General features: G+C 70.9%; 76 protein-coding genes, 4 tRNA genes and 2 pseudogenes. 42 read left to right on the top strand and 40 right to left on the bottom strand.

The features are described 5' to 3' along the window. Positions 1-196: 196 nt before the first annotated feature. Positions 197-706, top strand: coding sequence for a hypothetical protein (locus tag J7F03_RS36125; protein WP_214957100.1), 510 nt, complete (start codon positions 197-199; stop codon positions 704-706). A 290-nt stretch (positions 707-996) separates the two neighbouring features. Here J7F03_RS36125 and J7F03_RS36130 read toward each other — a convergent pair whose 3' ends face one another. After that, complete coding sequence (locus J7F03_RS36130; RefSeq protein ID WP_214957102.1) at positions 997-1,221, bottom strand: DUF2277 domain-containing protein; 225 nt, start codon at positions 1,219-1,221, stop codon at positions 997-999. A gap of 873 nt (positions 1,222-2,094) precedes the next feature. Here J7F03_RS36130 and J7F03_RS36135 point away from each other — a divergent pair. From J7F03_RS36135 to J7F03_RS41640, 3 genes and pseudogenes are all read left to right on the top strand, one after another. Further along, a complete protein-coding gene (locus J7F03_RS36135; protein ID WP_214957104.1) occupies positions 2,095-2,427 on the top strand; it encodes a trypco2 family protein in 333 nt (110 codons plus the stop codon). An 88-nt stretch (positions 2,428-2,515) separates the two neighbouring features. Beyond that, positions 2,516-6,178 (top strand): tetratricopeptide repeat-containing serine protease family protein, encoded by a 3,663-nt coding sequence (locus J7F03_RS36140; RefSeq protein ID WP_214957106.1) that lies wholly within the window; start codon positions 2,516-2,518, stop codon positions 6,176-6,178. Positions 6,179-6,217: 39 nt separating this feature from the next. Next, positions 6,218-6,530: pseudogene (locus J7F03_RS41640) on the top strand (DNA primase); the annotation flags it as partial. Positions 6,531-6,838: 308 nt separating this feature from the next. Here the strand turns inward: J7F03_RS41640 and J7F03_RS36145 are convergent. Then, a tRNA-Val gene (locus J7F03_RS36145) sits at positions 6,839-6,913 on the bottom strand. Positions 6,914-7,149: 236 nt separating this feature from the next. Between J7F03_RS36145 and J7F03_RS36150 the strand changes: the two genes are divergently transcribed. The 3 genes from J7F03_RS36150 to J7F03_RS36160 all read left to right on the top strand — a co-directional run bounded on the left by J7F03_RS36150 (position 7,150) and on the right by J7F03_RS36160 (position 9,521). Further along, a complete protein-coding gene (locus J7F03_RS36150) occupies positions 7,150-8,397 on the top strand; it encodes a hypothetical protein (protein WP_214957108.1) in 1,248 nt (415 codons plus the stop codon). A 272-nt stretch (positions 8,398-8,669) separates the two neighbouring features. Beyond that, the gene (locus J7F03_RS36155; protein ID WP_214957110.1) at positions 8,670-9,203 is read left to right on the top strand and encodes a DUF4383 domain-containing protein; all 534 of its coding nucleotides are present in this window, start codon (positions 8,670-8,672) and stop codon (positions 9,201-9,203) included. Positions 9,204-9,311: 108 nt separating this feature from the next. Further along, positions 9,312-9,521 carry a zinc ribbon domain-containing protein gene (locus J7F03_RS36160; protein WP_214957112.1) on the top strand — a complete coding sequence of 70 codons (210 nt, stop codon included), beginning with the start codon at positions 9,312-9,314 and terminating at the stop codon, positions 9,519-9,521. Positions 9,522-9,566: 45 nt separating this feature from the next. On the opposite strand, the gene J7F03_RS36165 is transcribed toward J7F03_RS36160, so the two are convergent. Genes J7F03_RS36165 through J7F03_RS36180 form a run of 4 tightly spaced genes read right to left on the bottom strand, consistent with a single transcriptional unit; the run spans position 9,567 to position 14,732 of the window. Beyond that, positions 9,567-10,226, bottom strand: a complete 660-nt coding sequence (locus J7F03_RS36165) for an O-methyltransferase (RefSeq protein WP_214957114.1) — start codon at positions 10,224-10,226, stop codon at positions 9,567-9,569. Then, positions 10,223-11,053, bottom strand: a complete 831-nt coding sequence (locus J7F03_RS36170; protein ID WP_214957116.1) for an HAD family hydrolase — start codon at positions 11,051-11,053, stop codon at positions 10,223-10,225. Before J7F03_RS36170 ends, J7F03_RS36165 begins: the two co-directional genes overlap by 4 nt. Next, complete coding sequence (locus tag J7F03_RS36175) at positions 11,050-13,557, bottom strand: phosphoribosyltransferase (RefSeq protein ID WP_251073019.1); 2,508 nt, start codon at positions 13,555-13,557, stop codon at positions 11,050-11,052. Before J7F03_RS36175 ends, J7F03_RS36170 begins: the two co-directional genes overlap by 4 nt. 8 nt (positions 13,558-13,565) lie before the next feature. Then, positions 13,566-14,732 carry an HpcH/HpaI aldolase/citrate lyase family protein gene (locus tag J7F03_RS36180; protein WP_214957118.1) on the bottom strand — a complete coding sequence of 389 codons (1,167 nt, stop codon included), beginning with the start codon at positions 14,730-14,732 and terminating at the stop codon, positions 13,566-13,568. Positions 14,733-14,925: 193 nt separating this feature from the next. Between J7F03_RS36180 and J7F03_RS36185 the strand changes: the two genes are divergently transcribed. Further along, on the top strand, positions 14,926-15,654 hold the full coding sequence (locus J7F03_RS36185; protein ID WP_214957238.1) for a TerD family protein: 729 nt from the start codon (positions 14,926-14,928) through the stop codon (positions 15,652-15,654). A gap of 49 nt (positions 15,655-15,703) precedes the next feature. Here the strand turns inward: J7F03_RS36185 and J7F03_RS36190 are convergent, their stop codons facing one another. From J7F03_RS36190 to J7F03_RS36215, 6 genes are all read right to left on the bottom strand, one after another. Continuing rightward, entirely contained in the window at positions 15,704-16,444 is a 741-nt protein-coding gene (locus tag J7F03_RS36190; protein ID WP_214957120.1) for a Tellurium resistance, read from the bottom strand. Positions 16,445-16,559: 115 nt separating this feature from the next. Further along, positions 16,560-17,675, bottom strand: coding sequence for a DUF475 domain-containing protein (locus J7F03_RS36195; RefSeq protein WP_214957122.1), 1,116 nt, complete (start codon positions 17,673-17,675; stop codon positions 16,560-16,562). A 25-nt stretch (positions 17,676-17,700) separates the two neighbouring features. Continuing rightward, positions 17,701-18,276 carry a TerD family protein gene (locus J7F03_RS36200; RefSeq protein WP_214957124.1) on the bottom strand — a complete coding sequence of 192 codons (576 nt, stop codon included), beginning with the start codon at positions 18,274-18,276 and terminating at the stop codon, positions 17,701-17,703. 141 nt (positions 18,277-18,417) lie between these two features. After that, the gene (locus J7F03_RS36205; RefSeq protein ID WP_008739115.1) at positions 18,418-18,993 is read right to left on the bottom strand and encodes a TerD family protein; all 576 of its coding nucleotides are present in this window, start codon (positions 18,991-18,993) and stop codon (positions 18,418-18,420) included. Positions 18,994-19,141: 148 nt separating this feature from the next. Then, complete coding sequence (locus J7F03_RS36210) at positions 19,142-19,600, bottom strand: peroxiredoxin (protein ID WP_214957126.1); 459 nt, start codon at positions 19,598-19,600, stop codon at positions 19,142-19,144. Positions 19,601-19,828: 228 nt separating this feature from the next. Continuing rightward, entirely contained in the window at positions 19,829-20,254 is a 426-nt protein-coding gene (locus J7F03_RS36215; RefSeq protein WP_214957128.1) for a DUF3052 domain-containing protein, read from the bottom strand. A 436-nt stretch (positions 20,255-20,690) separates the two neighbouring features. On the opposite strand from J7F03_RS36215, the gene aceE reads away from it, so the two are divergent. After that, complete coding sequence (gene aceE / locus J7F03_RS36220) at positions 20,691-23,423, top strand: pyruvate dehydrogenase (acetyl-transferring), homodimeric type (RefSeq protein ID WP_214957130.1); 2,733 nt, start codon at positions 20,691-20,693, stop codon at positions 23,421-23,423. Between the two features lie 130 nt (positions 23,424-23,553). Next, on the top strand, positions 23,554-24,417 hold the full coding sequence (locus J7F03_RS36225; protein ID WP_214957132.1) for a potassium channel family protein: 864 nt from the start codon (positions 23,554-23,556) through the stop codon (positions 24,415-24,417). On the opposite strand, the gene J7F03_RS36230 is transcribed toward J7F03_RS36225, so the two are convergent. Continuing rightward, positions 24,398-24,880: a peptidase inhibitor family I36 protein gene (locus J7F03_RS36230; protein WP_214957134.1), complete on the bottom strand. Its 483-nt coding sequence runs from the start codon at positions 24,878-24,880 to the stop codon at positions 24,398-24,400. The genes J7F03_RS36225 and J7F03_RS36230 overlap by 20 nt on opposite strands. Positions 24,881-25,258: 378 nt before the next feature. On the opposite strand from J7F03_RS36230, the gene J7F03_RS36235 reads away from it, so the two are divergent. The 3 genes from J7F03_RS36235 (at position 25,259) to J7F03_RS36245 (ending at position 28,235) form a co-directional block, all read left to right on the top strand. After that, a complete protein-coding gene (locus tag J7F03_RS36235) occupies positions 25,259-25,921 on the top strand; it encodes a TetR/AcrR family transcriptional regulator (protein WP_214957239.1) in 663 nt (220 codons plus the stop codon). 269 nt (positions 25,922-26,190) lie between these two features. Further along, a complete protein-coding gene (locus J7F03_RS36240) occupies positions 26,191-27,330 on the top strand; it encodes an alpha/beta hydrolase (protein ID WP_214957241.1) in 1,140 nt (379 codons plus the stop codon). Between the two features lie 74 nt (positions 27,331-27,404). Further along, positions 27,405-28,235: a DUF4429 domain-containing protein gene (locus J7F03_RS36245; RefSeq protein ID WP_214957136.1), complete on the top strand. Its 831-nt coding sequence runs from the start codon at positions 27,405-27,407 to the stop codon at positions 28,233-28,235. A gap of 40 nt (positions 28,236-28,275) precedes the next feature. Here the strand turns inward: J7F03_RS36245 and J7F03_RS36250 are convergent, their stop codons facing one another. Then, complete coding sequence (locus tag J7F03_RS36250; protein WP_214957138.1) at positions 28,276-29,301, bottom strand: aldo/keto reductase; 1,026 nt, start codon at positions 29,299-29,301, stop codon at positions 28,276-28,278. Beyond that, the gene (locus J7F03_RS36255) at positions 29,298-29,714 is read right to left on the bottom strand and encodes a MerR family transcriptional regulator (RefSeq protein ID WP_251073021.1); all 417 of its coding nucleotides are present in this window, start codon (positions 29,712-29,714) and stop codon (positions 29,298-29,300) included. Before J7F03_RS36255 ends, J7F03_RS36250 begins: the two co-directional genes overlap by 4 nt. A gap of 61 nt (positions 29,715-29,775) precedes the next feature. Here J7F03_RS36255 and J7F03_RS36260 point away from each other — a divergent pair, with 61 nt between their 5' ends. Continuing rightward, a complete protein-coding gene (locus tag J7F03_RS36260; RefSeq protein ID WP_214957243.1) occupies positions 29,776-30,606 on the top strand; it encodes a serine hydrolase in 831 nt (276 codons plus the stop codon). On the opposite strand, the gene J7F03_RS36265 is transcribed toward J7F03_RS36260, so the two are convergent. After that, positions 30,603-31,274 (bottom strand): pirin family protein, encoded by a 672-nt coding sequence (locus J7F03_RS36265; protein WP_214957142.1) that lies wholly within the window; start codon positions 31,272-31,274, stop codon positions 30,603-30,605. The two genes, J7F03_RS36260 and J7F03_RS36265, sit on opposite strands and share 4 nt — an antisense overlap. Positions 31,275-31,356: 82 nt before the next feature. Here J7F03_RS36265 and J7F03_RS36270 point away from each other — a divergent pair, with 82 nt between their 5' ends. The 5 genes from J7F03_RS36270 (at position 31,357) to fabF (ending at position 36,265) form a co-directional block, all read left to right on the top strand. Continuing rightward, entirely contained in the window at positions 31,357-32,574 is a 1,218-nt protein-coding gene (locus J7F03_RS36270) for a PucR family transcriptional regulator (protein ID WP_374104444.1), read from the top strand. Positions 32,575-32,663: 89 nt separating this feature from the next. Next, entirely contained in the window at positions 32,664-33,581 is a 918-nt protein-coding gene (locus J7F03_RS36275) for an ACP S-malonyltransferase (RefSeq protein WP_214957144.1), read from the top strand. Between the two features lie 19 nt (positions 33,582-33,600). Then, positions 33,601-34,605, top strand: a complete 1,005-nt coding sequence (locus J7F03_RS36280) for a ketoacyl-ACP synthase III (protein ID WP_214957146.1) — start codon at positions 33,601-33,603, stop codon at positions 34,603-34,605. A gap of 66 nt (positions 34,606-34,671) precedes the next feature. Continuing rightward, positions 34,672-34,920: an acyl carrier protein gene (locus J7F03_RS36285; RefSeq protein WP_214957148.1), complete on the top strand. Its 249-nt coding sequence runs from the start codon at positions 34,672-34,674 to the stop codon at positions 34,918-34,920. Positions 34,921-34,999: 79 nt separating this feature from the next. Beyond that, positions 35,000-36,265 (top strand): beta-ketoacyl-ACP synthase II, encoded by a 1,266-nt coding sequence (gene fabF / locus J7F03_RS36290; protein WP_214957150.1) that lies wholly within the window; start codon positions 35,000-35,002, stop codon positions 36,263-36,265. Between the two features lie 62 nt (positions 36,266-36,327). Here fabF and J7F03_RS36295 read toward each other — a convergent pair whose 3' ends face one another. Further along, positions 36,328-36,822 (bottom strand): DUF3145 domain-containing protein, encoded by a 495-nt coding sequence (locus J7F03_RS36295; protein ID WP_112446277.1) that lies wholly within the window; start codon positions 36,820-36,822, stop codon positions 36,328-36,330. Between the two features lie 250 nt (positions 36,823-37,072). On the opposite strand from J7F03_RS36295, the gene J7F03_RS36300 reads away from it, so the two are divergent. After that, positions 37,073-37,978, top strand: a complete 906-nt coding sequence (locus tag J7F03_RS36300) for an SGNH/GDSL hydrolase family protein (protein WP_214957153.1) — start codon at positions 37,073-37,075, stop codon at positions 37,976-37,978. A gap of 90 nt (positions 37,979-38,068) precedes the next feature. On the opposite strand, the gene J7F03_RS36305 is transcribed toward J7F03_RS36300, so the two are convergent. Continuing rightward, positions 38,069-40,537 carry a beta-glucosidase gene (locus J7F03_RS36305; RefSeq protein WP_214957155.1) on the bottom strand — a complete coding sequence of 823 codons (2,469 nt, stop codon included), beginning with the start codon at positions 40,535-40,537 and terminating at the stop codon, positions 38,069-38,071. Positions 40,538-40,722: 185 nt separating this feature from the next. Between J7F03_RS36305 and J7F03_RS36310 the strand changes: the two genes are divergently transcribed. Continuing rightward, positions 40,723-41,298, top strand: coding sequence for a TetR/AcrR family transcriptional regulator (locus J7F03_RS36310; RefSeq protein ID WP_214957157.1), 576 nt, complete (start codon positions 40,723-40,725; stop codon positions 41,296-41,298). A 70-nt stretch (positions 41,299-41,368) separates the two neighbouring features. Then, positions 41,369-42,118, top strand: a complete 750-nt coding sequence (locus J7F03_RS36315; RefSeq protein ID WP_251073022.1) for a carbon-nitrogen hydrolase family protein — start codon at positions 41,369-41,371, stop codon at positions 42,116-42,118. Positions 42,119-42,163: 45 nt separating this feature from the next. On the opposite strand, the gene J7F03_RS36320 is transcribed toward J7F03_RS36315, so the two are convergent. Together J7F03_RS36320 and J7F03_RS36325 are read right to left on the bottom strand one after the other, a co-directional pair. Then, on the bottom strand, positions 42,164-43,831 hold the full coding sequence (locus tag J7F03_RS36320; protein ID WP_214957159.1) for a DUF2142 domain-containing protein: 1,668 nt from the start codon (positions 43,829-43,831) through the stop codon (positions 42,164-42,166). 13 nt (positions 43,832-43,844) lie between these two features. Beyond that, entirely contained in the window at positions 43,845-45,497 is a 1,653-nt protein-coding gene (locus J7F03_RS36325) for a hypothetical protein (protein ID WP_214957161.1), read from the bottom strand. Between the two features lie 442 nt (positions 45,498-45,939). Here J7F03_RS36325 and J7F03_RS36330 point away from each other — a divergent pair, with 442 nt between their 5' ends. After that, positions 45,940-46,683 carry a class I SAM-dependent methyltransferase gene (locus J7F03_RS36330; RefSeq protein WP_214957163.1) on the top strand — a complete coding sequence of 248 codons (744 nt, stop codon included), beginning with the start codon at positions 45,940-45,942 and terminating at the stop codon, positions 46,681-46,683. A 25-nt stretch (positions 46,684-46,708) separates the two neighbouring features. Here the strand turns inward: J7F03_RS36330 and J7F03_RS36335 are convergent, their stop codons facing one another. After that, the gene (locus J7F03_RS36335) at positions 46,709-47,044 is read right to left on the bottom strand and encodes a helix-turn-helix domain-containing protein (protein WP_214957165.1); all 336 of its coding nucleotides are present in this window, start codon (positions 47,042-47,044) and stop codon (positions 46,709-46,711) included. Between the two features lie 97 nt (positions 47,045-47,141). On the opposite strand from J7F03_RS36335, the gene J7F03_RS36340 reads away from it, so the two are divergent. Continuing rightward, positions 47,142-48,029 carry an NAD(P)-dependent oxidoreductase gene (locus J7F03_RS36340; RefSeq protein ID WP_214957167.1) on the top strand — a complete coding sequence of 296 codons (888 nt, stop codon included), beginning with the start codon at positions 47,142-47,144 and terminating at the stop codon, positions 48,027-48,029. On the opposite strand, the gene J7F03_RS36345 is transcribed toward J7F03_RS36340, so the two are convergent. The 3 genes from J7F03_RS36345 to J7F03_RS36355 form a co-directional block, all read right to left on the bottom strand. Further along, entirely contained in the window at positions 48,015-48,848 is an 834-nt protein-coding gene (locus J7F03_RS36345; protein ID WP_214957170.1) for an EI24 domain-containing protein, read from the bottom strand. The two genes, J7F03_RS36340 and J7F03_RS36345, sit on opposite strands and share 15 nt — an antisense overlap. 142 nt (positions 48,849-48,990) lie before the next feature. Next, on the bottom strand, positions 48,991-49,413 hold the full coding sequence (locus J7F03_RS36350; protein WP_214957172.1) for an organic hydroperoxide resistance protein: 423 nt from the start codon (positions 49,411-49,413) through the stop codon (positions 48,991-48,993). Between the two features lie 65 nt (positions 49,414-49,478). Beyond that, a complete protein-coding gene (locus J7F03_RS36355) occupies positions 49,479-50,498 on the bottom strand; it encodes an NADP-dependent oxidoreductase (RefSeq protein ID WP_214957174.1) in 1,020 nt (339 codons plus the stop codon). 98 nt (positions 50,499-50,596) lie between these two features. Here J7F03_RS36355 and J7F03_RS36360 point away from each other — a divergent pair, with 98 nt between their 5' ends. Continuing rightward, complete coding sequence (locus tag J7F03_RS36360; protein WP_214957177.1) at positions 50,597-51,019, top strand: MarR family winged helix-turn-helix transcriptional regulator; 423 nt, start codon at positions 50,597-50,599, stop codon at positions 51,017-51,019. Positions 51,020-51,028: 9 nt separating this feature from the next. Here J7F03_RS36360 and J7F03_RS36365 read toward each other — a convergent pair whose 3' ends face one another. Next, positions 51,029-51,754 (bottom strand): hypothetical protein, encoded by a 726-nt coding sequence (locus J7F03_RS36365; protein WP_214957178.1) that lies wholly within the window; start codon positions 51,752-51,754, stop codon positions 51,029-51,031. 78 nt (positions 51,755-51,832) lie between these two features. Here J7F03_RS36365 and J7F03_RS36370 point away from each other — a divergent pair, with 78 nt between their 5' ends. Next, positions 51,833-52,429, top strand: a complete 597-nt coding sequence (locus J7F03_RS36370) for a hypothetical protein (protein WP_214957180.1) — start codon at positions 51,833-51,835, stop codon at positions 52,427-52,429. A 35-nt stretch (positions 52,430-52,464) separates the two neighbouring features. Here the strand turns inward: J7F03_RS36370 and J7F03_RS36375 are convergent, their stop codons facing one another. Further along, positions 52,465-53,193 (bottom strand): triacylglycerol lipase, encoded by a 729-nt coding sequence (locus J7F03_RS36375; protein WP_214957182.1) that lies wholly within the window; start codon positions 53,191-53,193, stop codon positions 52,465-52,467. A 242-nt stretch (positions 53,194-53,435) separates the two neighbouring features. Between J7F03_RS36375 and J7F03_RS36380 the strand changes: the two genes are divergently transcribed. From J7F03_RS36380 to J7F03_RS36390, 3 genes are all read left to right on the top strand, one after another. Next, complete coding sequence (locus tag J7F03_RS36380; protein WP_214957184.1) at positions 53,436-54,473, top strand: rod shape-determining protein; 1,038 nt, start codon at positions 53,436-53,438, stop codon at positions 54,471-54,473. Beyond that, the gene (locus J7F03_RS36385) at positions 54,470-56,047 is read left to right on the top strand and encodes a GAF domain-containing protein (RefSeq protein ID WP_214957186.1); all 1,578 of its coding nucleotides are present in this window, start codon (positions 54,470-54,472) and stop codon (positions 56,045-56,047) included. Before J7F03_RS36380 ends, J7F03_RS36385 begins: the two co-directional genes overlap by 4 nt. 90 nt (positions 56,048-56,137) lie before the next feature. Beyond that, positions 56,138-57,484 (top strand): carboxyl transferase domain-containing protein, encoded by a 1,347-nt coding sequence (locus J7F03_RS36390; RefSeq protein ID WP_214957188.1) that lies wholly within the window; start codon positions 56,138-56,140, stop codon positions 57,482-57,484. A 39-nt stretch (positions 57,485-57,523) separates the two neighbouring features. On the opposite strand, the gene J7F03_RS36395 is transcribed toward J7F03_RS36390, so the two are convergent. Further along, positions 57,524-58,795: an MFS transporter gene (locus tag J7F03_RS36395; RefSeq protein WP_214957190.1), complete on the bottom strand. Its 1,272-nt coding sequence runs from the start codon at positions 58,793-58,795 to the stop codon at positions 57,524-57,526. A gap of 253 nt (positions 58,796-59,048) precedes the next feature. Here J7F03_RS36395 and J7F03_RS36400 point away from each other — a divergent pair, with 253 nt between their 5' ends. Further along, positions 59,049-60,296 (top strand): IS110 family transposase, encoded by a 1,248-nt coding sequence (locus tag J7F03_RS36400; protein WP_214957192.1) that lies wholly within the window; start codon positions 59,049-59,051, stop codon positions 60,294-60,296. A 239-nt stretch (positions 60,297-60,535) separates the two neighbouring features. Continuing rightward, a complete protein-coding gene (locus tag J7F03_RS36405) occupies positions 60,536-61,690 on the top strand; it encodes a glutamate--cysteine ligase (protein ID WP_214957194.1) in 1,155 nt (384 codons plus the stop codon). Positions 61,691-61,979: 289 nt separating this feature from the next. On the opposite strand, the gene J7F03_RS36410 is transcribed toward J7F03_RS36405, so the two are convergent. After that, a complete protein-coding gene (locus J7F03_RS36410; protein ID WP_251073023.1) occupies positions 61,980-62,591 on the bottom strand; it encodes a transposase in 612 nt (203 codons plus the stop codon). Between the two features lie 107 nt (positions 62,592-62,698). On the opposite strand from J7F03_RS36410, the gene J7F03_RS36415 reads away from it, so the two are divergent. Beyond that, complete coding sequence (locus J7F03_RS36415; protein WP_251073024.1) at positions 62,699-63,109, top strand: endonuclease/exonuclease/phosphatase family protein; 411 nt, start codon at positions 62,699-62,701, stop codon at positions 63,107-63,109. Between the two features lie 50 nt (positions 63,110-63,159). Here the strand turns inward: J7F03_RS36415 and J7F03_RS36420 are convergent, their stop codons facing one another. The 5 genes from J7F03_RS36420 to J7F03_RS36440 form a co-directional block, all read right to left on the bottom strand. After that, positions 63,160-64,389: an MFS transporter gene (locus tag J7F03_RS36420; protein ID WP_214957196.1), complete on the bottom strand. Its 1,230-nt coding sequence runs from the start codon at positions 64,387-64,389 to the stop codon at positions 63,160-63,162. A 13-nt stretch (positions 64,390-64,402) separates the two neighbouring features. Continuing rightward, a complete protein-coding gene (locus tag J7F03_RS36425; protein WP_214957198.1) occupies positions 64,403-65,509 on the bottom strand; it encodes a histidinol-phosphate transaminase in 1,107 nt (368 codons plus the stop codon). A 54-nt stretch (positions 65,510-65,563) separates the two neighbouring features. Beyond that, positions 65,564-67,087 (bottom strand): pyridoxal-dependent decarboxylase, encoded by a 1,524-nt coding sequence (locus tag J7F03_RS36430; protein ID WP_214957200.1) that lies wholly within the window; start codon positions 67,085-67,087, stop codon positions 65,564-65,566. A gap of 359 nt (positions 67,088-67,446) precedes the next feature. Further along, positions 67,447-67,929 carry a hypothetical protein gene (locus tag J7F03_RS36435; protein ID WP_214957202.1) on the bottom strand — a complete coding sequence of 161 codons (483 nt, stop codon included), beginning with the start codon at positions 67,927-67,929 and terminating at the stop codon, positions 67,447-67,449. Positions 67,930-68,290: 361 nt separating this feature from the next. Beyond that, positions 68,291-70,885 (bottom strand): serine protease, encoded by a 2,595-nt coding sequence (locus tag J7F03_RS36440; RefSeq protein ID WP_214957204.1) that lies wholly within the window; start codon positions 70,883-70,885, stop codon positions 68,291-68,293. A gap of 933 nt (positions 70,886-71,818) precedes the next feature. Between J7F03_RS36440 and J7F03_RS41645 the strand changes: the two are divergent. Further along, positions 71,819-72,065 (top strand): annotated as a pseudogene (locus J7F03_RS41645) (glyoxalase); the annotation flags it as partial. Positions 72,066-73,900: 1,835 nt separating this feature from the next. Here J7F03_RS41645 and J7F03_RS36450 read toward each other — a convergent pair. Continuing rightward, positions 73,901-74,059, bottom strand: a complete 159-nt coding sequence (locus tag J7F03_RS36450; protein ID WP_214957209.1) for a hypothetical protein — start codon at positions 74,057-74,059, stop codon at positions 73,901-73,903. A 551-nt stretch (positions 74,060-74,610) separates the two neighbouring features. Here J7F03_RS36450 and J7F03_RS36455 point away from each other — a divergent pair. Continuing rightward, positions 74,611-76,047 (top strand): carboxylesterase family protein, encoded by a 1,437-nt coding sequence (locus J7F03_RS36455; RefSeq protein ID WP_214957211.1) that lies wholly within the window; start codon positions 74,611-74,613, stop codon positions 76,045-76,047. A gap of 57 nt (positions 76,048-76,104) precedes the next feature. After that, a complete protein-coding gene (locus tag J7F03_RS36460; RefSeq protein WP_214957213.1) occupies positions 76,105-77,130 on the top strand; it encodes an alcohol dehydrogenase catalytic domain-containing protein in 1,026 nt (341 codons plus the stop codon). A 33-nt stretch (positions 77,131-77,163) separates the two neighbouring features. Here J7F03_RS36460 and J7F03_RS36465 read toward each other — a convergent pair whose 3' ends face one another. Further along, on the bottom strand, positions 77,164-78,093 hold the full coding sequence (locus J7F03_RS36465) for an AraC family transcriptional regulator (protein ID WP_214957215.1): 930 nt from the start codon (positions 78,091-78,093) through the stop codon (positions 77,164-77,166). A gap of 130 nt (positions 78,094-78,223) precedes the next feature. Here J7F03_RS36465 and J7F03_RS36470 point away from each other — a divergent pair, with 130 nt between their 5' ends. The 3 genes from J7F03_RS36470 to J7F03_RS36480 all read left to right on the top strand — a co-directional run bounded on the left by J7F03_RS36470 (position 78,224) and on the right by J7F03_RS36480 (position 80,392). After that, a complete protein-coding gene (locus tag J7F03_RS36470; protein ID WP_214957217.1) occupies positions 78,224-78,619 on the top strand; it encodes an MmcQ/YjbR family DNA-binding protein in 396 nt (131 codons plus the stop codon). Further along, the gene (locus J7F03_RS36475) at positions 78,616-78,984 is read left to right on the top strand and encodes an MmcQ/YjbR family DNA-binding protein (protein WP_214957219.1); all 369 of its coding nucleotides are present in this window, start codon (positions 78,616-78,618) and stop codon (positions 78,982-78,984) included. The genes J7F03_RS36470 and J7F03_RS36475 overlap by 4 nt, the downstream gene beginning before the upstream one ends. A 94-nt stretch (positions 78,985-79,078) precedes the next feature. Then, positions 79,079-80,392, top strand: coding sequence for a replication-associated recombination protein A (locus J7F03_RS36480; RefSeq protein WP_214957221.1), 1,314 nt, complete (start codon positions 79,079-79,081; stop codon positions 80,390-80,392). A 449-nt stretch (positions 80,393-80,841) separates the two neighbouring features. Here the strand turns inward: J7F03_RS36480 and J7F03_RS36485 are convergent. The 3 genes from J7F03_RS36485 to J7F03_RS36495 all read right to left on the bottom strand — a co-directional run bounded on the left by J7F03_RS36485 (position 80,842) and on the right by J7F03_RS36495 (position 81,255). Next, a tRNA-Ile gene (locus J7F03_RS36485) sits at positions 80,842-80,915 on the bottom strand. Between the two features lie 189 nt (positions 80,916-81,104). Further along, positions 81,105-81,177 (bottom strand) — tRNA-Asn (locus tag J7F03_RS36490). Positions 81,178-81,182: 5 nt separating this feature from the next. Continuing rightward, positions 81,183-81,255: transfer RNA gene (locus J7F03_RS36495), tRNA-Asn, on the bottom strand. A 145-nt stretch (positions 81,256-81,400) separates the two neighbouring features. Here J7F03_RS36495 and J7F03_RS36500 point away from each other — a divergent pair. Together J7F03_RS36500 and J7F03_RS36505 are read left to right on the top strand one after the other, a co-directional pair. Further along, positions 81,401-81,709 (top strand): YtxH domain-containing protein, encoded by a 309-nt coding sequence (locus tag J7F03_RS36500; RefSeq protein WP_214957224.1) that lies wholly within the window; start codon positions 81,401-81,403, stop codon positions 81,707-81,709. Positions 81,710-81,814: 105 nt separating this feature from the next. After that, positions 81,815-83,254 carry an FGGY family carbohydrate kinase gene (locus J7F03_RS36505; protein WP_214957226.1) on the top strand — a complete coding sequence of 480 codons (1,440 nt, stop codon included), beginning with the start codon at positions 81,815-81,817 and terminating at the stop codon, positions 83,252-83,254. 73 nt (positions 83,255-83,327) lie between these two features. Here J7F03_RS36505 and J7F03_RS36510 read toward each other — a convergent pair whose 3' ends face one another. Then, a complete protein-coding gene (locus J7F03_RS36510; RefSeq protein WP_214957228.1) occupies positions 83,328-83,693 on the bottom strand; it encodes a hypothetical protein in 366 nt (121 codons plus the stop codon). Between the two features lie 231 nt (positions 83,694-83,924). On the opposite strand from J7F03_RS36510, the gene J7F03_RS36515 reads away from it, so the two are divergent. Both J7F03_RS36515 and J7F03_RS36520 read left to right on the top strand, forming a co-directional pair. After that, a complete protein-coding gene (locus J7F03_RS36515) occupies positions 83,925-85,658 on the top strand; it encodes an ABC transporter ATP-binding protein (protein WP_214957230.1) in 1,734 nt (577 codons plus the stop codon). Further along, on the top strand, positions 85,655-87,592 hold the full coding sequence (locus J7F03_RS36520; protein WP_214957232.1) for an ABC transporter ATP-binding protein: 1,938 nt from the start codon (positions 85,655-85,657) through the stop codon (positions 87,590-87,592). Before J7F03_RS36515 ends, J7F03_RS36520 begins: the two co-directional genes overlap by 4 nt. Before the next feature lie 49 nt (positions 87,593-87,641). Here J7F03_RS36520 and J7F03_RS36525 read toward each other — a convergent pair whose 3' ends face one another. After that, on the bottom strand, positions 87,642-88,829 hold the full coding sequence (locus J7F03_RS36525; protein WP_374104445.1) for an RNA polymerase sigma factor: 1,188 nt from the start codon (positions 88,827-88,829) through the stop codon (positions 87,642-87,644). Between the last annotated feature and the right edge of the window lie 142 nt (positions 88,830-88,971).

Consider the following 88,971-nt stretch of genomic DNA (forward strand, 5'->3'; position numbering starts at 1 on the left):
CGCCGGCCCCCACCCCGCCTCGCGTCGGCTCACCCCGCCCGGCGCCCTCCCCCTCCTCGCCTCCCCCGGGCGGAGCAGTGGCTCACCCGTTCACCCGGCAGCGATCGCCGCGTCAGCGCTGGGCTCCTAGCGTCCAGAGCACGGTGCGCACCCGAATCCGCGCCGCGCAGTTCCCGGAGCCCGAGGAGTCCTCTCCATGCCCGCCACCCTCCACCGCCCCCGCCCGCGTCTCCCCCGCCTGCTGGCCGTCGCCGCCGCGGCCGTGGCCATCGCCGCCGCCGCTCCACCGACCCTCGCCCAGGCCCAGCCCTCCGGCAGCGTCTCCCCGACCAACGTCGCCCCCGGCGGCCGGGTCAGCCTCAACGTGACCGGCTGCGGCACCCGCACCGGCAAAGCCTCCTCGCGCGCCTTCGGCGACGTATGGCTGACCCCGGGCAACGCGGAGGCCACCAACCTCTTCGGCGCGGCCACCGTCTCGCGCAACATCAGCGCCGGTTCGCATCCCGTCACCTTCGAGTGCGGCGGCCCCGGCGGCGAGCGCGTCACGGTCGCCCTGAACATCACCCCGGGCGCCGCCCGCGGCGGTCTCGGCGGCAGCGTCGACTCCATGAGCCCCGGCCAGATCGCCATCGGCGGCGTCCTCGTCGCGAGCGCCCTCGGCGCCGGCGCATGGTTCCTCCGCCGCCGTACGGGAAACGCCTCGTAAGGGCCCGCGCGCCCGGGGGCCACGGGAGTGGCCGATGGTCCCGACCCGCTCGGAGCCTTCCCCCACTCCCGCCCGGCGCCCGCCCCGCAAGGCCGCTCCCACGCACCGCTGCCGGGCCGAGTCCCTCTCGCCGAGGGCACCCATCCGCCGTCCCAGGCCGCGGACCTGATCGCCATCGGCCGCCACCACAAGCGCCCGCTCTCCCCGCGCCTGGGCTCCACACCGGCTGCCCGACGACGATGATCCTCCTGGAAGAAGGCGCCGCCCCCGCGGCGGCCTGCAGGAGACGGCTAGCCAGCCACTGCGGCGCCCCTGACCTGGAGCCCGTCCAGCAGGTCGCGCGTCGCCTCGGCAATCGCGTCGACGGCGGCGACGAACACCTCCTGGTTGTGCGCGGCGGGCGCCCTGAACCCGGACACCTTCCGCACGTACTGCAAGGCGGCGGCCCGGATCTCCTCCTCGGTCGCCTTCTCCGGAATGGCGGGCGGACGCAGCGTCTTAATCGATCGGCACATACCCCCACTATCCCGCTCGACCGGCCTCCAGGAGCCGTTGTCGGTGCCCCTTGGTACGTTCCTCCACGGGTAGAGGCCGGTCAGAGAACCTTCGAGGTCCGCGGCCAAGGGGGGTGGGCATAAAGGGTCCCCGGAAGCCATCTCGGGACTTCTGGAGACGGTCCACGACCCCACCCCCCTCTTCCCCCGCCCAGGCCAAGCCCTTGCCCGGCGCCACCGGCGCGCGGACAGACTCATCACCACCAGGCCCACTTCTTCTTCTGAAGCTTCCGCATCTTGGCTTCGGCTTCGTCCTTATGCCTCTGAGCCACCCCGCGTGGAGACCAGCGCCCCTGGTGCTTGGCACACTGGCCGCTCCCGATGACCGCCTTGTTCCGGCATCGGCCCCCGCCCTTCTTGACTGCGCCACACCTTGGTTGGGTCACCTCGCCCCCTCCCTCACTCACCCACGCGAGCCCCATTGCAAGGTGCCGGAAGTGCCGGCCCGGGGGGAGGGCGCACGGGGGTACCCACCTGAAGTGCGAGGGGCACACGGTCAGCCCCGGCTCGGAATGCGCTGAGCATGAGCTTGGGAATCACCGACCTCGGCCCCTCCTCGCTGTCAGAACCAGGGCATTCTCCAGCAGGTAGCCAAGTGATCTCAGTACGGTCGCGGTCCGACGCCCAGATCCTTTGGGACTTCCAGCAGATGTGGCACGAGCCGCACGAGCCGTCTCGTCCCCGAAGGTGACCCGTAGGCCAAGGGAAGGTGCCTGGTTTCTGCGGCAGAGCAGACCGCCTCCACAAGTTCGCGGATTGCCTCCAGAGCGTCGGGTGGTGGTCCTTAAGGTGTCTGTATTCATGTGACGGTGTGTCGAATGGGGGTGGGGTCGAATGGACATTCCTCTGGTGGAGGCGGTGGCCGCGGTGCGCGACGAGTTGATCGCGGCGGCGGCACTGGGCGGGAACCATCCGGATGTGGTATTCGCCGTGGGGCCGGTGGAGATGGAGTTCGAGGTCGAGCTGCGCGCGGACGCGAAGGCGAAGGCCGGGTTCAAGCTCTGGGCCGTGGGAGCGGAGACGGAGGCAGGGGTGTCCCGTGGTCGCACGCACCGGGTGTCGTTCACGCTGACGCCGAAGACCAAGAGCGGTGATGAACTGCTGGTCAGCGGTGCGCTTGAGCGCCCCTCGGGCCCAGGTGACGCCTCGGACCGCATCCCGGACTGACCCGGGCATCACCGGATAGGTCGCCTCCGACCGGAGGGCGGCGGGTGGCTTACACGTCTTGGGGCTGCGGGTGGAGCGAGCGCGTTTGATGGGGGTGACCCGGCCGGGGCACCCAGGTTCGGGGTACGCGGTCGGCGGCCGGCTGGTGCTGACGTCTGCGCACGTCGTCGCCCGGGCCGGTGAGCGGGTGGAGGTCTTCCGCCCCGCCGACGACGGTGTCTTCACCGGCATGGTCGTGTGGTGCGGCACACCTGGTGGAAGGGACGACGCCGCCCTGGTCCGCGTCGACGCCCCTCAGTGGCAGGCGCCGGCAGGAGCAGTGCGCTGGGGTCGACTGGTGACGGATCAGCCTGGCACTGACTGCGAGACCTGGGGCGTACCGGACGTTGCCCAGCGGTCCGTGGCCAGGGTGGAGACCGCCCAGCTCAAGGGCCGGGTGAATCCGGGCAGCGGGTTCGTCGGCAATCAGTATGTGATGGACCTGGTCCAGCACCCACCGCAGTGGTCACTCCCGGACACCTCGCCGTGGGGAGGCCTGTCGGGAGCGGCGATGTTCGGCGGCCGCCTGCTGACAGGCGTCGTCGCCTCGGACCGTGCGCACTCCGCCCATGGCCAGCTCAACGTGGTGCCCGCCTACGTCCTCCACCACGACCCTGCCTTCCGTGCCGTGCTTGCCGAGCACGGCGGCGGCGTCAGAGGGTTGGAGGCTGTGGAGTTACAGCGCCTTGCGGACCCCGCGAGCACCGCGCCCCGGGGTGAACCGCGGTCACCAGCGGCGCTGCTGGAGGCAGGGCGTCAGACCGTCCCGTTCCACGGCCGTGAGGACCTGCTCAAGCAGCTGCGGGCATGGTGTGCCCAGGGTGGGTTCGGAGCATGGCTGCTGCACGGGCCCGGCGGCCAGGGCAAGACTCGCCTCGCCCACCACCTTGCCGCCCTCCTGGCGGCCGACAACTGGGCCGTGCTGCTGCCGCGGCCGGACGCCTCCGCGGCGGAGCTGCGGGAGGTCCGGCACGCGGCCAAGCCGCTTCTGGTCGTCGTCGACTACGCCGAGACCCGCACCGGTCAACTCAGCACCCTGATCGAGGCCGCCGCCGAACACCCCGGGACCACCCCGCTCAAGATCCTGCTCCTGGCCCGAACAGACGGCGACTGGTGGGCCCGCGCGAAGACCGCCACCAGCCTCGCCCAGGACTACCTGGACATGGCCCCCTCCCAGCGCCTGCCCCCGCTGGAGGACGACCCGGCCGACCGGCCCCAGGCCTACCGAGCAGCCGCCAGCGCCCTCGCCACCGTCCTCCCCCACGTCACCGGCAGTGCCGCACACGACTGGCGCGCCGCAGTAGCCACCTTGCAGGCGCCCCGCCTCGACCAGGACGGCTACGGCAACGCGCTCACCCTTCACATGACCGCCCTCGCCGACCTCCTCGACACTGTTGCGCCCGCCGACCCTTCCGGGCCGGCCCGTGGCGGTGCGCGGTGGCAGGGGGCCGAGGGGGTGGAAGACAGGCTGCTCGGCCACGAGGGCCGCTACTGGCACCAGACGGCCACAACCCGCGGGCTGGCACCGGGGCTGAGCCTCGACACTCTGGAGAGGGCCTTGGCCGCCAGCCATCTGGCCGGTGCGTCAGACCGCGAACAAGCGGACCGGACCTGGCGCAGGCTCCCAGCACTGGCCGACCAGGCTCGTGACCGCCGCGATGCGGTCACGGGCTGGATCGGCGCCCTCTATCCGCCCACCGACCCCGGCCGGCCTTGGGGCAGCCTTCAACCCGATCGACTCGCCGAACGGCACATCGGACGCGTTCTGTCCGCTGACCCCACCCTCGCCGACCACCTCCTCCAGAACGCCGACGCCGCCCAAGCCGCCCAGCTGCTGACCGTCTACAGCCGCGCCGCCGCCCACCCCGTCTTCAACGGCAGCCTCGACACGCAACTGACCGGCTTGTGCGTGCGGCGCCACCAACAATTGGCCAGTCAGGTCATCACCACCGCCACGCAGACCGATCACCCCGCCCCCCTCATTACCGCTCTTGAAAGAATCACGACTGACCGCGCTACATCCCTGAGCGACCTCAGCAACCTCCAGAACCGGCTCCCGGAGTCCAGCCGACGACTTGCTGACGTGGCAACTCGCCTCGCCAAGAACCTCACCGACCGCTACCGCGTTCTCGCCGAGGCCCACCCCGACGTGTACCTGCCCAACCTCGCCGTGGCCCTGAACAACCTCTCCGGCCAGCTGGGTGAAGTGGGGCGTGGGGAGGAGGGCCTGGCCGCGATCGAGGAGGCCGTCGACCACCACCGTGCTCTCGCCGAGACCAACCCCGACGTGTACCTGCCCAACCTCGCCGTGGCCCTGAACAACCTCTCCGTCCAGCTGGGTGAGGTGGGGCGTGGGGAGGAGGGCCTGGCCGTGGTTCTGGAGGCCGTCGGTCACTTCCGCGTTCTCGCCGAGACCAACCCGGACGCGTACCTGCCCGACCTCGCGATGGCCCTGAACAACCTCGCCGTCCGGCTGCGGGAGGTGAGGCGTGGGGAGGAGTGCCTGGCCGCGGTCCTGGAGGCCGTCGGCTATTTCCGCGTTCTCGCCGAGGCCCACCCCGACGCGCACCTGCCCAACTTCGCGATGGCCCTGAACAACCTCGCCATCCGGCTGGGTGAGGTCGGGCGTGGGGAGGAGGGCCTGGCCGCGATCGAGGAGGCCGTCGGCCACTACCGCGCTCTCGCCGAGACCAACCCGGACGCGCACCTGCCCATCCTCGCTACTGCCCTGAACAACCTCTCCGGCCAGCTGGGTGAGGCGGGGCGTCGGGAGGAGGGCCTGGCCACAGTCCTGGAGGCCGTCGGCCACTACCGCGTTCTCGCCAAGGCCCACCCCGACGCGTACCTGCCCAACCTCGCCGTGGCCCTGAACAACCTCGCCAACCGGCTGGGTGAGGTGGGGCGTGGGAAGGAGGGCCTGGCCGCGGTCCTGGAAGCCGTCGGCTATTTCCGCGTTCTCGCCGAGGCCCACCCCGACGCGCACCTGCCCAACTTCGCGATGGCCCTGAACAACCTCGCCAACCGTCTGCGGGAGGCGGGGCGTAGGGAGGAGTGCCTGGCCGCGATCGAGGAGGCCGTCGGCCACTACCGCGCTCTCGCCGAGACCAACCCCGACGCGCACCTGCCCAACCTCGCTACTGCCCTGAACAACCTCGCCGTCCAGCTGAGTGAGGCGGGGCGTGGGAAGGAGTGCCTGGCCGCGATCGAGGAGGCCGTCGGCCACTACCGCGTTCTCGCCAAGGCCCACCCCGACACGCACCTGCCCGACCTCGCCGTGGCCCTGAACAACCTCGCCAACCGGCTGGGTGAAGTGGGGCGTGGGGAGGAGGGCTTCGCCGTGATCGAGGAGGCCGTCGGCCACTTCCGCGTTCTCGCCGAGACCAACCCCGACGCGCACCTGCCTGACCTCGCCGGGGCCCTGAACAATCTCGCCGTCCGGCTGGGAAGGCTGGGGCGTGGGGAGGAGGGCCTGGCCGCGATCGAGGAGGCCGTCGGCCACTACCGCGTTCTCGCCGAGACCAACCCCGACGCGTACCTACCCAACCTCGCCATGGTCTTGGACCACCTTGCCGTCCATCTGCGGGAGGTGGGGCGTGGGGAGGCGGGCTTGGCCGCGATCGAGGAGGCAGCGCACATCCGCCGAGCTCTCGGCGAGCACATCCCCCACAATGAAGACGGCGCCGTACTCCACGATCCGCCTGACAGGATCTAGAGACGGAGACGGGCCTCGACTCAGCTCATTCGATGAAAGCCGAGCCCCTGCCAGCGCCCCGCCCCATGCCACGGCTGGGCCGCCGCCACCACCAACCCCGACGTCCTCACCTCCTCTGCCTGGGCCACCGCCTGGCGCAAGGCGAGTCCGGTCGCCTACCACCCCGGTGGCGGGGGGCACCATCGTTGACCTCGACAACGCCGACGCCGCCACCTGGACCAGCCGGACTCTGCCCGCCACCAAGGTGGTGCCGACGTCGCGCGGGGAGCACTGGGTCTACTGGGGCGCCATGCAGTCCGCCGACGGTGTTCGGCCCGGCGTAGACATCAAGTCCCGTATGTCCTATGCCCGCTGATACGGCCCCGACACGGGGACCCTGACCGTCCGGAACCAGATCCAGCGCGTACAGAAGGAGCTGTACGCCGGCAGCACCAGGTACCGCCGGACAGGCGGATCCCGATCGCGCGCATGTGCGTGGCCCCGCTGCGCTGGCAGCGTCTCCGTCAGGCCGCGCAGCGCCAGGCTGCCCGGCGCCGACTGGCACGAGAGTGCCTACGTGTTCATGGATCGGATGCCGCGGCGGCGGGGCCCGAAGGGGTAACTGCCGTCGAGAACTACCGTCAAAGGCCCCCAACCGTGATCGGTTGGGGGCCTTTTCGCTGGTGGGCGCGGACGGTTTCGAACCGCCGACATCTGCTTTGTAAGAGCAGCGCTCTACCCCTGAGCTACGCACCCGTGGACTGTTGGCCCCGGCCCCACATCGAGTGGACAGCCTACGTGACTCCTCCCCGGCGGCTCACGCCGCGGGGCTTCGCCCTCGGTCTACGACCAGGCCCGGGCAAGCCCTGCCCGCTGCCCGAAAGGCAGGACGACAGCCTACATGGAGGGCGTACCCCCCACGCAAACCCGTTCCCGTGAGGGAGAATGGACCGGGGCAGGGGCATTGCGGACGGGGTACGGGAGAAGCGACTGTGACGACGGCACCCCGGCGGTGGTTCGGCGGCGGGCGGGACGAGAGTCGGCGGGCGGACGCGCAGGCGGCCAAGGATGCCGCCGCGGCCGCGTTCTACGAGCTGGACAGCGCGCAGCGGGATCTGCGGATCTCGATCGAGACGATCGCGGCCGCGGACGGCTCGCCGGAGGCGCGCCGGGCGGGCGAGGGGTTCGTCGCGCTCGGGCAGCGGATCGACCAGGTCAGCCATGTGTACATCGAGGCAGTCGACGCGCACGACCTCGACCGCGCGGAGCTGGAGGCGTCCGCCGCGACGCGAGCCCGGGAGGAGCTGACGCGGGCCAAGGACGAGCTGGTACGGGTCAAGGGCGAGCTCGACCGGTTCGCGCAGGGGCTGCAGCCGCTGCTGGACAAGGCCGAGACGCAGCTGGCCCGGGTGGCGCCGGCCCGGGAGCGGGCCAGGGCCGCGCTGCTCGCGGCGAGCACGGCGCTGGACGACGTACGCGGCAAGGGGATGCGGGCCGACGACCTGGCCGCCCGGCTCGCGGCGTTGGGGCCGGAGCTGACCAAGCTGAACCAGGGCGCCGCGCAGCACGGTGTGCAGGAGACAGTGCAGCGCGCCGACCGGATCCTGCGCGACGCCGAGGCCATAAGGGCCGAGGTGGCGAGGCTTCCGGAGCGGGCCGCGGAGATCGACCGGCGGCTGGTGAGCCTGCGGACCCGGGCGCAGGCGCTGCGCAACCGCGCGGACCGGGTGGATCCGGTCCTCAGTGAGCTGCGCCGGCGTTTCAGCGCGGCCTGCTGGCAGGACCTCCAGCAGGTGCCGGAGCAGGCGGTACGGGATGTCGCGCGGGCGCAGGACCGGCTCGCGGAGGCGGGCCGGGCGCGTGACGAGCAGCGTTGGGCCGACGTGGCGGCGCTGGTGGAGGCGGTCCGGATGGCGCTCGACTCGACCGACGAGGCGGTGTCCGCGGCCCAGGACCGGCTGACGCGGCTGGAGGCGGTGGCACGGGATCCGAAGGCGGAGGTGCAGCGGACGCGGTTCGCCATCCGGGACGCGCAGCGCCTGGCCATGGAGGGCCGTACGGTGCCCGAGGCGCGGCACGCGCGCCCGCTGGACGAGGCGGTGGCCCGGGTGGACCGGGCGCTGGCCGCCCTGGAGGACCGCCACCCCGACTACTGGGCCTTCCTCCAGGAGATGGAGGCCGTACGGTCGGCCGCGCAGCGGGTGGTGTCGGACATCCGGACCGAGCGCGGCCACGGCTGAGCCGTCCTTTGCGGACTCCCGAAGGGGTCGGAGTTGTCCGGAGGTGGGCATCGGCGGATGCTGGAAGTGCCCGGAACGGAGCAGAGGAGGGCGGTATGGCTGCCCACACTTCCCACAGGCCTCGTGCGTCTCGCGCACGCCAGGCACCCCCCGTACCGCAGGAGTCCTACGCGCCCCATGCGCTCTACGGGTGCCACGAGCCCCACGAGCACTATGCGCCGTACGTAGCCCATGAGCCCTATCCCTCCCACGAACCGCAGGACTCCACCGGGATGCTGCGACGCCTCCTGAGTCCCGTCAATGCCCGGCTCGACGAGCACCTGCCCGCCGATCACAAGCTCAGCAAGGTCTACCGGGTCGGCGCCGGCCTGACCGGGCTGCTGCTGGTCGTCTTCGGGATCCTGGGGCTCATCGACCAGATCGGGTTCTTCGACACCGGTGGGGACACGGTGCTCGCCCTGAACACCAACGGCGCGCTGAGCGTCCTGTCGATCTGCATCGGCGGGCTGCTGTTCGCCGGGATGGTGATCGGCGGCAGTTTCGCCTCGACGCTCAACATCGTGCTGGGCCTGCTGTTCATCGCGAGCGGGTTCGTGAACCTCGCGCTGCTCGACACGCAGATGAACTTCCTGGCCTTCCACATCCCCAACGTGCTGTTCAGCTTCGTGGTGGGCGTGATGCTGATGTGGTTCGGGATGTACGGGCGGGTGGGCAGCGCCCTGCCGCACGACAACCCGTACTGGCGTGCCCGCCACCCCGAGCAGGCGGCTCGGGAGCAGCGGACCCTGTCCAGAGGGCGCGGCTGACGGGCAGGCCCGGCCGACATCGCCCTGCGGGCAGTCCAGCCCGTCCCGGGGGCACGGGAGGGGCACGGGGATTCCGCATGGCCTCGGCCACTGCGTAGCCTGTACCTCATGCCTCGTTACGAATACCGCTGCCGGACCTGCGACGACACCTTCGAGGTCAGCCGGCCCATGGCCGAGTCCTCCGCGCCCGCCGACTGTCCCGCCGGGCACGCCGACACCGTCAAGCTGCTCTCGGCCGTCGCCGTCGGCGGGACCAGCGCCGCCCCCGCGGCCCCTATGGGCGGCGGGGGCTGCTGTGGCGGAGGCGGCTGCGGCTGACGCCCAGCGAATACCGCCTACCGCCTGCCGCCTAGCGCCTACCGCCTAGCGCTTGCGCGACAGGGTCAGGCCGTCCGAGATCGCCAGCATCACGGACTCCATGCGGGTGTCCGCCGCGACGTGTTCGTTGTAGGCGCGGACGCCCGCCGCCGCGCCCGTCGCCGACTCGTCCAGCACCGTGCCGTGGTACAGCGTGTTGTCCGTGACGATCAGGCCGCCCGGACGCAGCCTCGGCACGAGCTCCTCCCAGTAGGCGATCTGGCTCTCCTTGTCCGCGTCCACGTACGCCATGTCGATGTGCGGCTCGGCCGGCATCGCGCGCAGCGTCCCCAGCGCGGGCGCGATCCGCAGCTCGATGCGGTCCGCGACGCCGGCCTTCGCCCAGGCCTCGCGGGCGTACGCCGTCCACTCCTCGGAGACGTCGCACGCGATGAGCCGCCCGTCCGCCGGCATGGCCTGCGCCATCGACAGCGAGGAGAAGCCGGTGAAGGTGCCGATCTCCACGATGTGCCGGGCGCCGGTCAGGCGGACCAGGAAGGCCAGCAGCGGCCCCTGCTCCTCCGCCGACTGCATGCCGGCCGAGTTCGGGAACACCTCGTAGGTCGTCGCCACGAGCCCCCGCTGGACCTCGTCCAGCGGGGGGTTGTGCGCCAGCATGTACCGGTAGAGCTCGTCAGTGATCTTGGTGCTGTTGCCCTTGGTCATGCGTCCAGTGTGCCGAGTCCGGCCACCTCGCGGGCGAATGCGCGCACGATCTCCTCACCCGCCAGCACACCCGACTCCGCCAGCGCCGTGACGTGCGGCGCCGTCCAGCCGGCGTCGGCCAGCTCGCCGTGGCCCGGCTGCCAGCCCCGGTCCGCCGCGAGCAGCAGGTCAGCGTCCAGCAGCGAGTCCCCGGCGGCGAGCGTGGTCGTTGCTCCCGTACGCCGGGCCACCTCGCGCATCGCCGCGCTCTTGGTCAGCGGGCGCGGGACGGCGTAGATCTTCCGGCCCTGGAGGGAGACCGTCCAGCCGCGCGCCTCGGCCCACTCCGCCAGCGCCTTGATCCACTCCGAGGGGACCAGCGCCCGCTCCACGACCAGGTAGGCGAACAGGTCCTCCGCCACCCGCGCCTTGCGCAGCCACGCCGGGTCCGACGTCGCGAGCAGGTGCCCGCGCACCTCCTCCAGCGGAGCGCACTCCCGTTCCAGGCGCGCCGCGACCTGGCGCCGCCAGTCACGGTCCGGGACCCCGTCCACCAGCAGCTGGCCGCCGTTGGCGCAGATCGCGTACGCCGCCGGCCGGCCGGGGAAGCGGATGCGCTGGTACTGCTTGCGCGTACGGGTGGTGGTCGGGACGAACACGACCTCCGGGTCCGCGCACAGCGCCGCCAGCAGCCCCGCCGCCGTCTCCGTCATGTACGACAGCGGCTTGCTCTCGTGCACCTCGACGCACAGCAGCCGCGGGGCCACCGGGTCGGGCATGGTCAGGCCGAGCGCGGCCGCGGAGTAGATGAGCGTACGGTCGAGGTCACTGGCTACGAGGACGGTCACTTGGCGGACACAGCCTTTCCGTCGGCGCCCGTGGCGCCGCGCGTGAAGCGGGGGTGAATGAGGCCCACGCACGTGTACGGAAGCCCGTCGACCTCCTCCACCGGCACCCCGCGCTGCTGCGCGAGGAGTCGTACGTGGTCCAGGTCGGCCCCGGCGCCGCGCTGCGCGAGGATCTTCCACGGCACCCGGCGCAGCAGGACGCGCGTGGTCTCGCCGACGCCCGGCTTGACCAGGTTCACGTCGTGGATGCCGTACTCCTCGCTGATCCGCTCCACCGCCGCCCAGCCCTCCCAGGTCGGCGTGCGGTCGGCCGCGAGGAGCTCCTTGACCTCGGCGTCCACGGCCTCGGCCACCTCCTCGAAGTGCGCGGCGACGGTGTCGACGAAGGCGACGGAGACGTCGGCTCCGGCGAGCTCCCGGTAGAACTTCGCGCCGTGGAAGTCGGCGGGCCCGACCAGGTCGGACCTCAGAACCGTACGTGAGACGAGTCCGGAGACGGTGGAATTGAGACAGGCCGACGGGATCAGGAAGTCCTCGCGCGTTCCGTAGGTCTCCACGCACGAGCCGGGGTCGGCGAGGACGACGATCTCCGGGTTGAAGCCCTCGAACTCGCCCAGGGCCTCGCGCAGCTCGCGCGTGATCGCGCCCTTGCCGGTCCACCCGTCGACGAAGACTATGTCGGCCGGATCGTGGTGGGCGGCCAGCCAGCGCAGCGCGTTGGCGTCGATGCCGCGGCCGCGCACGATGGAGACGGCGTAGTGCGGCAGGTCCAGACCGTGCCGGGCCTGCGCCCAGCGCCGCATCAGGACGCCGACCGGGGTGCCGGCGCGGGCCAGGGAGACGAGTACGGGCGAGGGCGAGCGCTCGGCGAGGACCGTCTCGGTGACCACGGCGACCGCGCGGGCCATCCGGGCGGCGGAGGCGGCCAGCGCGCTCTGGTAGAGCTCCTGGTACTGCGGGGAGGGCTGGTACTCCACCGGCAGGGACTCGGCGTAGTGCGCGCCGCCCGCCTGGATGGCCTCCTCGCGCTCCTCGGTCGGGGCCTCCAGCTCGACGTCGGAGAAGTCCTGGAGCAGCCAGCCGACGTCCTCGGCGGGGTACGAGGAGAAGGCGGGCCCGCGCAGCGGCTCGCGCCGGGGCTCGGTCATGGAGGGCTCCTGCGGTTCGGGGACGTACGACGGTATGACGGCCAGCAGGACACGGCCGGTATGCGGGGCGAGGGCCGAGAGGAGGCCGGTGCGGAGCTCGGGGGTGTCGCCGGCCGAGTCGACGACGGCGACGACGGCGTCGAAGCCGGCTCCCACTGTGCTGTAGACGTTGTAGGCGTACCTGTCTCCGGGGCCGTCCGCGGGGGCGTCGTGGGCCGGGAAGACGAGGCGGGTGCGGATCGCGTAGCCGGGGTCGTCGACGGCGAGCACCGGCGAGCGGGTGGTCGTGGAGAAGCGGACCTCGGCCGCCGAGCCGGACTCCTCCAGGGCCTTCGCGAGGCACAGCGGGGCGTACATCAGCTCCTCGTTGCCGAGTACGAGGACCCGCGCGGGGGCCGCGCCGAGCGCGGCGGCGAGCCGGCGGGCCAGTGCCGGCAGCGCTGTCTCGAGCCGTTCGCGGTGCGCGGGGGTGAAGCCGTGCCGGGCCCCGTCCGGGACGCCGGCCGGCCAGTCGAGGGCTACGCGCACGGTCGGGTGCGGGTTGTCTGCCGGGGCTCCGCCCCGGACCCCGCCCCCGGAGGCCGGGACGGCCTCAGGAGCGCCCTGCGCCTCGTACTCCTCGACCAGCGCCTGGCCCTTGGCCAGGACCCCCTCCGGGAGGGAGACCGTGCCCGAGGCGAGGGAGATCAGGTCTATCCGGGCCCCCAGCTCGGCGGCGAAGGCGGTGAGCCGGTCGCGGTCGGCCGGCGAGCGCATGTCGACGAGGGCGACGACCACGTAGTGGCCGCGCGGGTGGCGGGCGTGCAGGTCGCCGATGGTGTTCAGGACGGTGTTGCCGGTGGAGAACTCGTCGTCGACCAGGACCAGCGGGCCGCAGCCCGCCAGCAGCTTCGGGTCCTCGGGGAGCAGCAGGTGCGAGGTGGCGTGCGAGTGGGCCTCCTCGAAGCCGCCCGCCGGCTCCACGCCGGGCACGGGGCGGCGGGTGGAGTGCAGGTACGGGGCGCGGCCCAGGCCGTCGGCGACGCAGTGGCCGAGCCCGGTCGCGGTCTCGGCGTAGCCGAGGACCACCGCCGAGGCGGCCTCCCGCTCGCCCAGCAGCTCCAGGACGCGCTCGCCGAGCCCGTACCCGGCGGCATACACGGCGGCCGGGGACTGCGGGACGTGCTTGCCCAGCACCTGCGAGACGAGCAGGTGCGCCCGCTTGGGGTTGCGCCGCAGCGCGAGCCCGAGCAGCTCTTCGAGCCTCGGTCCGCCGGTCCCGGTCCCCGCTCCCTCCTCCAGGCTGACGCCCAGCCGGTCCGCGACCCAGGTTCCCGACCACACCGCTTCGATCTTCTTGCCCTTCCTCGCAGTCAACGGCCCGCTCACACCTGGAGCCCGGCCGTGAGGAGATCGACGAAGCCGACCTCCTCCTTCGCCACACCGAAGACCTCCGCGCGCAGCATGGTGCGCTCGGCCCAGGCCCGGTGGGGCTTCACCTCGTTCATCTTGTTCGTGTAGGCGGAACGCATCACTCCGCCACCGCCGCGCTCGGGGCGCAGGATGTCTTGAGCATCGCTGAACTCTTCGTGCGAGACCACCGAGAGCGCGTGGACGGGGGTGACGTGGGCGGGGTGGATGCAGGTCTTGCCCAGCAGCCCGTTGGCCCGGTCGAGCTCGATCTCGCGCAGCAGTCCGTCCAGGTCGTGCTCGATCAGCGCGGTGCGCAGCTCCTCGACGCCCTCCTCCAAGAAGGGGCTGCGGCGCAGCTGCGGCTTGAAGAGGCGCTGCTGGCTGCGGAAGTACTCCCACACCGGGCCGGTGACCGTGAAGCCGGTGCCGTCGGCGCGGCTGAGCACGTTGACCACGTCGGCGATCACGCCGGCGACGATCTGGACGTCGTAGGCGGTCATGTCGGGGGTGCGGCGCAGTCCGTACGCGGAGCAGAAGTCGGTCACGCCGAGCCGCAGCGCGAGCACCCGCTCGCGGTACTTGTTGACCGTGCGGGAGATCCCGGCGAGGGCCTCGACGCGGGTCTCCAGGTGGAGCAGCTCGGGGGTCTCCAGGACGGGCATGGCGTAGAGCCGGGGCTGTCCGCTCGCCGCTTCCGCCTGCGCGACGGCCTCGAGGAAGGCGATACCGCGATTCTCGGTGAATTTCGGGAGTACGAATCCGGCCAGCCGCGACGCCGTGCCGCCGAGCCGGTGCACGAGATCGGGAATCTGTTCGGGCGTGCGGACGCGGATGAAGAGCAGCGGGAGCTCGGCGGGGTCCTCGTCGAGGGCGGCGAACTGCCGGACGAGGTTCTCCTCGCCCCCCACGACATCGGAGTCGCTGATGGAATCCTCCAGGCAGAGCACCATGGAGACGACCCCGCGGCCGGCCTGCTTGCGGATGTCGCGCGCGAGCTGGGTCCGGGTGGCCGGGCTGTAGAGCGTGGCCCCCAGGGCGGCCGCGAGCGTGCGTGCGGGGGAGGCGGCGGTGAATTCGGCCGGCTCCTGGTGGAAGAGGTCCTTGCGGACGGTGGGCGATATGTGCCCGAAGTGACGCATGTGCTTCCCCCGTACTGCCTCGGCGGCCCAACTGGCGTGGCCGGTAATAGTACGTACGAATGAGATTCAAGAGTTCCTCAAGCACATGAAATCGAGGTAACCCTCTTGCACCATGCCCAGGACTCGCTGCGGGGACAAGGTCTGCGGGGGGCCGCATTGTCCCGGTCGTGCCCGGGAGTGCAGGATGACCGTCATGACGCACGCGATGCAGAAGGGCTCGAACATCCCGGTGACCGCCGTGGCGGTCCGGGCGGTGCTGCGCTGGACCGGTGGGACCGATGTGCCGGACGTGGACGCCTCCGCGCTGCTCGTGGGCCCGGACGGGCGGGTGCGCTCGGACGAGGACTTCGTCTTCTACAACCAGCCCCGGCACCCCTCGGGGGCCGTCTGGCGGCTCGGCAAGAAGCAGCTCGGCGACGGCGTCACCGACGCCGTCCAGGCGGACCTGCGGGCCGTCACCCCGGCCGTGGACCGGATCCTCGTCGTCGCCTCCGCCGAGGACGTTCCCTTCCGACGGGTCCGTGACCTGCGGATCCTGCTCTACGACGCCACCGCGACCGGCGGCTCCGAACCGCTGGCCTTCTTCGACGTGCGGCCCGAGACGGGCGCCGAGACTGCGCTGATCTGTGGCGAGCTGTACCGGCGGGGCGAGGGGTGGAAGTTCCGCGCACTGGGCGAGGGCTACTCCGACGGGCTGGTCGGACTGGCCACCGATCACGGGATCTCCGTGGACGAGAGCGCCCCCGACGCCGCGGCCGCGGCTCCCGCCCCGGTGGCGCCCGCGCCGCCCACGCAGGCTCCGCCGGACGCGCAGCCCGCGTACGGGTACCCGCAGCCGGTGTCACCCGTTCCGGTGCCGGCTCCGGGCGGGGATCCGGCATTCCGGATGCCGGCGCAAGGGCCGCAGTTCATCCGCCGCTGAGTGCCTGCGCCGCGAGCGCTCGCGCGGTGAGCGCTCGCGCGCCGGGCGCTCACGCCTTCGTCTTGTAGCCCCGGCCCCACTGGAGGCCCCAGCCGTACAGGCGGTCGAGCTCGGCCTGGAACCCGTAGACGAATTTCACCTCGCGGCGCACGATCAGCTCACCCTTGACGTTCTCCAGGGAGACGACCGCGCAGGAGCGGGCCTGCGGGTGGCGCTCCTCCAGCGGGATCTCGATGCGCGGCCCGGTGATCGGGTAGAGGGTCACCAGGGCGTGCGTCCGGTCGAAGGCCGGGGTCTGGTCGTAGATGTAGACGAAGACCAGCAGCCGCTTGATGTCCTCGGCGTGGTCGAGGTTGACGAAGATCGTCTCGCCCGAGGGCGCCCCGAACCGGTCGTCGCCGCTCAGCTTCACGTAGGGCGGGCTGTTGATGTCGCCGTGCAGGTTGCCCAGCGGCTGGACGACACCCCGGGTACCGTCGGTCAGCTCGTAGAGGCAGCCGATGTCGAGGTCGACATTGACCATGCCCTGGGTGTGCGCCTGCACCATGTCGGGCTTGAACAGCTTGAACGGATGCCGGAAGAGCTGCCCGCTCTGGCCGGCGGCGCGGCCGCCTATGTCCGAGGTGCGCATCCGCCAGGAGAGGTTGACGCGCAGATTGCCGTGCACCGCCCCCTGTTTGGTGAGCGACACCGTCGGTTGGCGTTTGGTCAGCTCGATGGCGTTCGACGAGGCGCTGCCCGACTGGAACTGCACCCCGCGGCTGCCCCTGATGCCGTCGAAGAATCCCATCCCCTCAACCCCCCTGATCCCTGGTTCCCTGCCGGCGTACGGAAGCGGGGCGGCCCGGTGGGTCCGTGGACCCCCGGACCGCCCCGCACTTGAGCGTTCCGCATTACCGCCGTGATCATGCCTCGGCGGTGGAACCCTCCAGCTCCAGGCGCTTGTTGCGGCGCACCGAGGACCAGAAGGACCAGGCGATGAGCAGCACGCCGACGAGGCCGGTGATGACCTCGTGGATCTCGTACTGGATGGTGACGAGCAGGATGACGGCGAGGGCGCCGATGGCGTAGTGCGCGCCGTGCTCCAGGTAGACGTAGTCGTCGAGGGTGCCCTGGCGGACCAGGTAGACCGTGAGCGACCGGACGTACATGGCACCGATGCCGAGGCCGAGGGCCATGAGCACGATGTCGTTGGTGATGGCGAAGGCGCCGATGACCCCGTCGAAGGAGAAGGAGGCGTCGAGGACTTCGAGGTAGAGGAACATGAAGAACGCGGCCTTGCCGGCCATGGCCACGGCCGAGACCGGCTTGCCGGACTTCTTGGCCGCTTCCTCCGCCTCGTGCTCGGCCTCTTCCTCTTCCTCGAGCTTGTTCTCGAAGTAGCCGGAGAGACCGCCGACGATCATGTACGTGATCAGGCCGAGGACGCCGGAGACCAGGACGGTCTGGGCCTTGTCCACGTGGGTGCCGCCGTGCTGGTGGGCGTGGGCGGCGAAGGTCATCGAGGTGACGACCAGGACGATCAGCGCGATGCACGCGGACAGCATGTCGATCTTGCCGAGCTTGGCGAGCGGACGCTCGAGCCAGGCGAGCCACTTGATGTCGCGGTCCTCGAAAATGAAGTCGAGGAAGATCATCAGGAGGAACATGCCGCCGAAGGCGGCGATGGACGGGTGAGCGTCCGTGACGAGCTGCTTGTACATGTCCTTGTCGGTCATGGCCAGATCGACGGCCTCGATGGGCCCGATCTTGGCGCTGATCGCGACGATCACGACGGGGAAGACCAGTCGCATGCCGAAGACCGCGATGAGCACACCGACCGTGAGGAAGATCTTCTGCCAGAAGGCATTCATCTTCTTCAGGATTCCGGCATTGACCACCGCGTTGTCGAACGACAGCGAGATCTCAAGGATCGACAGGATCGCGACGATCCCGAAAGCCTGCCACCCCCCGTAGAACACCGCTGCGACCAGACCGAGCGCAGTGACTGCGAACGACCAGCCGAAGGTTTTGAGAACCACTGGCACCCCATCGTGTTGTACGGCTTTACGAAACATTGACCCCGAAGTCTAGAGCGATGCCCCGCAGCCCCGACGCGTACCCCTGCCCCACGGCCCGGAACTTCCATTCGCCCCCGTACCGGTAGACCTCGCCGAAGATCATCGCGGTCTCGCTGGAAGCGTCCTCGGAGAGGTCGTAGCGCGCCAGTTCCTGGCCGTCCGCCTGATTGACCACGCGGATGAACGCGTTGCTGACCTGGCCGAAGCTCTGCCGGCGGGCATCCGCCTCGTGGATGGAGACCGGGAAGACGATCTTGTCCACGGACTCCGGCACCTCGGTGAGGTCGATGATGATCGACTCGTCGTCGCCCTCACCCTCGCCGGTGAGATTGTCCCCCGTGTGTTCGACGGAGCCCTCGGGGCTCTTCAGGTTGTTGTAGAAGACGAAGTACTCGTCCCCGAGCACCCGGCCGCTGTTGCACAGCAGCGCGCTGGCGTCGAGGTCGAAGTCGGCCCCCGTCGTCGATCGCGCGTCCCATCCGAGGCCGATCAGGACCCGGGTGAGGTTCGGTGCGGCCTTGGAGAGGGAGACATTGCCCCCCTTGGCGAGTGTGACGCCCATGTTGTGGTCCTCCCCGGACAACGGTGTGACGACGTGGCGGTGCGGCGGTGCGGCGGTAAAGCCGGAACGGCGCCGTACACACAGTGCACGGCGCCGGACAGGTGAAGAGGCTGCTCTGACGGATCAGGCCGGCCCGGGGGCTCAGACGTTGACGCCGAAGTCCTGCGCGATGCCGCGCAGGCCCGAGGCGTAACCCTGGCCGATGGCACGGAACTTCCACTCCGCGCCGTTGCGGTACAGCTCGCCGAAGACCATGGCGGTCTCGGTCGAGGCGTCCTCCGACAGGTCGTAGCGGGCGAGCTCGGTGTTGTCGGCCTGGTTCACGACGCGGATGTAGGCGTTGCGGACCTGGCCGAAGCTCTGCTGGCGGCTCTCGGCCTCGTAGATCGAGACCGGGAAGACGATCTTGGCCACGTCGGCGGGGACACCGGCGAGGTTGACCTTGATCGCCTCGTCGTCGCCTTCGCCCTCACCGGTGGTGTTGTCACCGGTGTGCTCGACCGAACCGTCCGGGCTCTTCAGGTTGTTGAAGAACACGAAGTTCGCGTCGCTGGCGACCTTGCCCTGGTCGTTGGTCAGGATCGCGCTGGCGTCGAGGTCGAAGTCGACGCCGGTGGTGGTGCGAGCGTCCCAGCCCAGACCGACGATGACCGCCGTCAGGTTCGGCGCGGCCTTGGTCAGCGAGACGTTGCCGCCCTTGCTGAGGCTGACTCCCACGGGTCCTCCATAAGGTTTTGTGTGGGGCGGGGCCCCGTCGTGCGGTTTCTGCAGGATCAACGTTTCGATCCTAGTGACGGGTTCCCGCCTGTACGGGCTTATTCGAGGCGAACGGGCCCACGAGCATGCCGAACGGGCCCACAGGCCCTCAGAGGCTGTCGAGGGCCTTGATGTACTCGTTCAGGTCACGCGCGTCGGGCAGTCCGTTGACGACACTCCAGCGCACGATGCCGTCCTTGTCGATGACGAAGGTGCCGCGCACCGCGCAGCCCTTGTCCTCGTCGAAGACCCCGTAGGCGCGCGAGGTCTCGCCGTGCGGCCAGAAGTCCGACAGGAGCGGGTAGTCCAGGCCCTCCTGCTCGCCGAAGACGCGCAGGGTGGGCACGGAGTCGTTGGAGACCGCGAGGAGCTGCACGTCGGCGTTCTGGAAGCGCGGGAGCTGGTCGCGCAGCTCGCACAGCTCGCCGGTGCAGACACCGGTGAAGGCGAACGGGTAGAAGAGCAGCACCACGGCCTTCTCCCCGCGGAAGTCGGAGAGCCGCACGGTGGCGCCGTGGTTGTCCTTGAGCTCGAAGTCCGGGGCCTTGCTGCCGACCTCGATCGCCATCTGTCGCATCCCTTCGGTCCCGCAGCCCTGCGTTGGGCTGTCCGGGTGATCTCAGCTTATGGGTCCGCCGCTCGTACGACCCCTGCCGGGCGTCGGGTGTGCCGCGTCCGGCGGGGTCCGTGGCCGCGTCCGGCGGTGGCGGCGGCCGCCGCCGAACGCACGCACCCCGCCGGCCGGGATGATTCCGGCAGGCGGGGTGCGTGTGTCCGCTTGGCTGCGGGGCGCGGCTCAGCGCTTGGACTTGGCCGTCTTCGGGGTCGCCAGCTTGGTGGCGGTCCACTCCTTGCCGACGGGGAGGCCCTTGGCCAGGGAGAGGCCGGCGGTCTCGGCGGCCTCGCTGATGTCGCTGGCCTCGACGAAGCCGTCCTTGCCGGTCTTGGGAGTCACCAGCAGGATCAGTGCGCCGTCCTCGACCAGCTCGGTCGCGTCGACCAGGGCGTCCGTCAGGTCGCCGTCGTCCTCCCGGAACCAGAGCAGAACCGCGTCTGCGACATCGTCGTAGTCCTCATCGACGAGTTCGGTGACGTGACCCTCTACAGCATCACGGAATTCCTGATCGACGTCGTCGTCGTAGCCGATCTCCTGGACCACCTGTTCGGACTGGAAACCCAGCCGGGCGGCCAGGTTCTCCGCGTGGTCCGCGGTCGCGCTCACGGGGTGCCTCCTGCTCATGTTCGGTGAATGTTCTTCGGCGGCGCGCGTACGCGCAGCATTGGGCGTAGTCCACACGGGCGCGGCGGATCGCGCAAGTACCCGGCCGCCGAGACCGTCGAAACGGTGACGATTGCGGCCGTCTCGCCGCAACTTTCAGCCTCTCCGTATGTACCTCTGGTGATTCATCCCACACCATTCCACCGCATTCGGCATCGCCTCGGGACTTTCCTACCTGTTTGAGGGACGAACGGCCCAGCGGAGTCCTAGATCGACATGGGCGTAAGGTTGCGGTTTGGCCGGTGTCGTCGCCACAGCCACCACAATCCCGCCGACTCAAGGGATTACCGAGCGGTAAAGATGACGATTTCCGCCGAGCGTACGACCATGGGAGGCGGCGAACCCCAAGGCACGACTCCCCCGACAGCGAAGGAACAGCGTGGCTTCCGCATCCGATCGCAATCCGATCATCATTGGTGGCCTGCCGAGTCAGGTCCCGGACTTCGATCCGGAAGAGACGCAGGAGTGGCTCGACTCGCTGGACGCCGCCGTCGACGAGCGGGGCCGTGAGCGCGCCCGCTACCTGATGCTGCGGCTGATCGAGCGGGCCCGCGAGAAGCGCGTGGCCGTGCCCGAGATGCGCTCCACGGACTACGTCAACACCATCGCCACCAAGGACGAGCCCTTCTTCCCCGGCAACGAGGAGATCGAGCGCAAGGTCCTCAACGCCACCCGGTGGAACGCGGCCGTCATGGTCTCGCGCGCCCAGCGCCCCGGCATCGGCGTCGGCGGCCACATCGCCACCTTCGCCTCCTCCGCCTCCCTCTACGACGTGGGCTTCAACCACTTCTTCCGGGGCAAGGACGAGGGTGACGGCGGCGACCAGATCTTCTTCCAGGGCCACGCCTCCCCCGGCATCTACGCCCGCGCCTACCTCCTGGACCGGCTCTCCGAGCAGCAGCTCGACGCGTTCCGCCAGGAGAAGTCGAAGGCCCCGTACGGCCTGTCCAGCTACCCGCACCCGCGGCTGATGCCGGACTTCTGGGAGTTCCCGACCGTCTCGATGGGCCTCGGCCCGCTCGGTGCGATCTACCAGGCCCGGATGAACCGGTACATGCAGGCGCGCGGGATCGCGGACACCTCCAAGTCCCACGTATGGGCGTATCTCGGTGACGGCGAGATGGACGAGCCGGAGTCGCTCGGCCAACTGTCCATCGCCGCGCGCGAAGGCCTGGACAACCTGACCTTCGTCGTCAACTGCAACCTCCAGCGCCTCGACGGCCCGGTGCGCGGCAACGGCAAGATCATCCAGGAGTTGGAGTCGATCTTCCGGGGCGCCGGCTGGAACGTCATCAAGCTGATCTGGGACCGTTCCTGGGACCCGCTGCTGGCCCAGGACCGGGACGGCATCCTGGTCAACAAGATGAACTCCACCCCGGACGGGCAGTTCCAGACGTACGCCACCGAGTCGGGCGCGTACATCCGTGACCACTTCTTCGGCGGCGACCAGCGGCTGCGCGCGATGGTCGAGAACATGACCGACCAGCAGATCCAGCACCTGGGCCGCGGCGGCCACGACCACAAGAAGGTCTACGCGGCCTACGCGGCGGCCAAGGCCCACAAGGGCCAGCCGACGGTGATCCTGGCCCAGACGGTCAAGGGCTGGACGCTGGGCCCGAACTTCGAGGGCCGCAACGCGACGCACCAGATGAAGAAGCTGACGGTCGACGACCTCAAGCGCTTCCGCGACCGCCTGCACATCCCGATCACGGACGCCCAGCTGGAGAGCGGCGCCCCTCCGTACTACCACCCGGGCCGCAATTCCCCCGAGATCCAGTACATGCACGACCAGCGCAGCGCGCACGGCGGCTACGTGCCGACCCGTGTGGTGCGCGCCAAGCCGCTGCAGCTGCCGGACGACACGGCGTACGCGGCTGCCAAGAAGGGTTCGGGCCAGCAGTCGATCGCCACCACGATGGCCTTCGTCCGCATCCTGAAGGACCTCATGCGGGACAAGGAGATCGGCAGGCGCTTCGTGCTGATCGCGCCCGACGAGTACCGCACCTTCGGCATGGACGCGTTCTTCCCGAGCGCGAAGATCTACAACCCGCTGGGCCAGCAGTACGAGGCGGTCGACCGCGACCTGCTGCTCGCGTACAAGGAGTCCCCGACCGGCCAGATGCTGCACGACGGCATCTCGGAGGCGGGCTGCACGGCCTCGCTGATCGCCGCCGGTTCGGCGTACGCGACGCACGGCGAGCCGCTGATCCCCGTCTACGTCTTCTACTCGATGTTCGGTTTCCAGCGCACCGGTGACCAGTTCTGGCAGATGGCCGACCAGCTGGCCCGCGGTTTCGTCCTCGGCGCTACCGCCGGCCGGACCACCCTGACGGGTGAGGGCCTGCAGCACGCCGACGGCCACTCCCAGCTGCTGGCGTCGACCAACCCGGGCTGTGTGGCGTACGACCCGGCGTACGGGTACGAGATCGCGCACATCGTCAAGGACGGTCTGCGGCGGATGTACGGGCCCGACGCCGAGGACGTCTTCTACTACCTGACCGTCTACAACGAGCCGATCCAGCACCCGGCCGAGCCGGCGGACGTCGACGTGGACGGCATCCTCAAGGGCATCCACCGGGTCTCCACCGGGACCACGGGCAGCGTCGGGGCGCAGATCATGGCCTCGGGCGTGGCGGTGCCGTGGGCGCTGGAGGCCCAGCGGATCCTGGCCGCCGAGTGGAACGTCAAGGCGGACGTCTGGTCGGCGACCTCCTGGAACGAGCTGCGCCGCGAGGCCATCGCGGTGGAGGAGCACAACCTGCTCCACCCGGAGGAGGAGCAGCGCGTCCCGTACGTGACCCGCAAGCTGTCCGGCGCGGAGGGCCCCTTCGTGGCGGTCTCCGACTGGATGCGGGCGGTCCCGGACCAGATCTCGCGCTGGGTGCCCGGCACCTACACGTCGCTGGGCGCGGACGGCTTCGGCTTCGCGGACACGCGCGGTGCGGCCCGGCGGTTCTTCCACATCGACGCGCAGTCGGTGGTCCTCTCGGTGCTGACCGAGCTGTCCCGGGAGGGCAAGATCGACCGCTCGGCGCTGAAGCAGGCGATCGACCGGTACCAGCTGCTGGACGTCAGGGCGGCCGACCCGGGCGCGGCGGGCGGCGACGCCTGACGCTCCGCGGGATGAACGGGTGACGACGTGGGCCGGGCCGCCGAGGCGGACCCGGCCCACCGTCGTCGGGTGAACGGGCCCCGCCCAGCCGGGGCCCGTTTCGCTTTGCCCGTTCCCTACGATGCTCCGCATGAAGCAACCCTCCCGCCAGACGCGGTGGGAGCGCCGGACGCAGACGCCTCTGCTGGTGCTCGCCCTCGGATTCGCCGTCGCCTACGCCGTGCCCATCGCCCTGCCCGACGCGAGTCCGGCCGTACACAGCGCCTGCAAGCACGCCGAGTGGGTGGTGTGGGCGGCCTTCGCCGCTGACTACCTGGTGCGGCTCGGCCTGTCGACGACGAGGAAGGCGTTCGTACGGACCCACTGGATGGACCTGGCGGCGGTGCTGCTGCCGATGATCCAGCCGCTGCGGCTGCTGCGCGTGGTCTCCACGCTGCTGCTGGTGGGCCGGCGGGCCCGGATGGCCCCGCAGATCCGGTTGACCACCTACGTGGCGGGCGCGGTGGTCGGGCTGCTGATGTTCGGCTCGCTCGCCGTGCTGAGCGTGGAGCGGGAGGCTCCTGGCGGCAACATCAAGAACCTGGGTGACGCCCTGTGGTGGTCGGTGACGACCATGACGACGGTCGGGTACGGGGACCACTCCCCCACCACCGGGCTCGGCCGGCTGCTGGCGGTGGGGCTGATGCTGTCGGGGATCGCGCTGCTGGGTGTGGTGACCGCCAACATCGCGGCCTGGTTCATCTCCCGCTTCGAGCGGGACGACCTGGTGGAACGGGCGCAGACGGCGGCGATCGCCGAACTGACGGTGGAGGTACGGGCGCTGCGCGCGGAGGTCGCCCGGCTCGGCGCGGCCGGGGCCGGCTCGGGAACCGCGGGAGGCGCCGGGGCCGGGGCCCGGGCCGCCGGGCCCGCCCCGGGCGCGGAGGCGGACGTACCGGTCCAGGCGCCCGGGGCGGCTCCGGCGGCGGGCGCCGTCAGCGCTCCCACACCTTGAACGCCCTGACCTGGTAGGGGGACTGGGGCAGCCACACCCCGTCGCCCGGGTAGGTCTGGAACTCTCCCGTCTCGGCGCACTCGGCCGACTGGTAGGTGGTGACCGGGCGCCCGGTGCGGTTGACGAGGGACTGGGCGGTGGTGCCGGGCGGCAGCGCCGTGCAGCTGTTGATGTCGAGGGTGCTGAGCTCGTGGGTCTTGCGCGCCCCCTTGAACTCCGGCTTCGCCCACAAGCACAGCTGCCCGGTGGCGCAGGCCCCGAGCGTCGGCGGCCCGGAGGCATGGCCGGGGGTGTGGGCCGATGTGTGGCTCGAAGCGTGGCCCGATGTGTGGGCCGAGGCGTGGCCCCGGGCAGGGCCCGCCGCGTGGGCGGATCCCGCCGTGCCCGGGACCAGCAGGGTGGCGGCGAGGACGGCGGCCGTGGCGACGGCGCGCCCGGAAGAAGTGGTGCTCCACGTACGCATGACGGGTCAACTCCTGGTGGACTTACGGGCCCCGGACCGATTCCGGAGCTCCGTCGACACCACGCTGACCTGCGCATACGGGCCGGCGGAAGGGGCCGGGGGCGGGTCCACCCGGATAGGCGACAACCCCGCCGGGGCCCCCGGCGGGGCTGCGGCGGCCCCGGAGTTGACGCGTCCGCGGCCCGTCCGACCGGCCGCGGAGCGGGCCGGTCGGCACCGGGCACGGCCTGGACGTGGGCCGCGCCCGCGCCCGCGGGCGGTGGAGGCGGTGCCCGTCCCTGACACGAACGTGTCGTCGGCGGCGCCCGTGACGGCCGGGCGGGGAGGACGGATACCCTGACCGCCCACTCCGCGTCAGAAAGGACCCCGTCCGCCGTGATGACCGACCAGCGGCCCGCGCCGTCCGCGCCGGCGGCCGGACTGCGCGAGCGCAAGAAGCGGCGCACCCGCGACGCGCTGCTGCGCGCCGCGCTCCACCTCTTCACCGCCCAGGGGTACGAGGAGACCACCGTCGACGAGATCACCGACGCGGTGGACGTCTCCCAGCGCACCTTCTTCCGGTACTTCGCCAACAAGGAGGAGGTCGCCTTCGCCGTCCAGGACCTGGTCGAATCGCACTTCGTCGCGGCGCTGCGCGCCCGGCCGCCCGCCGAGGGCCCCCTGGAAGCGATGCGCGCGGCCGTGCTGGACGCCTGGGACACCATCGAGGAGGCCATCTCGGACCTGGTCCCGGTCGACCTGTACATGCGCAGCTACCGGCTCATCGAGTCCACACCGGCCCTGCTCGCCGTGCACCTGCGCCGCTCCACCGAACTGGAGGAGCGGATCGCCCGGCTGATCGCCGAGCGCGAGGACCTGGACGTGGACGCCGATCCCCGGCCCCGGGTGGCCGTCGCCGCCTTCTCGGGCGTGATGCGGGTCACCGGCCGCCTCTGGGGCCAGGGCGAGGACACCAGCGTCGACACGATCCGGCGGATGACCGTCCGCTACCTCGACCAGATCGGCCCGGCGCTGGCCGCGGCCTGGCGCCGTCCCGGCTGACCGGCGGCGGCCCGGGCCGCGGGTCCGCCCGTACGAAGGGTCCCTGGCCGCGCGTCCGCCCGTACGCGGCCCCGTACGCGATCTCCGCCGGTGGCGGCCCGCCGCGCACGGTCGGCGGTGACTCCGGTCACCCCGCGCGCCACTGCCCGGGGCGGTCTCCTACCCTGAGCTCAGTGAACCTGCCCGGCCCCGCCCATCCCCTCGCGTCCGACATCGTCGCGCGTCCGGCCGCCCTGCGCACCCTGCTCGCGCTGGCGGTGGTCTTCCTCATGCTCGCGACCACCGGCTGGACCTCGGTGTACCGGCCCGAGGGCGGCGTGTCCCCGCGCGAGGCGGCGCTCGCCTCCTGGGCCCAGGCGCGCTTCGGCGGCCGGGCGCTGCCCGCCGCCGACGCCCCCGCGCGGACGGTGGCGCGCTTCTTCGCGAGCCTGGACGGCGCCCAGCGCGCCCGGCTCGCCGAGGCCCACCCGCTCGTCGTCGGCAGCCTCGACGGCGCTCCGGTCACCGCCCGCTACCGGGCCAACCGGATCGGCCTGCAGCGGGCCGCGCGGCTCGAGGAGGCCCACCGGGGCGACGTCTCGCTGGCCCCCGCCGACCGCGCCACGGCCGCGCGGCGCGCCCACCGCTTCGAGTCCCTCGCCGAACCCCGCCGGCAGATCCTCACCTTCGACCCCACCGGCGGCGGCCTCGTCGCCGAGGTCTTCGGCGATCTCGACGCGGCCCGCCGGGTCTCGGTGATCGTCCCCGGCGTCGACACCGACGCGCTCACCTTCGAGCGCACCGAGCGGCGCCTGACCGCCCCCGTCGGCATGGCGGAGTCCCTGTACGGGGCCGAGCGCGCGACCGCGCCCACGAGCCGGACGGCGGTCATCGCCTGGGCCGGCTACACCGCCCCGACCGGGGTCGGCATGGACGCGGCGACGGGCCGGATGGCCGTGGACGGCGCGGCCAGGCTGCGCGCGCTGGCCGACGCGCTGCCCGGGCGCTCCAGTGTGGCGCTGTTCTGCCACAGCTACGGCTCCGTGGTGTGCGGGGTCGCCGCGGACGAACTGCCGGCCCGGGTCACGGACATCGCGGTGGCCGGCAGCCCGGGAATGCGGGCCGACACCGTCGGGGACCTGGGCACTTCGGCGCGGGTGTGGTCGATGCGGGACTCCGGCGACTGGATCGCCGACGTGCCGCACCTGGAGTTCGGCGGACTGGGCCACGGCGCGGATCCGGTCGCTCCGGGGTTCGGCGCGCGCGTGCTGTCCGCGGCCGGGGCCAAGAGCCACACCGGCTATTTCGAGCCAGGGACCGCCTCCCTGGACAACTTCGCCAAAATCGGAACCGGTGAGTTCGGTTCCACTGTGTGCGCCACCGGGGACGACACGTGCCGGCGCGGAGTATCCCGCGCGGACGGTTCCTGACCCGCCCGGACGACCCGAAATCGGACCTCACAGCGGGGGGACGCGTGGGGGTGCGTCCCTTTACGATGTGCCGCATGGGTGACGTACTGGCCGGAAACCATGCCGTCTGGGAGTTCGACCGCACCACGGACTCGATGATCATCCGCTTCGCACGGGGGATGCGAACGCCCAGGCTCTGGCACGCCCTGGGGGCGCGCCGGATCCCCCTCGAAGCGTTGTCCGGGGTGAGCCTGACCGCGGGACGGCGGGGCACCGTGGTGCTGCGCGCGTGCGCACGGGTGGGCGCGGACCCCCTGATGGAGGTCGCGGCGGGGCAGCTGAGGGAAGTGTGCGATCCGTACCGGCTGGTGCTGCCGGGCGACGCGCGGGGGCGGGCCGCGGCCTTCGCGCAGGCCCTGCGCGAGCGGCTGGGCCCGGCCGGGCCGGCCGACCGCTTCCTGGTCTCGGCGCCCGAGCCGCCGCTCGCCCTGAAGGCGTACGACGCGCGCCTCGCCTTCGACGGCGGCGCCGTCACCTTCCACTGGTCCCGTACGGGGGCCACGAGCACCAAGTGGAAGGCGGGCGACCAGCGTTATCCGCTGGCCGCGCTGACCGGCGTCGAATGGCACTCCGCGGACCGTCCCGGGGGCCACCTGCGGCTGTCGGTCCGTGACGCCCCGGGCGATCCGCGCCCGGACCACGACCTCGCCTCGGCCGTCTTCGGCGTGGGCTACGGGGCCGTGCACGAGTCCTTGCCGTTCGCGGCCTGCGTACTGGCCGCGCTGCGCGGCCGTACCCCGGTCGCCTCCGTACCGGCGCCCCGCCCGGGCGGCCGGCTGCGGCACCTGAGCGAGCTGCACGGCGCGGGCCTGCTCACGGACGCGGAGTACGCGGCCCTGTGCGACCGCTTCGCGGCGGAGGCCTAGCCCTCCGCCGCGAGGCCCGGCCGCGTGCGGAGCCGTCCGGTCAGCGGGCCTCGCGGGCCGCCGACGTGGAGGACATGTCCGGGTAGCGGTCACCCGCGACCCGGCCCGCGATCGGCTCCAGGAGCGCCAGCTCGGCTGCCGTCAGGACGATCCGGGTCGCCGCCGTGTTCTCCGCGAGCCGCTCCGGCCTGCGCGTGCCGGGGATCGGGACCACCGTCAGCCCGTGTACCGCCGACCGCTGCTGCACCCACGCCAGCGCGATCTGCCCCGGCGTGGCCTCCCGCGCCGCCGCGATCTCCCGTACGGGCGCCAGCAGCGCCGCGTTCGCCTTCGCGTTGTCGCCCGTGAAGCGGGGCTGGTACTGCCGGTAGTCGCCGGCCGTCAGCTCCGTCGTCGCGTCCGTGAACGCGCCGGTCAGGAAGCCGCGCCCGAGCGGGGAGTACGGCACGAGCGCCACTCCGAGCTCCGCCGCCGCGCCCACCGCGCTGCGCTCCACGTCCCGGCTGAAGAGCGACCACTCGGACTGGAGCGCCGCGATCGGGTGCACGGCGTGCGCCTCGCGCAGCTCGGCTCCGGTCACCTCGCTCAGCCCGAGGTGGCGCACCTTCCCCTCCCGGACCAACTCCGCCATCGCTCCCACCGATTCGGCGAACGGCACGACCGGATCGTGCCGGTGCATGTAGTACAGGTCGATCACCTCGGTCCCGAGCCTGCGCAGGCTGTCCTCCACCGCCTGCCGGACGTACGCCGCGTCGTTGCGGATGCCCCGGTACACCGGGTCGTCGGTGCGCTCGATGGCGAACTTCGTGGCGAGGGTGATCTCTTCGCGGTGCGCGGCCACGAACGGCGCGAGGAACTCCTCGTTCGCGCCCCGCCCGTAGACGTCGGCGGTGTCGAAGAGGGTGACCCCGGCGGCCAGCGCCGCGTCGAGGGTCCGGCGGGCGACCGCCTCGTCCGTGTCCCCGTAGAACTCGCTCATGCCCATGCAGCCGAGGCCCTGGACGCCCACCAGCGGGCCGCCCTTGCCCAGTTCGGCCTTCTCGATCTCCACCGTGTTCCCGGTCATGTCCTGCCTGCCTCTTCCGCGACGGTGCACATCGCAACGGTGCTCATCGAATACGTGTCGATCTTGTAGTCCAGTACGGCGAGCGCGTCGCCCAGTTCCGCGATCCGCGCCCGTACCTCGCGGCGCGTGCGTTCCAGCAGTTCGCGCCGCTGGTCGACGGTGTGCGCGCCCTCGCGGACCAGTTCCGCGTACCGGACCATGTCCGCCACCGACATCCCGGTGGCGCGCAGTTTGCCCACGAAGGCCAGCCAGTCGAGGTCCTTGTCGCTGAAGCGGCGCTGGCCCGAGTGCGAGCGGTCCACGTGCGGCATGAGGCCGATCCGCTCGTACCAGCGCAGCGTGTGCTGGGTCAGACCGGTCCGGGCCTCGACCTCGCTGATCGTGTAACGCGTCTGCGTCTGCGTCAGGCTCATGGCCACCACGCTAAAACCTTGGAGTGCACTCCAAGCAAGTAGGCTCGGCCGCATGGAGAGCATGCAGAGTCTGCGGACCATCGAGAACTGGCCGGTTCCGACCGCCGCGGCCGCCGTGGTCCGCGCCGACGGGACCGTACTGGGCACCCACGGCCCGGTGGACCACCGCTTCGCCCTGGCCTCCGTCACCAAGCCGCTCGCCGCCTACGCCGCCCTCGTCGCCTACGAGGAGGGCGCGATCGAGCTGGACGAGCCGGCCGGGCCCGAGGGCTCCACGGTCCGCCACCTGCTGGCGCACACCAGCGGGCTGGCCTTCGACGAGCACCGCGTGACCTCCCCGCCCGGACAGCGCCGCCTGTACTCGAACGCCGGCTTCGAGGTGCTCGGCGACCACATCGCGAAGGCCACCGGGATCGCCTTCGCCGAGTACCTGCACCAGGCCGTCTTCGAACCGCTGGGCATGGCGTCGACCAGCCTGGACGGCTCCCCCGCCAAGGACGGCGTCTCCACCGTCGGCGACCTCGTGCGCTTCGCCGCCGAACTCCAGCAGCCCCGGCTGCTGGACGTCCGCACCGTCGCCGAGGCCACCGCCGTGGTCCACCCCGGCCTCAAGGGCGTCCTGCCCGGCTACGGCCACCAGTCCCCCAACGACTGGGGCCTCGGCCTGGAGATCCGCGACGGGAAGGCCCCGCACTGGACGGGTGCCGGCTCCTCGCCGCGCACCTTCGGGCACTTCGGGCAGGCCGGGACCTTCCTGTGGGTGGACCCGGACGCGCGCGCCGCGTGCGTGGCGCTGACCGACCGCCCCTTCGGCCCGTGGGCCGTGGAGGCCTGGCCCGCGTTCACCGACGCGGTGCTCGCCGAGCTCGGCGAGCTCGGCGAGCTCGGCTAGGGAAGTTCCCAGATCAGCAGCTCGCCCGGGGAGCCGGCGACGAGCTCCACGTCCGGCTCGCCGGTGATCCGCAGCGAGTCGCCGGGGCCGATCTCCTCGCCGTCATCGCCCTTTTCGCCGTCCAGGCGCAGGTCTCCCCGTACGACGTGCACGTACACGCGCTCGGCCGCCGGTACGGCGACCCGCTCGCCCGCGCCCGGACGCCGTACGTGCAGGACGGCCCCGGCAGCCGGCACCGCGTAGGGCGTGCTGTCGGCGATGCCCCTGACCAGGGCGTACGAGGGCTCCCCGGACGGGTCGAGCGGCGCGAGCCACATCTGGACGAAGCGCAGCGGCCCGGGGCCGTCGTTGCGCTCGACGTGGCGCGTACCGGACGCGGCACCGAGGTGCTGTACGTCGCCGGGCCGCACCAGGGTGGCGGCCCCCGTGCCGTCGCGGTGGGTGAGCTCGCCCTCGGCCACCCAGGTCACGATCTCGGTGTGGCTGTGGGGGTGCTCGTCGAAGCCGGCGCCGGGGGCGAGGATCTCCTCGTTGCACGCCATGACCGGGCCGAAGCGCAGGTTGTCCGGGTCGTAGTGGGGCCCGAAGGAGAAGGCGTGCCGGGTGGCGATCCCGGCTTCCCGATCCCCGCCCTCGTACCGGTCGGCGCCTCGGCGTACATCAATCATGAGGGCCACCGTAGCCCCCGGGCCGGGCGGCGCCCGCGGTACCGGACACCGCGCGGGCTTCCCGATAAGGCAGTCTTGTCACGTGCCCCAACCCGAACGTGAGCATTCCCCCGCGATCCATTCCGCGCATCCGGCTCCCGCCCATCCGCATTCCGCGACGCTGCGGCGGCTCGAGAAGTCCTCCGGCCGGCTCGCCGCCAACGCCATCGCGCGCATGGACGAGACCCTGCCGTGGTACCGGGCGATGCCACCGGAGAACCGGTCCTGGATCGGCCTGGTCGCCCAGGCCGGCATCGCCGCGTTCACCGAGTGGTTCCGGCACCCGGAGACCCCGCAGGCGATCTCCACCGACGTCTTCGGGACGGCTCCGCGGGAGCTGACCCGGGCGATCACCCTGCGCCAGACCGTCGAGATGGTGCGGACCACGATCGAGGTCATGGAGACCGCGATCGACGAGGTCGCGGCGCCCGGCGACGAGTCGATCCTGCGCGAGGCGCTGCTGGTGTACGCCCGGGAGATCGCCTTCGCGACCGCCCAGGTGTACGCGCAGGCCGCCGAGGCCCGGGGGGCGTGGGACGCCCGGCTGGAGTCGCTGGTCGTCAACGCGGTGCTCTCCGGGGAGGCCGACGAGGGCGCCCTGTCCCGGGCGGCGGCGCTCGGCTGGAACTCCCCGGACCACGTGTGCGTGGTGCTGGGCACCGCGCCGGAGGGCGACAGCGAGCTGACGGTCGAAGCGATCCGGCGCGCGGCCCGCCACCACAAGCTGCAGGTCCTCACCGGTGTGCTCGGCGACCGGCTCGTGGTCATCGCGGGCGGCAGCGACAATCCGATGCAGGTCGCGAAGTCCTTGATCGGGCCGTTCGCGGCGGGTCCCGTGGTGGCAGGCCCGGTCGTCCCGGACCTGCTGAACGCCACGAAGTCCGCGCAGGCCGCGGCCGCCGGGCTCAAGGCCTGCACGGCCTGGCAGGACGCTCCGCGGCCGGTGCTGGCGGACGATCTCCTGCCCGAGCGCGCGATCGCCTCGGACCCTTCGGCTCGCGAGCAGCTGGTGGAGGAGATCTACAGACCACTGGAGGAGGCCGGTTCGGCACTCCTGGAGACGCTCAGCGTCTATCTGGAGCAGGCGAGCAGCCTCGAAGGCGCAGCTCGGATGCTGTTCGTGCACCCGAACACCGTGCGCTACCGGCTGCGACGTGTGACGGACGTCACCGGCTGGTCGCCCTCAGATGTCCGTTCCGCGTTCACTCTGCGAATCGCCCTGATCCTCGGGCGTCTGGCCGACGGCGATCCGCAGTCCTAGACTTTTGTCGGACATCAACAATTACCCCGAAGGTTCTTCGTCCCTGTCCCCACGGGCGGCGCGGACCGAACACAAGAGAGAGTGTGAGGGTGCTCGTACTCGTCGCTCCCGGCCAAGGCGCACAGACGCCCGGCTTCCTGACTCCCTGGCTCGAACTGCCCGGCGCCGCTGACCGCGTCGCCGGCTGGTCGGACGCCATCGGGCTCGACCTTGCCCACTACGGCACGAAGGCCGACGCGGACGAGATCCGCGACACGGCCGTGGCGCAGCCCCTGCTGGTTGCCGCCGGTCTGCTTTCCGCGTCCGAGCTCGGCGCACGCACCGCCTTCGGTGCCGTCGCGGGCCACAGCGTCGGCGAGATCACCGCCGCCGCCTACGCCGGCGTACTGTCCGACACGGACGCGCTGTCCTTCGTACGCACCCGGGGGCTCGGCATGGCCGAGGCCGCGGCGATCACCGCTACGGGCATGGCGGCGATCCTCGGCGGTGAGCCGGACGTCGTCGTGGCCCACCTGGAGAAGCTGGGTCTGACCCCGGCGAACGTCAACGGCGCGGGCCAGATCGTCGCCGCGGGGACCATGGAGCAGATCGCGGCCCTGGAGGCCGAGAAGCCCGAGGGTTCCATGAAGGTCGTCGCCCTCAAGGTCGCGGGCGCCTTCCACACGCACCACATGGCTCCGGCGGTCACCGGCCTGGAGAAGGCCGCAGCGGCCCTCACCCCGGCCGACCCGGCGCTGAAGTACGTATCGAACAAGGATGGTCAGGTCGTGACCACGGGCGCCGACGTCGTCGCCCGGCTGGTCGGCCAGGTGGCCAATCCGGTCCGCTGGGACCTGTGCATGGAGACGTTCGCCGAACTGGGCGTCACGGGGATCATCGAGCTGTCTCCCGGTGGCACCCTGACGGGTCTGGCCAAGCGCGCGCTGAAGGGCGTACCGAGCGTGGCCCTCCGGACCCCGGACGATCTCGAGAAGGCCGCGGCGCTCGTCGCCGAGCACGCGGCCTGAGAGAAGGAGCCCACACAGCATGTCGAAGATCAAGCCTGCCAAGGGCTCCCCGTACGCCCGCATCCTCGGTGTGGGCGGCTACCGCCCTGTCCGCGTGGTGCCCAACGAGGTCATCCTCGAGACCATCGACTCGTCCGACGAGTGGATCCGATCCCGTTCGGGCATCGCGACACGGCACTGGGCCTCGCCCGAGGAGACCGTCGCCGCGATGTCGGTGGAGGCCTCCGGCAAGGCGCTGGCCGCCGCCGGGATCGCGCCGGAGAAGATCGGCGCCGTGATCGTCTCGACGGTGTCGCACTTCAAGCAGACCCCGGCGGTCGCGACGGAGATCGCGCACCGCGTCGGCGCGGGCAAGCCCGCCGCGTTCGACATCTCCGCGGGCTGCGCCGGTTTCGGCTACGGTCTGACTCTGGCCAAGGGCCTGGTGGTGGACGGCTCCGCGGAGTACGTCCTCGTCATCGGCGTGGAGCGGCTCTCGGACCTCACCGATCTGGAGGACCGTGCGACGGCCTTCCTGTTCGGTGACGGCGCGGGTGCCGTGGTCGTCGGCCCCTCGGACGAGCCGGCCATCGGCCCCACGGTGTGGGGTTCGGAGGGCGACAAGTCCGAGACCATCAAGCAGACCGTGCCGTGGGACGAGTACCGCAGCACGGACAGCGCCGAGAAGTTTCCGGCCATCACGCAGGAGGGTCAGGCGGTCTTCCGCTGGGCCGTCTTCGAGATGGCCAAGGTGGCCCAGCAGGCGCTCGACGCAGCCGGGATCACCGCCGATGACCTGGACGTCTTCATTCCGCACCAGGCAAACATGCGGATCATCGACTCGATGGTGAAGACTCTGAAGCTGCCGGAGCACGTCACGGTCGCCCGTGACGTCGAAACCACCGGCAACACCTCGGCCGCCTCGATCCCGCTCGCTATGGAGCGGCTCCTGGCGACCGGAGCGGCGAAGAGCGGCGACACCGCGCTCGTCATCGGCTTCGGGGCGGGACTCGTCTACGCCGCGACGGTCGTTACCCTCCCCTAGGGTCCGGGATCCCTTTTCCCGTCCCTGTTCCACCCAGTACTCCAGTACCCAATGAAGGAGCGCCACATGGCCTACACCCAGGACGAGATCGTCGAAGGTCTCGCCGAGATCGTCAACGAGATCGCCGGCATCCCGACCGAGGACGTCCAGCTCGAGAAGTCCTTCACCGACGACCTGGACGTCGACTCGCTGTCCATGGTCGAGGTCGTCGTCGCCGCCGAAGAGCGCTTCGAGGTGAAGATCCCGGACGAGGACGTCAAGGGTCTCAAGACCGTCGGCGACGCCGCGAGCTACATCCTCAAGCACCAGGCCTGAGCCTGACGAGCGTTTGTCGCCACCTGGCGGTGGCGCCGTGACAATTCAGCACCCCCTGAGACGTGGAGAAAGAATTCCTGTGAGCCCGACCAATCGCACCGTGGTCGTCACCGGTATCGGCGCAACCACTCCGCTGGGTGGCGACAGCGCTTCGACCTGGGAAGGTCTGCTTGCCGGCCGCTCCGGCGTAAAGCCCCTCGAGGGTGAGCGCTTCGCCGAACTCCCGGTTCGTATCGCCGCCACGGCCGCCGTGGACCCGAGTGAGGTCCTGCCCCGGCCACTGGCCCGCAAGCTGGACCGCTCGGCCCAGTTCGCGATCATCGCGGCCCGCGAGGCGTGGGCCGACGCCGGTTACACCGCTCCGGCGGGCGAGGACGCGGCGATCGCGCCCGAGCGCCTGGGCACCGTCATCGCCTCCGGCATCGGCGGCGTGACCACCCTGCTCGACCAGTACGACGTACTGAAGGAAAAGGGTGTGCGCCGGGTCTCCCCGCACACCGTCCCCATGCTCATGCCCAACGGCCCGTCGGCCAACGTCGGCCTGGAGGTCAACGCCCGTGCGGGCGTGCACACTCCGGTCAGCGCCTGCGCCTCCGGCGCCGAGGCCATCGGCTACGCCGTCGAGATGATCCGCAGCGGCCGTGCCGACGTGGTCGTCGCGGGCGGCACCGAGGCGGCGATCCACCCGCTGCCGATCGCCGCGTTCGCCAACATGATGGCGATGTCCAAGAACAACGAGCACCCCGAGCAGGCCTCGCGCCCCTACGACAAGGGCCGCGACGGCTTCGTCCTCGGCGAGGGCGCCGGTGTCGTGATCCTGGAGTCCGCCGAGCACGCCGCCGCGCGTGGCGCCCGGGTCTACTGCGAGGTGCTGGGCCAGGGTCTGTCCGCGGACAGCCACCACATCGCGCAGCCGGAGCCGACCGGCCGCGGTGTCGCGGCCGCCGTGCAGAACCTGCTCGACAACACGGGCCTCGACCCGGCCGAGCTGGTCCACCTGAACGCACACGCCACGTCCACCCCGCAGGGTGACACGGCCGAGCTGAAGGCCCTGCGCAAGGTGCTGGGCGACGACCTCGACCACATCGCGATCTCGGCGACCAAGTCGATGACCGGTCACCTCCTGGGTGGCGCGGGCGGCATCGAGACCGTCGCGACGGTGCTGGCGCTGTACCACCGCCTCGCCCCGCCGACGATCAACATCGACGAGCTGGACGACGACATCGACGCGGACATCGTGCGCGGCGAGCCCCGCAAGCTCCCGGCCGACGGTCCGATCTCCGCGATCAACAACTCCTTCGGCTTCGGCGGCCACAACGTCACGCTGGCGTTCCGCACCGTCTGACCGAGGCTCACACAGAAGGCCCACCCGGGTGATTCCGGGTGGGCCTTCTGCATGTTCGGCGCTCAGACGACCTGGTGGAGCCAGCGGACCGGCGCGCCCTCGCCCGCGTAGCGGAAGGGTTCGAGCTCGTCGTCCCAGGGTTTGCCGAGCAGTTTGGCGATCTCCGCCTCCAGGTCGGTCTCGCCGCGCGAGGACCGGGCGAGGGCGGCGCGCAGCCGGTCCTCGGGGATCAGGATGTCGCCGTGCATGCCGGTGACGGCGTGGAAGATGCCGAGCTGCGGGGTGGAGCTGTAGCGCTCGCCCTCGGCGGTCGGGCAGGGTTCCGCGGTCACTTCGAAGCGGAGCAGGTGCCAGCCTCTCAGGGCGGAGGCGAGTTTCGATGCGGTGCCCGCCTCGGCCTGCCAGGAGAACTCGGCTCTCCAGGTGCCCGGGGAGGCGGGCTGACGGATCCAGTCGAGGTTCACCCGCACCCCGAGCACCCCCGCAACAGCCCATTCCACGTGCGGGCAGAGCGCGCGCGGTGCGGAGTGCACGTACAAGACTCCACGTGTCGTCACCGGGACCTCCAGTGTGGGACGAGGTCGGGAATAAACTCCAGAAAACGGACAGTATGTGACGTGATGTAATGTAACGGAAATTATTTGACATTGCGTTGCGGGACTTGCGGCCGAAACGCCACGGGAAAAAGCTACCGTGCGCCAGGGGTCATGGTGTGACGTACCGTCGCTCCAAGGCCCGTAATCACAGAGCATTCACTCAGCAGGACGCCCCCGAAGGACGCGGGGCGACGAAGGAGGGACCTCCCGCATGCGCACCACCGCCCCGCGCCGCCGCGCGCGCAGGACGCGTCCGGGCGCGGGCGCGATGGCCGCCCTCCTGCTCGTGGCGGCGGGTGCGCTCGGCGGGTGTTCGGCGGACGGGGCCGAGCCCGCGGGTGAGCGGGGGGCGCAGGCCGCGCCCCGGTGGAACACCGCGCCCACCTCGGTCGCCGCCGTCGGCGACTCCATCACGCGCGGTTTCGACGCCTGTTCGGTGCTGGCCGACTGCCCGGAGGTCTCCTGGGCCACCGGCGACGACCCCGAGGTCCACTCGCTGGCCGCCCGGCTGCTCGGGGAGGCCGAGGCGCCCACGCGCAGCTGGAACTACGCGGTGACCGGCTCCCGGATGGCCGACCTGCCGGGGCAGCTGGCCTCGGCGGCCGCGCACAAACCCGGCCTGGTCACGGTGATGGTGGGCTCGAACGACGCCTGCCGGCCGTCGGCTTCGTCGATGACCGCGGTGGCCGCCTTCCGCGAAGGCTTCGAGAAGTCGCTCGCCGCCCTGCGGGCCGCCTCGCCCACCTCGCAGGTGTACGTCTCCAGCGTCCCGGACCTCCAGCGGCTGTGGGAGCAGGGCAAGGACGACCCGATGGTGCGGCGGATCTGGAAGCTCGGGATCTGCCAGTCGATGCTCGCCGAGCCCACCTCCGAGGGCGCCGGGGCGACCGCCCGGCGCGAGCAGGTGCGGGCGCGCGTGGTCGAGTACAACGAGGTGCTGCGCGGGGTCTGCGGGAAGGACCCGCTGTGCCGCTACGACGGCGGCGCGGTGTTCCAGTACCCCTTCTCGGCAGAGCAGTTGAGCCGCTGGGACTGGTTCCACCCGGGCAAGGACGGGCAGGCGCGGCTCGCGGAACTGGCGCACCGACAGGTGACCTCCGCCGAGCCTCCACGTTGACGCCGGGGGACATGTGGGACCGGGGGCGGGTGTCAGGGCCCGCCCCCGGTCCGGCTTTTGAATCACCTCAGCATGGGTGATTTCCGGCCATTACAGGTTGAGGGTCGCCGTCAGCCGGGTGTCGCCGTGCGAGCGGCTCGCGCGGACCTCGTAGCCGCCGCCGATCCGCTGCCAGGCGCGGGAGTCCTCGTCCCAGATCTCGAAGGCGCGCTCGGGCAGGGCGATCTCCACGTCGACGCTCTCGCCGGGGCCGGCGCTCACGCTCGCGAAGCCGGCCAGCCAGCTCGCCGGGCGCTCGGCAGTGTCGTCGACGGGGGCCAGGTAGACCTGGACGGTCTCGCGGCCCGGCCGGGTGCCGGTGTTGGTGACGCGCACCGTCGCGGCCGCCGGGGTGGCCTCCAGGGACTCGTACGCCCAGTCCGTGTAGCCGAGGCCGTGCCCGAAGGGGAAGGCGGGGACGATCCCCTGCTTCTCGTACGCCCGGTAGCCGATGAAGAGCCCCTCGCGGTATTCGAGGCGCCCCTCGGCCGGGACGACCTCGGTGACCGGCGCGTCCGCGAACTCCGCGGGCCAGGTCGTGGGCAGCCGCCCGCCCGGCTCGGCGTCACCGAGGAGTACGTCGGCCAGCGCGGCCCCGCCCTCCTGCCCGGGGAACCAGGTCAGCAGGACCGCGGCGACCTCCTCGCGCCACGGGAGTTCCACGGGGGAGCCGGCGTTGACGACGACCACGGTGTTCGGGTTGACGGCGGCGACGGCCCGGACCAGGTCGTCCTGACGGCCCGGGAGGGTGAGGTCCTTGCGGTCGAAGCCCTCGGACTCCACCCGCTCGGTGGTGGCGACGACCACGACGGCGGTGTCCGCGGAGCGTGCCGCCTCCACGGCTTCGGCGATGAGCTCGTCGGCGGAGCGCCGCGGGCCGAGGTGGAGGAAGGAGAACATGATCGCCTTGAGCGGCAGGGCGGTCACGTCGGGGACCTGGTAGGTCAGTGAGACCTCGACGGCCTCGCCCTCGGCGAGGGTGACCCGGGCCCGCTCGCTGGGGGCGCCGAAGAAGGCTTCGAAGGGGTCGGCCTCGTTGCCCATCGCCTGGACGCCCTCCCAGCGGACCTCGCCGCCGACGGCGAGGGTGAAGGCGCCGAGTCCGCGGGTGCCGAAAGCGTGCTCGCCGCTCTCGCGCGGGACGTACGTACCGACGACCTCGATGCTCGCCATCGTCTCGTAGCCGACGCCCTCTGGCAGGTCGTCACCGATCCACTGGACCTGGCCGGTCGGCAGCGAGCCCGTGCCGAGGACGGCGCCGGAGGCGTCGCGGCAGATCGCGCGGAGCTCGAAGCCCTTGTCGGCGGGGGTGAGTTCGTCGCTGGAGTCGGCCCCGACGCTGTAGGTCAGGGATACCTGCGACAGGCCGGCCAGGGCGGCGGTCAGACCGTCCAGCGGGGAGACGATCCGCTCGGGGAAGACGGTGGCGGAACCGCCGCCGAGGACGCGGGCGTCACGGGCGGCGGCGCCGATGAGGGCGACGGTCCGGCCGGCGGAGGTGTCGAGCGGCAGGGCCCGCTCCTCGCCGGACACGGTCTCGTTGCGGACGAGGACGAAGCCGCGGGCGGCGATCTCGCGGGCCAGCGCCTGGCCGTCGATCGGGGCCGGGACCTCGCCGACGACGGCGGGGGCGCCTTCCAGGATGCCGACGCGGGCGGCGAGGCGCAGGACGTTGCGCACGGCCTCGTCGACGGCGGACTCCGGTACCTCACCGGCGCGGACGGCGTCGGCGAGCGGTGCGCCGTAGACGGTGACGGGGCCGGGCATGGCCACGTCGAGGCCGCCGAGGATGTCGCCGGTGGTGGAGCGGGCGGCCATCCAGTCGGAGACGTTGTACCCGTCGAAGCCCCACTCGGCGCGCAGGACCTCGTTGACGAGGTGGGTGTGCTCGGTCATCGTCACGCCGTTGACCTGGTTGTACGCCGTCATGATGCCCCAGGGGTGGGCGTTGGCGACGATGGCCTCGAAGGGCGCGAGGTACAGCTCGCGCAGCGGGCGCGGAGCGATGACGCTGTCGACGGTGAACCGCTCGGTCTCGGCGTCGTTGCCGACGAAGTGCTTGACGGTGGTGCCGACCCCGCCGTCCTGGACGCCGTTCACGTAGCCGCTGCCGACCGCGCCGGTGAGGTACGGGTCCTCGGAGTAGCACTCGAAGTGCCGGCCGCCGAGCGGAGAGCGGTGCAGGTTGACGGTGGGCGCGAGGAGGACGTGGACGCCCTTGCGGCGGGCCTCCTGGGCCAGGAGGCGGCCGGCCCGGCGGGCGAGCGCGGGGTCCCAGGCGGCAGCGAGCGCGGTCGGGGAGGGCAGCGCGATGGAGGGGTCGTCGGCGGTCCAGCGCACGCCGCGCACCCCGATGGGGCCGTCGGACATGACCAGGGACTTCAGGCCGATCTCGGGGACGGCGGGCAGCGACCACATGTCCTGGCCGGCCAGCAGCCGGGCCTTGGTGTCGAGATCCAGCTTGCCCAGCGCCGCCTCTACGACGTCGTTGCGGACCTGATCGGCATCGGTCACGGCCATGCCTCCTCGTTGAGTGCAGGTAGGTGAGTGCGTGGCCGCGCGTCCGCCGTGCGGGGCGGCTGCGCGGTGCGGCTGGCTCCATCGTGGACCGTTTGCCTGTAGATCGGTAGGGTTCGTAATCTGTTCGTGATAGAAAGATGCCGTACGGTCCTGCTGGCAGGCTGAGCGGAAGGGGCGTCGCGGCGATGGCCAGGGCGAGAAGTGAGGAACGGCGCGGGGAGATCGTCCACGCGGCCGTCGAGGTCATCGCGGAGCGCGGCTACCGCGGCGCTTCGCTGGGTGCGGTAGCCGAGCGCGTGGGGCTGACCCAGCAGGGGCTCCTGCACTACTTCCCGACCAAGGAGGCGCTGCTGGTCGCCGTCCTGGAGGAGCGCGACCGCTGGGACACCGGCGGCGGCAGCCGCGCCTCGGCTGGCACATGGCGCCTGGACCTGCTGGCCTCGCTGGTGGACTACAACGCCATGCGCCCGGGCATCGTGCAGACCTTCTCGGCACTGCTCGGCGAGAGCGTCACCGACGGCCACCCCGCGCGGGAATTCTTCACCGACAGGTACGCGCAGGTGCGCGGGGAGATGGCCGCGATGCTGCGCGCCGAGTTCGGCGAGCGCCTCCCCTCGGGCCTCACCCCCGAGGAGGCGGCCCCGCTGCTCGCCGCCGTGATGGACGGGCTCCAGTACCAGTGGCTGCTCGCCCCGGAATCCGTCGACATGCCCGCCGCCTTCCGGTCCTTCCTGACCCTGCTGCAGGGCCCGGCGGCCTGACCCCCTGCCCCTGCTCCCTGCCCCTGCTCCCCTACCCGGCCGCCCCTGACCGCGCGCGGACCCGGCTGGCATGCTGGAGCGCGTGAAGATCGCCGCCGCGCAGATGACCTGCGCCCCCGCCGACGTGCCCGCCAACGCCGAGCGCGCGGCCGCCCTCGCCGCTCGGGCCAGGGAGGAGGGCGCCGAGCTGGTGCTGTTCCCCGAGTTCACGCTGACCGGGTACGAACTGCCCGCTCTCGCCGCCGACCCCGGACTGTGGCTGACGGGCCCCGAGGATCCCCGGCTGGACCCGGTCCGGGCCGCCGGGATCGCCACCGCCGTCAACGTCGCGCTGCGCGGGGACGGCCCCCGGCCCCTCATCGCGACCCTGGTGCACGACGCGGCGGGCGCGCACGTGACGACGTACGCCAAGCAGCACCTCTTCCGCCAGGAGCAGGAGGTCTTCGCGGCGGGCGCGCGTCCGGGCCGGTTCGAACTCGGCGGAATCCGCTTCTCGCTGGGCATCTGCTACGACAACCACTTCGCGGACGTGCCCGGCGCGGGCGCGGCGGCCGGCTGCCGGGTGCACTTGGCGAGCTCGCTCTACGGGAGGGGCGACGGCGTCGGCGAGCGTGCCGGGGTCCACCCCGGGATCGCGCGGGACCACGGGATGTACGTGGCCCTGGCCAACCACGTCGGACCGGCGGGGCCGTGGACGGGATGCGGCGGCGCGGCCGTCTGGGCGCCGGGCGGGGAACTGCTGGCCGAGGCCGACGACCGCACGCCGTCGCTCGCCGTGGCGGACGTCCCGGCCGGTGTCCCGGAGCGGGCCCGCGCCTGACGGAGGCGTCCGGCGGACGCCGCCGCCGCGCGGGCCCGCACCGGGTCAGTGGACCGGTGTCACCCGCGCGCGGCGCCCGGTGTCAGTGTCCGTGTCAGTGCCGGATTCGGCCTCGGCCACGGTGCCGGTTCCGGCCTCGGTGCCGGTTCCGGTGTCCGTTCGGGCCGCGTGCGTCCCGTCGGGCAGCTCGGGCTCGTCGGCCACGCGGTCCCGCATCAGCGCCGGCACCACCAGGGCGAGCGCCGCCACCGTGTACACGCCGGTCCACAGCACCCAGCCACCGGGCGGAGCCCAGTGCGCCCCGGTCGGCAACCAGGAGCCCTTGATCCCGACGGCGAAGCGGCGCAGCACCCAGAAGAACGCCGCCGCGTTCGCCAGCGCGAGGCCCGCCACGGCGAAGCCGACCAGCCTGCGCGTGGGGAAACCCTTCTCCGGAATCCGGCTCGCGCAGATCAGCACCGCCATCAGCGGCAGACCCACGGCGAAGGGCAGCAGGTAGCGGCCCTGCCACACCATGCCGATCTTCTCCGCCTGCGAAGCCTGTGCGGCCACCGGCACCACCACGATCGCCACCAACATGCCGATCAGCGCCACCGCTTCCCGCTTGCGGCCGTACACCAGGCCCAGCACGGTGATCACCGCGAGCACGGCGAGCCAGACGTACCAGGTGAAGGCCGGAGCCGGGGTGTCCAGCCAGCCGAAATAGCCGAGCATCTGGTGGACGTACATCTCGGTGTACCCGAACGTCTTGCGGGCCGCTTCCGTCGTGGTGAGCCACCAGGGAACCTTGATCACCGAGTTGTCCGGGTGCGACGACGCCCAGAGCAGCGCGCCGGCCGTGGCGACGCCGAGCAGCCCCGTCCAGACCCACATCGCCTTGCGGCGGAGCACCGAGCGCAGCACGCCGCGCTCGGCCAGCAGCAGCCCGAAGAAGACCGCCCCCGCGAACCAGATCAGCCCGAGCGGCCGGATGTTGATCAGCACCAGGCCGCCGACGCCGACTCTGGCCAGCCGCCGGTTCAGCAACTGCGGATCGGGCGACATGAGGATCGACAGCAGGGCCGTCCACACCAGGATTCCGGCGGCGATCTCACCGCCGCTGGGGTTGACCATGCCGGCCATGAACAGAAGCATGGGCGTCGCCGCGGTGAAGACGCCGAGCAGGGCGAGCGAGCGCCCGCGCCGCCACTCGGCGGCCGTGACCACCGCGCCGGCCAGCAGTACCGAGCAGAGCAGGGCCGACATCAGGCGCATGAGGTACAGCCCGCTCGGACCCTCGACCAGCAGGCTCGGCCAGCCGGTCAGCAGGTAGTAGGCCGGGTGGTAGCGGCCGGCCGCGGTGGGGACCTCGACGATCGTGTCGGAGTCGCCGAGTGCGGGCGCGCAGGACGCGGGCGTGCCCGCGTGCCAGGCGTAGCACTCGTGGTGCTTGGGGAGCTCCTTGTACCACTCCGGGAGCCGCACGCCGGTCTCGGAGAACTCGCCCGGGATGCCTCCCACCACGTGCGGAACCATCACCTCGGTGCCGTTGATCTGGCCCCGGGCGACGGCCGCCGCCCGGATGAAGTGCGCGTGCTCGTCGGGGGAGGCTCCCAGGGGAGTGGCAGCGGACCAGGAGGCCGCGATGGTGAAGAAGAGGACGAAGCTGACGGCCCAGAGCCTCTTGGGGGTCCGGGCCGACCAGTCGGCCAGCCGCGTCAATGCGGAGATCATGTCGTCCTCGTGATCATCGGATGTAGGTCAGCCACGTCTGGTCGCCGTCCTTGGAGCACTTGTGCTCGGGGGCGAACTTAGGGCATTTGCCGTTTTGCTGGCGGATGGTGTGGGACACGTAGGGCAGGATCCGGTAGCTGCCGTCCTGGGCCGGCATGTACCGGTCGGCCATCGAGGACGAAACCGTACCGAGCAGGAGCAGCAGGGCGCAGAGGGTTCCGATGACGGCTCCCTCGCGGCCAGGGAAACCGCGGCCGGTCGTGGCCGTGTCCGCGCCCGTGTCCGCGCCCGTGTCCGCGGCTGCGCCCGTGCCCGCGGGGCGCCGTTGGGCCAGCCGCTGCGAGACCAGGTGGGCCACCAGCGCGGCCAGGATCATGCCGCAGTAGAGCAGCTGGTTGTTGGTGCGGGTGTACAGCTGGACCGTCTGCGTCTCGTACATGTTCGAGGCGATGTACATCCGCATCAGCCATGCGGATATGAACATCGCGGCGATGGTGACCACCAGCGGCTTGCGCAGGCCCAGCCAGATCGCGACGCCCAGACAGACGAAGGTCACGATGGCGAACAGCCCGACCCCGCCGAACTCCCCGGGCAGCGGCCAGTCGCCGACGTTGCCCGGCATGTCCGTGCGCCACATCAGGTAGTAGGCCGGGTCGGTGAAGTTGTCGAAGCGGAAGTTGAAGTCCTTGGTGTCCTGCCCCTCCGTCAGCATGACCACCAGGTACCGCCCGGCCACCGCCATGAAGGCGGCCAGGGTGGCGCCCATGAAGGCGGCGCCCTTGAGCCGGCCGGTCTTCCACGGGAAGTACAGGGCGGCGGCGAAGAACACCCCGGCCGCGCTCCACAGGAACCAGCCCGAGTAGGTGAGGAAGAGCACACCCAGCAGCGCGCCGAAGCCGGCGGCCTTGAGCAGCAGCGGCCGCCAGTTCTCCGTGCCGCTGCGGCGCAGCGCCACCACCATGGCCACCAGGACCGGCACCAGCACCACGAGGACCGTCTGTGCGTACGGCTTGTACGCGTCGATCAGCGCGAAGGCCGGCACGACGCCGAAGGCGAGCGCCCGGAGCGGGCTGAGCAGCATCCGCCAGGCGAAGTAGACGAGCGGTCCGAAGGCGGCGGCCCCGAGGATCTGGAGGTCCTTGAAGGCGTAGGCGGTGTTCCCGCCGTGGAACCACTCGGCGTAGTACCCGAGGGTGTAGAGCGGCGCGGGCGGGTAGACCGGGGAGCCCGACGGCTGGCCGTTGGCCACCGCGTGGGCCCACTCGACGATCCGGCCGCTGTCGCCGTTGAGGCCGAACATCGGCCACGGCGTTCCGTGGAGCGCGAGCACTGCGCCGGCCGCGACGAAACCGCTGGCCAGGCCCGCGAGGGCGGCCGCGGAGACGCGGGTGGCCAGGTCGAAGTGGCGTCCGCCGCGCAGCCGCATCGCCAGCACCACCGCGGCGATGAACAGCAGGCCGAGCAGTGCGAACCGGAACTGGATCGCGGCCAGGCCGCTGACCTGCGCGATGCGGTCCAGCGGGTCGAGCTCGAAGCCGAGCGCCAGCAGGGGAAGGGCGAGTGCGCCGGCGAAGGCCACGGCCGCTTCCAGCAGCAGCAGTGCGCCGCGGGAGCGGAGGAGGCGGCCGGGGCCCACGGGCGCCGACCCCTCGGTACTGACTGTCACTGAAAGTTGTCCCTACTGCTGGTCGGCGGTCCTCGGCCCTGCGGCCGGTCGTTTCTCAGCAAGCCACTGTCCGGCTCGGGCCCCGAACGACCAGTGCTCCGGACAAGGACGCGGACTCAAGGACGGTGTGGGACAGCTTTGACTCTTGCCGCCGCTCATACTATCGGGTGGCGCAGGAGGGTACGGGAGCCGCACACACCTGCCGCCCGCGGTGGGGCGACTGCGGAACTCCTCGCGAAACAGGGTCCGGCGCGGCCGTGAACGGCCCCGTGACGGCCCTCGGCGGGGCCCGTGGCGGCCGGCGCCCCCGCACGCGGAGGGGTCGGTCCGACCGGCCCGCCACACGGCCCCCAACGGCCCGTCACCCCCTCTCTACACCCCACCTGACCTGGGCTTTCACCCTTTCCGACGATAAGATCGGGCACACGGGAAAGGGGTTCGGATGGACCGGAACATACGCAGTGTCGACGATGTACTCGCCCTCATGGACGGCCTCTTCGCACCGGAGGCCGACCGCTGGACGACCGGCGGCTCCTCCTGGTGGGACGGCTTCTACGCGGACCGGGAGCGCCCGGTCCCCTTCTTCGCGGCGAAGCCCGACGAGAACCTCGTCTCCTACCTCGACCGCGGCCTGATCCCCCCGTCCGGCCGCGCCCTCGACCTGGGCTGCGGCCCCGGCCGCAACGCCCTGCACCTCGCCTCGCTGGGCTTCGAGGTGGACGCCGTGGACCTCTCCCCGACCGCCCTGGCCTGGGCCGAGGAGCGGGCCCGCGCGACCGGGGCGCCGATGTCGCGGATCCGCTTCCACCAGGGGGACGCCTTCGGCGCGGCCGGCTCCGGGCTCGAGGGCCCGTACGACCTGATCTACGACTCCGGCTGCTTCCACCACCTGCCGCCGCACCGCCGCGTCAGCTACCTGGCCCTGCTGGACCGGCTCCTGGAGCCCGGCGGCCGCTTCGCCCTCACCTGCTTCGCCTCGGGCGCGATGGGCTCCGAACTGCCCGACGCGGAGTTCTACGGCCGGGCCCGCCTCGAAGGCGGCCTCGCCTACACCCCGGAGTCGCTGCGGTGGGTCTTCGCCGACCTCACCGAGGTCGAGCTGCGCCGGATGAACGACGAGCCGCCCTCGTCCGCCGCCTTCGGCGAGGCGTTCCTGTGGACGGCCCTGTTCCGCCGCCCGGCCTGACCGGGGCCGGGGGCTTAGGCCTCGGCTAGGCCCCGTCGTCGAGCAGGTGCTTGGCTCCCCACGCGCCGAGGGCCGCCAGGGCCTCGTTCAGGTCCAGGCCCAGCGGGGTCAGGGAGTACTCGACGCGCGGCGGGACCTCCTCGTAGACCTCGCGGTGGACGATGCCGTCCGTCTCCAGCTCGCGCAGCTGGGCCGCGAGCACCTTCTCCGAGACCCCCGGGACCAGCCGGCGCAGTTCGCCGAAGCGGCGCGGGCGCTGCTCCAGCTCCCACAGGATCGACACCTTCCACTTGCCGTCGATCACGGACATCGCCGCGGCGATCCCGCAGTGATCCGCGCCCGGCCGCTGTGTCACCGCCATCACGCACCCCTCCCCACCTGGTCACTCACCTCGGGGTAACCACCCACTCCGAAGTGCGTACTTGAGCACCTGTCAGCCTGCCACCAGGCTAAACGGCATGACCGACAACCACACGAAGACCCCGCTCACCCTCCTCGGCCTCGGCTCCATGGGCACCGCCCTCGCCCGCACCTGGCTCGCCGCCGGGCACCCCCTCACCGTCTGGAACCGCACCCCCGCCAAGGCCGAGGCCCTCGCGGCCGAAGGCGCCGTCGTCGTCGCGAGCCCCGCCGAGGCGGTGGCCGCGAACGGCCTGGTCGTCCTGTGCCTGCTGGACGACGCCAGCGTCGGCTCGGCCCTGGAGGGCCTCGACCTGACCGGCAAGGACCTGGTCGACCTGACCACCGGCACGCCCGCCGACGGCCGCGCCCGGGCCGCGTGGGCCCAGGAGCGCGGGGCCCGGTTCCTGGACGGCGGGATCATGGCCACCCCGTCGATGATCGGCACCCCCGAAACCGGCGGGTACGTCTTCTACAGCGGCTCCCCCGCCCTCTTCGAGGCGCACCGCAGCGCGCTGGAGGTCCCGGCCGGCGCCCGTTTCGTCGGCTCCGACCCCGGGCACGCGGCCCTGCACGACGTGGCCCTGCTGAGCGCGATGACCGGACTCTTCGCCGGGATCTCGCACGCCTACGCGCTGATCGAGGGCGAGGGCGTCTCTCCGAAGGACCTGGCTCCGCTGCTGACGGAGTGGCTGGGGGCGATGGGCTTCTTCGCAGGCGCCGCCGCCGAGCGGCTGGTCTCGGGGGACTTCACCACGGGCGTCGAGTCGAACCTGGCCATGCAGGTCGCGGCGAGCGCCACGCTGCTGCGGACCGCCGAGGAGCAAGGGGTCAGCCCCGAGCTGATCAGCCCGTACCTGGACCTGATGCGGGAACGGCTGACGGCCGACCCCGAGGCCCACGGCAGCGAGGACACCACCGGGGCGATCACACTACTGAGGCGCTGATTCCCGCTCCTGGCCCCGGCCCTGCTCGTACTCGTGCTCCTGGCCCTCCTGGCCCTCCTGCTCCTCCTGGCCCTGCTCCTCGTCCGCGCCCACCAGGTCCCTGGCCATCAGCGTGGCCCCGGCCACCGCGCCCGGCATCAGGAACACCGCGACGAGCGGCACCAGGAAGGCCAGCACCAGCGGCACGCCGAAGCCGAGCGCCAGCGCCCGGCGCGAGCGCAGCAGCGCCAGCTGCTCGGGGAGCTCCACCCGGCGGCGCATCAGGGCGACGGAGGTGAGCTCCTGGGTCAGGAAGAAGCCGGAGACGCAGAATCCGAGGACCGGGACCACGGTCTGACCGAGCAGCGGAACGAAGCCGAGGCCGAAGAGCAGGATCCCGTAGAGCAGTACCCGTCCGAGGATCCGCAGGCTGTCCCGGGCGGAGATCCACAGCTCCTGCCAGAGCGTGAGCCCCGACTCGGGGACCTCGCCGCCCTCGCTGCGGTCGACCTGCTCCGAGAGGGACTCGTAGAACGGCTGGCCCACGAGCAGGGTCACGGCGGTGAAGGTGATCACCGCGAGGAAGAGCCCGAGGCAGAAGACCAGGGCGGTCAGGAAGCCGCGGAAGAGTCCGAGCCACGGCGAGGACCAGCCGTCGGCGAAGGGGGTCGCCCAGGCGGTCAGGTCGTCGGCGCCGTAGCCGAGCCCGATGAGGGCCCCGGCGTACAGGGCCAGGGCGACGAGCCCCGGCAGCAGGCCGAAGCCCAGCCACCGTCCGTGTCGCAGCACCCATCGCTGTCCGGCCAGCAGATAGCCGAATCCCCCCGCAAAATCACGCATGGGGCCAGTCTAGGACGGGCCCCGCGGACGCCGAAGGCCGCACCCCGGTGCCGGGGTGCGGCCTTCGGCGCTCACGCCGCGAAGAGTCGCGCGGTGCGGTCCGCGGTACGCGGGGCGGACCGCCGGAGCCGGGATCCGAAGATCAGACCGCGAGCTCGACCGTGATGTTGCCACGGGTCGCCTTGGAGTACGGGCAGACCTGGTGGGCCTTCTCGAGGAGGTCCTTGGCGGTGGCGGCGTCCACGTTCGGGATGGTGGCCGAGATCTTGACGATGATGCCGAAGCCGTCGTCGTTCTTGCCGATGCCGACCTCGGCGGTGACGGTGGAGCCGGAGATGTCGGCGTTCTCGTTGCGGGCGACGACGCCGAGCGCACCCTGGAAGCAGGCGCTGTAGCCGGCGGCGAACAGCTGCTCGGGGTTGGTGCCCTCGCCGCTGCCACCGAGCTCCTTCGGCGGGTTCACGACGACGTTGAGCTTGCCGTCGCTGGTGGCGACGCGACCGTCACGGCCGTTCTCGGCGGTGGCTACGGCGGTGTACGCGACGTCGGACTGCTGGATGGACATGTAAGGAAATCCTCCTGGTAATCGCCGCGACTCGCGCCCACGCGTCGTGGCGGTGTGGAGTGAGCCTAACGGGTGAAGGAAACGATCATCTTTCCGGTGTTCTCGCCGCGCAGCATTCCGAGGAACGCGTCGGTCGCCTTCTCCACGCCCTCGAAGACCGTTTCGTCGGCGACGAGCTGCCCGGAGCGCAGCCAGCCGGCCACGTCCTGGACGAACTGCTGCTGCAGTCCCGCGTGGTCGCCCACCAGCACGCCCTGCAGGCGCAGCCGCTTGCCGATGACGAGCGCGAGGTTGCGCGGACCGGGCGCCGGCTCGGTGTCGTTGTACTGGGCGATGGCCCCGCACAGGGTGGCGCGGCCGTGCACGTTCAGGGAGGAGATGGCGGCTTCGAGGTGGTCTCCGCCGACGTTGTCGAAGTAGACGTCGATGCCGCCGGGCGCGGCCTCGCGCAGCTGTCCGGCGACGGGGCCGTTCTTGTAGTTGAAGGCGGCGTCGAAGCCGTACTTCTCCGTGAGGAGCGTCACCTTTTCGTCGGAGCCGGCGGAGCCGATCACCTGGGAGGCGCCCTTGATCTTCGCGAACTGGCCGACGAGGCTGCCGACCGCTCCGGCGGCGCCGGAGACGAAGACGGAGTCGCCCTCCTTGAAGGAGGCCACCTCGAAGAGGCCGGCGTAGGCGGTCAGGCCCGGCATGCCGAGGACGCCGAGGTAGGCGGAGAGCGGGGCGAGGGAGGCGTCCACCGGGGTGGCGTGCTTGGCGTCCACGTCCGCGTACTCCCGCCAGCCCAGACCGTGCAGCACGTGGTCGCCGACCGCGAAGCGCTCGTCGGCCGAGGCCACGACCTCGCCGACCGCGCCGCCGTCCATGGGCTTGTCGAGCTGGAAGGGCGGGATGTACGACTTCACGTCGTTCATCCGGCCGCGCATGTAGGGGTCCACGGACATGTGGAGGTTGCGCACCAGGATCCGACCGGGGGCCGGGGGGGCGACGGGCACCTCGCGCAGGGCGAAGTCCTCGGCGACGGGCCAGCCCTGCGGGCGGCGGACGAGGTGCCACTCGCGGCTGACGGCAGGGATCTGGGACATGAGGGCGCTCCTGGATGAGGGGTAGAAATGCTTCACAACGTGAAACAACCATGCGCCTGGATATTTCATGTTGTCAAGTAAATGGGTACGCTGGATTCATGCCCAGTCGTCGCGTAGACCCCCTGACCGTCGAGGTCGTCGAGCTCATCGGCGACGTCGTGTCCCGCTACCACGAGGAGTACGAGCACGCGGCCGCCAGCCACCAGCTCACCGGGGCCCAGGCGCGCGTGCTGAACCTGCTCTCCCTGGAGCCGATGGCCATGCGCAAGATCGCGCAGAAGCTGAAGTGCGAGCCGTCGAACATCACCGGCATCGTCGACCGGCTGGAGACGCGCGGCCTCGTCGAGCGCCGCCCCGACCCGGCCGACCGCCGGGTCAAGCTGGCCGCGCCCACGGACGAGGGCCTGCAGACCGCGGACCGGCTGCGCGAGTCGCTGGACTTCGCGCGCGAGCCACTGGCCGGTCTCTCCACGGCCGAGCGGGCGGTCCTGCGCGATCTGCTCAAGCGCATGCTGGGCTGAGCCGGCGGCTCACTTGCAGCCGAAGATCCAGAACACGCACGTCTTGCTCGGCGTGGGCTGCGGCTCCGGGGACGGGGGCGTCCCGGGCGGCTGCACCGTGCCGGAGGTGCTCGGTGCGGGCTGCCCCGATGTCGTGGGATCCACGGTTCCCCCCGGTCCGGGAGTTCCCTGCCCCGGCCCCGCCTTGCCCGACGCGGAGGCCGACGGCGCCAGGCCCGGGCCCTGACTTCCCCCGGCAGTGGCCCCCGGCCCGGCCGTCTTCGTGGCACCGGCGGTGGCCTTCGCCGTCCCGGTGGCCTTTCCCGACGGCAGCGCCGACGGCGCGGCCGGAGTCCCCGTCAGGCCCGGGAGCGGAGCCGGCTGCTCGGGACCGGCGTCGTCGGTCAGCACCACGGTCTCCGCCCGGTCGGTGCGCTGCCCGTCGGTCGCCATCCGGGCCAGCCCGAGCGTGGTCCCGGCGGCGAGCAGGATCCCGAACCCGGCGGTGAGCGCGGTCTGGCGCCGCCGCCGGTGCGTGACGCGGCGGCGGGCGCCGGCCCGGCCCTGCCGGTCGCCGGACAGTACGACGAGCGAGTCGGCGTACACGTCGGCGAGCGCGGCCGGGTCGCTCCCGAAGGCGGAGGCGGCGGCCGGTCGTGGGGGCGCGGCCGGTATCAGATACTCGGCCGGGGTCCCGCATCCGGCGCACGCGAGCGCGCCGTTGAGGTGCCTGCGACAGGCGATGCAGTAGTCCATGGCGCCCGCAGGCTACGCGTTCACCTGCAACATCCGTATCGCGGGAACGTAAGGATTCTGTGTGGAATCGTGGAGTCCATGACAGGGACGCCAGGGTCACCGCCCCCCGCCGGGAAAACCTTCGGCCCGGCCGCCTTCCAACTGGTGCTGCTGCGCCGGATGGCGGACTTCCAGCCGGGCCTGGCCGAGGAGGCCCGCCTGCGGCTCGGCGCCTCGCTCGCGGAGCAGCGGGAGGCGAACAAGCGCTGGCAGGCCATGGTCCGGTCGCCGCGCTCCCGGGGCGCACTGGCCCGCTACCGCTCGGTGCTCGGCCCGCCGCAGGCCTCCGCGTCCCGCACGATCGGCGATCTCACCTGCGAGGCCCTGCTGTGGCCGGTGCCGCTCTGGCCCGATTTGCGCTTCGAAGTGCTCGCCGCGCCGGACGGGGCCGTCTGGAACGAGTGGCTGGTGCGGGCTCCGGGCGCGCAGGGCCCCGTAATCCGGTCGCCGCGGGACCTGCGGCCCTGGTCGGTGACGGTGGACGAGGTTGCGCGCGCCTTCGCGCCCGTGCGGCCGATGGAGGGGACCGCGCCGACGCGGTGGCGCCTGGCGTTCACCGCGTCGGGGCGGTCGTACGTCGCGGAGTTCACGTACGGCCTGCTCCAGGAGGTCTCCGCGACGGACGCGGAGGCCTGAGGGCTGTCCCGTGATCCGGGATCACGGGACGGCCCTCAGGAGCGCAGGAAGGCCCGTACGCCCGCCGAGGTGGGGTCGTCGCCGAGCAGGTCGTTGTGCTTGAGGCAGCCGACGGGGGTGTTCAGCGCGCCGGCGAGCGGGACGCTGTCGTCGGGGTTGACGACCTCGTCGCAGGCTGACCAGAAGGTCGCGTACTTCACCGCGCCCGGGGTCTCGTCGCCGGAGTTCAGGTTCTTCACGACGTAGGAGCCGGGGGTCATGTCACGGCAGGCCTGGTCCCACAGGGCGCAGGCCCAGGCGGTGGAGGTGCCCCGGTTGGGCCCGGCCAGGGAGACCCAGTGGTCGACGTAGGCGCCGCCGCCGAACTTCACGTACCAGCGGCTGACGAGCGAGCCGAAGGAGTGGCCGACGACGTCCACGCGGGCGGCGCCGGTGTCCCGGCGGACCTGGTCGACGTAGGTGGCGAGGCGGCCGGCGAGGACCTCGTTGACGGACTGGTGGGTGTCGTAGCCGAAGGAGAAGAGCTCGGAGTCGGCGTACCCGTCGGCGCGCAGGTCCGCGCGCAGGGAACCCCAGACGCCGGGATCGGCGTTGTAGCCGTGCACGAAGACGACCGGGGTGTGGACGGCCGCGGCCCTGTCGGAGGACTGCCCGGAAGCCCGACCTGAGACCTCGCCTGAGGCCTGGGCCGGGAGGGCGGGCGCGGCGAGCAGCGCCAGGCAGAGCGTCACGAGGGCGAGCAGTCTCTGGCGAGCCGTCAGCATCGGGTCCCCTTTACCTTGTTACGGGCGAGTAGCAGGTTCGGTGCGGGCATGCTCGCGCCTGTCGGGACAGAAATCCACCCCCGTGCAGCACCCTCCGGCGCCTCTCGTGACCCTCCCGTACCCGACGACACCCCCCACCCGGAGCATCAAATCGGGCAATACAGGTAATTCACCCGAGAAGATACGAAGTGTGACCGGCACCTGCCGGTCTTCTTGCGTCAGCGCTCTCGGGAGGATCTGCCGTGACCGTCAGTCTTGAGCAGTTGCGCCGCTGCCACGTCGCCGTCGACCTCGGAGCCGCCAGGACCCGCGTGTACGTCAAGGGCGCCGGTCTGGTGGTGGACGAACCCAGCGTCGCCGCGGTGAACACGCGGACCGGCGCCCTCATCGCCGTCGGCACCTTCGCCGAGCGGATGACCGGCCGCACGCCCGACTACATCCGGGTCGTCCGCCCCGTCTCCGGCGGCACCGTCGTGGACATCGAGATGGCCCAGCGCATGCTGCGCCACCTCCTCGGCGAGAAGCTGCGGCGCGCCCTGCGCCGCAAGCCCCGGCTCCGGGCAGCCGCCTGCACCCCCCACGACGCCGACCCGCTGGCCCAGCGGGCCGCCGTCGAAACCCTCGTCGGACTCGGCGCCCGCCGCGTCGAACTCGTCGACACCCTGATCGCGGCCGCCGTCGGCTGCGGACTGCCCGTGGAGCAGCCGACCGCCACGATGATCATGGTCTGCGGGGCCGCGGCCACCCAGGTCGCCGTCCTGTCCCTCGGCTCGATCGTCACCGCCGAGCGGATCCCGGTCGGCGGTGAGGCCATCGACCACGCCGTCGTCCAACACCTGCGCCACGCCCACGAGCTCATGCTGCCCAGCCAGGCGGTCCGGCCGCTCCAGCTCGCCCTGCACGGCAACGGCATCACCGCCGAAGGACCGGCCTCCACCCTCATCCACGGCCGCGACGTGGCCACCGGACTCGCCCGCTCCGTCCACGTGGACACCGCGGCCGTCCGGGACGCCATCCACACCCCGCTGACCGCCGTGCTCGACGGCATCGGCAAGGTCCTGCGCGACTGCCCGCCCGACCTGGTGGCGGACCTGACGGACCGGGGGATCATGATGGTGGGCGGCAGCGCCCTGCTGCCGGGCCTGGACCAGATGCTCCGCGACGCCACCGGAATGCCCGTGGCCATCGCGGAACGGCCCGACATCTGCGCGGTACTGGGCCTCGGCATGATGCTCGAAGGGAAGATCGCCCCCATGGTTTTGAACCCGCTGGCCGAATGACGCACGGCGCCCCGTCCCCCGATGACGGCGAGGACCGCCAACCCTCCAGCCTGCCCGTCCTGCTGGAGGCGGTCCTCAGCGTCGGCTCGGAACTGGAGCTGCAGACCACCCTCCAGCACATCGTGGACTCGGCGACGGAGCTGTGCGCGGCCCGGTACGGAGCGCTGGGGGTCGTGGACCCCGAGCGCGCCCGGCTGACCGAGCTGTTCACGGCCGGCCTGACCGAGGCCGAGCGGGCCGCGATCCCCCACCTGCCGGACGGCCGCCGCGGCCTGCTCGGCGCCCTCATCAACGACCCGCGGCCGCTCATGCTGGAGGACCTGGCCCAGGACCCCCGCTCGACCGGCTTCCCGCCCGGACATCCACCGATGCGCACCTTCCTCGGCGTCCCGATCCGGGTCCACACCGAGGTCTTCGGCAACCTCTACCTCACCGAGAAACGCGGCGGCGGACCCTTCACGGAGGAGGACCTCGCGCTGGTGCGCGTACTGGCCTCGCAGGCGGGCATAGCGATCGGCAACGCCCGGCTGTACGAGACCGCGCGCCGCCGGGAGCGCTGGATCGAGGGCGCCGCGGCGGTGACCACCACCCTGCTGGCGGGCCGGCCGGCGGCCGACGCGCTGATGTGCGTGGCCGAACGGGCCCGGCTGCTGGCGGACGCGGCGGCGGGGGTCGTCCTCCAGCCGACCCCGGAAGGCGGCATGGAGATCGTGGCCGCCTCCACGCACGCAGACCCCGGGGACCTGGTGGGTACCGTCATCGAGCCGGGCTCGGCGGTCCTGGAACAACTCCTGGGCGGCGAAGCGGTCTTCATAGAGGACTCGGCGACGGACCCCCGGATGACCACGCACGTGCGCGAGCGGTTCGGCCCCAGCATGATGCTGCCGCTGCAGAGCGGCGGCCAGCTGATCGGCACGCTCGCCCTGCCCCGCGCACGCGGCGGCCCCGCCTACGACGCGGTCGACCGGCTGCTGGCCTCGCAGTTCGCCTCCCAGGCCGCACTGGCCCTCGTACTGGCGGACGCGCAGCACGACCGCGAGCAGCTGGCCGTCTACGAGGACCGCGACCGCATCGCGCGGGACCTGCACGACCTGGTGGTGCAGCGGCTGTTCGCCACGGAGATGATGTTGGAGAGCACCCGGCGCCGCTCCGCCAACGCGCCCACCGGAGACACGGTCGGCGAGGAACTGAGCCGGGCGGTCGACGAGCTCGACTCCACCATCCAGGAGGTCCGCACGGCCATCTTCGCCCTCCAGCAGCCGCCGACGGACGCGCCGACCACCTTCCGCGGCCGGGTCCTGCGGGAGACCGGCGGGGCGGCGGTCCTGCTGGGCTTCCAGCCGTCGGTGCACTTCGCGGGCACGGTGGACGCGCTGCTGTCGGAGCCGGTGGCGGGCGACCTCCTCGCCGCGCTGCGCGGCGCGCTGGCCGCCGCGCACCGCCGCGCCGAGGTCGGCGCCATCGAGGTCGAGGTCGACGCCGTCCCCACGCGCGTGCGCCTCACCGTCTCCGACGACGGCCGCACGGAATCGGGTGCCCGGGGCACGACCCTGACCTGGGAAGCCCCGCTCTGAGGGCCGTCCCCGCCGGCGCCGTCGCGGGGGCCCCGCCCCCGGCAACCGAGCCGCAAGGAGCCTGCGAGCATCAAGGCCTAGGCTGGCCGTGTGACGAACCGCCCCTCGGCCCGCGCGGCCATCGCCTCCGTGACCGACTCCGGCAGCTTCGCCGAACTCCCGGCGCCCCCAAGGGAATCCAGCCCCGACGGCCCCCTCGGCTGGGCCGGCTACGACGACTCCCGCGCACGCGCCGCGCAGCGGACCGGCGAGGACGAGTCCGTCGTCGTCGGCTCCGCCCTCATCGGCGGCCGCCCCGCCGTCGTGATCGCCTTCGAGTTCGGCTTCCTCGGCGGTTCGCTGGGCGGGCGTACCGGCGACCGGCTCGAATCGGCCTACACCCACGCCCGCGACCTCCGCCTCCCCCTGGTCTCGCTCATCGCCACCGGCGGCTCCCGCATGCAGGAGGGCATGCTCGCGCTGACCCAACTCCAGCGCGTGGCCCGCCAGTCCGCCCTGACCCGCGCCGCCGGCCTGCCGCAGATCGCCGTCCTGCGCGATCCCACCACCGGCGGCGGCTGGGCCACCCTGGGAGCGGGGGCCGACGTGATCCTCGCGCTGCCCGGGGCGCAGGTCGGCTTCGCCGGGTCCCGGGTGCGGCCGGCGGACGCCGATCCGGCGGCCTACACCGCCGAGGGGCAGTACGCCGCCGGGCACGTCGACGCGGTCGTCCCCGCTCCGGAGCTGCCCGCCGCCCTCGCCGCCTGGCTCCGCGTCCTGGCCGCGCCCCGCTCCCCCGAGCCCGTCGCGCCCCCCGCCGCGCTGGCCGACGTAGCGCTTCCGGCCACCGGCTGGGACGCCGTCCGCCAGGCCCGGCATCCCGGCCGGCCGCGCGCCGAGCGGTACCTGGACGCGTACTTCGAGCTCCGGCTGCCCCTGTCCGGCGACCGCGCGGGGGGCACCGACCCCGGGATGCTGTGCGGTTTCGGGCTCCGGGAGGGCCGGGCCGTGGCCTACGCCGCCCAGTGCGGCACCGCCACCCGCCCGGCGGGCTACCGCACCGCGGCCCGCGTCATCCGGCTCGCGGACCGGCTCGGCGTACCCGTGCTCACCCTGGTGGACACCCCGGGCGCGGCCAACGACGCGGCCGCCGAGCACGCGGGCGCGGGCGCGGCCATCGCCGACGCCTTCGCGGCGCTCGCCTCGGCCGCGGTCCCCGTCACCACCCTCCTGATCGGCGAGGGCGGCTCGGGCGGCGCCCTCGCCCTGGCCGCGCCGGGCAACACCTGGGTCACCCCGGACAGCTACTTCTCGGTGATCGCCCCGGAACTGGCGGCGGCCATCCTCAAGCGCCCCCCGGAGTCGGCCCCGGCGACGGCGGACCAACTGCGCGTCCGCCCCCAGGACCTGGTCACCCTGGGCGTCGCCCGCGGCATCGTCTCCCCGGAGACGGCCTAGCTGTATCGACCCGCGGCGCCGGCTCCGGGGCGGCCCCGCTCAGGCCTGCGGAGTGCGCGCGTCGTAGCGGGCGAAGCCCCGCCACCGCAGGGCCAGCAGCACCAGCACGAGTACGCATCCGAGCCCGCCGCCCGTGATCGCGACGGTCGGGGAGGTGAGGTCGGCGGTGGTCCCGGCGACGAAGTCCCCGAGCCGGGGCCCGCCCGCGACGACCACGATGAAGACGCCCTGCAGGCGGCCCCGCATGTCGTCGGGGGTGGCCGCCTGGAGCATGGTGGTGCGGAACACCATCGAGATGGTGTCGGAGCAGCCGGCCAGGGCCAGGAAGAACAGCCCGAGCCAGAGGTTGCGGGTCAGCCCGAACACGGCGATGGCCAGCCCCCACGCGGCGACGGCGATCAGGATCGCCACCCCGTGCCGGCGGATCCGCCCCTGCCAGCCCGAGAACAGCCCGCCGAGCAGCGCGCCCACGGCGGGGGCGGCCACCAGCAGCCCGACCGTCTTGGCGTCGCCGCCGTACCAGAGCACGGCGACGGCCGGGAACAGCGCCTTCGGCTGGGCCAGCACCATGGCGGCCATGTCGGAGAAGAAGGTCATCCGGATGTTGGGCCGGGTCCCGAGGAAGCGCAGACCGTCGATGACGGAGGCCCTGCCCTTGCGGCCCTCCGCCCGGTCGGGCCTCATCGACGGCAGCCGCCACATCGCGTAGAGCGCGGCGCTGAAGGTGACGGCGTCGATCAGGTAGGCGGCCTGGTAGCCCCACCATCCGACGATGACGCCGCCCAGCATCGGACCGGCCGTCATGCCGAAGGTCATGGTCACGGAGTTCAGGGCGTTGGCGGCGGGCAGCTGCTCGGCGGGCAGCAGCCGCGGGATCATCGCCGACCGGGCGGGCCCGTTGAGCGCCCCGCACACCGACTGCAGGGCGACGACGCAGTACAGCAGCCAGACCCGGTGGTAGTCGAGGACCGCCGCGCCGGCCAGCGCGACGGACAGGACGGCCAGACCCAGCGAGCTGTAGAGCCCGAGCTTGCGGCGGTCGACGGTGTCGGCGATGGCACCGCCGTAGAGCCCGAAGGCGACGAGCGGGACGAGCGAGAAGAGCCCGACCAGCCCGACGGAGAAGCTGGAGCCGGTGATCTCGTAGACCTGGAGCGAGATCGCGAGCGCGGTCATCGCCTGGCCCAGCCAGGAAATGGTCCCGCCGACCCAGAGCCGGCGATAGTCCGGGGAGGATCTCAGCGGCGTGAGATCGGCGAATATGCGGCGTCTGGGACGGGCGGGCGGCTGGGGGACGGTCGTGCGAGTCACAACGGATACTAACCAGTCATCCCGAGGCCTGGCGGCCTCACCCCGGGGCCGGGAAAATGGGGCGGGTGCCCGTCCGGAGGACGTCGATGCTGCTTGGAGCCGAAGGTTGAGCCCGATAGCCAGTCGGACGCGGGGGCCGAGCGCAGGAATCCAGTGTTGTTGCCTTGAGCACGCAAGAGAGCGTCTTTGAATCCTGTGGCCCCAGATGGGCGGGCACCCGTTCTCGCGTCGGTCGGGTGGGAGGGCTGGGATCATGGACGTGGTGGAAGAACGGTGCGCCGGCATCGACTTGAGCAAGACGGACGCCAAAGTGTGCGTCCGGGTTCCAGGGGCCGGCAAGCGGACCCGCCGCGAGGTCCGGACGTTCTCGACCATGAGCGACGGCCTGCTGGAGCTGCGGGACTGGCTGCTTGAGAACGGGGTCACCCGGGTGGGGATGGAGGCCACGGCGTCGTACTGGAAGCCGCTGTTCTACCTGCTGGAGGCCACTGAGGGCATCGAGCCGTGGCTGCTGAACGCCCAGCACATCAAGACGGTGCCGGGTCGCAAGACCGATGTGAAGGACTGCGAGTGGATCTGCCGGCTGGTCGAACACGGGCTGGTCCGGCCCAGCTTCGTTCCTCCACGCGACATCCGGCAGTTGCGGGATCTGACCCGCTACCGCACCGAGACCACCCGAGACCGGGTCCGCGACGTCAACCGGCTGGGCATGTTCCTGGAGGACGCGGGGATCAAGCTCAGCTCTGTGGTCACCGACATCACCGGCCGCTCAGCCCGGGCCATGCTCGACGCACTCGTGGGTGGCGAGCGTGACCCCCAGGTCCTGGCGGACCTCGCGCTGGGCAGCCTTCAAGGCAAAGTCCCGCTCCTGACCCGCGCTCTGACCGGCCGTTTCACCGAGCATCATGCGTTCATGGTCGCCGCGATGCTCCGTGCGATCGACGAGGCCGACAACAGGATCGCGCGCTTGAGCGAGGAGATCGGCCGGCAGCTGGTGCCGTTGCGTGCCCAGGTCGAGCTGCTGATCACTATTCCCGGGATCAGCGCGACCCTGGCCCAGATCCTGATCGCCGAGATCGGCGTCGACATGGGCCGCTTCGCCACCGCCGGGCACCTCGCGTCTTGGGCCGGGATATGCCCGGGCAACAAGGAGTCCGCCGGCAAGCGCCTCAGCGGCCGGACCCGGCACGGCGACACCTGGCTCAAGACCGCGCTGTTCATGGCCGGTGCCTCCGCCGCCCGCAGCAAGAGCACTTACCTTGGGGCCCAGTACCGCAGGCTCGTCCCCCACCGAGGCGGCAAGCGCGCCACCCTCGCCGTGGGCCACTCGATCCTGGTCGCCGCCTGGCACATACTCCACAACCTCGTCCCTTACCAGGACCTCGGCCCCGACCACTTCACCAACCGGCTCGGCAAGGAACGACAGACGCGCCGCCTGCTCGCGCAACTCGCCGCCCTCGGCCTCAACGTCACCGTCGCCTCCCGTGAGGGAGTGGTCTGACCTGCACCGACGCACACACGCTCAGGTCATTTTCAAGAGAGCCGCCCCGTCGGGGCTTGGTGGAGCGGACTTCCCGTCACGCACCCGCAACAGTCGCCCCATCGCGATCCAGGGCCCCAGAGCGGGGCGCTCCTTACCGGTAACCCGCCACTGTCACCGGACATTTGACCGAATAGACGTGCGCTCCCCGCCCAGAGTTCGGCTCATGATGAAAAGACTCGTATGTCCAGGGAGGCGCAGTGATCGAACCTGGCACCAGCACCACGAGCACCGGCACCCCGAGCGCGGTCGACGCGCTCTTCCCGCTCACCGTGGGTGTCGAGGAGGAGTTCCTCCTCATCGACGCCCGCACGCTGCGGGTGGTCCCGGCCGCCCCTCTCGTCCTCTCCACCGCCGCCGGACTCCCCCACGAACTGCACGCGGAGGGCACCCGCTACCAGGTGGAGATCTCCACCCCGGTCGCCGACTCGGCCGTGACGCTGCGCAGAGAGCTCGCCGGGCTGCGGCGCACCCTGGCGCGGGCGGCCCGCACCCACGGCTGCCGGCTGCTGGCCGCGCCCTCGCCGGTGATGGCCGTGGAGGGCCCGCTCCACCTGACCGACGACGAGCCGCGCCAGCGCGAACAGCACCGGCGGTTCGGCGCGCTCACCGACACCCTCGTCAGCTGCGGCCGGCACATCCACATCGGCACCCTCGACGTGGACACGGCGGTCGCGGTGTCCAACAGGGTCAGGCCCTGGCTGCCCACGCTGATCGCGCTGGCGGCCAACTCCCCCTTCTGGGGCGGCCGCGACACCGGGCACTCCAGCTGGCGGGCGATGGCCTGGTCGGGCTGGCCATCGGCCGGCCTGCCCCCGCACTTCACCTCCACGGCGCACTTCCGGCGCTCGGTGGCGACCCTGCTCGGCTCGGGGGCGGCCCTGGACACCAAGATGGTCTACTGGGACCTGCGCCCCTCGGGGAACTGGCCGACGCTCGAATTCCGGGCGCCCGACATGTCCCCGGACATCGACACGGCCGTCCTGCAGGCCGAACTGGCCCGCGCCCTCGTGGCGACGGCCCTGCGCGAGATCTCCGAGCAGCGGCCCGACCCGCCCGTACGGGACGACGTACTGCGCCTCGCGCGGTGGCGGGCGGCCCACGACGGCCTGGAGGGATTCGGCCTGGACCCGTACACCGGCGCCGAACTCCCCGCGGCGGACCTGGCGGAGGCACTGCTCGACCTGGTGGCCCCCGAACTGGCCGCCTCCGGCGACCTCGACCACGCGGCCAGGACGATGGCCGGCCTGCTGCGCGACGGCTCGGGCGCCCACCGCCAGCGCACGGCCTTCGCCCGCCACGGGGACCTGATGGACGTTCTGCGCCACCTGGCGGACGAGACGGAGGCGTTCTAGGACACGGAACGCGAACGCCCGGCCGGAAAGCCCGGCCGGGCGTTCTCCGTCGGCGGCAAGGCATGAAAAAACCGGGCCAGAACGTTTCTTCTGACCCGGAACGTGGTGGGGCGGGTGGGACTCGAACCCATTTCAGTGACGCGTCTCACCTGCGAAGATGCCGGAGGATCGGACATATCTATCCGATTCCATCCGGCTGCATCCTCCTCGATCCTGCTCCATCGGGGGCTGTTAGGCGTTCGCCACACCACTTCCTCCGCGTCCCGCGCATCTGCCGCACCTGCGGAGCTCAGAAGACTCTGCCTACCTGCACCCTCAAATCGTTGCGTAGGTTGCAAGGGGCTCCCACGCTCTGGCCCATGTTCGCCCACTGCGAACAGTCACGTTGCGTAGTGCCGCGCACGCTTGCGCCAGCATCTCGGCGTCGGGGGTGGGGGTGCTCGGGGTTGTGGAGGAGCACCGCGTCCGATTCCCGTCCCAGGTCCCCGATGTTCGCGGCGGTCACGGCCACGACCAGCAGCAGGCCCAGACAGCCGGTCACGATGTGCCGCTTCCGCCCGTTGATCAGCTTCCCGCCGTCGAAGCCGCTTGAGGCGGCGGGAACGTTCGCGGCGGCTTTCACCGACTGTGCGTCGATGATCCCCGCCGTCGGCTCCCGCCCCCGCCCCTCGCGCTCCCGCACCCGGGCGCGCAGCCGGTCATGGAACTCCGCGACCAGCCCGCTCTCGCGCCAGCGGCGGAAGAAGGCATGGACCCGGGCCCGGCCGGGGAAGTCCGCGGGCATCGCCCGCCAGGAAATGCCGCCCGCGACCAGGTAGCGGATCGCATCCAGCATCTGACGGTGGCAATAGTCCTCGGGCTGCCCGCCCCGGCCCTCCAGCCAGGACGGCGTGGGCAGCAAGGGCCGCACCGCCCCCATTCCGCGTCCGTCATGTCCGACGGATACCTGCACTGCCGGTCGGGATCTGGCGCACCGGCGCCTGGGCCGAAGGCAGCTTCCTGTCCTCCATGAAGCGCATGAGCCAGGCCCTGGAAGTGCGGGGCCTCGTCGACCAGATCCTCCACTGCGACCCTGACGCCCGGATCATCGTCGCCGGTGACTTCAACTCGGAGCCCGAAGAAGTTCCAGTGCCGGCGATCTGCGGAAACGTCGAGGACACCGGCAACGCCGACCTCGCCACCCGGGTTCTCGTCCCCATCGAGCACACCATCGCCAACGAAGCCCGCTACAGCCTCTTCCACCGCGGCCGAGGCCAGATGATCGACCACATGCTCGTCACCCGAAACCTCCTCGCCCAATACCGCGGCTCAGAAATCCACAACGAAATCCTCCACGACGAGTCCATCGCCTTCGCCACCGACACCAAATACCCCGAATCCGACCACGCCCCCGTCATCGCCATCTTCGACTTCAACTGACCTTCGGTACCCCAGCACTCACGTCCACGGCGCAGCAACCGTTGGTCCTGTCAGCCCGCAGACAGCGCTGCTTCGCCGGTCGCGTCTTCATCCGTCACGAGTGGTCTGCGGAGGCGTCCGCTGCCCAGAAGAGCAGTGGCGACTGCCAGCGCGCCCTCGATGCAGGGCACCACATAGCCTGCGCGGGCGCCCGAGACGTCGACGACCCAGCCGGCAACGGCGGAGCCAAGCGCCAGCCCCGAGGCGAGGCCGGCGCCGGTCCACGTCATGCCTTCGGTGAACTTGTCGTGTGGAACGTGCTGTTCGAGGAGGGCCATGGTGGTCACCATGGTCGGTGCGACGCACAGCCCGGCGATGAAGAGCAGGGCCGCCAGCACGTAGAGGTTGTCGGCGAAGAGCAACGGAAACGCAGTCACCGCCATCGCGCACAGCCCCGTGAACCAGTTACCGAAAGGCGTTCCTCCTAGACAGAGGAGCCCGAAGGCGAGGCCCGCACTGCAGGAGCCAAGCGCGTACGCGGCGAGTGCGACACTCGCCACGCCCTTGTGGCCCTGTGCCTCGGCGAAGGCAACCGTCACGACGTCAAGGGAGCCGAAGATTCCTCCGATGGCCACGTACACGGCTACGAGGACCTGCAGGCCGCGTGAGCCGATCGCTGTCCCTCCCCGGCGGCCGACCGTGGGGTGCCTCCGGGGCTCGGTGGCACGCTGGGCTGTCAGCCAGAAGACTCCGACGAGCAGGAATCCGGCTGCCAGGGAGACCCCCGCCTGGGGGAACCATGCGATGGACAACCCGATGGAGACGATGGGCCCGACGACGTAGGACACCTCGTCCACGACGGCTTCCCAGGAGTACGCGGTGTGCAGTTCACGTGGTGACCCCCGGTAGATCTCGGCCCAGCGGGCCTTGACCATCGAGCCGACGTTGGGGGCACAGCCCATCCCGGCAGCACAGGGGAAGAGGACCCACTGCGGTGCCTCCTGGCCGAGGCTGACGAGGAACGCTGCCGCGGCGGCAGTGGCGGCGAGGGTGGTGGGGGGCAGGACGCGTGCCTGGCCGTGCCGGTCCACCAACCGCGATGTCTGTGGGCCGATTACGGCAGCGGACAGTGCGAAGGTCGCCGACAGTGCGCCGGCAAGGCCGTACTGGCCTGTGAGTTGGGAGACCAGGGTGATGATGCCGACGCCCATCATGGTCAACGTCAGACGACCGAAGAAGCCGGCGGTGGTGAATGACGCCGTTCCTGGCGCGGCGAATATCTTCCGGTAGGGGTTGGACAAAGCAGGCTCCGGTTCAGTGGTGGGAGCCCGTTGCCGCCATGGCGGAACTCAGAGCGGAAGTGAGGACCGGTACGTGGCGGGTGAGCGGAACACCGATCCGAGCCCATCCGGAGAGGCCGAGCCCTGTCATGTCCCGGATGTGGATGCGGTGCTCGTCGGCAAGGCGCCGGACGATGCCCGGGGCGTCGTCACCGAGATGCGCGAGAAGGAAGTTGGTCTGCGATGGGAGGGTCTGGACTCCCATGGTCGCGAGCCTCGTACGCAGTACTTGGCGGGCCACGGCGCAGTCATTGACGACGTTCCTCAGATGCTGCTGGTCGGCCAGCGCCGCCGCAGCAGCGGCCAGCGCCACCCGGTTTGTGTTGTACGGCAAGGCCGTACGGATCGTGGTCATGGCGCCGATGAGATCCTCGTCGCCGAGCGCGTAGCCGCAGCGCAGGCCGGCCAGGCCGTAGGCTTTGGAGAAGGTCCGCAGCACCACGATCCCCCTGCCATGGAGGTACGGCAGCCCACTGCCGAACCATGTCGCATCGGCGAACTCCGCGTACGCCTCGTCGAGGACGAGCAGGGCTCCGGCGTCGTGGCACACTTCCACCAGGGTTTTGACCTGCTCGGCGTTCAGGGCGGTACCCGTCGGGTTGTGCGGGTTGCACACCACAACGGCTGCAGCCCCGGCCGCGGCCTCGCACACACCGTCCAGATCGATCCCGCCCGCCGCAGCCTGTGGCACTGCGCTTACTGCATGACCGCTGATTTCGAGTGAAGCGGCGTAGCCGGCGAAGGTATTCGCGGTCACCACGGTGGGCTTGGTACTGCCGGACGTGGCGAGTGCGACAAGCATGATGATCTCGTCCAGGCCGTTGCCGACGATGACTTTCTGCGCGGGAAGCCCGTAATGCCTGGCGAGCAATCCGCGCAACGGTTCGCCATCGGAGTGCGGGTACCAGTGGGCGTGCTCGATTTCGGCACGTGCGGCGGCCAGGGCTTTAGGCGAGGCACCCGCAGCGTTCTCGGACAGGGCGAGCCGCATCACGTCGCGGGGATCGTGGGCAGCCGGGCTGGCCCGGAAAGGCGCCAGCGTGGCAAACCTACGTACTGCTTGTATGTCTTGGGACATCATCGTGCTGTTCCTGACTGTGAGCTGGTGAGGGACTTCACGGCGTGTCCGGTTCACCTACAGGGATCCCTCGTCGAACCTGGCTCCCAGCTCCAGGACGTGGTCCAGGACTCCGGTCATGTGGTGGTCCTCGATCCGCGGATTGGCGGCCATGAAACGCAACGGGTAGAGCGTCACCCCGTACTTGAGAACGCCGTCGTCGTCAGGCAGTCCGAAGTGGTGCAGATGCCAGCGGCCCTCAGCCAGCATGCGCGCGTGGATCCGCAGGTTGGCTTCGTTGATCCGCTCGATGTCCGGCGCTGCGACGTCGACGTCCGCAGGTACGTACATGAACGTGACGGCCATCATGTCCACCTTGTGCAGGCGGATCAGCCGGTCGTGGGAATCGACCAGGTCGGCGAAGCGCAAGGCCTTTTCGACACGGTCCTCCGCCAGTTGGGCGAGTCCCGACCGGCCGTGCGTGCGCATCATCATCCACAGCTTGAGCGACAGCCAGGCCTTGGTACCGATGAACGGCGTGACCTGACCGAAGTCGAAGTCGTCGCCCATGATGAGACCGGAGTGGCTGGAGATCGCCTTGAGGCTTGCCGGGTCACGGACGAGGAGGGCACCGAGGCTGTGCGGAACGGCCATCACCTTGTGCGGGTCCACCGTCACGCTGTCGTAGTCCTCGATGCCCGCGATCTTGCTGCGTAGGCGGTCGCTGAAGGAGCACATCAGACCCCAGCAGGCGTCAGCGTGGAGCCAGATACGCTCGTCGCACGCACGCACGACGTCACGCACCCCCCGCAGGTCGTCCACGGTCTGCGTACGGCTGTCTCCGGCGTACGCCACGACCGACATGATGCGGCCCTCGTGCTGTCGAAGGGTCCGCTCCAGCGCCTTGAGGTCGTAGCGGAAGCCGTCGGTGTCCACCTCGACGACCTGGTATCCGAGGCCGATCCACTTCAGCGCGCTCTTCACGCTGTAGTGGCCGATGTCGCGCGGAACCACGATGGAGAACTGGCCGGGGTCCCGGACCCCGGTCTCCATGGTGCCCGGCACTTTGTGTTCCCGGGCCAGCATCATGGCGAGCGAATTGCTCATCGTCCCGCCGTGCGTGATGACTCCCCCGACGTCGAAGACCGTCCTGAGGTCCTCGACTGGCGGGTTGGTGAAACCGATCAGCTCCCGCAGCCACCGCAAGGCCGTGGTCTCGACGAACGTGGCGCTCGGCGAGTCGAAGCTCTGATTGATCAGGTTCTGCTGCGTCAGAAGAGCGAGTACGCCACCAGCGAGCGCTCCCACATCGTCACCGGTGTCGCCGAAGCCGAGGAACTGCGGGCTCGCCTCGTTCTTGCAGAGCGGCAGCATGGCCTCGGTAAACTCGGCCAGCGCTTCCTCGACGGTGCCCGGATCATCAGGTAAGACCGAAATCAGTCGGTCCCGAGCCTGAACGGACGGAATTCGCTCAAGGAACACCTCTGCTTGAAGTTTGAAGTCGAGTCCCAGATGGAGGGCCTTCGTCAGCAGTTCAGCGGCCTCATCGCGGGTTTCCGCCGTGAGCGAGCGGGTGCGGTCGGGGGTGGTGACAGGCTGCATCGCAACTCCTGGTCATGGGTTCACGGTTTCGCGCGGGGCGGGCACCTGTCCGATCTCGCGCACGGGAGTGCCCCAGGGCGCGCCGAACTGCGGCGCCAAGAGGCACTGATGTCATGCCTTGAAGTTCGTCGGAACAGAGCAAGGTCCGTCCGAGCGGAACTGTGGTTCGGTCTTCCTGTCTGCTCCGGGGCCTCTGTTCTCGGTATGCTTCCTGGGGAGATCCCCTTGAAGGGGAGCACCACCGATGACGGAGGCGGGGACCGCTACGAGCCGTTGACAGCCAATCCTGTCAATGTCCCGCTGCCCGTCCACGCCGCCTCCGACGCCCGAAGCTCAGCCACCTTGCAGGCGCCGGCGTTCTACCAGGTGGCTGCTGCCATTGTTTCCATTGCCGGGTTATAAACCTTCACGCTCCCGTGGTCCCGGAACTGCTCGGTACGCCAGGCGGCGAACGCCTTGGCCAGCCGCTCCGCTTTCTCCCGGTCGGGGGAGCCGGTGTCTTCCAGATTTTTATCGAGTCCGGTGATGATCATCCCCGACAGGTCGGGTCCGGACCGCTCGATCCTCACGTCAATAAAGATCGTCGTGAGGTCTCTGCTGTCTTCGTGGCTTGCCAAGTACTTATGGAAGTCTTTCGTGTTCTGACTCGTCTCAATACCGTTCCTGACGGGAGGCGATTCCTGGTATGAGGCGGTTGGGCGGGCGTCCGGATCGTTTCCGCCGCCGCCGCTGCAGCCGAGCAGAGTGCCGGCGAGAAGCGCGACGGTTACCGCCGCCGTCCTGGCGCGGCCCGGCCGCTGGCCGCGTGAGGCGGGCCGGCCCAGCTGATCGCTGATGTTCATGCGCTTCCGTTCCGTTGACGGTCACTTCGAGAAGAGAGACGAGGCTCGCCCGCGAGGGGTTCCGAAGGCCGACCTCAGTGGTCTTCGATGGCCAGCCGCAAAGCGGCCCGTCGGAAGCGCCCAACATGCTTCCGACGGGCCGGCTAGCTTCCGTCGGCCATTTGGCAGGACGCGCCTCGCTTGGCTGTTGGCGCGGGATGCCTGTTCAGCAGGACAGGGCACGGGCTGGGTCGAGTAGGTCCATACGGCGGAAGCTGCCTGCAGTGGTGCCGACGCTTGAGTCCTTCAGGGCCAGGACAGCCGTGGCGGCGGGCGAGGCTATCTCCGGTGGAACCGGATGCCTTGTTGAAGCGGGATTCTTCTATGGCGCTGGCGCGACGAGACGCTTCTCCTGGCCGAATGAGGATTCGTTTCCGTCGCTATAGAGAGTGAGCTCTCCGTCGGTCCAGCGAACGATTGTGTCGTCGGCCCATGGGTTTTCCGAGTAGTCTCCGCCAGAGACGATGACTGCGTGCTTCCACGTTTCGTCCGGGCCGTGCAAGGTGTTTTCCTTGGAGTTGCCCAGGTTTCCGTTGAAGTCCTGGTAGTTGGTGAGTTCCCCGTCGCTCCAGCGGATGATCAGGTCCCAGTTGTCGTTGCCTGTGTAGTCCCCGGAGCCGATCTCAGAGGCGTATTTCCAGGTTTCGTTGGGAGCCAGGACCTGACTCTCGGTTCCCATGCCGCGTTCGGAGACGTCGGTGTAGAGGGAGACTTCGCCGTCCTTCCACGTGACAACGAGGTCGTCCTGACGTCCGTTCGGGGTGAAGCGGCCGGTGGTGAACTGGCGTGCGTAGTTTCTCCAGTCGTCGTTGGGCGCCTGGATCTGGATCTCGCCGTGGAAGCCGTTCTCGTCCACGGACGGGTAGAGCGAGACCTCACCGTCCGTCCAGCGGACGATGATGTCTGAGCCCTCGTCGCCGGTGAAGTTTCCGGCTGTGATCTCCACCGCATAGTCGCGCCATGTCGCATTGGCGCCCATGATGCGGAACTCCTTGTCGAAGTTCCCGTTCTGGGCGTTGGCTCCGCGGTAGAGGCTCACCTCCCCGTCGGTCCACATGACGAACATGTCCATACGGTCTTCGTCGATGTTGTCGCCGTCCACGGTGAAGTAGCCCGAAGCGATGCCCTTGGCGTGCTTCCAGGTCTCCCCCGGCGGCAGCACGGACCGGGGACCCGGTTGCCGGCCCGCCACGGCGGCGTCGTAGACGCGCTGAACCTCATCGCCGAAGTAGGAGCTGTATGAGGTGTCCGGAGAGTGACCGCCTGTCTGCCATCCCCCGGTCACGCCGGCCAGTGCCCGGCCGTCGCCCTGCTTGATCAGGAAGGGGCCGCCCGAAGTTCCGGAGACGTATCCCTTGCAGTTGACCTCGGCGAACGTACCGCCCGTCCAGCCGCCCGAGCTGCCGGTGGTGAACTTCTTCAGCGGCGTACTGCAGGTGAGCGGGTTCTGGTTCGGCTTGTACTTGTCGTCACCGACCAGGTACGGGTAGCCGATGGCCTGGGTGTCGGGGTGGTCGAAGCCGGCGTTCAGAGCGAGGGGAATCGCACCCACGACATCCTCGACCTTGCGTCCGTCCGAACGTGGGCCAGTCTGAAGGAACGCGAAGTCGAGGTCCGTCTGAGCCTTGTCCCCGCCCGGAAGCGCGTAGGAAGGGTCCATGTAGTAGTTCTCGACAGGGAACGCACCGTACGGGCGGGGGTTCTTCTCGCTGTGCTTCGGGACGAAGACCAGCTTCTGGGCCTTGTCATTGTTGTCGAAGCAGTGCGCGGCGGTGGCTACCAGGTTCTTCCCCGGTGAAGGAACCACGGTGCCGGCGCAGAATCGGTACTGGTCGTTGGCGGCCCAGTAGAACGTGCCGACTTGCTGGATGCCCTCGAATTCCTTCGAGGGGGAAGTGAGGGCGAGGCCACTGAACTTCTTGCGTGCTTCAGGGGGTATCTGCGCCTCGCGGGCTTCCTGCTCGGCGACCGGCTTCGCCTGGCCCATGCGCTCGGGAGTCCAGAACGCGTCCAACTCAGCCGCCGCCGAAAGGCGCGCTTCTGCGGACTTCGACGGCGACGGCTCGTTCGAGGGCGTGCTTGACGGCTTGGGTACGGGACTGGCCAAAGGTGACGGGCTGACCTTGACCTTTCCAGCGGATGCCTCGTCGTAGAGACGCTTGACGTCATCACCGAAGTAGGAGCTGTACACCGTGCCCGGCTCGTCCCCGCCGGCCTTCCAGCCGCCCACGACTCCGGCCAGCGATACGCGGCCGTCCGTTTGAAGGAGGAAGGGGCCGCCAGAAGTGCCCGGAGTCTTTCCGTCGCAGTCGGCCTGGAGGTAGCTGCCGGCTGCCCATCCCTCCGACCCGGCGGTGGTGAACTTCCGGGTCGCGGTGGCGCACTCGGAGGGCTTCTGCCGGGGGGCGGGTGAAACGACCTGGACGGCGTTGTGGTCGAAGCCGGCGTTGAACGCGAGAGGAATAGCCCCGACCACGTCTTCGACGTTCTTCCCATCGACGCGCGGTGTGGTGGGCGCGAACGCGAGATCCGCGTCGGCCGCGGCACGATCCCCACCGAGCGCGGTGTAGGCCGCAGCCATGTTGATCTTCGCGGCGTCTACGGGGAAGAGGCCGGCAGGCCGGAGTTCCTTCTCGCCGTGGCCTGGGACAAAGACCGCATTGGTGATGCGAGCCGAGCCGTCGAAGCAGTGGGCTGCAGTGGCCACCAGGTTCTTGCCCTGGGACGGTACGACCGTTCCAGCGCAGAACCTGTAGCTGTTGCCGCTGGCGAAGAAGAACAGCCCGACCTGGCCAATGGCCGCGGCAGTCGGCGTCTGTCCGGAAACACCAGGGGTTGCGGAGGGTCCAGCAGTCCCTGGTGTTTCCAACTTGGCCGCTCGTAAGGCCTGCTCATCCACCGGCTTCGCCTGGGCCATCCGTTCCGGCGTCCAGAACTTCTCCAGCGCGGCGGCCTGGGAGGGGCGGATACCGGAAGCCTTGGACGGATCCCCTGGCGGTATTCCGATAGCGGTGCTCGAAGGGGCCGGGCGCGTGGCGCCCGGGCCTCCGGGGACTGCTCGATGCGGTGATGGAGACGGAGATGGAGCGCTGGGTGTCCCGGATGGCGTAGGCGAGGCGAACGCCACGGCAGGCATGGACACCGCAATCGCTGTTGCCACGACGGGCAGCAGTCTTTGCAAAGACATGTGTTGCACAACCCCCTCTTGAAAATGACGGACAGACATTCGGCGCATCCGTCGCTCACCACGCTGAGGGTGGACGTGGTCCTGAACTCCCCTTTCGGACCCGTCTCCCTGTCTGCGAGCGCCGATCCTGACACAGGATCAAGTTGAGGAAGATTCGAGCTTGGCCGAGAAATTGCATGCGCTACGCAGAGAGTCAACGCAAACCTCGGCAGTCTGTGAGTGACCTGTGTGACCCCTGTGGAATCCTGCGGCTCCTTCGGCGGGAGGCCGGGACGCCTAGCCGGCATGCACCTCCGACTGATTCCGCATACTCACGCGGCGACGGAGAAGGCCTGCGTGGCAGCCGCGCCCACAAAGGTGCCTGGAAGGCGGCAACGCCTTCTTGATCCAGCGGAGCGACGGTGCCTCGGTCCAGTCCGCGCCCTCCAGTCCGCCGAAGAGGTTGCAGCAGGACGGGGCATGCTCCGCTTCCGGCCGACCGGCGGGCCGGGCGCACACCTCGGCCACCCGCAAGCGGAGGGGTGAACAAATGTACGAAAGAAGCCGCCTTCCATGCGGAAGAGCGAGCGACGCCACGCGCAAACGGGGCCATCAACATGGCCAGAAGGCGGCCCGTCGGGGTCGTTGCAGTGAGGTGCACGCCAGGATGACTCCGGTCACGCAGATGCCGCAGGCCACACCCTCCACCAGAGCTGGAAGCACGGCCGCAGCTGGAAACTCGGCCCCACCTACCTCGTCTTCGAGCAATCCCCCCGCCCTCACGGCAGATCGCCACGACCCGTGCGCGACCGTCCTGAACCACCTCGCCTTCCACATCGAGAGCCCCGAGCGGGTCGACCTCCTCACCGCCAAAGCCCGCGAGAACGGCTGGACCCTCCTCTTCCCCGATCGCCACCCTCACGCCGGCGGCAAGGCTGCTTCGGGAAGGCCGCCCGGAGGGGGTGAACACACTTGCGGGGACGATCTGTTCCTGGCCGTCGTAGCCGCGCTGGCGGATTTCTTCGAAGAGGCGTCGGGTGACCGGGCAGCCCTCGGCGTACCGCTGCTCGATGTAGGGCTTGTGGGGGGCGAGGATGCTGGCGCGTCCTGTCCAGCGGCCGACCAGCAGCTCATCGGGGTCCTTCGCGTGCGCCAAGCGCCGCACAGTGGTGCGGGCCAGACCCAGCCGACGGGCGATGACACGCAGAGCGGTTCCCTCCTGGAGTAGGCCATGGACGGCTGCGTGCTGTTCACGGACGCGGTCCGACAGACGCCCCGAGCGTCGCGGCCCGGCAGTGGCCGGTGGCAGGACCGGGGGCGTCGGGGGCGCCGAGGCGTCCGGCCTCGGCGTAGGTGCCGGAGCGGTCGCGGCAGATCACCTGCACGCCCGGGCAGCCCTCGCATCAGCCGCAACAGCGTCGAACGGCTCACCGGGACGGCAGGAACGTCAGCGAGCCAGGCGCCGGCATGGCCGGCCAGCATGAGTGCCACGTGCCGCAAGACAGCCTGCAGTCCCTGGCTTCGTCGGCCGTGTCGGAAGGTCAGAGCACGTATCTGCTCGACGAACATGGGCTGTTGGCAGGCCTGTTGACTGCACCGAAACCGACGAACCTGTCACTCGATGCCCCCGGCGTCGGCCCGCCGCCGTGCCGTCCAGGCGGCGCGTGTACCGGCTGTGCACCCGCGTCGAGCTGGCTCGGCAAGCCGGGCACTCAGACCGGACCGTCGTCGCGGCGGCCTGGATGGTCACCAGCTCGCCGCAGATGGCGACGGCGGTGAGCGCGACGGCGTCGGCGTGGTGGAACCAGAGGTCTTGCAGGAGAGCGTCAGTCACGAGGGTTCATGATCGCGGCTTCGGTGACCCTCTGCGGCCCTGGCACGGAAAGTGATCCAGAACCACTTTTCAGCCGACGCAGACACCCGCGAGCACAGGGGGCCACGCCATCAACGCCACAGCTGGAGCCAGCCGCCATCGCCGGCCCTCTGCTCACCAGCCTCCCCCGGCGCCCGCAGGCAGGGACAGCACCGAGGGCGCGGGATTACCAGGAGTGTCTCGTCGACCAGGCGCAGGAGCCGTGGGAGCCATCTCGACGACCCCACGGAGGCGTCACCACGAAAGCCCAGGTCACAGCTGCCCAAGGCTCATCTACGGGACGCGAGGACTCGCGCTCGCCACACCGCCGTTAGGCGTCCGCCACACGCAAAACGCCCCCAGAAAACGCGTTTCCCCAGGTCAGAACGATTCTGTCTGGGGTCTCGCAGTGGGGCGGGTGGGACTCGAACCCATAGGAGTGACGCCTCTCACCTGCGACGATGCCGAAACAACGGACATAGCCACCCTTTTCCATCCGGCTGCATCCTCCTCGATCCGGCTCGACCGGGGATCGGTTAGGTGTTCGCCACACCGCCCCCGCAACACTCGGACCGAACTGGCGCCTCCCGTGCAGCCGGCCCATCGACGCCTGCTGGCACAGCGAGAAGGGGCCGAGCAGCACGCGTTCTGTGAGCAGTCCGGAGCATCGGTGCGACCCTCGGCCACAGCTACTCTCCGTAAGGGGACAATGCGTCGGCATCCAAGCCACGAGTCCCCTTTTTCGGCCCCTGGAGCATCTCCGCCAGGCATGGGGCCGACCTCGGCGACCGGCGTGCGCGGGGCGGGACCCGCGGGAAGCGATCCCCCTCCGATGTGGGACCGACCGGCTGGCGGGAGGAAGGCGTCACCAAGATCTGCGCCCTCGATGACGTCGCCGTCCCGGCAGGACTGCGTCATCTCGGTTTGCGCGCCCTGACCTGTCGGTATTCGGTGCCGACGACTTGCCCGCTGCCGCTCTGGCAGATCTTCCCCTCACGGTCGTGACCGTCCACTGGCGCGTCACCGCCGAATACGTCGTCGAGTTCGTCACCGCCGAACTGCGCGGGCAGCACCGTGACGGCGTCCTCGGGCGGTGCATAATCGCGTTCTCACGTCATCGCGGCGACGACTTTACCGGCCTTCGCCCGTCACTTTTCGACGTATTCCAGGGCCTGGAGGTGTCTTCGAACGGGAAGACGCGGTCGATGACGGGGCGGATCTTCCCGGTGTCGATGAGGGGGTGCCGTCGCCCTGGCCGAGGCCCAGCGGACCAAGGGTGTTCCGGCCGGAACGCCCGGCCGCCTCGCCGTCCCCGTCGCAGGCGGCCATCGTGGACGGCGACGCCACCAAGCCCGCACGGCCGGCGACGATCCGATGATGCAGGAGCGCAGGTGTGGCCGGCTCCTCGGAAGGGTCTCCAGCGGAGTGCCATCCGGAACGCGAGGCCGCCGGAGCCGCGAATCGCGAAAAAGAGGAGCGGCGAAGTGTCGCCTGGTGACCATCGGGTGACTGCTCTCCGCCGGGCGAGCTGTCGGATCCCAGGGAAGGATTGGAGAGCGTCACCGCAGCAACCATCTGCCGATACACCGCGCGAACCACTCGAACCGCGCCGGAAGGACATGTCATGACCGCCACCCCTCCCAAGGCCCCGACCGCACCAGGGGCGCGGTCCTGGTGGGGAATCCCGTACGCCACCGCCGAGCGGTACCGCCGCCCCGTGGTCGCGGACTTCGATCCGGACCTCCCCTACGACCGCAAGGGCGTCGTCTCCGTCCAGCCCGACAGCGGCGACTGGCTCGAAGCGGACAGCGGAATGGGCGAGGACTGCCTGAACCTGAACGTGTGGGCCCCCGAGCAGCCGGCCGGCAAGGCGCTCCCGGTGACCGTGTACATCCACGGCGGCGGATTCGAGTACGGCGCGAACACGCAGATCACCTCGAACGCCGCCGGTCTCGCCGCGACGGGGCGCGTGGTGGGCGTGTCGATCAACTACCGGCTCGGCGCCCTGGGCCCGCTCTCGCTCTCGCAGTACGGCGGGAAGCTCGCCGAGGCCAGCAACCTCTTCCTCCAGGACATCATCGCCGCGCTGACCTGGATCCAGCGGAACATCGCCCACTTCGGCGGCGACCCCGACCAGGTCACCGTCTACGGTCACAGCGGCGGCGCCTACTCCTCCTTCGGACTGCTCGGCGCCTCCTCGGCCGACGGCCTGTACCGGCGCCTGGCCGGGTTCTCCGGCGGGCCCGCTCGCTCCATCCCGGCCTGGTGGGCCGAGGAGCTCGCGGAGCGGTTCGTCACCGAACTCGGTGTCGCGGACAACCCGGCGAAGCTGCTCGACCTCGACGCGATCTCCCTGAGGGACGCCCTACGCAAGGTCGCCCCGACGGATCTCGGAGTCCGCGGCGGGGTGGACAACAAGGCCACCGGCGTCGTCCTGGACATCGGACAGCCCGGCGCGGTGGTGCACGCCCACCCCATGGACGTCCTCGCCTCGGGCGCGCACCGCGATGTCGATGTGCTGCTGAGCATGGCCAGCGACGACATGGGCTGGTGGGTGGCGAACGACCTCGACCGGTTCGACCCGGGCACCATCGACCGCGTCGTCGACGAGGTCGCGGGGTGGCGCATTTCCCGCTCCCGCGCCAAGAAGATCGTCGCTGCCTACGACCAGGGCGGCCGTACCCCGGCCGAGGTCCGCGCCGCGGTCATGGGGGACTACCTCTTCGCGATCCCCGCCGCCCGCGGCGCCCTGGCCCACGCCGCCGCCGGCGGCAACGCCCACCTCCTCCTGATCGGCCCCGCCGAAGGCGCGCCCGCCGTGCACGGCACCGAGATGTACGCCCTGGTCGGCCAGGAACAGCCGGACCGCAGCGCGGAGCAGGCCGAGCGGGACACCCGTATCCGCGACATCGTCCTCGACTTCGCCACCGGCGAGCACTCCCGCCTGTGGCCCGCCGTCACGGACAAGCCCACCTCGGAAACCGTCGGCAACTCTCCCTTCGAGGGCACCGCCCACTACCAGCAGGTCCTCGACCTGTGGGAGGGCATCGAACGCCCCTGACGGCCAGCGGGCGATACGGAACAGCGCACCAGGGGGGGGTGAACAGAGGAACTCGCCATGAGCCAACCGACAGCAGCAGCCAACGGCGCCACACCGGCGACCATGCGGGCCGTCGTCGTCACCCGCCCCGGCGGCCTGGACGCACTTCAGATCAAGGACGTGCCGGTGCCCGTCCGCAAGCCCGGCTGGGTGCGGATCAAGGTAAAGGCATTCGGCGTCAACGAGTCCGAAGTCATAACCCGCAAAGGCGAGTCGGACGCGGAAGTCACCTACCCGCGTATCCCCGGCATCGAGGGCGTCGGCGTCATTGAGGAGGCCGACGAGGACAGCGGGCTGAGCCCGGGCCAGCAGGTGGCCACGATGATGGGCGGCATGGGCCGCTCGTACGACGGCGCGTACGCCCAGTACGTTACCGTTCCCGCGCAGCAGGTCATCCCGTGCGAGACCGGCCTGCCGTGGGACGTGGTCGGTGCGCTGCCGGAGATGTTCCAGACCGCCTACGGATCGCTGACCCACGGCCTGGACCTCAAGGCCGGGCAGACGCTACTCATCCGCGGCGGCACCTCCACGGTCGGGCTGAGCGCGGCCACGATCGCGAAGGACCTCGGAGCGACCGTGCTGTCCACCACCCGCAGCCCGGACAGGGCCGGGGAACTGCGGGCCGCGGGCGTCGACCATCCCCTCGTCGACAACGGCACCCTCGCCGGCCAGGTGCGCGAGCTGATGCCGGACGGTGTCGACGCCGCACTGGAACTGGTGGGCTGCTCGGTCCTCGCCGACACCTTCCGCACCGTCCGTCGTCACGGCACCGTGTGCTTCACCGGAGCCCTGGCGGGCCAGTGGGCGATCCCCGACTTCAGCCCGTTCATGATCCCGGGCGGGGTGCGGCTGACCTCATACGGCGGTCAGGCCGCCGACCTCCCGGCCGACGTCTTCGCCCACCAGCTCCAGGCAATCGCCGAAGGACGCCTCAACGTCCCGGTCGCGAAGGTCTACCACGGCCTGGAACAGGTCCGTGACGCCCAGGCCGACCTCGAGTCCGGCACCACGCCGGGCAAGCACGTCGTCGTCCTGGACGACTGAGACCCGGGCAACCGAGACCGCGCCGCGTCTCCCTCATGCGTCGGTCACTTCGCGGGCCGCGAAGGCGGCCGGGGTGAGACCGGTGCGGTCGCGGAAGAACCGGCCGAAGTTCGCGGGATCGGTGAAGCCGAGGTGGTCGGCCACGGACCGGGCGTCCCATCGGGCGCTTCCCAGCAGGCGCCGGGCTTCGAGCAGGCGCCGCTCGTCGATGAGCTCACGCACCCCCTTGCCGGTGGTTTCACGGGCGGCACGGCTGAGGGTGCGGACCGAGCAGCCGAGCAACTCCGCGTAATCCGCGGCCCGGTGCAGTTCTCGGAAGTGCAGCTCCAGGGCGTCCGCGAACCGTCCGTAGGCGTCACCACGGCTGCTGCCGGCACTCGTCTCGGCGGGAGTGATCCCAGGGGCGTTGGCCAGGCGCAGCAGCAGTGATTCGAGCAGGCTGCGCCGCAGGGCGTGGTGGACGTCGAGGGGACGGCGCCCCAGTGCGCGGTGTTCGTCCAGGAGCTGGAGTGCCGTCTGCTGGAGCCAGGCGGCGTCGTCGGGGTGCGGGCTCAGCACGGCAGGAGCCTCGTGCGCGATGAGCGGGGCCAGCAGGCGGGCGATGTCGGGCCGCAGCACGTCCGGCTCGAACAGGATGAACGGGCCGCGGGCGGCGCCGAGCGGATGCCAGCACTGCGTGTGTCCGGGACGCACCCACAGCCACTGGCCGGAGGCGACGGTCCGCGTGACGTAGTCGACGTCGTGCCGCAACTCTCCCTCGGTGACGGCGATGAGGTAGTGGAAGGTGGCACGGCCCGGACGGGGCGGGTTCCACGGCCAGTCGTCGTGCTGGACGAAGAAATCCTCGACGGTACTCACTTCAAGGCCGTACGGAGTGCCGACCGGGGGCTGGAAACCGTACAGCGGGACCGCGGCCGGCCCCGCCTGTCCGCTCGGGCTGGGGTGTCGCTTGTCGACCATCACATGTCCGCAGCCTACTGCACCTTATGTCGGTTTCGGGGAGAGAGTGGGAGGTGGCGCCGCCACAACCGCTCGGCGCGCCACTCGCGTCATGGGGTGCCCAGCCCGCGCTCACCTGAGGAAGGAAACGTTCATGAACGGAACGACCCTGCGCAAGACCGCCGCCGACTGCGCCGAGGAGCTTCCCGGAGCAGCGCTGGAGCATCCCTTCGGCCCAGACTGGGAGGTCTTCAAGGTGCGCGGCAAGGTGTTCATGCTGATGACCGAGGTCCCGGGGCGCCCCGTCGTGATCCTCAAGGCGGACCCCAGCGAGGCCCACGCCCTGCGGGAGCAGTACAGCCACATCACCCCCGGTTACCACATGAACAAGAAGCACTGGATCACGCTGGAAGGCGGGGACGGCGTCGACAAGGAACTCGTCGACGAACTCGTCACCGACTCATACCGACTCGTGGTCGCCCGCCTGCCCAGGGCCGAGCGGCCCGTCGACCCGCACACCTACGGCAGCCGCACGCGGGCGGCCCGGTGAGCGCGGCCGGTGACCGGCTCCAGGACATCGCCCGCCAGGCGGCCCTGGCCCTCCCCGACGTCAGCCACGGATACCCCTTCACCCCGGGGCTCGACGTGTACAAGGTCGCGGGCAAGGTGTTCCTGATCGTCACCGACGACCCGGACGAGCAGATCATCACGGTCAAGTGCGAACCCGAACACGCCCGCACGCAAGAACGTGCCCACCCTTCGATCACACCGGGCCGTTACCTCGACAAACGCCACTGGATCTCGCTCGGGCCGGGCCCCGGTATCACCGAGCGGCTGGTCACCGACGCGGTCGAGGATTCCTACGACCTGGCCGTCGAGCGACTGCCCTGGCGCGACCGCCCCGCCGCCCGATGAGCGCCGCGAACGGCTGACCTCCCGCCCGACCGGGTCCCGTTCAAGGACCCGCGTACACACACCTCCGCCTCCCCACTCCAGACTCGAGAGACCGATGGAACCGACCGAAGCGACCCTGCCGCTCTTCGACGAGGAGCCCGCCCGGCCACTCGCCGACCGCCTGCGTCCCACCCGGCTGGAAGACGTCGTCGGGCAGGACCACCTCCTCGCCCCGGACGCCCCGCTGGGCCGCATGGTCGCGTCGCAGCGCCTCGGCTCCGCCATCCTGTGGGGCCCGCCCGGCGTCGGGAAAACGACCATCGCCCGCCTCCTCGCGGACGGCAGCAACCTGGCCTTCGAACCGGTGTCAGCTACCTTCTCCGGCGTGGCCGACCTGCGCAAGGTCTTCGCCGCCGCACGCAGCCGGCGCACCATCGGCCAGGGCACCCTGCTGTTCGTCGACGAGATCCACCGCTTCAACCGCGCCCAGCAGGACAGCTTCCTGCCCTACGTCGAGGACGGCACGATCACCCTGGTCGGCGCCACCACGGAGAACCCGAGCTTCGAACTCAACGGCGCCCTCCTCTCCCGCACCCAGGTCCTCGTCCTCAAACGCCTCGACGAAGCCGCCCTGTCCACACTCCTCGACCGTGCCGAGGACCTCACCGGCCACCCGCTGCCCCTGGACGACGACGCCCGCCGCGCCCTGATCGCCATGACCGACGGCGACGGCCGCTACCTCCTCAACATGGCCGAACAGCTCCAGGCCCTCCCGGACCCCGGCACCCCCCTGGACACCGCCGCGCTCGCCCACCACATCCAGCAGCGCGCCCCGCTGTACGACAAGGCGCAGGAGGGCCACTACAACCTGATCTCCGCGCTCCACAAATCGATGCGCGGCTCCGATCCTGACGCGGCCCTGTACTGGCTCGCCCGCATGCTCGACGGCGGCGAGGACCCCCTGTTCGTGGCCCGCCGCCTGGTCCGCTTCGCGAACGAGGACATCGGCATCGCCGACCCGCACGCCATCCACCAGGCCCTCGCCGCTTGGGACGTGTACGAGCGACTCGGCTCCCCCGAGGGCGAGTTGGCCATCGCCCAGGCCGTTGTCTACCTCGCCACGGCCCCCAAATCCATCGCCGTTTACCGCGGCTTCAACGCGGCCCACCGATCCGCCCGCCGCACCGGCTCCCTCATGCCGCCCGCCCACATCCTCAACGCCCCGACCCGGCTGATGAAGGACATCGGCTACGGCAAGGATTACCAGTACGACCCCGACACCACCGACGGCTTCTCCGGAGCCGACTACTTCCCCGACGACATGGACCGCGAGACGTACTACCAGCCCACCCGCAATGGTTACGAAGCCCAGATCAGCGAACGCCTACGCCACTGGGCAGCCCTGCGCGCTCGCCGCCGCAGCGGCTGACGTGGATGGGTGGGCGGCGGACTCCGCGAGGGGACATCCGTAAGTACAGGACTCCGGCTGCCCCGTCGCCCAGGTGGCCCGAGACCTCAGCATCCACAGGCAAGCATTGCGGCTGCGGGTCCGGCAACCGCGGTCGACCGCCCGACCTGCTCACCACTACGGACAGAGAAGCCCCTATCAGCCGCGGGTTCGGCGGCCACGAGGCGGGCACACAGGCGGGTGATATCGATGCGCTGGGTGAGCCGCCTCATTCAGCGACCGTGGGACCGCTCCACGACGCTCCCACGGGGGGCGTCGCCACAAAACCCCAGGTCATAGCCTGCCAGAGCTCATCTTCGATACACAAGGACTCACGTTCGCCACACCCCACAAGGCGAACGCCACACGCCGAACACCCCCGAAAAAACACGTATCCCCAGGTCAGAACGATTCTGCCTGGGGATGCTAGGTGGGGCGGGTGGGACTCGAACCCACGGCCGACGGATTATGAGTCCGCTGCTCTAACCGGCTGAGCTACCGCCCCTTCACGGCGTGGCGCGTACATGTGTGCGCGCCGTCTGCCGCAGCATAGCCGCTCATACGATCTCCTGCCTCGGATGCCTCGCATGATCGGCTTCGCCTGCCCAGAGAGACCGCGTCGGGGGCTGTCCGGTTCCGTACGCAGGTCAAATAAAAAGAAAAAGGACCCACACGGGGTCCTCGTTCTCTCTTGCTCCCCCGACTGGACTCGAACCAGTAACCTGCCGATTAACAGTCGGCTGCTCTGCCAATTGAGCTACAGGGGACCGCGCTCCCCCGACTGGACTCGAACCAGTAACCTGCCGATTAACAGTCGGCTGCTCTGCCAATTGAGCTACAGGGGATTGCTGCGTTGCACCGAACAGCCCACCTCCGGCCTGACCGGGGGGCGAGTGCCCGTTGCGAGTCATAGATTAGCGCAAGCAGGGGGGTGCTCCGCCAATCGGTATCGACAGCAGGCCGGGCACCACACGACGAAGGGTGACAGGCATGCGGTACAAGGTCACATTCGCGGTCGGACTGGCCCTCGGGTACGTGCTCGGGACCCGGGCCGGACGCGAGCGGTATGAACAGTTGAAGAAGTCCGCACGCGAGCTCGCGCAGAACCCGGCGGTGCGCAACGCCGCCGAAAGCGCCGGTCACAGCGGGCGCGAGTTCGCGGGCAAGGCCTTCGCCGCGGTGAGCGAGAAGGTCGGCGGCGCCGTGCCGGACGCCCTGGTCGGACGGGTACGGGGCCTGCGCGCCCGGGTCGGCGGCACCGGCGCGGCCGAGGACGACTGGGGCACCACGAACACCTGACCGGCCCACCGGGCCGGCCCCGCACGGTCACCGCACGGGCCCCGCAAGGGCCCCGTGCGGCCCGAGGCGGACGAGTTCGCTCAGACGTGCGGCAGAATTCTCCGCATGGGGATAGTCGCCGGGCTGGACAGCTCTTCCACCTTCACTCGCATCGTCGTCTGCGACACCGAGACGGGCGCCGTGCTGCGCCAGGGGTACGCCCCCCATCCGCAGCCCACGGGCGAAGCCCTGCCTCACGAGACCGATCCGCAGGCCTGGCTGCTCTCGCTCGGCGAGGCCGCCGGCGGCGGGCTCCTCGAAGGGGTCCAGGCCATCGGCGTCTCCGCGCAGCAGCACGGCCTGCTGCCGCTGGACGCGCAGGGCGCCCTCGTCCGGCCCGCCCTGATCGGCAACGACAAGCGCGGCCAGGTCGCCGCAGCCGATCTGATCGAGTCGCTCGGCGGCCGGCAGGCCTGGGCCGAGGCCATCGGCTCCGTCCCCCATTCGGCGCAGCCGGTGGCGAAGCTCGCCTGGCTGGCCCGCGCCGAGCCGGAGGCGGCGCGGCGGATCGCCGTACTGATGTCCCCGCACGACTGGCTCGTGTGGCAGCTGCTGGGCCGGCCCGCCCGGCGGACCACCGACCGGGGCGGCGCCTCCGGCACCGGGTACTGGTCGGCGGCCTCCGGCACCTACCGCCCCGACCTGGTCGAGCTCGCGCTCGGGCACCGGGCGCTGCTGCCCGAGGTGCTCGGCCCCGCCGACGCCGCCGGGACCACGCCCGAGGGGCTGCTGATCTCCGCCGGGACCGGCGAGACCATGGCCGCCGCGCTCGGGCTGGGCATGGGCCCCGGCGACGCGGTGGTCTCCCTGGGCGCCTCCGGTTCGGTGATGGCCGTGCACCGCGAGGCGCTGTCGGAGCCGGGCGGCCTGATCACCTCGCTCGCCGACGCCACCGGCATGCACCTGCCCGTGGTGAACACCTCCAACGCGGTGCGGGCCCTGCGCGGCACCGCCGAGCTGCTGGGCACCGATCTGGAGGGGCTGAGCGCGCTCGCCCTGAAATCGACCCCGGGCGCGCACGGACTCGTACTCCTGCCGTACCTGGAGGGCGAGCGGACGCCGAACCTGCCGCACACCGCCGGAACCCTGGCCGGGCTCCGACGGGACTCCATGAAGCCGGAGCACCTGGCGCGGGCCGCCTTCGAGGGCATGCTGTGCGGGCTCGTGGACGCGCTCGACGTGCTGCGCAGCCGCGGGGTGGAGATCCGCCGGGTGTTCCTGCTGGGCGCGGCGGCCGAGCTGCCCGCCGTACAGGCCTTCGCGCCGGGGCTGTTCGGTACGCAGATCGTCGTACCGGCGCCGGCGGACTACGCGGCGCTGGGCGCGGCCCGGCAGGCGGCGTGGGCGCTCGGCGTGGCGCAGGGCACGCTGGCCCCGCACACCCCGCCGGTGTGGCCGGCCCCGGCGGCGCAGGTCTTCGAGCCGGACGAGGAGTACCCGGCCTGGCAGGGCGTGCGCCAGCAGTACATCGCGACGCGGGAGCAGATCCACCCGGGCGCGTTCTAGACCCTGTCGCCGAAGTGGAGCCGTTAAGGCCCGCGGCGTCCGGCGCCGTGCCGCCCGCGGGCGCGTCGGAGGGTCAGGCGAGCCCGGCCATCACGTGGTCGACCACCGCCTGGAACTCCGCCGTCGGCGAGAAGTCGAGGTACTCGGTGTCCTCGAGGGCCTTCGGGGCGTGTCCGGGCGCCCAGTAGCAGGCCTCACCTGCCGAGTAGACCGTGTCGCCGTCCTTCGTGTGCATGCTGATCCGGCCCTTGAGCACGTAGGCCCAGTGCGGGCACGGGCACAGGTCGTCCGGCAGTCCCTTGAACGCCGGGGTCATGTCCACGCCCTTGGCGAAGCGCCCGAACGCGACGGAGAAGCCTCCGCCGAGCTCCAGTACGCGCAACTCGGCGCCGTTGCCCTCGAAGGCGACGGGGGTCTGCTCCCGTGTGGTTGCCGTCATGGTTCCTCCACGGTCGATCCGTCCCGAGATTCCCCCTGGTCCTCATGCTCCTCTCCCCACCCGCCGTCGGCGCGGCCGGCGGGGCGCGGCCCGGCCCGGCCCGGGGCTCAGGGCTCGATCGGACCGGACGTACTCCTTTTGACCGGGCTTTGCGAAAACCGGTGGGGATCCGGCCACCGGTTGGCAGAAGATGGGGTGAACCCCCTCGATCATGCCGACCGGAGCCTGCGCGTGCTCATACGACTTCTGCGGACCCACCTCGGTCCGTACCGGAAACCGATCGCCGTGCTGGTCCTGCTACAACTGCTGCAGACCAGCGCGAGCCTCTACCTGCCCACACTGAACGCCGACATCATCGACAACGGTGTCGTCAACGGCGATACGGGCTACATCCTGCGCTTCGGCGCGCTGATGCTCGGCGTCTCACTGGTCCAGCTCGTCTGCAACGTCGGCGCCGTCTACTTCGGCGCCCGCACCGCGGCAGCCCTCGGCCGTGACGTCCGGGCCGCCGTCTTCGACCGCGTCCAGAGCTTCTCGGCGCGCGAGCTCGGCCAGTTCGGCGCGCCGTCGCTGATCACCCGTACGACGAACGACGTGCAGCAGATCCAGATGCTCGTGCTGATGACCTTCACCCTGATGGTCTCGGCGCCGATCATGTGCGTCGGCGGCATCTTCATGGCGCTCTCGCTGGACGTGAAGCTCTCGGGCGTCCTGCTCGCGGTGGTCCCCGTCCTCGGCCTGTCGGTCGGCGCCATCGTCCTGAAGACGCGGCCGCTGTTCCGGGCGATGCAGACGCGCCTGGACACCGTGAACCGGGTCCTGCGCGAGCAGATCACCGGCAACAGGGTGATCCGCGCCTTCATCCGCGACGACTACGAGAAGGAACGCTTCCGCGAGGCCAACGCCGACCTCACCGGCGTCTCGCTGGCGGCGGGCAAGCTGCTCGCGCTGATGTTCCCGACCGTCATCGTGGTCGTGAACATCTCCAGCGTCGCCGTCATTTGGTTCGGCGCGATGCGCATCGACGGCGGCGGCATGGAGATCGGCCAGCTGACGGCCTTCCTCGCCTACCTGATGCAGATCGTCATGGCCGTGATGATGGCCACCTTCATGTTCATGATGGTGCCGCGTGCCGAGGTCTGCGCCGAGCGCGTCCAGGAGGTCCTGGACACCGACTCCAGCGTGGTCCCGCCCACCGACCCCGTCCGCGAGCTCGACCGCCACGGCATGCTGGAGCTGCGCGGCGCCGACTTCCGGTACCCGGGCGCCGAGGCCCCGGTCCTGCGCGCGGTGGACCTGGTGGCCCGCCCCGGCGAGACCACGGCGGTGATCGGCTCCACCGGCAGCGGCAAGTCCACGCTGCTGGGCCTGGTCCCCCGGCTGTTCGACGCGACCGGCGGCGAGGTGCTCGTCGACGGCGAGGACGTACGCCGCCTCGACCCGGACCTGCTCGCCAGGACGGTCGGCATGGTCCCGCAGAAGCCGTACCTGTTCTCCGGGACGGTCGCCACCAACCTGCGCTACGGGCGTCCCGACGCCACCGACGAAGAGCTGTGGCACGCGCTGGAGGTGGCGCAGGCCAAGGGTTTCGTATCCGAACTGGAGGGCGGGCTCGACGCGCCCATCTCCCAGGGCGGCACCAATGTCTCCGGTGGGCAGCGCCAGCGGATCGCGATCGCGCGCACGCTCGTACAGCGCCCGGAGATCTACCTCTTCGACGACTCCTTCTCGGCCCTGGACTACGCGACGGACGCGGCGCTGCGCTCGGCGCTCGCCCGTGAGACCGAGGAGGCGACCGTGGTCATCGTCGCCCAGCGGGTCTCCACGATCCGCGACGCCGACCGGATCATCGTCCTCGACGAGGGGCAGGTGGTAGGCGAGGGGCGCCACCACGAGCTGATGGCCGGCAACGAGACCTACCGGGAGATCGTGCTCTCCCAGCTGACGGAGGCGGAGGCCGCATGAGCGGGCCCGGAGGACGGATGATGATGGGTCCGCCGACGACGCGGACCATGGACTTCAAGGGCTCGGGCAAGCGGTTGCTGCGCGAGCTGGCGCGCGACCGGGCCAAGCTGTGGGGCATGGTCCTCGCGGTCGTGGCCAGCGTCGCCGCGTCGGTGACCGGTCCGAAGATCCTCGGCGAGGCCACCGACCTCGTGTTCGCGGGGATCGTCGGCCGGGAAGTGGGGCACGAGCTGCCGCCCGGGGCCACCAAGGAGCAGGCGCTGGAGGCGATGCGCGCCAAGGGCCAGGGCGGGATGGCGGACATGCTGTCCGGCACCGACTTCACCCCGGGCAAGGGCATCGACTTCGGCGCGGTGGGGGTCGTGGCGCTGTGGGCGCTGGCCGTCTTCACGCTCGCCGGCCTGCTGATGCTGGTCGCGACGCGGCTGTCGAACCACATCATGAACGGCACCGTGTACCGGATGCGCGAGCAGCTGCAGGCGAAGCTGTCGCGGCTGCCGCTGTCGTACTTCGACCAGCAGAAGCGCGGCGAGGTGCTCAGCCGGGCCACGAACGACATCGACAACATCGGGCAGACGCTCCAGCAGACGATGGGGCAGCTGCTCAACTCGATCCTGACGATCGTCGGCGTGCTGGCGATGATGTTCTGGATCTCGCCGCTGCTGGCGCTGGTCGCGCTGGTGACCATCCCGGTCTCCGGGTACGTCGCCGCGAAGATCGGCAAGAAGTCGCAGCCGCAGTTCGTGGCGCAGTGGAAGTCCACGGGCGCCCTGAACGCGCACGTCGAGGAGATGTACTCGGGCCACACGCTGGTCAAGGTCTTCGGCCGGCAGAAGGAGTCCGCGGCCCTCTTCGCCGAGCAGAACGAGGAGCTGTACAAGGCCTCGTTCAAGGCACAGCTGGTCAGCGGGATCATGCAGCCGGTGATGCTGTTCATCTCGAACATCAACTACGTGCTCGTCGCGGTCGTCGGCGGCCTGCGCGTCGCCTCGGGCACCTTGTCCATCGGTGACGTCCAGGCCTTCATCCAGTACTCGCGCCAGTTCTCGATGCCGCTGACGCAGGTCGCCTCCATGGCGAACCTGGTGCAGTCCGGCGTCGCGTCGGCCGAGCGGGTCTACGAGCTGCTGGACGCCGAGGAGCAGGAGGCGGACGCCGAGGTCCCGGAGCGTCCGGAGGAACTACGCGGACAGGTCACCTTCGACAAGGTCGCCTTCCGCTACGAGCCGGACAAGCCGCTGATCGAGAACCTCTCGCTCAGCGTCGACCCCGGCCACACGGTCGCGATCGTCGGCCCGACCGGCGCCGGCAAGACCACGCTGGTCAACCTGCTGATGCGGTTCTACGAGGTCACGGGCGGCGAGATCGCCCTCGACGGCGTGGACATCGCGAAGATGACCCGCGAGGAACTGCGCGGCGGCATCGGCATGGTGCTCCAGGACACCTGGCTGTTCGGCGGCACCATCGCGGAGAACATCGCCTACGGTGCTTCGCGCGAGGTCACGCGCGCCGAGATCGAGGAGGCAGCCCGGGCGGCCCACGCCGACCGGTTCGTCCGTACGCTGCCCGAGGGCTACGACACGGTGCTGGACGACGAGGGCGCGGGCGTCAGCGCGGGCGAGAAGCAGCTGATCACCATCGCGCGGGCGTTCCTGTCCGACCCGGTGATCCTGGTGCTCGACGAGGCGACGAGCTCGGTGGACACCCGTACCGAGGTGCTGATCCAGAAGGCGATGGCGCGCCTCGCGCACGGCCGTACGTCCTTCGTGATCGCGCACCGGCTGTCCACGATCCGCGACGCCGACCTGATCCTGGTGATGGAGAGCGGCTCGATCGTGGAGCAGGGCACGCACGAGGAGCTGCTTCTGTCGGGCGGCGCCTACGCGCGGCTGTACGCGGCGCAGTTCGCGCAGGCGGTGGCCGAGGTCGACTAGGGCCGGGGCTGTGGGGAGGGGCGCCCTTCGGGGCGCCCCTTTCTCGTGCTCAGTCGAGATATCCGCGCAGCTGGTCGGCGAAGGCGTGGTCGCGCAGCTTGTTCAGCGTCTTGGACTCGATCTGCCGGATCCGCTCGCGGGTCACCCCGAAGATCCGCCCGATCTCCTCCAGCGTGCGCGGTCGCCCGTCGGCGAGCCCGTAGCGCAGCTGTACGACCTTGCGCTCCCGCTCCCCGAGGGTCGAGAGCACCGCTTCCAGGTGCTCGCGGAGCAGGAAGAACGCGGCCGACTCGACCGGGGAGGCGGCGTCGCCGTCCTCGATGAGGTCGCCGAACGCGACATCGTCCTCCTCGCCCACGGGTGCGTGCAGCGAGACCGGCTCCTGCGCGAGGCGCAGTACCTCCAGGACCCGCTCGGGCGTCAGCTCCAGGTGGGCGGCGACCTCTTCGGCGGTGGGCTCGTACCCGCGCTCCTGGAGCATGCGGCGCTGGACACGGACGACGCGGTTGATCAGCTCGACGACGTGGACGGGCACGCGGATGGTCCGGGCCTGGTCGGCGAGGGCCCGGGACATCGCCTGGCGGATCCACCAGGTGGCGTAGGTGGAGAACTTGTAGCCGCGGGCGTAGTCGAACTTCTCGACGGCCCGGATCAGTCCGAGGTTCCCCTCCTGGACCAGGTCGAGCATGGTGAGCCCGCGGCCGACGTAGCGCTTGGCGACGGAGACGACGAGCCGCAGGTTCGACTCGATGAGGCGGCGCTTGGCCATCCGCCCCATGACGACGAGCTTGTCCAGATCGAGGGTGAGCTGCAGATCGAGCTCGGCGCCGCTGCCGAGCTTCTCCTCGGCGAACAGTCCCGCTTCCACGCGCCGCGCGAGCTCGACTTCCTCTACGGCGGTGAGCAGCGGGATCCTGCCTATCTCGCGCAGGTACTGCCGGAAGAGGTCGGCGGACGGCCCCGCCCCCGCGGAGCCCTCACTCGTGCGCTTGCGCTGCACGGGCACGTGCTCGATCAGCTCCGGAGCCCCGGGCTCCTCCTCCTCGTCCACGGCGTCGGCCTCGGGCTCTTCGGCCGCGCCGGCTTCGGCATCGGCTGCGGCGCTTCCGGGCGGACTGACGCTGACGGTCAAGCTCTGGGTCTGCACGGGGGCGACCTCCACAGGGCTCCGAGGACGGGGGCTCCGGACCTCAGTGTGGCGTACGGCACATCGCTGCCACGAGGGGCGTGCGAGCACTTTCTGAGTCCGGTGCGTGACCCATGGTTACCCCTGGACCAGAACCCCGATGCGGATCGGACGGATGTCCGAGAAGATCGTCGCCATGCTGGCGCCGACCGCCGGGGCACGGCTAGGCCGCGGCTAGGCCCAATGCTGGTGA

The sequence above is a fragment of the Streptomyces sp. ISL-43 genome (assembly GCF_018614195.1).
In the GTDB taxonomy this organism is placed as follows: Bacteria; Actinomycetota; Actinomycetes; order Streptomycetales; family Streptomycetaceae; genus Streptomyces.

What these genes read in the sequence shown, in the direction of transcription:
- J7F03_RS36125 (WP_214957100.1), top strand. Translation starts at nt 197, where the DNA reads ATGCCCGCCACCCTCCACCGCCCCCGCCCGCGTCTCCCCCGCCTGCTG.
- J7F03_RS36130 (WP_214957102.1), bottom strand. Translation starts at nt 1,221, where the DNA reads ATGTGCCGATCGATTAAGACGCTGCGTCCGCCCGCCATTCCGGAGAAG.
- J7F03_RS36135 (WP_214957104.1), top strand. Translation starts at nt 2,095, where the DNA reads ATGGACATTCCTCTGGTGGAGGCGGTGGCCGCGGTGCGCGACGAGTTG.
- J7F03_RS36140 (WP_214957106.1), top strand. Translation starts at nt 2,516, where the DNA reads ATGGGGGTGACCCGGCCGGGGCACCCAGGTTCGGGGTACGCGGTCGGC.
- J7F03_RS36155 (WP_214957110.1), top strand. Translation starts at nt 8,670, where the DNA reads ATGCTGCGACGCCTCCTGAGTCCCGTCAATGCCCGGCTCGACGAGCAC.
- J7F03_RS36160 (WP_214957112.1), top strand. Translation starts at nt 9,312, where the DNA reads ATGCCTCGTTACGAATACCGCTGCCGGACCTGCGACGACACCTTCGAG.
- J7F03_RS36165 (WP_214957114.1), bottom strand. Translation starts at nt 10,226, where the DNA reads ATGACCAAGGGCAACAGCACCAAGATCACTGACGAGCTCTACCGGTAC.
- J7F03_RS36180 (WP_214957118.1), bottom strand. Translation starts at nt 14,732, where the DNA reads ATGCGTCACTTCGGGCACATATCGCCCACCGTCCGCAAGGACCTCTTC.
- J7F03_RS36185 (WP_214957238.1), top strand. Translation starts at nt 14,926, where the DNA reads ATGACGCACGCGATGCAGAAGGGCTCGAACATCCCGGTGACCGCCGTG.
- J7F03_RS36190 (WP_214957120.1), bottom strand. Translation starts at nt 16,444, where the DNA reads ATGGGATTCTTCGACGGCATCAGGGGCAGCCGCGGGGTGCAGTTCCAG.
- J7F03_RS36200 (WP_214957124.1), bottom strand. Translation starts at nt 18,276, where the DNA reads ATGGGCGTCACACTCGCCAAGGGGGGCAATGTCTCCCTCTCCAAGGCC.
- J7F03_RS36210 (WP_214957126.1), bottom strand. Translation starts at nt 19,600, where the DNA reads ATGGCGATCGAGGTCGGCAGCAAGGCCCCGGACTTCGAGCTCAAGGAC.
- J7F03_RS36225 (WP_214957132.1), top strand. Translation starts at nt 23,554, where the DNA reads ATGAAGCAACCCTCCCGCCAGACGCGGTGGGAGCGCCGGACGCAGACG.
- J7F03_RS36230 (WP_214957134.1), bottom strand. Translation starts at nt 24,880, where the DNA reads ATGCGTACGTGGAGCACCACTTCTTCCGGGCGCGCCGTCGCCACGGCC.
- J7F03_RS36235 (WP_214957239.1), top strand. Translation starts at nt 25,259, where the DNA reads ATGACCGACCAGCGGCCCGCGCCGTCCGCGCCGGCGGCCGGACTGCGC.
- J7F03_RS36240 (WP_214957241.1), top strand. Translation starts at nt 26,191, where the DNA reads ATGCTCGCGACCACCGGCTGGACCTCGGTGTACCGGCCCGAGGGCGGC.
- J7F03_RS36245 (WP_214957136.1), top strand. Translation starts at nt 27,405, where the DNA reads ATGGGTGACGTACTGGCCGGAAACCATGCCGTCTGGGAGTTCGACCGC.
- J7F03_RS36250 (WP_214957138.1), bottom strand. Translation starts at nt 29,301, where the DNA reads ATGACCGGGAACACGGTGGAGATCGAGAAGGCCGAACTGGGCAAGGGC.
- J7F03_RS36255 (WP_251073021.1), bottom strand. Translation starts at nt 29,714, where the DNA reads ATGAGCCTGACGCAGACGCAGACGCGTTACACGATCAGCGAGGTCGAG.
- J7F03_RS36260 (WP_214957243.1), top strand. Translation starts at nt 29,776, where the DNA reads ATGCAGAGTCTGCGGACCATCGAGAACTGGCCGGTTCCGACCGCCGCG.
- J7F03_RS36265 (WP_214957142.1), bottom strand. Translation starts at nt 31,274, where the DNA reads ATGATTGATGTACGCCGAGGCGCCGACCGGTACGAGGGCGGGGATCGG.
- J7F03_RS36280 (WP_214957146.1), top strand. Translation starts at nt 33,601, where the DNA reads ATGTCGAAGATCAAGCCTGCCAAGGGCTCCCCGTACGCCCGCATCCTC.
- J7F03_RS36285 (WP_214957148.1), top strand. Translation starts at nt 34,672, where the DNA reads ATGGCCTACACCCAGGACGAGATCGTCGAAGGTCTCGCCGAGATCGTC.
- J7F03_RS36300 (WP_214957153.1), top strand. Translation starts at nt 37,073, where the DNA reads ATGCGCACCACCGCCCCGCGCCGCCGCGCGCGCAGGACGCGTCCGGGC.
- J7F03_RS36305 (WP_214957155.1), bottom strand. Translation starts at nt 40,537, where the DNA reads ATGGCCGTGACCGATGCCGATCAGGTCCGCAACGACGTCGTAGAGGCG.
- J7F03_RS36310 (WP_214957157.1), top strand. Translation starts at nt 40,723, where the DNA reads ATGGCCAGGGCGAGAAGTGAGGAACGGCGCGGGGAGATCGTCCACGCG.
- J7F03_RS36315 (WP_251073022.1), top strand. Translation starts at nt 41,369, where the DNA reads ATGCTGGAGCGCGTGAAGATCGCCGCCGCGCAGATGACCTGCGCCCCC.
- J7F03_RS36320 (WP_214957159.1), bottom strand. Translation starts at nt 43,831, where the DNA reads ATGATCTCCGCATTGACGCGGCTGGCCGACTGGTCGGCCCGGACCCCC.
- J7F03_RS36330 (WP_214957163.1), top strand. Translation starts at nt 45,940, where the DNA reads ATGGACCGGAACATACGCAGTGTCGACGATGTACTCGCCCTCATGGAC.
- J7F03_RS36335 (WP_214957165.1), bottom strand. Translation starts at nt 47,044, where the DNA reads ATGGCGGTGACACAGCGGCCGGGCGCGGATCACTGCGGGATCGCCGCG.
- J7F03_RS36340 (WP_214957167.1), top strand. Translation starts at nt 47,142, where the DNA reads ATGACCGACAACCACACGAAGACCCCGCTCACCCTCCTCGGCCTCGGC.
- J7F03_RS36345 (WP_214957170.1), bottom strand. Translation starts at nt 48,848, where the DNA reads ATGCGTGATTTTGCGGGGGGATTCGGCTATCTGCTGGCCGGACAGCGA.
- J7F03_RS36350 (WP_214957172.1), bottom strand. Translation starts at nt 49,413, where the DNA reads ATGTCCATCCAGCAGTCCGACGTCGCGTACACCGCCGTAGCCACCGCC.
- J7F03_RS36355 (WP_214957174.1), bottom strand. Translation starts at nt 50,498, where the DNA reads ATGTCCCAGATCCCTGCCGTCAGCCGCGAGTGGCACCTCGTCCGCCGC.
- J7F03_RS36360 (WP_214957177.1), top strand. Translation starts at nt 50,597, where the DNA reads ATGCCCAGTCGTCGCGTAGACCCCCTGACCGTCGAGGTCGTCGAGCTC.
- J7F03_RS36365 (WP_214957178.1), bottom strand. Translation starts at nt 51,754, where the DNA reads ATGGACTACTGCATCGCCTGTCGCAGGCACCTCAACGGCGCGCTCGCG.
- J7F03_RS36370 (WP_214957180.1), top strand. Translation starts at nt 51,833, where the DNA reads ATGACAGGGACGCCAGGGTCACCGCCCCCCGCCGGGAAAACCTTCGGC.
- J7F03_RS36375 (WP_214957182.1), bottom strand. Translation starts at nt 53,193, where the DNA reads ATGCTGACGGCTCGCCAGAGACTGCTCGCCCTCGTGACGCTCTGCCTG.
- J7F03_RS36385 (WP_214957186.1), top strand. Translation starts at nt 54,470, where the DNA reads ATGACGCACGGCGCCCCGTCCCCCGATGACGGCGAGGACCGCCAACCC.
- J7F03_RS36400 (WP_214957192.1), top strand. Translation starts at nt 59,049, where the DNA reads ATGGACGTGGTGGAAGAACGGTGCGCCGGCATCGACTTGAGCAAGACG.
- J7F03_RS36415 (WP_251073024.1), top strand. Translation starts at nt 62,699, where the DNA reads ATGAAGCGCATGAGCCAGGCCCTGGAAGTGCGGGGCCTCGTCGACCAG.
- J7F03_RS36425 (WP_214957198.1), bottom strand. Translation starts at nt 65,509, where the DNA reads ATGATGTCCCAAGACATACAAGCAGTACGTAGGTTTGCCACGCTGGCG.
- J7F03_RS36430 (WP_214957200.1), bottom strand. Translation starts at nt 67,087, where the DNA reads ATGCAGCCTGTCACCACCCCCGACCGCACCCGCTCGCTCACGGCGGAA.
- J7F03_RS36435 (WP_214957202.1), bottom strand. Translation starts at nt 67,929, where the DNA reads ATGAACATCAGCGATCAGCTGGGCCGGCCCGCCTCACGCGGCCAGCGG.
- J7F03_RS36440 (WP_214957204.1), bottom strand. Translation starts at nt 70,885, where the DNA reads ATGGCCCAGGCGAAGCCGGTGGATGAGCAGGCCTTACGAGCGGCCAAG.
- J7F03_RS36455 (WP_214957211.1), top strand. Translation starts at nt 74,611, where the DNA reads ATGACCGCCACCCCTCCCAAGGCCCCGACCGCACCAGGGGCGCGGTCC.
- J7F03_RS36460 (WP_214957213.1), top strand. Translation starts at nt 76,105, where the DNA reads ATGAGCCAACCGACAGCAGCAGCCAACGGCGCCACACCGGCGACCATG.
- J7F03_RS36470 (WP_214957217.1), top strand. Translation starts at nt 78,224, where the DNA reads ATGAACGGAACGACCCTGCGCAAGACCGCCGCCGACTGCGCCGAGGAG.
- J7F03_RS36480 (WP_214957221.1), top strand. Translation starts at nt 79,079, where the DNA reads ATGGAACCGACCGAAGCGACCCTGCCGCTCTTCGACGAGGAGCCCGCC.
- J7F03_RS36500 (WP_214957224.1), top strand. Translation starts at nt 81,401, where the DNA reads ATGCGGTACAAGGTCACATTCGCGGTCGGACTGGCCCTCGGGTACGTG.
- J7F03_RS36505 (WP_214957226.1), top strand. Translation starts at nt 81,815, where the DNA reads ATGGGGATAGTCGCCGGGCTGGACAGCTCTTCCACCTTCACTCGCATC.
- J7F03_RS36510 (WP_214957228.1), bottom strand. Translation starts at nt 83,693, where the DNA reads ATGACGGCAACCACACGGGAGCAGACCCCCGTCGCCTTCGAGGGCAAC.
- J7F03_RS36520 (WP_214957232.1), top strand. Translation starts at nt 85,655, where the DNA reads ATGAGCGGGCCCGGAGGACGGATGATGATGGGTCCGCCGACGACGCGG.